The 115,343-nt window shown below is 62.8% G+C and carries 92 protein-coding genes, 1 tRNA gene and 1 pseudogene (1 of these 94 only partly in view); 46 read left to right on the forward strand and 48 right to left on the reverse strand.

Annotation, left to right across the window (positions count from 1 at the left end; translation table 11 throughout):
- Both J1N02_RS04250 and J1N02_RS04255 read right to left on the reverse strand, forming a co-directional pair.
- Positions 1-199, reverse strand: partial view of a sulfite exporter TauE/SafE family protein gene (locus J1N02_RS04250; protein ID WP_027603982.1) — the start only. It extends 560 nt beyond the left edge of the window; the window shows 199 of its 759 coding nt (coding positions 1-199); the start codon lies at positions 197-199; the stop codon falls past the left edge of the window.
- A gap of 4 nt (positions 200-203) precedes the next feature.
- A complete protein-coding gene (locus J1N02_RS04255) occupies positions 204-1,289 on the reverse strand; it encodes a TauD/TfdA family dioxygenase (RefSeq protein WP_146476690.1) in 1,086 nt (361 codons plus the stop codon).
- Between the two features lie 109 nt (positions 1,290-1,398).
- On the opposite strand from J1N02_RS04255, the gene J1N02_RS04260 reads away from it, so the two are divergent.
- Positions 1,399-2,331, forward strand: a complete 933-nt coding sequence (locus J1N02_RS04260) for a LysR family transcriptional regulator (protein ID WP_027603980.1) — start codon at positions 1,399-1,401, stop codon at positions 2,329-2,331.
- A gap of 297 nt (positions 2,332-2,628) precedes the next feature.
- Here J1N02_RS04260 and J1N02_RS04265 read toward each other — a convergent pair whose 3' ends face one another.
- On the reverse strand, positions 2,629-3,795 hold the full coding sequence (locus J1N02_RS04265) for an MFS transporter (protein ID WP_027603979.1): 1,167 nt from the start codon (positions 3,793-3,795) through the stop codon (positions 2,629-2,631).
- 94 nt (positions 3,796-3,889) lie between these two features.
- On the opposite strand from J1N02_RS04265, the gene J1N02_RS04270 reads away from it, so the two are divergent.
- The gene (locus J1N02_RS04270; RefSeq protein ID WP_027603978.1) at positions 3,890-4,783 is read left to right on the forward strand and encodes a LysR family transcriptional regulator; all 894 of its coding nucleotides are present in this window, start codon (positions 3,890-3,892) and stop codon (positions 4,781-4,783) included.
- 10 nt (positions 4,784-4,793) lie between these two features.
- Here the strand turns inward: J1N02_RS04270 and J1N02_RS04275 are convergent.
- The 3 genes and pseudogenes from J1N02_RS04275 to J1N02_RS04285 all read right to left on the reverse strand — a co-directional run.
- Positions 4,794-5,035: pseudogene (locus tag J1N02_RS04275) on the reverse strand (ParA family protein); the annotation flags it as partial.
- Between the two features lie 122 nt (positions 5,036-5,157).
- Positions 5,158-5,233: transfer RNA gene (locus J1N02_RS04280), tRNA-Asn, on the reverse strand.
- Positions 5,234-5,293: 60 nt separating this feature from the next.
- Positions 5,294-6,190, reverse strand: coding sequence for a LysR family transcriptional regulator (locus J1N02_RS04285; RefSeq protein WP_027603966.1), 897 nt, complete (start codon positions 6,188-6,190; stop codon positions 5,294-5,296).
- Between the two features lie 100 nt (positions 6,191-6,290).
- On the opposite strand from J1N02_RS04285, the gene lldD reads away from it, so the two are divergent.
- Both lldD and J1N02_RS04295 read left to right on the forward strand, forming a co-directional pair.
- Positions 6,291-7,433, forward strand: a complete 1,143-nt coding sequence (lldD, locus tag J1N02_RS04290) for an FMN-dependent L-lactate dehydrogenase LldD (protein WP_421147182.1) — start codon at positions 6,291-6,293, stop codon at positions 7,431-7,433.
- Between the two features lie 283 nt (positions 7,434-7,716).
- Positions 7,717-8,643, forward strand: a complete 927-nt coding sequence (locus tag J1N02_RS04295; RefSeq protein ID WP_027603964.1) for a GGDEF domain-containing protein — start codon at positions 7,717-7,719, stop codon at positions 8,641-8,643.
- A 21-nt stretch (positions 8,644-8,664) separates the two neighbouring features.
- On the opposite strand, the gene J1N02_RS04300 is transcribed toward J1N02_RS04295, so the two are convergent.
- The 7 genes from J1N02_RS04300 to J1N02_RS04330 form a co-directional block, all read right to left on the reverse strand.
- Entirely contained in the window at positions 8,665-9,435 is a 771-nt protein-coding gene (locus J1N02_RS04300; protein WP_222935384.1) for a TenA family transcriptional regulator, read from the reverse strand.
- Between the two features lie 78 nt (positions 9,436-9,513).
- The gene (locus J1N02_RS04305) at positions 9,514-11,976 is read right to left on the reverse strand and encodes an EAL domain-containing protein (protein WP_092355055.1); all 2,463 of its coding nucleotides are present in this window, start codon (positions 11,974-11,976) and stop codon (positions 9,514-9,516) included.
- A gap of 71 nt (positions 11,977-12,047) precedes the next feature.
- The gene (locus J1N02_RS04310) at positions 12,048-13,850 is read right to left on the reverse strand and encodes an ABC transporter ATP-binding protein (protein WP_421147183.1); all 1,803 of its coding nucleotides are present in this window, start codon (positions 13,848-13,850) and stop codon (positions 12,048-12,050) included.
- Positions 13,843-14,445: a DsbA family protein gene (locus J1N02_RS04315; protein WP_169898031.1), complete on the reverse strand. Its 603-nt coding sequence runs from the start codon at positions 14,443-14,445 to the stop codon at positions 13,843-13,845. The genes J1N02_RS04310 and J1N02_RS04315 overlap by 8 nt, the downstream gene beginning before the upstream one ends.
- Positions 14,446-14,481: 36 nt before the next feature.
- Complete coding sequence (locus tag J1N02_RS04320) at positions 14,482-15,423, reverse strand: rhodanese-related sulfurtransferase (RefSeq protein ID WP_027603959.1); 942 nt, start codon at positions 15,421-15,423, stop codon at positions 14,482-14,484.
- Positions 15,424-15,541: 118 nt separating this feature from the next.
- Entirely contained in the window at positions 15,542-15,838 is a 297-nt protein-coding gene (locus J1N02_RS04325) for a BolA family protein (RefSeq protein WP_027603958.1), read from the reverse strand.
- 6 nt (positions 15,839-15,844) lie between these two features.
- A complete protein-coding gene (locus J1N02_RS04330) occupies positions 15,845-16,363 on the reverse strand; it encodes a DUF2059 domain-containing protein (protein ID WP_003236690.1) in 519 nt (172 codons plus the stop codon).
- Positions 16,364-16,555: 192 nt separating this feature from the next.
- Between J1N02_RS04330 and J1N02_RS04335 the strand changes: the two genes are divergently transcribed.
- Positions 16,556-17,938 carry a class II fumarate hydratase gene (locus J1N02_RS04335; RefSeq protein WP_421147184.1) on the forward strand — a complete coding sequence of 461 codons (1,383 nt, stop codon included), beginning with the start codon at positions 16,556-16,558 and terminating at the stop codon, positions 17,936-17,938.
- Here the strand turns inward: J1N02_RS04335 and J1N02_RS04340 are convergent.
- From J1N02_RS04340 to pap, 3 genes are all read right to left on the reverse strand, one after another.
- On the reverse strand, positions 17,935-18,891 hold the full coding sequence (locus tag J1N02_RS04340; RefSeq protein ID WP_115486819.1) for a DMT family transporter: 957 nt from the start codon (positions 18,889-18,891) through the stop codon (positions 17,935-17,937). The genes J1N02_RS04335 and J1N02_RS04340 overlap by 4 nt on opposite strands.
- Positions 18,892-19,015: 124 nt before the next feature.
- Positions 19,016-20,200, reverse strand: coding sequence for a thiolase family protein (locus J1N02_RS04345; protein WP_092355071.1), 1,185 nt, complete (start codon positions 20,198-20,200; stop codon positions 19,016-19,018).
- A 409-nt stretch (positions 20,201-20,609) separates the two neighbouring features.
- Positions 20,610-22,124, reverse strand: a complete 1,515-nt coding sequence (gene pap / locus J1N02_RS04350; protein WP_027603955.1) for a polyphosphate:AMP phosphotransferase — start codon at positions 22,122-22,124, stop codon at positions 20,610-20,612.
- A 141-nt stretch (positions 22,125-22,265) separates the two neighbouring features.
- Here pap and mnmC point away from each other — a divergent pair, with 141 nt between their 5' ends.
- Entirely contained in the window at positions 22,266-24,260 is a 1,995-nt protein-coding gene (mnmC, locus tag J1N02_RS04355) for a bifunctional tRNA (5-methylaminomethyl-2-thiouridine)(34)-methyltransferase MnmD/FAD-dependent 5-carboxymethylaminomethyl-2-thiouridine(34) oxidoreductase MnmC (protein WP_421147185.1), read from the forward strand.
- 8 nt (positions 24,261-24,268) lie between these two features.
- On the opposite strand, the gene J1N02_RS04360 is transcribed toward mnmC, so the two are convergent.
- Positions 24,269-29,089 carry an NEL-type E3 ubiquitin ligase domain-containing protein gene (locus J1N02_RS04360; protein ID WP_421147186.1) on the reverse strand — a complete coding sequence of 1,607 codons (4,821 nt, stop codon included), beginning with the start codon at positions 29,087-29,089 and terminating at the stop codon, positions 24,269-24,271.
- A gap of 310 nt (positions 29,090-29,399) precedes the next feature.
- Here J1N02_RS04360 and J1N02_RS04365 point away from each other — a divergent pair, with 310 nt between their 5' ends.
- The 4 genes from J1N02_RS04365 (at position 29,400) to J1N02_RS04380 (ending at position 34,486) form a co-directional block, all read left to right on the forward strand.
- On the forward strand, positions 29,400-31,172 hold the full coding sequence (locus J1N02_RS04365) for an N-acetylglutaminylglutamine amidotransferase (protein ID WP_092355077.1): 1,773 nt from the start codon (positions 29,400-29,402) through the stop codon (positions 31,170-31,172).
- A gap of 3 nt (positions 31,173-31,175) precedes the next feature.
- Positions 31,176-32,924 carry an N-acetylglutaminylglutamine synthetase gene (gene ngg / locus J1N02_RS04370; protein ID WP_027603951.1) on the forward strand — a complete coding sequence of 583 codons (1,749 nt, stop codon included), beginning with the start codon at positions 31,176-31,178 and terminating at the stop codon, positions 32,922-32,924.
- Between the two features lie 90 nt (positions 32,925-33,014).
- Positions 33,015-34,199 (forward strand): osmoprotectant NAGGN system M42 family peptidase, encoded by a 1,185-nt coding sequence (locus tag J1N02_RS04375; protein WP_421147187.1) that lies wholly within the window; start codon positions 33,015-33,017, stop codon positions 34,197-34,199.
- 59 nt (positions 34,200-34,258) lie between these two features.
- Positions 34,259-34,486 carry a YheU family protein gene (locus J1N02_RS04380; RefSeq protein WP_003236706.1) on the forward strand — a complete coding sequence of 76 codons (228 nt, stop codon included), beginning with the start codon at positions 34,259-34,261 and terminating at the stop codon, positions 34,484-34,486.
- A 1-nt stretch (position 34,487) separates the two neighbouring features.
- On the opposite strand, the gene csrA is transcribed toward J1N02_RS04380, so the two are convergent.
- Together csrA and J1N02_RS04390 are read right to left on the reverse strand one after the other, a co-directional pair.
- Positions 34,488-34,685 (reverse strand): carbon storage regulator CsrA, encoded by a 198-nt coding sequence (gene csrA, locus J1N02_RS04385; protein ID WP_092355080.1) that lies wholly within the window; start codon positions 34,683-34,685, stop codon positions 34,488-34,490.
- Positions 34,686-34,812: 127 nt separating this feature from the next.
- The gene (locus J1N02_RS04390; protein WP_421147188.1) at positions 34,813-35,628 is read right to left on the reverse strand and encodes an SDR family oxidoreductase; all 816 of its coding nucleotides are present in this window, start codon (positions 35,626-35,628) and stop codon (positions 34,813-34,815) included.
- Positions 35,629-35,956: 328 nt separating this feature from the next.
- On the opposite strand from J1N02_RS04390, the gene J1N02_RS04395 reads away from it, so the two are divergent.
- Positions 35,957-36,109: a DUF3309 family protein gene (locus tag J1N02_RS04395; protein WP_015885095.1), complete on the forward strand. Its 153-nt coding sequence runs from the start codon at positions 35,957-35,959 to the stop codon at positions 36,107-36,109.
- Positions 36,110-36,178: 69 nt separating this feature from the next.
- Here the strand turns inward: J1N02_RS04395 and J1N02_RS04400 are convergent, their stop codons facing one another.
- From J1N02_RS04400 to J1N02_RS04420, 5 genes are all read right to left on the reverse strand, one after another.
- A complete protein-coding gene (locus J1N02_RS04400) occupies positions 36,179-38,266 on the reverse strand; it encodes an LTA synthase family protein (protein ID WP_098478982.1) in 2,088 nt (695 codons plus the stop codon).
- A 295-nt stretch (positions 38,267-38,561) separates the two neighbouring features.
- Positions 38,562-38,753 (reverse strand): PLDc N-terminal domain-containing protein, encoded by a 192-nt coding sequence (locus tag J1N02_RS04405; protein WP_003192770.1) that lies wholly within the window; start codon positions 38,751-38,753, stop codon positions 38,562-38,564.
- A gap of 67 nt (positions 38,754-38,820) precedes the next feature.
- Entirely contained in the window at positions 38,821-39,351 is a 531-nt protein-coding gene (locus J1N02_RS04410) for a hypothetical protein (protein ID WP_027603946.1), read from the reverse strand.
- Between the two features lie 41 nt (positions 39,352-39,392).
- Positions 39,393-39,908, reverse strand: a complete 516-nt coding sequence (locus J1N02_RS04415; protein WP_421147189.1) for an ankyrin repeat domain-containing protein — start codon at positions 39,906-39,908, stop codon at positions 39,393-39,395.
- A gap of 96 nt (positions 39,909-40,004) precedes the next feature.
- Positions 40,005-41,831 carry a long-chain-acyl-CoA synthetase gene (locus J1N02_RS04420; protein WP_368962263.1) on the reverse strand — a complete coding sequence of 609 codons (1,827 nt, stop codon included), beginning with the start codon at positions 41,829-41,831 and terminating at the stop codon, positions 40,005-40,007.
- A gap of 394 nt (positions 41,832-42,225) precedes the next feature.
- Between J1N02_RS04420 and J1N02_RS04425 the strand changes: the two genes are divergently transcribed.
- The gene (locus J1N02_RS04425; RefSeq protein WP_027603943.1) at positions 42,226-42,504 is read left to right on the forward strand and encodes a DUF3509 domain-containing protein; all 279 of its coding nucleotides are present in this window, start codon (positions 42,226-42,228) and stop codon (positions 42,502-42,504) included.
- 150 nt (positions 42,505-42,654) lie between these two features.
- Here J1N02_RS04425 and J1N02_RS04430 read toward each other — a convergent pair whose 3' ends face one another.
- Positions 42,655-43,563 carry a LysR family transcriptional regulator gene (locus tag J1N02_RS04430; protein ID WP_405125553.1) on the reverse strand — a complete coding sequence of 303 codons (909 nt, stop codon included), beginning with the start codon at positions 43,561-43,563 and terminating at the stop codon, positions 42,655-42,657.
- 127 nt (positions 43,564-43,690) lie between these two features.
- On the opposite strand from J1N02_RS04430, the gene J1N02_RS04435 reads away from it, so the two are divergent.
- Positions 43,691-44,443: an SDR family oxidoreductase gene (locus J1N02_RS04435; RefSeq protein WP_027603941.1), complete on the forward strand. Its 753-nt coding sequence runs from the start codon at positions 43,691-43,693 to the stop codon at positions 44,441-44,443.
- Positions 44,444-44,652: 209 nt separating this feature from the next.
- Here the strand turns inward: J1N02_RS04435 and J1N02_RS04440 are convergent, their stop codons facing one another.
- The 4 genes from J1N02_RS04440 to aroC form a co-directional block, all read right to left on the reverse strand.
- Positions 44,653-44,922: a response regulator transcription factor gene (locus J1N02_RS04440; protein WP_027603939.1), complete on the reverse strand. Its 270-nt coding sequence runs from the start codon at positions 44,920-44,922 to the stop codon at positions 44,653-44,655.
- 210 nt (positions 44,923-45,132) lie between these two features.
- Entirely contained in the window at positions 45,133-45,663 is a 531-nt protein-coding gene (locus tag J1N02_RS04445; RefSeq protein WP_092355099.1) for a 1,2-dihydroxy-3-keto-5-methylthiopentene dioxygenase, read from the reverse strand.
- On the reverse strand, positions 45,660-46,820 hold the full coding sequence (locus tag J1N02_RS04450; RefSeq protein WP_027603937.1) for an MFS transporter: 1,161 nt from the start codon (positions 46,818-46,820) through the stop codon (positions 45,660-45,662). The genes J1N02_RS04445 and J1N02_RS04450 overlap by 4 nt, the downstream gene beginning before the upstream one ends.
- A 10-nt stretch (positions 46,821-46,830) precedes the next feature.
- The gene (gene aroC, locus J1N02_RS04455; protein ID WP_421147190.1) at positions 46,831-47,922 is read right to left on the reverse strand and encodes a chorismate synthase; all 1,092 of its coding nucleotides are present in this window, start codon (positions 47,920-47,922) and stop codon (positions 46,831-46,833) included.
- Positions 47,923-48,065: 143 nt separating this feature from the next.
- On the opposite strand from aroC, the gene J1N02_RS04460 reads away from it, so the two are divergent.
- Complete coding sequence (locus J1N02_RS04460; protein ID WP_027603935.1) at positions 48,066-49,028, forward strand: alpha/beta hydrolase; 963 nt, start codon at positions 48,066-48,068, stop codon at positions 49,026-49,028.
- Between the two features lie 99 nt (positions 49,029-49,127).
- Complete coding sequence (locus J1N02_RS04465) at positions 49,128-49,937, forward strand: hypothetical protein (RefSeq protein WP_027603934.1); 810 nt, start codon at positions 49,128-49,130, stop codon at positions 49,935-49,937.
- 68 nt (positions 49,938-50,005) lie between these two features.
- Here J1N02_RS04465 and prmB read toward each other — a convergent pair whose 3' ends face one another.
- Entirely contained in the window at positions 50,006-50,914 is a 909-nt protein-coding gene (prmB, locus tag J1N02_RS04470; protein ID WP_421147191.1) for a 50S ribosomal protein L3 N(5)-glutamine methyltransferase, read from the reverse strand.
- A 240-nt stretch (positions 50,915-51,154) separates the two neighbouring features.
- Between prmB and J1N02_RS04475 the strand changes: the two genes are divergently transcribed.
- The 5 genes from J1N02_RS04475 (at position 51,155) to J1N02_RS04495 (ending at position 53,937) form a co-directional block, all read left to right on the forward strand.
- Entirely contained in the window at positions 51,155-51,745 is a 591-nt protein-coding gene (locus J1N02_RS04475) for a cysteine hydrolase family protein (protein WP_027603932.1), read from the forward strand.
- Positions 51,746-51,886: 141 nt separating this feature from the next.
- Positions 51,887-52,207, forward strand: coding sequence for a hypothetical protein (locus J1N02_RS04480; protein WP_092355101.1), 321 nt, complete (start codon positions 51,887-51,889; stop codon positions 52,205-52,207).
- Between the two features lie 75 nt (positions 52,208-52,282).
- A complete protein-coding gene (locus tag J1N02_RS04485; protein WP_016976371.1) occupies positions 52,283-52,840 on the forward strand; it encodes a Smr/MutS family protein in 558 nt (185 codons plus the stop codon).
- Between the two features lie 78 nt (positions 52,841-52,918).
- Positions 52,919-53,464, forward strand: coding sequence for a GTP cyclohydrolase I FolE (folE, locus tag J1N02_RS04490; RefSeq protein ID WP_003442011.1), 546 nt, complete (start codon positions 52,919-52,921; stop codon positions 53,462-53,464).
- 101 nt (positions 53,465-53,565) lie between these two features.
- Positions 53,566-53,937 (forward strand): glutathione S-transferase N-terminal domain-containing protein, encoded by a 372-nt coding sequence (locus J1N02_RS04495; protein ID WP_027603930.1) that lies wholly within the window; start codon positions 53,566-53,568, stop codon positions 53,935-53,937.
- A gap of 46 nt (positions 53,938-53,983) precedes the next feature.
- Here the strand turns inward: J1N02_RS04495 and J1N02_RS04500 are convergent, their stop codons facing one another.
- Genes J1N02_RS04500 through J1N02_RS04510 form a run of 3 tightly spaced genes read right to left on the reverse strand, consistent with a single transcriptional unit; the run spans position 53,984 to position 56,920 of the window.
- Positions 53,984-54,304, reverse strand: a complete 321-nt coding sequence (locus J1N02_RS04500) for an AtuA-related protein (RefSeq protein WP_027603929.1) — start codon at positions 54,302-54,304, stop codon at positions 53,984-53,986.
- On the reverse strand, positions 54,301-55,626 hold the full coding sequence (locus J1N02_RS04505) for an acyclic terpene utilization AtuA family protein (RefSeq protein WP_368962255.1): 1,326 nt from the start codon (positions 55,624-55,626) through the stop codon (positions 54,301-54,303). Before J1N02_RS04505 ends, J1N02_RS04500 begins: the two co-directional genes overlap by 4 nt.
- A gap of 1 nt (position 55,627) precedes the next feature.
- The gene (locus J1N02_RS04510) at positions 55,628-56,920 is read right to left on the reverse strand and encodes a CitMHS family transporter (RefSeq protein WP_169897934.1); all 1,293 of its coding nucleotides are present in this window, start codon (positions 56,918-56,920) and stop codon (positions 55,628-55,630) included.
- 130 nt (positions 56,921-57,050) lie between these two features.
- Here J1N02_RS04510 and J1N02_RS04515 point away from each other — a divergent pair, with 130 nt between their 5' ends.
- The gene (locus tag J1N02_RS04515; RefSeq protein WP_027603926.1) at positions 57,051-57,947 is read left to right on the forward strand and encodes a LysR family transcriptional regulator; all 897 of its coding nucleotides are present in this window, start codon (positions 57,051-57,053) and stop codon (positions 57,945-57,947) included.
- 60 nt (positions 57,948-58,007) lie between these two features.
- Here J1N02_RS04515 and J1N02_RS04520 read toward each other — a convergent pair whose 3' ends face one another.
- The gene (locus J1N02_RS04520) at positions 58,008-58,610 is read right to left on the reverse strand and encodes a glutathione S-transferase family protein (protein ID WP_027603925.1); all 603 of its coding nucleotides are present in this window, start codon (positions 58,608-58,610) and stop codon (positions 58,008-58,010) included.
- A 10-nt stretch (positions 58,611-58,620) separates the two neighbouring features.
- The gene (locus J1N02_RS04525; RefSeq protein WP_092355110.1) at positions 58,621-59,787 is read right to left on the reverse strand and encodes a PLP-dependent aminotransferase family protein; all 1,167 of its coding nucleotides are present in this window, start codon (positions 59,785-59,787) and stop codon (positions 58,621-58,623) included.
- Between the two features lie 81 nt (positions 59,788-59,868).
- Between J1N02_RS04525 and J1N02_RS04530 the strand changes: the two genes are divergently transcribed.
- The 3 genes from J1N02_RS04530 (at position 59,869) to J1N02_RS04540 (ending at position 62,497) form a co-directional block, all read left to right on the forward strand.
- On the forward strand, positions 59,869-60,303 hold the full coding sequence (locus tag J1N02_RS04530; RefSeq protein ID WP_092355113.1) for a MarR family winged helix-turn-helix transcriptional regulator: 435 nt from the start codon (positions 59,869-59,871) through the stop codon (positions 60,301-60,303).
- Positions 60,304-60,494: 191 nt separating this feature from the next.
- Positions 60,495-61,841, forward strand: a complete 1,347-nt coding sequence (locus J1N02_RS04535; RefSeq protein ID WP_421147192.1) for an NCS2 family permease — start codon at positions 60,495-60,497, stop codon at positions 61,839-61,841.
- A gap of 14 nt (positions 61,842-61,855) precedes the next feature.
- Positions 61,856-62,497: a LysE family translocator gene (locus tag J1N02_RS04540; RefSeq protein WP_027603921.1), complete on the forward strand. Its 642-nt coding sequence runs from the start codon at positions 61,856-61,858 to the stop codon at positions 62,495-62,497.
- On the opposite strand, the gene J1N02_RS04545 is transcribed toward J1N02_RS04540, so the two are convergent.
- Both J1N02_RS04545 and uraH read right to left on the reverse strand, forming a co-directional pair.
- The gene (locus J1N02_RS04545) at positions 62,472-67,694 is read right to left on the reverse strand and encodes a dermonecrotic toxin domain-containing protein (RefSeq protein ID WP_421147193.1); all 5,223 of its coding nucleotides are present in this window, start codon (positions 67,692-67,694) and stop codon (positions 62,472-62,474) included. The two genes, J1N02_RS04540 and J1N02_RS04545, sit on opposite strands and share 26 nt — an antisense overlap.
- Before the next feature lie 151 nt (positions 67,695-67,845).
- Complete coding sequence (uraH, locus tag J1N02_RS04550) at positions 67,846-68,199, reverse strand: hydroxyisourate hydrolase (RefSeq protein ID WP_065927242.1); 354 nt, start codon at positions 68,197-68,199, stop codon at positions 67,846-67,848.
- Positions 68,200-68,578: 379 nt separating this feature from the next.
- Between uraH and puuE the strand changes: the two genes are divergently transcribed.
- The 7 genes from puuE to J1N02_RS04585 all read left to right on the forward strand — a co-directional run bounded on the left by puuE (position 68,579) and on the right by J1N02_RS04585 (position 75,612).
- Positions 68,579-69,505: an allantoinase PuuE gene (gene puuE, locus J1N02_RS04555; RefSeq protein WP_092355125.1), complete on the forward strand. Its 927-nt coding sequence runs from the start codon at positions 68,579-68,581 to the stop codon at positions 69,503-69,505.
- The gene (gene uraD / locus J1N02_RS04560) at positions 69,502-70,017 is read left to right on the forward strand and encodes a 2-oxo-4-hydroxy-4-carboxy-5-ureidoimidazoline decarboxylase (RefSeq protein WP_421147194.1); all 516 of its coding nucleotides are present in this window, start codon (positions 69,502-69,504) and stop codon (positions 70,015-70,017) included. The genes puuE and uraD overlap by 4 nt, the downstream gene beginning before the upstream one ends.
- Before the next feature lie 41 nt (positions 70,018-70,058).
- Entirely contained in the window at positions 70,059-71,054 is a 996-nt protein-coding gene (alc, locus tag J1N02_RS04565; protein ID WP_027603916.1) for an allantoicase, read from the forward strand.
- 238 nt (positions 71,055-71,292) lie between these two features.
- Positions 71,293-71,796, forward strand: a complete 504-nt coding sequence (locus tag J1N02_RS04570) for an ureidoglycolate lyase (RefSeq protein ID WP_027603915.1) — start codon at positions 71,293-71,295, stop codon at positions 71,794-71,796.
- Between the two features lie 51 nt (positions 71,797-71,847).
- Complete coding sequence (locus J1N02_RS04575; RefSeq protein ID WP_421147195.1) at positions 71,848-73,131, forward strand: urate hydroxylase PuuD; 1,284 nt, start codon at positions 71,848-71,850, stop codon at positions 73,129-73,131.
- A 115-nt stretch (positions 73,132-73,246) separates the two neighbouring features.
- Positions 73,247-74,596: a nucleobase:cation symporter-2 family protein gene (locus J1N02_RS04580; protein ID WP_092355131.1), complete on the forward strand. Its 1,350-nt coding sequence runs from the start codon at positions 73,247-73,249 to the stop codon at positions 74,594-74,596.
- Between the two features lie 230 nt (positions 74,597-74,826).
- A complete protein-coding gene (locus tag J1N02_RS04585) occupies positions 74,827-75,612 on the forward strand; it encodes an outer membrane protein OmpK (RefSeq protein WP_027603912.1) in 786 nt (261 codons plus the stop codon).
- A gap of 46 nt (positions 75,613-75,658) precedes the next feature.
- On the opposite strand, the gene J1N02_RS04590 is transcribed toward J1N02_RS04585, so the two are convergent.
- Entirely contained in the window at positions 75,659-76,807 is a 1,149-nt protein-coding gene (locus J1N02_RS04590; protein ID WP_027603911.1) for a patatin-like phospholipase family protein, read from the reverse strand.
- Positions 76,808-76,837: 30 nt separating this feature from the next.
- Complete coding sequence (locus J1N02_RS04595; RefSeq protein WP_027603910.1) at positions 76,838-77,773, reverse strand: lipid A biosynthesis lauroyl acyltransferase; 936 nt, start codon at positions 77,771-77,773, stop codon at positions 76,838-76,840.
- A 119-nt stretch (positions 77,774-77,892) separates the two neighbouring features.
- On the opposite strand from J1N02_RS04595, the gene minC reads away from it, so the two are divergent.
- The 7 genes from minC (at position 77,893) to J1N02_RS04630 (ending at position 84,593) form a co-directional block, all read left to right on the forward strand.
- Positions 77,893-78,630 (forward strand): septum site-determining protein MinC, encoded by a 738-nt coding sequence (gene minC, locus J1N02_RS04600; RefSeq protein ID WP_027603909.1) that lies wholly within the window; start codon positions 77,893-77,895, stop codon positions 78,628-78,630.
- A 201-nt stretch (positions 78,631-78,831) separates the two neighbouring features.
- Complete coding sequence (gene minD / locus J1N02_RS04605; protein WP_003175251.1) at positions 78,832-79,644, forward strand: septum site-determining protein MinD; 813 nt, start codon at positions 78,832-78,834, stop codon at positions 79,642-79,644.
- A gap of 3 nt (positions 79,645-79,647) precedes the next feature.
- Positions 79,648-79,902 carry a cell division topological specificity factor MinE gene (gene minE, locus J1N02_RS04610; RefSeq protein WP_003175252.1) on the forward strand — a complete coding sequence of 85 codons (255 nt, stop codon included), beginning with the start codon at positions 79,648-79,650 and terminating at the stop codon, positions 79,900-79,902.
- A 96-nt stretch (positions 79,903-79,998) separates the two neighbouring features.
- On the forward strand, positions 79,999-80,634 hold the full coding sequence (locus tag J1N02_RS04615; RefSeq protein ID WP_027603908.1) for an RluA family pseudouridine synthase: 636 nt from the start codon (positions 79,999-80,001) through the stop codon (positions 80,632-80,634).
- Positions 80,635-80,750: 116 nt separating this feature from the next.
- The gene (locus J1N02_RS04620; protein WP_027603907.1) at positions 80,751-82,040 is read left to right on the forward strand and encodes a M18 family aminopeptidase; all 1,290 of its coding nucleotides are present in this window, start codon (positions 80,751-80,753) and stop codon (positions 82,038-82,040) included.
- Between the two features lie 158 nt (positions 82,041-82,198).
- Positions 82,199-82,375, forward strand: coding sequence for a hypothetical protein (locus J1N02_RS04625; RefSeq protein ID WP_016970148.1), 177 nt, complete (start codon positions 82,199-82,201; stop codon positions 82,373-82,375).
- A gap of 52 nt (positions 82,376-82,427) precedes the next feature.
- Positions 82,428-84,593 (forward strand): mechanosensitive ion channel family protein, encoded by a 2,166-nt coding sequence (locus J1N02_RS04630; protein ID WP_421147196.1) that lies wholly within the window; start codon positions 82,428-82,430, stop codon positions 84,591-84,593.
- A 299-nt stretch (positions 84,594-84,892) separates the two neighbouring features.
- Here J1N02_RS04630 and J1N02_RS04635 read toward each other — a convergent pair whose 3' ends face one another.
- The 5 genes from J1N02_RS04635 to J1N02_RS04655 form a co-directional block, all read right to left on the reverse strand.
- Positions 84,893-85,114: an MbtH family protein gene (locus J1N02_RS04635; protein ID WP_027603905.1), complete on the reverse strand. Its 222-nt coding sequence runs from the start codon at positions 85,112-85,114 to the stop codon at positions 84,893-84,895.
- An 82-nt stretch (positions 85,115-85,196) separates the two neighbouring features.
- Positions 85,197-86,591, reverse strand: a complete 1,395-nt coding sequence (locus J1N02_RS04640; RefSeq protein ID WP_092355137.1) for an aspartate aminotransferase family protein — start codon at positions 86,589-86,591, stop codon at positions 85,197-85,199.
- 149 nt (positions 86,592-86,740) lie between these two features.
- The gene (locus tag J1N02_RS04645) at positions 86,741-87,508 is read right to left on the reverse strand and encodes an N-acetylmuramoyl-L-alanine amidase (protein ID WP_092355140.1); all 768 of its coding nucleotides are present in this window, start codon (positions 87,506-87,508) and stop codon (positions 86,741-86,743) included.
- Between the two features lie 123 nt (positions 87,509-87,631).
- Entirely contained in the window at positions 87,632-88,954 is a 1,323-nt protein-coding gene (locus J1N02_RS04650; RefSeq protein WP_108573785.1) for an ATP-binding protein, read from the reverse strand.
- Positions 88,951-89,631 (reverse strand): response regulator, encoded by a 681-nt coding sequence (locus tag J1N02_RS04655; RefSeq protein WP_027603901.1) that lies wholly within the window; start codon positions 89,629-89,631, stop codon positions 88,951-88,953. Before J1N02_RS04655 ends, J1N02_RS04650 begins: the two co-directional genes overlap by 4 nt.
- Before the next feature lie 176 nt (positions 89,632-89,807).
- Here J1N02_RS04655 and dsbD point away from each other — a divergent pair, with 176 nt between their 5' ends.
- Genes dsbD through dsbG form a run of 3 tightly spaced genes read left to right on the forward strand, consistent with a single transcriptional unit; the run spans position 89,808 to position 93,123 of the window.
- Positions 89,808-91,535, forward strand: a complete 1,728-nt coding sequence (gene dsbD, locus J1N02_RS04660; RefSeq protein WP_421147197.1) for a protein-disulfide reductase DsbD — start codon at positions 89,808-89,810, stop codon at positions 91,533-91,535.
- On the forward strand, positions 91,535-92,386 hold the full coding sequence (locus tag J1N02_RS04665) for a prolipoprotein diacylglyceryl transferase family protein (protein ID WP_421147198.1): 852 nt from the start codon (positions 91,535-91,537) through the stop codon (positions 92,384-92,386). Before dsbD ends, J1N02_RS04665 begins: the two co-directional genes overlap by 1 nt.
- Positions 92,362-93,123 carry a thiol:disulfide interchange protein DsbG gene (gene dsbG, locus J1N02_RS04670; protein ID WP_421147199.1) on the forward strand — a complete coding sequence of 254 codons (762 nt, stop codon included), beginning with the start codon at positions 92,362-92,364 and terminating at the stop codon, positions 93,121-93,123. Before J1N02_RS04665 ends, dsbG begins: the two co-directional genes overlap by 25 nt.
- A 62-nt stretch (positions 93,124-93,185) precedes the next feature.
- Here the strand turns inward: dsbG and J1N02_RS04675 are convergent, their stop codons facing one another.
- A complete protein-coding gene (locus tag J1N02_RS04675; protein WP_421147200.1) occupies positions 93,186-106,082 on the reverse strand; it encodes a non-ribosomal peptide synthetase in 12,897 nt (4,298 codons plus the stop codon).
- A 51-nt stretch (positions 106,083-106,133) separates the two neighbouring features.
- Positions 106,134-106,886, reverse strand: a complete 753-nt coding sequence (locus J1N02_RS04680) for a thioesterase II family protein (RefSeq protein WP_421147201.1) — start codon at positions 106,884-106,886, stop codon at positions 106,134-106,136.
- A gap of 302 nt (positions 106,887-107,188) precedes the next feature.
- On the opposite strand from J1N02_RS04680, the gene J1N02_RS04685 reads away from it, so the two are divergent.
- Positions 107,189-107,740 carry an RNA polymerase factor sigma-70 gene (locus tag J1N02_RS04685; protein WP_027603895.1) on the forward strand — a complete coding sequence of 184 codons (552 nt, stop codon included), beginning with the start codon at positions 107,189-107,191 and terminating at the stop codon, positions 107,738-107,740.
- Positions 107,741-107,742: 2 nt separating this feature from the next.
- On the opposite strand, the gene J1N02_RS04690 is transcribed toward J1N02_RS04685, so the two are convergent.
- Both J1N02_RS04690 and J1N02_RS04695 read right to left on the reverse strand, forming a co-directional pair.
- Complete coding sequence (locus tag J1N02_RS04690; RefSeq protein ID WP_051429302.1) at positions 107,743-108,531, reverse strand: substrate-binding periplasmic protein; 789 nt, start codon at positions 108,529-108,531, stop codon at positions 107,743-107,745.
- Positions 108,532-108,624: 93 nt separating this feature from the next.
- Positions 108,625-109,248, reverse strand: a complete 624-nt coding sequence (locus J1N02_RS04695) for a TetR/AcrR family transcriptional regulator (RefSeq protein ID WP_027603893.1) — start codon at positions 109,246-109,248, stop codon at positions 108,625-108,627.
- 153 nt (positions 109,249-109,401) lie between these two features.
- Here J1N02_RS04695 and J1N02_RS04700 point away from each other — a divergent pair, with 153 nt between their 5' ends.
- From J1N02_RS04700 to J1N02_RS04715, 4 genes are all read left to right on the forward strand, one after another.
- The gene (locus J1N02_RS04700; protein ID WP_108573783.1) at positions 109,402-111,180 is read left to right on the forward strand and encodes an acyclic terpene utilization AtuA family protein; all 1,779 of its coding nucleotides are present in this window, start codon (positions 109,402-109,404) and stop codon (positions 111,178-111,180) included.
- Between the two features lie 101 nt (positions 111,181-111,281).
- Positions 111,282-112,898 carry an acyl-CoA carboxylase subunit beta gene (locus J1N02_RS04705; protein WP_092355157.1) on the forward strand — a complete coding sequence of 539 codons (1,617 nt, stop codon included), beginning with the start codon at positions 111,282-111,284 and terminating at the stop codon, positions 112,896-112,898.
- 16 nt (positions 112,899-112,914) lie between these two features.
- Positions 112,915-114,072, forward strand: coding sequence for a citronellyl-CoA dehydrogenase (gene atuD / locus J1N02_RS04710; RefSeq protein WP_092355160.1), 1,158 nt, complete (start codon positions 112,915-112,917; stop codon positions 114,070-114,072).
- Positions 114,069-114,830 carry an enoyl-CoA hydratase/isomerase family protein gene (locus J1N02_RS04715; RefSeq protein WP_169897940.1) on the forward strand — a complete coding sequence of 254 codons (762 nt, stop codon included), beginning with the start codon at positions 114,069-114,071 and terminating at the stop codon, positions 114,828-114,830. The genes atuD and J1N02_RS04715 overlap by 4 nt, the downstream gene beginning before the upstream one ends.
- The last annotated feature ends 513 nt before the right edge of the window (positions 114,831-115,343 follow it).

A 115,343-nucleotide genomic window follows, 5' to 3' on the forward strand; every position in this document is an offset into this window, starting at 1 on the left:
CCTTGCGCACGAAGGACCGGGCCGCGAATGCGGTGCCGCAGGCGGCCGCGACCTTATTGGTACCCAGCAGCGCCGCCGGTTGAGCGGTGGGTAGCACGTTGAATAGCGCGGGAATCTGGATCAGTCCGCCGCCGCCCACCGCCGCATCGATCAGGCCGGCGGCGAAGGCGAACACGCAAAGGATGACAATATCGACCATGAAATCAGGCTCTGACTATGTAGGGTTGATGAGGATCCAGCGGTACCACGCGTGCCGGATCATTGACCCCGAAGACACGCAACATCCAGCGATCACGGCCGTCGTAGCGGGGGGTAAAACCATCCCGGGCATGCAGGGTTTGCTGGTTCTTGAAGATCAGCATGTCCCCCGGTTGCAGCATGATGTGGTGCACGACATCGGGATGATTGGCGGCGGCGGCGAACAGCTGGAGGGCAAACTGCGCAGGGCCGCAGGTCGCTTCGACACTCGCTTTGTTGTAGCGGCAATACAGGCCATCGGTTGCGCTTCTGTAGAGCAAGGGGACGTTTTCCAGCACATTCCCCTGTTTGCCGAAGGAGGCTGGTCGGCGAACGGTGAAGTTCGGTCGTGACAGTTCTTCTTCGACGTAGGCCGGCAGAATGGCCAGCACCTCGTCAATGGCGACGATGCGCGTCGGCACGTCGAGCTCGCAGCGCAGGCCGGTCAGGGACAGGTACTCCGGACAGGCCGACAACTGCGAGATAGGTTCGCAGGTCAAAGGCAGGTGAGGGTTGTCGACATGCATGTCCAGATCCGCCCGCGAGCCATAGGAGCTCTTTTCGGTCTCCCGCTTGCGCTTGGGCGATACGTGACGGAACACGGAGTCGGTGCTTTCACCCTCGTACGCCAGCGGACGGGTTTGCAGAGTGTGCAGCACGGACAAAATAGCCCCGGCCAGAATCGACAGGTTCTCGATACCTGGCTCCAGGTCATAGGGCGTGGCGGGCAGTTGCGGGTCCAGCGGCAGCCCCCTGACGATCATCGCCACGTCACGGGCCTGTGGAAAATTGCGCAGCTGTTGGATTTTCTCGGTGCCCAGGACACTTTCCAGCAACCGCCCCAGGACCGGCATCTGGCGGATCCCCGAGGCGCTATCGGTCACGTCCAGCGATGCCAGCCCGGCCTGAAGTGTGCGTTGTTCTTCCAGCGACAGATGAATTTGCGGTATCTCCCGTCGGGTCAAAGTCACTGATTTTTTTTCCAGCCTTTCATGAATGACTTCATCAATACACGCTGCGGCTTTCCCGATTACTTCATCCAGCTTCGACACGTCCTTGCGCTCCTGTTTGCACCATCCTTGTGGGTTGAACGGGAAGGTTAACGGAAGGGCCTTTTTTGTGTTGCAATGCCGCGTTGTGAAAAATGCAATGAGGTGGAAAGTGGCACTGAATATGTTGGGGGAACTTGAAGCCTTCGCGACCGTGGCTCGCAAGCGCAGCTTCGTCGCCGCGGCACGGACGCTGGGGCGCTCCCCCAGCGCACTGACCCGTGCCGTTCAAGCCCTGGAGGAAAGTGTGGGGCTCAAGTTGTTCAATCGCTCGTCCAATGCCGTGAGCTTGACCGAAGCGGGCGAATGCTTATTGCCCCACGCGTACAAAATGCTCGATCTGCAACGTGAGGTGGATGAAGACCTGGCCGGCCTCAGCGGCCTGGCCTCCGGCTGGATCCGTTTTTCCGCCCCCGAGGTTCTCGGACACGGGGTATTGCCCCGGTTGATCGCGCAATACTGCGAGCGTTATCCAGACGTTAACATCGATGTGATCTTCACCGATGAGATCATCGACCCGGCCAAGAGCAAGCTGGACTTCTCGATTCGCGGCGCGTTTCCACAATCCAGCGACTTGATCGGCTTTGCGCTCTGGAGTTACTCACGTTACCTGTATGCCAGCCCCGGCTACCTGGAGCGCAACGGCATGCCCGACTCCATCGAGGCACTGGAGGCGCATTCGCTGATCCTGCATACGGCGCCGCGGATTCTCAAGGAGTGGAATTTTCGCAGTGAGGAGCAGGCCATCAGCTTTCGGGTTCATCCAAAATTTCGGTTCAGCTCCGGCCTGGCGGTATTCCAGGCAGCCCTGGCGGGCGTCGGGATCGCCCGCCTGGCGGATTGGATGGCGGAACCCGAAGTGGAAACGGGGCGCCTGCTCCGGGTGTGTCCTGAGTACAAGCTCACCTCCAGCAGCGGTGAGAGCCCACAGATGCACGCGGTATACCCGGCCGGAAACTTGCCGCTGCGGGTGAAGGCATTGATGGAGATGATCCGTGGCTTAGGTGAAAGCCTCGAATGTAAACGCGGCTCAGCACCTCTATGAAGACGGCCCTCACGTCGCTGTGAGGGGGATTCATTCAAGCATTCTGAATCGCCCCGGCACCGTAGACATCTCCAGCCTGCCAGGCTACGTTCATTAATGAGGCGTCATGGGAGGAAGGTAAAGGGTGTAGGCGCTGACCTTAGACTCCTTGTTCGAACGCTATATTGGGCTCCACTCTAAGTGCTCCCGCGGGCAAGCAAAGCGTATGTTACTCGGCGATTCAGCCATCCAATTTGGTCATGCCAAAATCACAATGGAAGTCACGGAGCAACTGAGTGACTGGCTCTCCCATCAAGCTCACACCAATGCAGTTGCAATCTTTCTGGAACGCCAGGCAAATCCCAGCACCATCAGCAACCCTAGCCCCGCCACTGCCGCTCCAGCCAGGGAAATCGCCGGATAACCTAGCCCTGCATTGATCACCGCACCGCCCAGTGCCGCACCAATCGCATTGCCGAAGTTAAACGCACCGATGTTCACCGCCGAGGCCAGATTGGGCGCGTCCTTGGCAGCTTCCATGACGCGCATCTGTAGCGGCGGCACCAGGGCGAAACTGGCGATACCCCATATCAGGATGGCAACGGCCGCCGGCAGCGGCCAACGCATCAGTACCGTAAACGCCAGCAACACGAGAATCAGCACGCTCAGCGAAACGATCAGTGTGCGATCTATCGAGCGGTCGGCGGCCTTGCCGCCCCACATGTTGCCCAGTGTCAGGCCCACACCGAACAGAACCAGCATGGCGGTTATGTAGGCGGTGGACGCGTGAGTCTCGCTGCTAAGGATCGGCGCGATGTAGGTGAAGACGGTAAACATTGCGCCCGAACCGACTACCGTGAGGGCCAACGCGCCCAGCACCGGGCCACGGCCCAGTACCCGAATTTCGGCCATTACACCGACGCCTGGCGGCGCCTTCAGGTTGGGCAGGGCGAACCATAACGCGGCCATGGCGACCACGCCGAGGCCGGTAATGCCCCAGAATGCAGTGCGCCAACCGAACATTTCGCCAAACCAGGCGGCCAGCGGCACACCGCCAATGGTCGCCAGGGTGAGGCCCATAAACATTGCCGCGACCGCTCCGGCACGTTTCTCAGGGGCGACCACGCTGGCAGCAACGATAGAGCCAACGCCAAAGAACGCACCGTGGTTCAGTGAGGTCACCACCCTGGCGATCATGAGGCTGTAGTAATCGGTCGCCAGGGCTGACATCAGATTACCCAGGGTGAAAATCGCCATGAGTCCGATCAGTAGATAGCGCCGGGGGATCCTGCCGGTAGTCAGGGTCATCAGCGGCGCGCCGAGCAGTACACCCAGGGCGTAAGCACTGACCAACAGGCCCGCGGCGGGAATAGAAACGCCGAGATCCGCAGCGATGCCCGGCAACATGCCCATGGGGGCGAACTCGGTAACACCGATGCCAAAGGCACCTATGGCAAGTGCGACAAGTGGTGGATTGATACGCATGGAAGGCTCCTTATCTATGCCGCCAATGCTACGATCCAGCGTTTTAAGGCGGTAGATAGCATTTCTGGCAATCACCTATGCGTAAGGGGCACAAATGGACTTCAACGGCAGATCCGGTGACATGCTCGTGTTCGCCACCGTGGCGCAGGAAGGCAGCCTATCGGCTGCCGCGCGTGCATTAGGGCTCACACCCTCGGCGGTCAGTCGGATCATCGCGCGTACCGAACAGCGCCTTGGCACCCGGTTGCTGTTGCGCACCACCCGAGCGATCAGCTTCACTGCCGAGGGCGAGGCTTTCCTGCGCGGCGCCCGGCGTATCCTGGCCGACATGGCCGAGGTGGAAGAAGCCATCGCCGACCAGGGCGTACCCAGGGGCCGATTGCGGGTCAGTGCCGCCCTTGGCCACGGGCGGCTGGCCATCGTCCCCCTGGTGGCGGCATTCAGCGCCCGCCATCCGAACATCTTGGTCGACCTCACCCTCGGCGACGAAGTGGTCGATATTCTCGGCGGCCAGGCCGATGTGGCGGTACGTTTTGGCCATCTGCCCGACAGCCCGCTGACCGCGCGCAGAATCGGCGACACCGGCCAGGTAGTGGTGGCATCGCCCGAGTATCTGCAACGCCACGGCATCCCTCGCGAACCGGAAGACCTGCTACGGCATAACTGCCTGCGCTTCAACTTCCGGCGTGCCGAACCCAACTGGCCGTTCATCCGCGACGCAAGAGAGTTCTCCCTGAAGGTCTGCGGCAACATCGAATGCAGCAGTGGTGAAGCGCTGGCACAACTTGCGCGAGTAGGTGCGGGCATTGCGCGTATCGGCGAGTTCAGCGTGAGCGAGGATCTGCAGCGCGGTGACCTGATACCGCTGCTGGAAGCCTGGAACCCCGGCGACCGGGAACCGATTCATGCGGTGTTCGTAGGCGGCTCGGCAATGCCGGCGCGGGTGCGATTGTTCGTAGACTTCTTGCTGGAGCATCACCGGATGTAAGCGGTGGCGTCAGCTGATTGAACGGATCATTGGAATGGATCAATGAGAGATTAGGAATGCTGGTGTGCGAAATGACCTGGTCGGCCCGGGCGTCTCGTGCGATAGCGCATATAACGACGACAGCGACGGCTGATTATCCAGATCGATGAGCAGGGTACGGATCCCTGCATCGGCGCAGAACGCGCCCAGATTGACGCCAACCGCAGTTTTACCCGGCCCGCCTTTGGTTGAAACGACCGCAGTGACTTTCATGATATTGACCTCTGAATCGTAGGATTTGAGATGCATTCATGCTGGCCACGCTGTGCGCTTTGATCACCCCGGAAAAATCCAAGGCAAAAAAAAGCCTGCATCGCTGCAGGCTTTTCCCTATCTGGCTCCACGACCTGGACTCGAACCAGGGACCCAATGATTAACAGTCATTTGCTCTACCAACTGAGCTATCGCGGAATGCGCCGTATGTTACTGATTGAAAAGGAGAAGTCAAGCTTTCCCTGACGGCCTGGACGATTAATCCGGATGACCGGCTGAAAGCTGCTGCTCCTTGGCCAGGTCCAGCCAGGCGCGCACGGCGGGTGGCAGGTGGGCGCTGGCGCGCCAGGCCAGGGCGATGTGCCAGTCGGTGTGGGGTTCGTCGAGGGGGATCAGGGCGATGCCTGCGTGTTGATGCTTGTGCGCCAGCATGCGGGGCAGGAAGGCGACGCCGAGGCCGGCGGCGACCAGGTCGACGATGAAGTCGATCTGCCCGCTGCGCGCCGCCACGCGGGGTATCACGCCTTTGCGCTCGCAGGCGGCGAGGATCTTGGCGTTCAGGGCGAAGCCGGCTTCGAACAGGATGAATGGCGAATCCGCCAGGTCGGCGAAGTCGATGCGTTGACGCTGGGCCAGGGCGTGGCTCCTGGGCAGTACGGCCATCAGCGGTTCGTTGCGCACGGGCTGATAATCGAAGCCCGCATCCACCGGCAGCAGCAACGCAGCGAGGTCGACCTCCCCCGCTTCCAGGCACTCGCGCAATCTCTTGCTGCCGTATTCGGTGAGTTCGATGTCGATGTCCGGGTAACGGCTGCGATAGGTGGCAAACATCGTCGCAAACAGCACCCCACACCCCACCGGTGGCAGGCCGATGCGCAACACGCCGCGCTTGAGGCCGCGCAGGTCGTTGATCTCGGCGACCAGGTCATGGTGTTCGGCGAGCAGTACCAGGGCGCGGCGGTAGGCGATCTCACCCGCGGCGGTGAGTTCGTTGCGGTGGCCGAGGCGGTCGAGCAGCGGCATGCCGAGTTCTTCCTCCAGGGTCTTGACCGCCTTGCTCACCGTGGATTGGGTCAAGGCCACCACGTCGGCGGCCTGGGAAAATCCGCCCTGGCGCACCACTTCGACGAACGTGCGCAACGTTCTCAAGTTCATGGGTATTCCTTTAGCGACTGGTATCTAGCGATAAAAGTTGTTTTTATCATGACAGATATTTGCCTATCCTGACCCGCCCAGCCTTGTGGAGACACGCTTAATGATCATCTCGTCCGCCTCCGACTACCGCGCAGCGGCCAAACGCAAGCTGCCGCGCTTCCTGTTCGACTACATCGACGGCGGTGCCTACGCCGAGCACACGATGCGCGCGAACAGTTCGGACCTGGCCGAGATCAGCCTGCGCCAACGGGTGCTGCGTAATGTCGACAACCTCAGCCTCAAGACCACGCTGTTCGGCCAGACCCTGGACATGCCGGTCATCCTCAGCCCTGTCGGCTTGACCGGCATGTATGCGCGGCGCGGCGAAGTGCAGGCGGCAAAGGCGGCGGCGAACAAGGGCATCCCCTTCTGCCTGTCGACGGTGTCGGTGTGTTCGATTGAAGAAGTGGCCTCGCAGAGCCCGCAGTCAATCTGGTTCCAGCTGTATGTGCTCAAGGACCGGGGCTTTATGCGCAATGCCCTGGAGCGGGCCCAGGCGGCGGGGGTTACCACCCTGGTGTTCACCGTGGACATGCCCACACCGGGCGCGCGCTACCGCGATGCCCACTCGGGCATGTCCGGGCCGTTCGCGGCGCAGCGGCGCATGTTGCAGGCCGTCACCAAGCCGCAATGGGCGTTCGACGTAGGGCTCATGGGCCGCCCCCACGACCTGGGCAATATCTCCAGGTACCTCGGCAAACCCACTCATCTGGAAGATTACATTGGCTGGCTGGCCAATAACTTCGACCCCTCCATCAGTTGGAAAGACCTGGAGTGGATCCGCGACTTCTGGAAAGGCCCGATGATCATCAAGGGCATCCTCGACCCTCAGGACGCCAGGGACGCAGTCAGTTTCGGCGCCGATGGCATCGTGGTTTCCAACCATGGCGGCCGTCAACTGGACGGTGTGCTGTCCACCGCCAAGGCTCTGCCACCGATTGCGGACGTGGTGGGCGATGACCTGACGGTGCTGGTGGACTCCGGCATCCGTTCCGGGCTGGACGTGGTGCGCATGCTCGCCCTCGGCGCCAAGGCGTGCCTGCTCGGACGCGCCACCGCCTATGCACTGGCCGCCGACGGGCAGCACGGGGTAGAGAGCCTGCTGGACATCTTCGCCAAGGAAATGCGCGTGGCCATGACGTTGACCGGTGTCACGTCCATCGACCAGATTGACCACAACACGCTGGTGCAATCAGCCAAATAACTGACGTCAGTGCTGAACGACCGTTTTTTTACTGTAAAAACGGTCTTTGATTTGTAAGGTTTTTTATTTATTTAAACGAAATGGCACGAATCTCGCTCTAACACCTTCCAAGCAGGTCAAGCGATGACAAGACGTGCGGCAGTGCCCAGGGGTTATAAACCCCCAGAAAAGCGGTCTAAACTGTTTCCAATGTTTTACGGAACTGAAGGAACAGTAAGACGCCTGGCATTTGCCACTCTCATCCAGCCTGTAAGACAGCTAAGTGCTTAGAGGCCGTTTGCTTATGAAAACCCCCACCCAGACCAACGCAATTGACTTCGACAGTGCAAAATTGCAACGCCTGGGCTTTGGCCAACCCGCCCTCCTGCCACGTCGCCCCACCACCCTTGTCCAAACTCGCCAGCAACTGGGCATGCAACTGCAGACCAGCCTGGAACCGCAGCGCATCCTTGCCGTGTTCTTCCGTGAGGTCCAGCATCTGGTGCCCCTGGACGCCCTGCAGTACCGCCACGACGCCAGTGACCTGCGCCTGGAGTTCGGCCAACGTGGCCACCACTCGGTGAGCTACAGCCTGAGCCACGAAGGCGAGCACCTCGGCGAGCTGGTCTTTCGCCGCAACCAGCGTCTGCTGGAAGAGGAACTCGGCCAGCTCGAATCACTGCTGTCGACCCTGCTCTACCCGATGCGCAACGCCCTGCTCTACCGCGCCGCCACCCGCAGCGCCCTGCGCGACCCATTGACAGAAACGGGCAACCGCATTGCCATGGACCAGACCCTGCAACGGGAAATCGACATGGCGCGCCGGCACCTGAACCCGCTGTCCCTGCTGATGCTGGACATCGACCATTTCAAGACCATCAACGACACCCACGGCCATGCGGCCGGCGATAACGTATTGCGCGCCGTCGCCGGGGCAATCAAGAGCCAGTTGCGGAACGTGGACATGGTGTTTCGGTTTGGCGGGGAAGAGTTTCTGATCCTGCTGTCCAACACCGGCCGGGATGCGGCGGCCATGGTCGGTGAACGCCTGCGCCAGGCGGCACAGGCCCAGGACTATTGGGCGGATGGCACACGGATCGAATTGACGGTGAGCCTCGGTTGTTCGACCTTGCTGGCCGCCGAGTCGGCCGAAAGCCTGTTGCGTCGCGCCGACAGCGCCTTGTACGTGGCCAAGCGCGAAGGCCGCAATCGCCTGGCAATGGCGGGGTAAAACCCCGCCATCCCCGTTACATCACGCTTCGCTGGCGACGCGCAGCGGGCGCTCACGCACAGCAGCGCTCGCCGGTTTTTCTTTCTCCAGGCGCATGCAACTTTCCAGGAACAGGTACATGTAGTCGTAGCTCTTGCATACGGCCTGGCGCAGCTCTGCCTGCAGTGCCCTGGTCGGGTTCATCCCGGCCAGGGTGCAGATGATTTCCAGGGCTTCCCAAGGATGGGCATCGTCGTACTGGGCGTGCATCTTCAACCACTTCATCGCACGCTTGCGGTCTTCCTCGGGAAAGGCTGCCGCATACACGCCGGTGGAGCACACCACCGCCGACCATTCCCCCGTCGCCCCCTCGATCGCATAGTTGGTCGCGGCAATGGCCACGATCAACGAATCGGCCGAGCTGGTGTGCCAGCACCAGTGGCTCAGCGCATGCAACTCCGGCGGCACGTCCTGGGCCTGCAGTTCTTCGAGGCTGACGCCATGGGCACGCGCCCAATGCACCCAATAGTCCGCGTGGTTCAGCTCCACACGGATATTGCGCATCAACCAACGGCGCGCCATGTCTTCCCCCGGATGGCGGGCAAACTTGGTTTTGGTGAGGTTCTGTGCCATGTACAAGGCAAACTGTTCCACCACGGGCCAGCCACCGATCAGGTAGTGACGCATGGTCTTGGCGCTGAGCGTGTTGTCACGCATGCGTTGGTACAGTTCGTGTTCGACAACCCGGCGCTTGCTCTCGCTGCAGTCCTGGATCAATTGCTGAGCCCAGGCGGGGTAGCTTGAGGCTTCCATAAGCGGGCCGGTTCTGCTGAATGTGTCGATCACTATTAAGGCTCCTTTTTAAGTGTGATTTACAGACCGGCGAATGTTTCAGCGGAATGTGCCGGGCGCCCTGAATAACAGAGGCTGCGGCCGCACGGGTCGACACTGCAAGCTATCGAAGGTAAACAATTGCGGTCGTTCAATCAGGTAGCCCTGAGCGTAATCCACACCAATATCGAGCAGGGCCTGTTCGATTTGCGGTGTTTCAACAAACTCGGCAATTGTGCGCTTACCCATGACATGGCCGATGTGATTGATCACTTCAACCATCGCGCGGTTAATCGGGTCGTCCAGCATATCCTTTACGAAACTTCCATCGATCTTCAGGAAGTCTACAGGTAAATGTTTGAGATAAGCGAATGAGGACATTCCGGCGCAAAAGTCATCCAGCGAAAAATGGCAACCTAAGGCCTTGAGTTCATTAATAAAGCGGATGGCACTGCCCAAGTTCGCAATGGCGCTGGTTTCGGTAATTTCAAAACAGATCATGCTGGGCGGAATAGCGTAGGTATGAAATTTCTCTCGCAGGAATCCGAGAAAGTCATCATCGCCAATCGTTATACCTGACAGATTGATCGCACACAGGGCCATGGGACGGCCCGGACGCTCTTTAATGCAACGGGCAATAATCTCAAATACATTCTCCACCACCCAACGGTCCAGGGACGTCATCAAACCATAGCGTTCGGCGGCCGGGATAAAGCTGTCCGGCAGGATTACACGCCCTGCCTCATCGTGCAGACGCAGCAGTATTTCGATATGCCCATTGCCGCCGTCGGTATGCCCGAGGGGGGAAATTTCCTGGGAGTACAGGCAAAAGCGGTTCTCCTCAAGCGCCATGTGCAGGCGCTGCACCCAGGCCATCTCGCCAAAGCGCAGGGACAGTTCGGAGTCGTCGGCGTGGTACACCTGCACGCGGTTGCGGCCTTTTTCCTTGGCCATGTAGCACGCCATGTCGGCGGCACGCAGCGAGGCTTCCAGGGTGGTCGGGGTGCTGGCAATGTGTACCAGGCCGATACTCACGGTGGTCATGAACGGCCGCCCCTTCCATACGAAATGCAGACTCTGCACGGTATGGCGCAGGCTTTCGGCGATTTTTTCCGCCACCGCCACCGGGCAGTTCTCCAGCAGGATGCCGAATTCATCGCCGCCCAGGCGCGCCAGGGTGTCACCTTCGCGCAGGTCCGATTGCAACAGCGCGCAGATGTGCCGCAACAGTTCGTCGCCTGCCGCATGGCCGCAGGTGTCGTTGACCAGCTTGAACTGGTCCAGGTCCAGGAACATCAACGCATGCCGCCCGGCCTGCGCCTGCCCTGCCGGGTGCAGCACCTGCTCCAGGCGATACTCGAATTCGCGGCGGTTGGCCAGGCCGGTCAGCGCATCGTGGGTCGCCTGCCATGACAGATTGGCGATGTACTGGCGCTCCTGGGTCATGTCATGCAGCACCAGCACCGCGCCCGAGACCTTGCCGGCGCTGCGGATCGGCGCGCCCACCAGGGTGACCGAGACCGTGCTGCCATCCAGGCGCTGGATCGTCTTCGAATGCTCGCTGCCGCCGCTGAGCTGGCCCTTGACGATGTGTTCGATCAGGGTGAAGCCATCCGGCTGTGCGTGGTCTTCCAGCAACTTGAACAACGCTGCCAGGGGCTGGCCCTGGGCCTGCGCCGAGTGCCAGTGAGTCAGCGCCTCGGCCGCCGGGTTCATATAGGTAATGGCACCGTCGACGTCGGTGGTGATCACCCCGTCGCCAATCGACTCCAGGGTGATCTGCGCCCGCTCCTTTTCTTCCTGCAAGGCATCGGCGAAGGCATGGCGCTGGGCCAGCAGCTTATGGGTGCGCAACAGTGCCAATACGATCAGGCCCAGGGCCGTCGCCAGGTTCGTGATGACCAGCAGCCGCAGAATCATGCGCGAACCTTCGCCGAGAGCATCGCTGAAGGCCTTGGCGGCGGGTGTCACGCCTTCGTTGATGGCGATGATATGCGCCTTCCACTGGCGCACATCGTTGGCGCCGATCTGGTCGTGAATGATCGCCTGGTGCATCTCGCGGGCCAGGTCATCCAGTTGAAGCAGGTAACCATCGCCTACGGTCCACAGTTGGATGGCTTTTTCCAGGTAGCTGAAATGGCGAAAGTTGAGGTACAGCCAGATCAGGCTGGAGACATCATCCGGGTGGTTGCCCCCCTTGAGGATACCCAGGCGGGCTGCGGCAAGGTCGGGCACGGGACGGTCAAGGGCAATGCGCAGTTCGTGCCCGCCCTGGGGCACGGCAATGGCCTGCTGGTACTTGAGGTACGTGCCGGCGTCGCGATTATCGGCGTAGAGCGTCAGGTAATAGATGGCGTCCTTCTGGCCCTTGGACCACAGGCTCTCGCCGGCCACGTAACCACGCACGGCCGAAAGCACGTAGAGACTGACGCAGCCCAATAATGCCTGGAACAGCACCACGGCGATAAATGGCCAGACAATGCCCAACAACCGGGGCGTTCCTAAAGTCCGCTTTTGCTTCATGAAGTCCCTTGCACATGCACTGCTGGATACGCACGCGAAAACCCGCTTCCGATAGCTCAGCCTAGGCTAAATCAACGTACCTGTTGCAAGTGTCCATACAGTTTGGCGTACAGCCCGCCATCGGCAATCAGCTGCTGATGGTCACCATCCTCGGCAATGTGACCGCCGTCGAACACCAAGACTCGATCCGCCTGCTTAACAGCCGACAGACGGTGGGCGATGATCAGTGTAGTACGCCCGCTGAGGAACCGTGCCAGCGCCTGGTGCAGGTTGTACTCGGTGGCGGCGTCCAGGGCGGAGGTTGCTTCGTCGAGTATCACCACCTTGGGTTCGGCCAGGACCATGCGCGCAATCGCCAGGCGCTGGCGCTGCCCACCGGAAAAACGCACCCCGGAACGCCCCACCACGCTGTCCAGGCCCAAGGGCAGTGCCTTGACGGTAGCATCCAACTGGGCGATTTCCAGTGCCTGCCAACAGGCCTGGTCGCTGCGCTCCCGGCCCATGGTCAAGTTGGCGCGCACGGTATCGTTGAACAGCGCCGGGTGTTGCAGCACCACCGCAACGTGCTCGCGAAGGGTCTCCAGGCCAATCTCCTGCTGGGTGGCACCGCCAAACCGGATACTGCCCGCCTGGGGTGTGTAGAGCCCGAGCAACAATTGCACCAGGGTGCTTTTGCCACCGCCACTGGCACCGACGATCGCCACCTTCTCACCGGGCGCGATGGCCAGGTTCAACTGGTCGAGTACCAGCTCTTCGCCGTAGCCGAAGTCCAGGCCGCGCACTTCGATGCCCACGGTGTCGTGCCCGGTGAACGGATCAGCACCGCCGGCATATTGCGGCTCATCGGCACGCGCCAGCAGCTCGTTGATCCGCGTCAGCGCCCCGCCTGCCGCGTAGTAGGCGTATTGCAGGTTGAGCAGTTGCTCCACCGGGCCGATCATGAACCACAGGTAGCTGAACACCGCGAGCATCTGGCCGATGGACAGGTCGGAAAACAGCACGGTAAGCATCGCCGCCGCACGGAAGATGTCGATACCGAACTGGAACAGCAACCCACTGGCGCGGCTCGAAGCGTCGGTTTTCCATTGCGAATGAATGGCGTAGTCACGCACTTCCTGGGCCCGCTGGCCGAGGCGCCCGAGGAAAAAGCCCAGGCGGTTGCCGGCGCGCACTTCCTGGATGGCATCCAGGGTTTCGGTCAGGGCCTGGGTAAAGCGCGAGGTGCTGTCGTTTTCCAGCTTCTTCAGGTGCTTGACGCGCTTGCCCAACTGCACCGTGGCGTAGATCACCAACGGGTTGAACAGCAGGATCAGCAGCGCCAGTTGCCAATGCATCCACACCAGGATCGCCGAGGTACCCACCAGGGTCAGCATGGCCACCAGGAAACGGCTGAGGGTTTCACCGACAAACTTGTCCAGCGTATCCAGGTCGGTGACCAGGTGGGTGGTGACGGTCCCGCTGCCCAGGCTTTCGTACTCGCCCAGGGAGATGCGCTTGAGCCGCTCGATCAGGCGCACGCGGATGCGGTACACGATGTCCTTGGCCAAGCGCGCAAACAACCGCGCCTGCACCACGTTGAACAGCAGCGCGCCACAACGCAGAAACAGCGTCACCAGCAGCATCAGGCCGATATAGCCGGCCGCCTTCTGCCAACCCAGGGGCAGTGCGTGGTTCATCACCTTGAGCGCGGCATCGCCGTGTCCCAACAGCACTTCATCCACCAGCAACGGCAACAGCAAGGGAATCGGCACGCTGCACAGGGTCGCCAGCACGGCGACGCCATTGGCGATCCACAGGGACTTCTTGTGCCGCAGGGCCAGGCGGCGAATTTCCGCCCAGGTCAGTCGGTCGGTACGGGGTGACTGATCATGCACAGGTCGCTCGCTCCAGCCATCGCCCCAACAACGGTGACAGCTCGGACAGCGGCTGGTAGCCGTTGGTCAGCAACGCCAACTGGCCATTACGCTCGGCAAGCAAGGTCGGAAACCCGGCGATCCCCAGGTCCTGGACCCAGGTGAAGTCAGCGGCGGTCGCGGCATGCTGCTCGGCACGGTCGAATGCGCCGGCAAACTCGATGCGCGGGATGCCTGCCTTTTCAGCCAGTTCCACCAGCACGCTGGCGAGGGTCACGTCGCGGCCCTCGACATAAAACGCGCGCTGAATCAGCCCCAACAGTGTCCAGGCGCAATCCGGCGCCAGGCTGCGCGCGGTGACGATGGCACGGCAGGCAGGCTCGGTGTCATAGACAAAGCCGTCGGGCAACGCGCCATCGCGCTTGAACGGCTGGCCGGTGGCGTCGGTGACCGCCTGCCAGTGCTCGAGGATGTAGCGCCGCGTGGTCGGTTCCAGTGCCGCGCCGCTGCCGGTGCGCAAGCCGCCCACCACCAGGTGCACGTCCACGCCGGCCGCCTGGGCCTGCTCGACCAGCGCCTGCGCCACCGGGGCAAAGCCCCAGCACCAGGAACACATCGGGTCCATCACATAGAGCAGGCGCGCGGGCATGGGTCAGGCCTCGGAAGGGGTTTGCTTGTAGTTGAAGCCAATCGGGTGCGGCATATTGCGGGCCTTGGCCAGCTCAATCTGCTTTTGCCGGTCGATCGCGCTGCGACGGGTTTTCTCCGGCAGCTTATCCCAGCAATGGGGGCAACTGATGCCAGCCACATAGTGTTCGGATGCGCGGTCGGAGGCGCTCACCGGTGTGCGGCAGGCATGACATTGATCGTAGTCGCCTTCGCTCAGGTCGTGGCGCACAGTGACGCGATTGTCGAACACAAAGCAGTCGCCCTGCCATTTGGTTTCTGCCTGCGGCACCTCTTCGAGGTACTTCAGGATGCCGCCCTTGAGGTGGTAGACCTCATCGAAACCTTCGCTGAGCATGTAGCTCGACGCCTTCTCGCAACGAATGCCGCCGGTGCAGAACATGGCGACCTTCTTGTGCCTGGCCGGGTCGAAGTTGGCTTTGATATAGGCGGGAAATTCGCGAAAACTGGTGGTTTTCGGGTCGATTGCGCCTTCGAAGGTGCCGATCGAAACTTCGTAGTCGTTGCGGGTGTCGATCAACAGCACTTCGGGGTCGCTGATCAGCGCGTTCCAGTCCTGCGGGTCGACATAGGTGCCGACTTTCTTGTTCGGGTCGACGCCTTCGACGCCCAGGGTCACGATCTCTTTCTTGAGCTTGACCTTGGTGCGGTAGAACGGCTGCTCATCGCAGTACGACTCTTTATGGTCGATATCGTCCATGCGCGGGTCGTTCTTCAGCCAGGCCATCAGGCCATCAATGCCTTCGCGGCTGCCGGAAACGGTGCCGTTGATACCTTCTTCGGCGATCAGCAAGGTGCCTTTGATGCCGTTGTCGACCATCGCCTGCAGCAGTGGCTCGCGCAGGGCGACGTAATCTTCGAGGGTGACGAACTTATACAGTGCCGCCACGACAATCGGTTGAGTCATGGGTGTTCTCTCCAGGTGGCTACCCTCGTAAGGGGTGAACCGGATGCAAAAAAAACGCGCCGGCTGAGCGGCGCGCTGCGGATTCTAGCAAATGCGGGGTGTCAGAGACACCCGCGTATCAGCCATGCCCGCCGGCGCAGGTCGGCGAGGCCGGGGCTGCGTCGATTTTCGCCCATTCTTCGGGCGTGTAGGTATGCAGCGCCAGCGCATGAAATTCGCTCATCAGGTCACCCAGGGTGGCGTAGACCTTCTGGTGGCGCTTGACGCGGTTAAGCCCCTCGAACTGCTGGCTGACCAGCACGGCCTTGAAGTGGGTCTGCAACCCACGGCTGTGCATATGGCTTTCATCCAGCACGCTCAAATGCTCCGGGGCCAGGGCGGCGAGCGCCGTTTCGATACGCTGTTGCATGGTCATTCCTGCTTACTTCTTCTTCGCCGGTGCGGCAGCTTTTGGCGTCAGCTCGTTGGTCATGTCTTCCAACAGCTTGTTGACTACCGGCACGGCGCTTTCCAGCTTGGCCTGGGTCATCTGGGCCGATTGCTGGGTCAGTTGCGGCATTTTTTCCAGGACTTTCTTGCCCAGTGGCGACTGGTAGAAGGCAACCAGGTCCTTGAGCTCGGATTCGCTGAAGTTGGTGGTGTAGAGCTTGACCATGTCCGGCTTCAGCTTCGGCCAGCCGATGGCCTGGTCCAGGGCGGCGTTGGCCTTGGCCTGGTAGCTGTCCAGTACGGACTGCTTGGCGGCAGGCGCCTTGGTCTGTTCGAAACGCTGGGCGAACATTTGCTGCACTTGCATGTACACCGGGGTACCCAGCTTGTCGGCATGGGCCAGGGTAAGGAAGGCTTCGGCACTGGCGTTGTGGCTGGCGGTATCGGCAAAAACCTGGCCGCTGGCGCAAACCAGAGCAACCGCGGTACAGATGGCACGAAGACGAGTCATCGAGTTTCCTTTTCTAGCAGGCGAGGTAAGACCCCAAGGGCGCCCATTCTGCGCCTAAAAAACGCTGCGGCTCAACCCCGGGCCTTACCGGGCGCGGATTGCAGTGAATGAATCCGATGAAAAGTCTTTTAGGGAACCCCCCAGGCCGATCAGGGCCTAAACTGCGCAAACGAACCTGAAGGAGAGTGCCCGATGAGCCGTATCGAAACCGACAGCCTGGGAGACGTGGAAGTCCCGGATGACGCTTACTGGGGCGCCCAGACCCAACGTTCGCTGGTGAATTTCGCCATCGGCGAGCAGCGCATGCCCCTCGCGGTACTGCACGCACTGGCCCTGATCAAGAAGGCCGCCGCCCGGGTCAACGACCGCAACGGCGACCTGCCCGCCGACATCGCCCGCCTGATCGAACAGGCCGCCGACGAAGTGCTCGATGGCCAACATGATGACCAGTTCCCACTGGTCGTCTGGCAAACCGGCAGCGGCACCCAGAGCAACATGAACGCCAACGAGGTCATCGCCGGCCGCGCCAACGAGCTGTCGGGCAAGCCCCGTGGCGGCAAGAGCCCGGTACACCCCAACGATCATGTGAACCGCTCCCAAAGCTCCAACGACTGCTTCCCTACGGCCATGAGCATTGCGGCGGTGCAAGCGGTGCACCAGCAATTGTTGCCGGCGATCAATACGCTGTCCGGCGGCCTCGCGGAGTTGTCGGCGCGGCATGCAAAGCTGGTGAAGACGGGCCGCACCCACATGATGGACGCCACGCCGATCACCTTCGGCCAGGAACTCTCGGCGTTTATCGCCCAGCTCGACTACGCCGAACGGGCGATCCGCAGCGCCCTGTCCCAGGTATGCGAGCTGGCCCAGGGCGGTACGGCGGTGGGCACCGGGCTCAATGCACCCCATGGCTTCAGCGAGGCGATTGCTTCGGAATTGGCCGCCTTGTCGGGCCTGCCCTTCGTCACCGCGCCGAACAAATTCGCCGCACTGGCCGGCCATGAACCGATCGTGACCCTGCACGGCGCCCTGAAAACCCTGGCCGTGGCCCTGATGAAAATCGCCAACGACCTGCGCCTGCTGGGCTCCGGCCCGCGTGCCGGCCTTGCCGAGGTGAAACTGCCGGCCAACGAGCCCGGCAGCTCGATCATGCCCGGCAAGGTCAACCCGACCCAGTGCGAGGCGCTGTCGATGCTGGCCTGCCAGGTGCTGGGCAATGACGTGACCATCGGCATCGCGGCGAGCCAGGGGCATTTGCAGTTGAACGTGTACAAGCCGGTGATCATCCACAACCTGCTGGAATCGATCCGCCTGCTGGCCGATGGCTGCAATAACTTCCAGGAGCACTGCATCGCCGGCCTCGAGCCCGACGCCGGGAAAATGGCCGAGCACCTGGAGCGCGGGCTGATGCTGGTCACGGCGCTCAACCCGCACATCGGCTATGACAAGTCGGCAGAGATCGCCAAGAAGGCCTACGCCGAAGGCTTGACCCTTCGGGAGGCGGCGTTGGACCTGGGCTACCTCACCGACGCAGAGTTCGACCAGTGGGTACGCCCGGAAAACATGCTGGGCACCTAAGACGCCATGCGTAGCCGCCGGGCCTTGAGCCCGGCGAGCAACGACGGCGCCAGCGCCACCGCCGCCGACCCCAGCACCACCACCAACGCGCCGAAATAGCCCAGGGCATTGATCTCTTCGGCCTGCACATAGTCCGGCCACAGCCACGCCGCCAACGCCACCGCGACAAAGGTCACCAACGGCGTCAGGGCCAGGGTCGCGCTCACCCGCGAGGCTTCCCAGTGGGCCAGGGCTTCGGCAAATGCGCCATAGGCCACCAGGGTGTTCATGCAGCACGCCAGCAACAGCCAGCCTTGCAGCGGGCTCAGTTGCAGGGCCTCCAGCGGATGCGCCCACGGCGTCAGCAGCACGGCGCACGAAAGGTAGATCACCATCATCACTTGCAGCGAATTCCACACGGTCAGCAACTGCTTCTGGCCCAGGGCATAGAACACCCAGACCGAAGTCGCCAGCAGGATGGTCAGCACGCCGGCGGTGTAGGCGCCAAGGGACGTCAGCAACTCTTCCAGGCGTTGGTTGAAGAACAGCCCGAAGCCGATGATCAGCACCACCAGGCCCACACACTGCCCGACGCTGAAACGTTCCTTGAACACAAACACGCTGGCGATCATCAGGAAGATCGGGCCCATCTGCACCACCAGTTGCGCGGTGCCGGGGCTGAGCAGTTTCAGGCCCACTAGGTACAACACGTAGTTGCCCACCAGGCCGCACACCGCCATCGCCACCAGCCAGCCGCCCCTGGGGCCGAGCACTTTACGGCTGGGCAGGCGCCTGGTCGCGGCGAGGTACACGAACAGGCAACTGCCGGCCACCATCAGGCGAAACCAGGTGACGGTGATCGGGTCCATGACCTGCAACACTTGCTTGAGCTTGATCGGCAGAATGCCCCAGAGCAGCGCGGTCAGCAGGGTCAGGAGAAAACCGTAGACCCAGCGGCCGGAAGAGATGTGCATGAGTGCCCCAGAAGCCAGAGGAAGTGGAGCGGGCATTCTAGGGGGAAGTGAGCGAATTGGGATACGCCGCCGTTCAAATGTGGGAGGGGCAAGTCGAATCGTCGCACCGCCCCTCCCACACTTATCAGCGCACGGCTTCGAACAGTCCCGTGGCGCCCATGCCGCCGCCCACGCACATGGTGACGATGCCATAACGCACATTGCGTCGTTGCAGCTCACGCACCAGGTGTCCCACTTGCCGCGAGCCGGTCATGCCGAACGGGTGGCCGATGGAAATCGAGCCGCCGTTGACGTTGTACCTGGCGTTATCGATGCCCAGGCGATTGCGCGCATACAGGCACTGCGACGCAAAGGCCTCGTTGAGTTCCCACAGGTCGATGTCCGCCACCTGCAAGCCCCGCGACTTGAGCAGCTTGGGCACCGAGAACACCGGGCCGATGCCCATCTCATCCGGTTCGCAACCGGCCACGGTGAAACCGCGGAAAAACGCCTTGGGCTTGAGCCCCAGTGCCAGGGCTTTTTCCAGGCTCATCACCAGAGTCATCGAGGCACCGTCGGAGAGCTGCGAGGAGTTACCCGCCGTCACCGAGCCGTCTTCGGCAAATACGGGCTTCAACCCAGACAGGCTGGCCAACGTAGTGTCCGGACGGTTGCAGTCATCGCGATCAACCACGCCGTCGAGGATCTGCACGGCACCGGTGTTCTTGTCCTCGACCTTGTACTTGACCGCCATCGGCACGATTTCATCATCAAACAAGCCCTCCGCCTGGGCCTGGGCGGTGCGTTGCTGGCTTTGCAGGGCGTAGAGGTCCTGTTCTTCGCGGCTGACGTCATAACGGCGGGCGACGATTTCCGCGGTCTGGCCCATGGGGAAGTAAATGCCCGGCACCTGCTCCTTGAGCAGCGGGTTGATCAGGTTATCGGTGTTGACGCTTTTCATGGTCAGGCTGATGGACTCGACGCCCCCGGCAACGATGATGTCGCTGCAACCCGACGCGATCTGGTTGGCCGCAATCGCAATCGCCTGCAAGCCCGACGAGCAGAACCGGTTGAGGGTCATGCCCGCCGTACCGGTGCCCAATTGCGACAGCACGGCCACGTTGCGCCCGATGTTGTAGCCCTGGGCGCCTTCGTTGGAACCCGCGCCGACGATGCAATCCTCGACGCTGGCCGGGTCGATGCCGTTGCGGGTCAGCAGTGCGTTGACGCAATGGGCCGCCATGTCATCCGGGCGGGTCTGGTTGAACTTGCCGCGAAAGGATTTGGCCAGGCCGGTTCGCACGCTGTCGACGATCACTACTTCACGCATGGGCTACCTCGATCTTGTCGTTGTGGGGAGATGGATCGAGGATAGATCCAGGCCTGCCCCACCGCGACGATCATTCACCCGGCGTATACAAAAGCATGGTGACGGACATAAACCTGTTGCGGGGCGGGCCTGTTGTGGCAAGCGGGCCGGTTGTGGTGAGCAGGCTTGTTGTAGTCAGCAGGCCTGTTGTGGTGAGGGGGCCTGTTGTGGTGAGCGGGCTTGCCCCGCGCTGGGCTGCGAAGCGGCCCCAAAACCAGCCAATGAGGTCTGCCTGAAAGAACGCGGCGCCTTGGTCAGGGCCGCTTCGCGCCCCAGCGCGGGGCAAGCCCGCTCACCACAACAACCCTGCTCACCACCACAGGCCCGCTCGCCACAGAGGACTGCATCCTGAACAGCACCAGGCCAGTGGTTATTTCTTTTTCTTCTTGTCGTGCTTGTCGGACTTGGCGAACGCTTCCTCCAGGGCAAGGTTGATGGTGCGCAACACCTTGACCCGCGCCCAGCGCTTGTCGTTAGCCTCCACCAGCGTCCACGGCGAGACCTCGGTGCTGGTGCGGTCGACCATATCGCCCACGGCGGCGCGGTAGTCGTCCCATTTTTCGCGGTTGCGCCAGTCGTCTTCGGTGATCTTGAAGCGCTTGAAGGGGATTTCCTCGCGGGCCTGGAAGCGTTCCAGTTGGGTCTGCTTGTCGATGGCCAGCCAGAACTTGACCACGATCACACCGGCGTCGCGCAGTTGCTCTTCGAAGTCATTGATCTCGCCATAGGCGCGCATCCAGTCGGCCGTGGTACAGAAGCCCTCGATACGCTCCACCAGCACGCGGCCGTACCACGAGCGGTCGAACACGGTGAACTTGCCCCGCGCCGGGATCTTCTGCCAGAACCGCCACAGGTACGGCTGGGCGCGTTCATCCTCGGTGGGCGCGGCAATCGGCACGATGTGGTACTGGCGCGGGTCGAGCGCGGCCGCCACCCGACGGATCGCCCCGCCCTTGCCCGCCGCGTCGTTACCTTCGAAGACCGTCACCAGCGCGTGCTTGCGCATGCGCTTGTCGCGCATCAGGCCGGAGAAGCGCGCCTGCTCGGTAATCAGCTGTTCTTCGTAATCGTCCTTGTCCAGGCTCAAGGTCATGTCGAGGCTGTTGAGCAGGCTCATCTGGTCGACGGCCGAGGGCAAGGGTGCCGGGTTCATGCCGCTGGCCTTGCCCTTGGGCAGCTTCAGGGCGTTCTGCAGGCCTTCGAGCAGGATCTTGCCCACGGTGAGGCTGCGGTAGTTGGCGTCGACGCCTTCAATCACATGCCAGGGCGCGTAATCGCGGCTGGTACGGCGCAGGATGCGCTCGCCGAAATGCACGAACTTGTCGTAGGTCTCGGATTGCTGCCAGTCCAGCGGGCTGATGCGCCAACTGTGCAACGGGTCGTCGGCCAGGGCCTTGAGCCGTGCCTTCATTTGCTTCTTGGACAGGTGGAACCAGAACTTGAAGATCAGCGCGCCTTCATCGCAGAGCATCTTCTCCAGGCGCTCGGCGCCGGCGATGGCCTGGTCGAGCCGCGCATCCTTGATCTCGCCGTGCACCCGGCCTTGCAGCATCTGGCTGTACCAGTTGCCGAAAAAAATGCCCATGCGGCCTTTGGCAGGCAGTTGGCGCCAGTAGCGCCAGGCCGGGGGGCGGGCCAGTTCTTCGTCGGTCTGCTGGTCGAAGGTGCGCACCTCGATCAGGCGCGGGTCCATCCATTCATTCAGCAGTTTGACCGTCTCACCTTTACCGGCGCCTTCGATGCCGTTGATCAGGATGATCACCGGGAAGCGCTTTTGCTGTTGCAACTCGTACTGCACCTCCAGCAAAGCCTCGCGCAGGGCGGGCACTTCGGCCTCAAAGGTGTCTTTGTCGATGGCGTGACCGATTTCGGCAGATTCGAACATGGGCGGCTCCGTTCCAGAAGTGAGCAAGACTAGCGGATTGGGCAACAACGCGCGGGAGGAAATTCCACCGGGGCTTGCCGTGGGTCAATTCAAAGCCTGTTGATCGGCTAGAATGGCCGCCTTGCCTTTACCGAGCCGCCCATGAACCCCGTAACCCACGCCCAGCTCGACTGGGATGATCAAGGTCGCCCGCACTCGCGGGTGTTCGACGACGTGTATTTCTCCGACCAATCGGGCCTGGACGAAACCCGCTATGTGTTCCTGCAACAGAACCGCTTGCAGGAGCGCTTTGCCGCACTGCCAGCGGGCGGGCGTCTGGTGATTGGCGAAACCGGCTTCGGCACCGGCCTGAATTTCCTCTGCGCCTGGCAGTTGTTCGAGCAACACGCCGTGGCCGGGGCGCGCCTGCATTTTGTCAGCGTGGAAAAGTACCCCCTGAGCCACGCCGACCTGCAACGCGCCCTCGCCCTCTGGCCGGAGCTCGCGCCGTTCGCCGAGCAATTGCTGGCGCACTACATCGCCATTCACCAAGGCTTCCAGCGCCTGGTGCTGGATAACGGCCGCGTCACCCTCACGCTGCTGATCGGCGATGCCCTGGAACAGTTGCCGCAACTGGATGCGCAGATCGACGCGTGGTTTCTCGACGGCTTCGCCCCGGCAAAGAACCCCGAGATGTGGAGCGCCGAACTGTTTGCCGAGCTGGCACGCCTGGCGGCCCCGGGTTCGACCATCAGCACCTTCACCAGCACAGGCTGGGTGCGCCGGCTGATCAACGCCGCCGGTTTCAAGATGAAGCGTACGCCGGGCATCGGCCACAAGTGGGAAATCCTGCGCGGGGAGTTTCTCGGCTGGCCGGCCGAGACCCCGGCACCGGCCGCCGCCAAGCCCTGGTTCGCCCGCCCCTCCATGCCCAATGGCGAGCGCCGTGCCCTGGTGATCGGCGGCGGCCTGGCCGGCTGCGCCAGCGCGGCCAGCCTGGCGGCGCGGGGTTGGCAGGTCAGCCTGTTGGAGCGCCATGGCGGTCTCGCCCAGGAGGCCTCCGGCAATCCGCAAGGGGTGCTTTATCTCAAGCTGTCGGCACACGGCACGGCGTTGTCGCAGATGATCGTCAGCGGGTTCGGGTACACCCGGCGCCTGCTGGAGCACCTGCAACGCGGCGTGGATTGGGACGGCTGCGGCGTGCTGCAACTGGCCTTCAATGCCAAGGAGGCCGAACGCCAGGCGCAACTGGCCCAGGCATTCGCCCCGCAGCTGCTGCATCTGCTGGATAAGGCTCAAGCCCAGGCTCGCGCCGGGGTGGGCCTGGAACAGGGCGGGCTGTTTTTCCCCGAAGGCGGCTGGGTGCATCCCCCCGCGCTGTGCCAATGGCAGGCGCGCCAGCCAGGTATCGGGGTGCTGGCCCATCATGAGGTGCTGGACCTGCGCAAAGTCGACGGCCACTGGCAGGCCTGGGACGGCGATCGGCTGCTGGCCAGCGCCCCCGTGGTGGTGCTGGCCGGGGCGGCTGAGGTCAAACGGTTTGCCGCCAGCGCCGAGTTGCCCCTCAAGCGGATTCGCGGGCAGATCACCCGCCTGCCCCAGACCACCGCCAGCCAGGCCCTGGCCACGGTGGTGTGTGCCGAGGGCTACGTGGCGCCGGCTCGCCTGGGCGAACACACCCTGGGGGCCAGCTTTGATTTCAACAACGATGACCTCACCCCTACCGCCGCCGAGCACGCCGGTAACCTTGAGCTGCTGCAAGAGATTTCCCCGGACCTGGCCCAGCGCCTGCACGCCGCCGACCTTGCCGCAGAGACCCTGGAAGGCCGCGCCGCCTTCCGCTGCACCAGCCCGGACTACTTGCCGATTGTCGGGCCCCTGGCCGACAGCCTGGCGTTCGCCCAGGCCTACGACGCGCTGCGCAAAGACGCCCGCTACACACCGCAGGCTGCCTGCCCGTGGCTGGACGGCCTGTACATCAACAGCGGCCACGGCTCCCGGGGCCTGATCACCGCGCCGCTGTCCGGCGAGTTGCTGGCGGCATGGCTGGACAACGAACCGCTGCCCCTGCCCCGCAGCGTGGCCGAGGCCTGTCACCCGAATCGCTTTGCAGTGCGCGGGTTGATTCGCAGCAACGCTGCAAAAACGACCCCGTAGGCCGCGCTTCAACCTGCCGGTGGCAATTGGCAGGTGCCCAGCTCATCGAGCCTCAACGCCTCCTGGGTCAGGCGTTTGAGCTCGACGAGTTCGGCGCTTTCCCGCGCGCTCTGGATCGCGCCCATCTGGGTGTGATAGTCAGCGTCACCCAAGGTTTCCCTTTGCGCCCACACCGCTTCCATGCGATCGCCAAAAGGCTGGGTCAGGGTGTCGAACGAACCGCCATGGGTGCGCCTCAGGTAACTGCTCCAGAATGGCAGCTTCACCATATAGTTCAGCAGTTGCGGGGAAAGCTCGGCCTCCTTCAACTGCGCTTCGGCAACCTCCAGCATGTGCTCGGTCACCCCGGCCAGGCTGGCAAAGCGCATATGCCGGGGCTGCCCGGGCAAATGAAAGCGCTCCACCAGCCCGGTGCGATAAGCCAGGCTGACCTCCAGCGGGTCGAGCATCGGATGCTCGGCGCTGTGTCGGCTGGCCATGGACTCCAGGCGGTCGAGACGAAACAAGCCCCTGGCCAACCTGAGCAGCGGCTTGGCCGTGACCCTGCCGCCCTCCACCCGCTGCGAGGCCTCGTGGATTTCAACCAGCACCTCCAGGTCGCTGAAGCTCACGGCAGCGGCGTCATCACAGTTCAACGGCGTGGCCGCGCGCTCGAAAATCTCGGCCCGCAGCCGGGTATCGGCAGCGGCCGCCTCCAACACGCGCCAGATGCGGCGGTTCATGTCCTCGCGCACGTGGCTGGTGTCGGCGGCGCCACCCAGGCCGGCCAGCAATTTGAACAGGCCGTCGGAGCCGGGCTCATCCTTGAGCCCCAGCCAGGTCTCGGCCTTTTCGGCGAAGTGTGTCGCGTATTCATCGCCCAGCCACAGCTCCCGGGCGGTCTGCTCGTTGAGTCGCGCAATGTCATCCTCAACGAAGCCCATGCCCACGCCGATGGTGTCCCGGTAACGGTTCAAGGCCTGACGAGTGCTGGCGTCCAGAGGGTTATGCCGCACGTTGATGACTTCGGTGTGCTCACGCGGCGCATTGAACAACCATGCCGGCAAACTGGCGATGTCATTGTCCCGCAGGTCGAGTTGCTCCAGGTACGGAACGCGGGTAAAGCCGGTGGGCAGACTGGTCAGCCGGCAGTTGCGCAGCATCAGGTTGCGCAATTCGAACATCTTGTTGACGACGGGCGGGTCCACCAGGGGATTGTTGCTCAGGTCGAGCACGACCAGGCTCTTCAGGTCCGCGAGTTTGGTGCGGGTGTACTCGGTCAGTTGCAGGTGGTTATCGGCCATGTACAGCTGCCTGAGCCACGGCATGTGCTGGAGCACTTCCGGCAGCCGCGTCAGCCGATTGCCGTTCAACGCCAGGCTGCGCAGCCCCTTGAAGTGCTTGAGGAAATACGCGACGTCATCGTTGAGCCCCATGCGTTTCAATGACAATTGCCGGACATGCTCGAACTGCACGTGCGCCGGCAAGGTCGGCAACGCCCCGATGGCCATGCCGTCCAGGGACAGGCTCGGCACGTTCTGATGGTGTTCATCCGGCGCCAGCGACGCATATTGCCAACAACGCTCGATGGCCCGAGCGGCCTGGTGTCGCGCCAGGCGGTAGTCTTGCAGCGCAATGTCCGAGTAGGGCTGCGCCGGTTTGTCCTTGGCCCACAGCCTCAACGCCCGCTGCAGTGCCTCATAGTGCTGCTCAAGGGTGCGCACGGCTTTGGCCCGGGACAGGTGATCGGTGCCCAAGTCCTGCAGGAAGGTCGACAGGCGCCGGTCATCGAATAACGGGAAGAGTTTGCGAGCCTTGCGCATCAAGCCCGCAGGCTGTGGAGGCGGCGCAGGCGGCGAGCCTTGCACGCACGACAGGGCCGGCTCCTCGGGTACCGCGCGCTCGGGCCATAAGTAACGGCCGATGCGATTGCGTTCATCCTGCGCCTTGCCAATCAATGCATGCCGCAGCTGGCTGGCCCTGCCGCTCGCGGTCAGGCGCAGCGCGTCGCGTTGGGCGGCAGGCAAACTGTTGAGCAACGCCTCGTAGAAACCTTCCGACCCGCCGGCCAACGCGCCCAAGGCCTTACCTTGCCCATCGTGGGCGCGAAAGCCCTTGGCCGACTGCACCACGATGCGCCTCATATCAGCGTCTGCGTGGCCCACCTGGCCCAGGACAGTGCCCTGTACGCTTTCGCGGCGTACCTGCAAGAACAGATCCCCGGGCCAGCCTGGAACCCGTTGCAGCAACCCGGTGGCCACGCGCCGTGTCGCATCGGTGGCCAGCTCCGGCAAGTACAGGCCGGCCAGGGCGGCGTCTTCCTCCAGCGCTTCCAGGGCTTCCCGGGCCCATTGGCTGACCCGCAGCGGCACACGCCCGGTATGACGCAAGTGCCAGCGCTCCGCCGTGGAGGCCTGGGTCATGACCTCCCAGGCCACCCGGATCGGCAATTGCGGCAAGCGCTGCTTGAGCTGGCCGTGATCGGTCTGATCGATGAAATCGGCATCCATGCGCAGCCGCTCATAGACCGCCTGATGCGTGGTCTTGAGCGAGGCGGTGAGACGCCGCGCCAGGGCCGCTTGCGCTTCGTCGGCGTGGAAGGTGCCGCCGAGCAATTGCGCGGTTTCCTCGGGGTCGAGGGCGGCCAGCAAGGTGGGCAGGATCTGTCCGTTCCGCAGTTGTTGCGTGGTGAGGTGGATGCTCAAGTCCTCGTAATCGAACGGCGCGGTATCTGGATGGCGCTCAAGCAGGTAGCCCTCGTCGTCGAGCAGTTCGAAAAAACGCCCACGGGGCCACCCGTCCATCAGCGGCAGGGCCAGCATCTGTACACGGGTGGTGGCCGCATTAAGCGGGGCTTGATGCTCCATTTGCCAGATCAGGTCGCGAACCCCCTGGTTCAGCTTGAACCGCAGCGCACAATCGCGCAGCCGCTCCGGCAGCGGCAGGTTCTGCCTGGCCAGTTGCTGCAAGCGCGGCAAGGTCGAGCCGGTGATAGCGGCGATATCCTTCAGGTGTCCGGCCGGGAAAACGCTGAGACTGGGGTCCAGCCGCCCCAGGATATAGTCAGGGCTGCGCCATTCATCCGCCTGCTCGAACGAGAACTGCCAGCCGCCCTGGTAGTTGTGGGTCAAGGGCGGCCGATAGGCCGAATCCCGCTGCGGATGCCGGGCTCGCCAGCGCCCGGTGCGGGCGTCAAAGACAATCGAATACAGCGCCCCGTCGACATTCACATAGGACTGGCCATTGAGCTGGTAGACCCCACGGGGGCTGGCCACTGTGCCTTCGAGCGAGACGGTGTGGCGATACGGCTCGGTACGACTGCGCCATAAGCGCGTGGACTTGTCGGGCAGCCGCACGGCTTCGAGGCTGTCGTAGAACCCCGCCGCCGACGGTGTGGTTCGCCACAGCCGGCCCACGACTTTTGTACCCGCGGCGAACAACGCCATGGCAGCGAGGTTTTCCGCAATGTTCGTCAGGTGCCTGAGGGCGCCGAGCTTGTCATGGTGCAGCCAGTCATCCACCCCCTCGAACACCTCGCCAAGCAACTGCCCAACGGCCACGCCGGTCATCAGTTGGCCCACCACCGGTACCACGAACCCGGCGACGTTGAGCACCGTCAAGCCGACATCCAGGTAATCCTGGATACGCTTGCGACGCGCGTCGTCATCGGCCTGGGCATTGGGAACCGCCAATACCTGCGCATCCAGCTGGATCTTGCCAACGCAGGCATTGAAAAAGAATGTCGACAACTTGCCTGTGACCGGGAGCGGCGTCACCCGCACGACGATTGCCTCCTGGTCAAAACGTTCGAAAAAACCGAAACGCTCGGACTCGTCCAGGTAACCCTTGAAGAAATCACGATAGGTACTGACGTGAAGCTTGAGGGTGAGGTAGAGCTTGAAATGCTCCAGTGATTCATAGCGGTACCACGGCCGCACGGGCTCGTTGGGCATATACACCACGATCGGGCCGCTGGAGAACCCTTCGGCCGATGCACTGGAAAACACCAATACCCCCCACAGGCAGGCGCCGTCGATGTTCAGGCCTTGCCAGGTCAGCGGCTGCTGGTTGAACCACAGTTGCCGGATGTCCCTGGCGGGCATATCCGCCTTGACCAGGCCCAGCAGCAACGCGCGGGTCGATGCATCGATATCGCCCTTGGCATGGGCCAGATGCAGGTCGATCTGCATGTCCACGCAGCGGGATTGGCCGACCTGCGCCACCGAAGGATTGAAGTCGTGGTCGGGTGCCACCAGGTTGAACACTTCGCGCACATGGGTCTGATAGGCCTCTCCCAGGTTCAGCTCGCGGCAGTAGCCGATAAAGGCCTGGGCGCTGAGGGTTTGCGCAACTTGGCGCATGGGGCCGATGCGCACCACGGCAGTGGTCGGCGAGCCGCCTGGCTCGGCAGCCGCCTGGGAGAAATTCTGCATGGCCGCTTGCAGCAGGCTGTGCTTCTCCAGATTGACGGTCTCAATCATCTGGCCGCCCAGGTCCTGGCTGACACCGCTGAACGAGCGCCGGGGGATTTCCAGGGTGTCGTTTTCGATGTCCAGGCCCCCATGCCCCTTGTCGTCCAGGAATGCCCTGAGCCGTCCGGCACAGAATTTATCCAGCGGTTGCAGACGGTTCAGCAATCGGTGCAGGGTTTCACGCGGGCGCTCGCTGTCGGCATACGCCTGCTCGATGGCCTGCAGTACATGGGAGTCGGCCTTGACCAACCAGGCCGGCAGCGTGTCGTGCAAGACCTGCGCTTTATCCAGGTCGCCGGTGATATTCAGCAGGGCCGCCATCAATTGGTCGTGGGGCACCGGCTCGAGCGCCTGGGTCAAATCAGTGGTTTGCGTCATTCGCAATGTTCCTTTATCGCGTTGAACAATGACGCCAGACGATAAGCGCTGCGATCGCGCAAAAGGGTTCAAATAGCTGCAGGATCAGCCCTCGTAACCGTCGATTTTTTGCATCTCACCTCGACTTAAGTACCGCCCCTTTCACTGACGCCGCACAGGCTGCTGGGGTGTTCCGAATGGGGGGCGGCGGTTTGCCATATAACTTATTGATCTAAAACTCCGCGTATAGCCTCGGGTCAGTCCCTAGGTACCCGCCCTTTTGGTGCGGGTCTTTCTATCCCTCCCCAACGGAAAAACCGGTAAGGAACCTATGTGCGGATTAGCTGGCGAGTTACGTTTCGATCACCAACCTGCGGACCTCGCAGCGGTGGAGCGAATTACCCATCATTTGGCCCCACGTGGCCCTGACGCGTGGGGCTTCCATGCCCAAGGGCCGATTGCCCTGGGTCATCGGCGCCTGAAAATCATGGACCTGTCGGACGGCTCCGCCCAACCGATGGTCGACGCCCAACTGGGCCTGTCCCTGGCGTTCAACGGCGCGATCTATAACTTTCCGGAATTGCGCCAGGAGCTTGAAGCCCTCGGCTACGCGTTCTATTCCGGCGGCGACACCGAAGTGCTGCTCAAGGGCTACCACGCCTGGGGCGAAGCGCTGCTGCCCAAGCTCAACGGCATGTTTGCCTTTGCCGTCTGGGAGCGCGATGCCCAGCGCCTGTTCATCGCCCGTGACCGTCTCGGCGTGAAGCCGTTGTACCTGTCGCGCACCGGCCAGCGCCTGCGCTTTGCCTCGGCCTTGCCGGCGCTGCTCAAGGGCGGTGATATCAACCCGATCCTCGACCCGGTAGCGCTCAATCACTACCTGAATTTCCATGCCGTCGTGCCCGCTCCGCGCACGCTGCTGGCGGGCATTGAAAAACTGCCGCCGGCCAGTTGGATGCGCATCGATGCCGAAGGCAACACCGAGCAGAAAACCTGGTGGACCCTGCCCTACGGCCCCCATGAAGATGAAAAAAACCTGAGCCTGGAAGACTGGACCGACCGCGTGTTGGACAGCACCCGCGAAGCCGTGGCCATCCGTCAACGGGCCGCAGTGGATGTCGGCGTACTGCTTTCCGGCGGCGTCGACTCGAGCATGCTCGTCGGCCTGCTGCGTGAAGTGGGCGTGCAGGACCTGTCGACCTTCTCCATCGGTTTTGAAGACGCCGGTGGCGAGCGTGGCGACGAGTTCCAGTATTCGGACCTGATCGCCAAGCACTACGGTACCCGTCATCACCAACTGCGCATTGCCGAACACGAGATCATCGAACAACTGCCGGCGGCGTTCCGCGCCATGAGCGAGCCGATGGTCAGCCATGACTGCATCGCCTTCTACCTGCTGTCGCGGGAAGTGGCCAAGCATTGCAAGGTGGTGCAGAGCGGCCAGGGCGCCGATGAGTTGTTCGCCGGTTACCACTGGTACCCGCAGGTCGACGGCGCGAGCGACCCGTATGCGGCTTATCGCGAGGCGTTCTTCGACCGCAGCTACGATGATTACGCCGCCACCGTCGCACCGAAATGGCTGACCGCCAACGACGCCGCCGGCGACTTCGTGCGCGAGCATTTCGCCATGCCCGGCGCGGACGCCGCCGTGGACAAGGCCCTGCGCCTGGACAGCACGGTGATGCTGGTGGATGACCCGGTCAAACGCGTCGACAACATGACCATGGCCTGGGGCCTGGAAGCGCGCACGCCCTTCCTCGACTACCGCCTGGTGGAACTGTCGGCCCGTGTACCGGGTAAATTCAAATTGCCCGACGGTGGCAAGCAGGTGTTGAAAGAGGCCGCGCGCCGGGTGATTCCGAGCGAAGTCATCGACCGCAAGAAAGGCTACTTCCCGGTGCCGGGCCTCAAGCATTTGCAGGGCGACACCCTGAATTGGGTGCGCGAACTGCTGCTGGACCCAAGCCAGGATCGCGGCCTGTTCAACCCGGCCATGCTCGACCGCCTGCTCACCGACCCGCAAGGTCAATTGACCCCGTTGCGCGGCTCGAAGCTGTGGCAACTGGCCGCGCTGAACCTGTGGCTCAGCGAACAAGGAATCTGATTGATGAAACCCCATGCAGCGGCTTACAGCCAACGCTTGTTGAAGGGCCAGGCGCCGACCTACGAGCGCCTGCAAGCGCGTCTGGCCGAAGATGGCAGCCCATTGGCCGCCGAGCCGATCGCCGTGCATTGCGGCTGGGGCCGGTTGTTGATCGGCCATACCTTCCCGGACCCGGCGAGCCTGGCCCAGGAACTGCTCAACGAACAACCCGGCGAGCGCGATATCGCGCTGTATGTGGCCGCGCCCCAGCAGATCCTCGGCATAGATCCGCAGCAGTTGTTCCTCGACCCATCCGACACCCTGCGCCTGTGGTTCAGCGACTACCGCCCGGCCACCCGTGTGTTTCGCGGCTTTCGGATTCGCCGGGTGCAGAGCGAGGCCGATTGGCTGGCGGTCAACCAGTTGTATCAAGGCCGCGGCATGCTGCCGGTCGACGCCGAACGCCTGACACCGCGCCATGAAGGCGGCCCGGTGTACTGGCTGGCCGAGGACGAAGACAGTGGCGCGGTGATCGGCAGCGTGATGGGCCTCAATCACCAGAAAGCCTTCCACGACCCGGAAAACGGTTGCAGCCTGTGGTGCCTGGCGGTCGACCCGCTGTGCACACGCCCCGGTGTGGGCGAAGTGCTGGTGCGCCACCTGGTGGAGCACTTTATGAGCCGTGGCCTGAGCTATCTCGACCTGTCGGTGCTGCACGATAATCGCCAGGCCAAGAACCTCTACGCCAAGCTCGGCTTCCGTGCCCTGACCACCTTTGCGATCAAGCGCAAGAACGGTATCAACCAGCCGCTGTTCCTCGGCCCCGGACCCCAGGCGGGGTTCAACCCGTATGCGCGGATCATTGTCGAAGAGGCCCATCGACGCGGCATCGATGTGCAGGTGGATGACGCCGATGCCGGTTTGTTCACCCTCAGCCATGGTGGCCGCCGCGTGCGCTGCCGCGAGTCGCTGAGCGACCTGACCAGCGCGATCAGCATGACCCTGTGCCAGGACAAGAGCCTCACCCACAAGGTGTTGAAAGCCGCGGGTTTGAAACTGCCTGCGCAACAACTGGCGGGCAGCGCCGATGACAACCTGGAGTTCCTCGACGAACACCAGCGCGTCGTGGTCAAGCCGCTGGATGGCGAGCAAGGCCAGGGCGTGGCGGTGGATCTGCAGAGCATTGAAGAGGTGCAGCAGGCAATCGAAGCCGCGCGCCAGTTCGACAGCCGCGTGTTGCTGGAGAGCTTCCACCAAGGCCTGGACCTGCGCATCCTGGTGATCGGCTTCGAGGTGGTCGCCGCTGCGATTCGCCGCCCTGCCGAAGTGACCGGTGACGGCCAGCATTCCATTGGTGCGCTGATCGAGGCCCAGAGCCGACGCCGGCAGGCGGCCACCGACGGCGAAAGCAAAATCCCCGTGGATGCAGAAACCGAACGCACCCTGCACGCCGCCGGCTACGACTACAGCAGCATCCTGCCCCGTGGCCAGACCCTGGCCGTGCGCCGCACCGCCAACCTGCACACCGGCGGCTGCCTGGAGGACGTCACCGCGATCCTCCATCCGACCCTGGTGGACGCCGCCGTGCGCGCCGCCCGCGCCCTGGATATCCCCATGGTGGGCCTGGACCTGATGGTGGCTGCGGCCGATCAACCCGAGTACGTCTTTATCGAAGCCAACGAACGGGCCGGCCTGGCCAACCATGAACCGCAGCCGACGGCGGAGAAGTTTGTGGACCTGCTATTCCCCCATAGCCAGCCGACAGCTCAATAACCCTGTGGTGAGCGGGCTTGCCACAACAAGCCCCTTGGCCACAACAGCCCCACTGGCCAAAGAATTTCACTTATTTCATCAGGAGTCTTCATGAGCCGAACCATCCCCGAACCGGACCTCAACTACCTGCAAAAAGTCCTGCTGGAAATGCTCGCCATTCCCAGCCCCACCGGGTTTACCGACACCATCGTGCGCTACGTCGCCGAACGCCTGGAAGAGCTGGGCATCCCGTTTGAAATGACCCGGCGCGGGACCATTCGCGCCACCCTCAAGGGCCAGAAAAACAGCCCCGACCGTGCGGTGTCCGCGCACCTGGACACCATCGGCGCCGCCGTGCGCGCGATCAAGGACAACGGCCGCCTGACCCTCGCGCCCGTCGGCTGCTGGTCGAGCCGCTTTGCCGAGGGCAGCCGCGTCAGCCTGTTTACCGACAACGGTGTGATCCGTGGCAGCGTGTTGCCGTTGATGGCCTCCGGGCACGCGTTCAACACCGCCGTGGATGAAATGCCGGTGGGCTGGGACCATGTGGAATTGCGCCTGGATGCCTACTGCGCCACCCGCGCCGATTGCGATTCCCTGGGGATCGGCATCGGTGACTACGTGGCGTTCGACCCCTTGCCCGAGTTCACCGAGAGCGGGCATATCAGTGCCCGCCACCTGGACGATAAAGCCGGCGTCGCCGCGCTGTTGGCTGCGCTCAAGGCCATCGTCGACAGCGGCGAACCGTTGTTGATCGACTGCCACCCGCTGTTCACCATCACCGAGGAAACCGGCAGCGGCGCCGCGGCGGCTTTGCCCTGGGATGTGAGTGAGTTTGTCGGTATCGATATCGCCCCGGTCGCCCCCGGCCAGCACTCCAGCGAGCACGCGGTCAGTGTGGCCATGCAGGATTCCGGCGGGCCGTATGACTATCACCTCTCCCGCCACCTGCTGCGCCTGGCCTCGGATAACGACTTGCCCGTGCGCCGCGACCTGTTCCGCTATTACTTCAGCGATGCCCATTCGGCGGTGACGGCCGGCCACGACATCCGCACCGCGCTGCTGGCGTTCGGTTGCGATGCGACCCATGGTTATGAGCGCACCCATATCGACAGCCTGGCGGCGCTGAGCCGGCTGTTGGGCGCGTATATCCTCAGCCCGCCGGTGTTCGCCAGTGACGCACAACCGGCCCAGGGCTCACTGGACCGGTTCAGCCATCAGATCGAGCACGAAACGCAGATGGAGAGCGACACGCGTGTGCCGTCGGTGGACAGCCTGGTCGGCCAGAAGTCCTGACGCTGGCAACTGCGGTCCCGGCGCAGTAGGATCGCCGGGATCCATCATCTGAGGCTTGTATGCTGATTCCCTACGATGCACTTGAAGTCGACACCCTGACCCGCCTTATCGAAGACTTCGTGACCCGCGACGGCACCGACAATGGTGACGACACGCCCCTGGAAACCCGCGTGCTGCGGGTGCGCCAGGCGCTGACCAAGGGCCAGGCGCTGATTGTGTTCGACCCGGACAGCGAGCAGTGCCAGTTGATGCTCAAGCACGATGTGCCCAAGCATCTGTTCGACTGACTCAGGGGTTGGTGGCGGTTTGGGATTGCGGGGTTTGACGCTTGAGGATCTTTTGGTGGACCTCGGCACGATGGACATGCACCCCGACGGGCGCAACAACACCAAATTTCACCTGATTACCATTCAGCTCGAGAATGCGCACGGTGATGTCATCACCGATAGCGATGATTTCGCCTACGGCGCGGCTTAAGACCAGCATGGCGGTTGTCCTTATTGAATGACAGGACCCCGACCATGCGCGCTGGGTGTGGGCGCAGCAATGCCTCGCGGCAAAATCAGGCAACGCCTACACATGCAGGTAAATTGCCTGACAGACTACCGCCTGATCAGCCCTTAACAGCCTGTGCCTTGGAGCGCATCCTGTCGGCCATGGTGGTCATTTCGTCATAGAGCAACTGCGGGTTCTTCTGCTTTAAGGCCCACGCCATCCGCCCCTGCTCATGGGGCAGGATCATGAATTCGCCCTGCGCCACACGCTGGTAGATGTAGTCGGCAATGTCCGCCGCCGAGATCGGCGAACTCTCCAACAACTTGCCTACCTGCGCCTTCATCGCCGGTGTGGGCCCACGGAAAGAATCCAACAGGTTGGTCTGGAAGAACGACGGGCACACCACGTGCACGCCGATTTCCTGCTGCTTGAGCTCCACCAGCAAACTCTCCGACAGCGCCACCACACCGGCCTTGGCCACGTTGTAGTTGCTCATGGCCGGCCCCTGCATCAGGGCCGCCATCGAGGCGATGTTGATGATGCGGCCCTTGCTCTTTTCCAGCAGCGGCAGGAACGCCTTGCAGCCCTTGACCACGCCCATCAGGTTGATTGCGATCTGCCAGTCCCAGTCCTCCAGCGACAACTCGGCAAAGAAGCCGCCCGAGGCTACGCCGGCGTTGTTGACGATCACATCGATGCCGCCCAGCTTCACTTCGCAGGCCTGGGCAAACGCCGTGAGCTGGCTGTAGTCGCGCACGTCGCAGCGCTGGATAAAGCCATCGCCACCGGCTTCACGCACGCGCTTCAGGGTGTCCTGCAAGCCTGGCTCGCTGACGTCCGACAAGGCCAACTGCCAACCCTCGCGGGCCCAGCGCAGAGCGATTTCACGACCCAGGCCGGACCCGGCGCCAGTGATCATCATGCGATTTTGCATAGGAAGTAGCCTTGTGGTTCACAGAAGAAGTGATCGGCAGTGTAGCGAAGGTTTTTCCTGCACCCACGCACCATCAGAGTGATGAATGCCCCAGGCAAACCGTGGGCCGGGTCGGATACCTGCCGTCCGCCTAAGTTCAATGTTTTTCAACTAATAAGTGCTGGATGAGCGCGAATTAAAAGAAATAAGCGACTGACCGAAATGCTTTAAAAAAACATGGAATTTTCTGCGAAGCACCAGAGTCGGAGTAGTTAAGGCGTCTGTAATTAACTCTGCAGGCCTATCGTTAAACAACCGGTCTTTGCAGAAAGACAATAAGGAAAAAACCATGAGCCTCATTCTGATCATTATCTTGATCCTCCTGCTGGTCGGCGGCCTGCCGGTATTCCCGCACTCGCGTAATTGGGGTTATGGCCCGTCGGGTATCCTCGGTGTGGTGCTGGTGGTGCTGCTGGTCCTGTTGTTACTGGGCCGGATATAACCGCTCCGCGGTAATAACGAAGCAAAAAAAAGAGGCCTTGAAAAAGGCCTCTTTTTTATTGCCGGTTAATTAGTCCGGCTTACCGTTTACAACGCCTGCGGTGTTATCCAGCAAACTCTTGGTCGCGGTTTGCAGGAACGCTTCGAGTTTCTGCTTGAGTGCAGCCTCGTCCGGCGATTCGGCAATCACTTTACCGCTCGGGTTGGCGCCCAGTTCGTATTGCCACAGCTTCGGTGGCATTTCCTTGGGCAGTACCAGAATGCGGTCTGCGGTGACCAGGGCCACGGTCTGGTCGCTGCCCGATGGCTTGATCACGCCAAAGCCCTTGTCGCCTTCCGGCAGGTTCAGCAAGTCGCGGCCCCAGCATTGGTGCAGGGTGTCACCACCCAGGCGGCCCATGATGGTCGGCACGATGTCGATCTGGGTGCCCACGGTGTGGTCACGCTCGCCGAACTTCTCCTGCACGCCCGGTGCAATCATCAGCATCGGTACGTTGAAGCGACCCAGGTCCATCTCGGTGATCTGCTGTTCGTTGCCGAAGCCATGGTCGCCCACGATCACGAACAGGGTTTCCTTGAAGTACGGCTCCTTGCGGGCCTTCTCAAAGAACTGGCCCAGGGCCCAGTCGGAGTAACGCATGGCCGTCAAATGCTCGTTGAGGCTGCCACGGTCGGTGACTTTCTCCACCGGCAATGGCGTCGGCAACGCGTACGGCGTGTGGTTGGACAGGGTTTGCAGGAGTGCGTAGAACGGCTTGCCGCCTTCACGGGCCTTCAACTCTTCCAGGCCACGGTTGAACATGTCCTGGTCGGACACGCCCCAGGTCGGGTCGGAGAACACCGGGTCGACGAAGTCGTTGCGGCCGATGAAGTTGGTCATGCCCTGGTTGCTGAAGAAGCCCGACTGGTTGTCCCAGGCGAAGTCGCCGTTGTAGACATACACGTCGTTGAAATCACGGGCGCTGAGCAACTGTGGCAGGCCCGACAGCTTATGGCTGCCTTCCGGGGTCTGCATCAGGTATTCAAAGCCTGGCAGGTTCGGGAAGCAGGCCATGGTGGCGAACATCCCCTGGTGGGTATGGGTGCCGTTGGAGAAGAAACGGTCGAACAGCAGGCCTTCCTTGGACAGTTTGTCGAAGGATGGCGTGATGTTGCCGGGACGCCCCAAGGCGCCGACCGAGTGACCGGCGAAGCTTTCCATCAGGATCACGACCACGTTCTTGATCGGCAGGGTCTTCTCGGCCGGCGGCGTGTAGTCGCGGCGTACGGCGGCGATGTCGGTATCGACCAGTTTTTCCTGTGGCAGCACCAGCATGTCACGCACGGTCTGGGTGGCCAGCGGCTGGTCCAGGGTCGCCTTCCAGATGTTGGAGCGGTCCTCACCGAACCGGGCCTTGGCCGCCGCGATCAGCGACAAGGTGCCATTGAGGCCCAACTGGTTGGCGAAGTTCGAATCGGTGGTGTACACATCGCCCCAACGCAGCGGCGGGCCCTGGCGCAGGGTGCCACGGGCGGCAACCACGGCGATCAGCAGGCACACGACGAACACCGCGATGCGGCTGTACCACGGCGCCACCTGGCGCGTGCCGATGCTGCCACCACTGAACGGGCCACGTGGGCGCGTGGCGCGGTCGGCGCCTTTGAACGCGATGCTCAGGATCAGCGTGCCCACGGCCCAGGCCAGCAGGTAGCGCACCACCGGGAAACCGTACCAGAGCATGCTCATCACGGTTTTCGGGTCTTCCTTCACATACTGGAAGACCAGGCCGTTGAGGCGCTGGTGGAACTCGCGGTAGAAGTCCATCTCCATCAAGCCCAGGAACAGGGCGATGCTGGACGCAAGGGTCAGCCAGAAGCGGAATAACCCACGCGCGGCCATGGCCCGTACGCTGAACAGTGCCAGCAGCAGCGGGATCAGCAGGTAGACCACCAGGCGGATGTCAAAACGCAGGCCGTTGGCGAACGCTTCAAGGAAGGTCGAGGCCGGCGTGTCGAGGATCATCTCGCGGTTGTAGACCAGCAGCGCCAGGCGCAGCAGGGAGAACATCACCATCATGACCAGTGCGCAGAGCAGCGTGTACGCCAGATGGGATTTGACGGTCGGTTGCAGCAGGCGATTAGAAGCTCGCTGCTGACTCAGGGCGTCCGGGTTTGCCATGTCGTTTCAGGACCCATTGGAAGTTTAAGTGACGAAGTAATGCAGTGGCGCGAATGGTGCCCGATCAATGCCATCAAGGCTATTAATTACTGAACGAGCACCGCTGCGCCGCCTTTAAAAGCACCTGAGGCAGGGCCTTGGCAGGGAGAGATAGAGCCGGCGGATTGTCTTGGATAAGATGTGAAAATTGTGTGCAGCGAATATTTCGATACACAAAATACAGCGAAGAGACGAGCAAGTACCGTAGCAGCTGCCGAGCCTCGGCGAGGCAGCTGCTACAAGGAGGGAGCAGGGATCAGATCCGCACGTTGCCGCGCGGCCCGGCGATAGCCCAGATGATCAGGCCCAGTACCGGCAGCAGCAGGATCAACAGGATCCACAACACCTTGGCCCCGGTGCTTGCGCCGCTTTTGAACACATTGATGATCGCCCAGATATCCAGAGCCAGGATGATCAAGCCGATCAGGCTGTTAAAAGTGGAACCCATGGTGTCGCTCCTAAGTGAGGGCATGCCCTTGTAGGATAGCCGGCCCTGGCCGGGGTTCCGTTTTATTTCAGACGTGCACGGCGACCTTCAGCGCTTCCAGGGATGGCTCGGCCTGGATGCCGACTTCGGCACACAACGCCAGCACGCGCGGCAGGTCATTGCCGAACACCAGCACCGCCTGGATCTCGTCGTCCAGCAACTGGCTGAAGTTGAGCAGCACATAACCGCCGTCTTCCGGGCTCAGGGCGCTCATCTGGATCTGGATACGGTTCAGGGCGGTGAGGCCGTCAGTCTTGGCCAGTTGCTTGGGTTTGAGGTTGAACGCCACACCCGGTCCGAACGACGCGACGATCTGCGCAAACAGGTCGCCATAGGTATCGGCCTGGAACAGCACGGTATCCGGCAGGCTGCCGACCACCACCCACTCCCCCAGCGGGATCGGAAAGCTGTCGTCGTAGTTGATATCCGGGTTGGCGGCCAGGAAGGCCGCCGGGTCGGCGTAGGCCTGGGCGGCCTCTTCGGCGATGCGCGCCACCTCGTCCGCGCCCATGACCCCGGCGCTGATTTTGCTGATAAGTTCGACGAGGGCGGTTTTCATGGGGTGATCCTGTAGCGGGCTGGTTTTTGAGGGCGCACAGCCTACACCAGTTTCTCCAACTGCGCCGCCGTGTCCTTCGCCCCCATGGTCTGCGCCGCCGCCAGCGCAGTCGCGCCCTGGGCATCGGTGGCCTTGGGGTTGGCGCCTTGGCTGAGCAGGTAGTCGACCATGTCGACGCGGTTGAACATGGCGGCCATCATCAACGCAGTACGCCCGTCGGACGAGGCGGCCTCGATCGGCGTGCCCCCTTCAATCAGCGCCTTGACCACCGGCAAGTGGCCCTTGAACGCCGCGCCGGCGATGGGCAACTGGTTCTTGTCATTGGCGCTCAGCGGGTCGGCCTTGAACTCCAGCAGCACTTTTACCGCTTCGGCATGGCCGTGGTAGGCAGACAGCATCAGCAAGGTATCGCCGTTGTGGTTGCGAAAGTTGGCCGGCAAGCCTTTGGCCAGGAGCGCGGCGAGCATGGCGGCGTCGCCTTTGCGGGCGACGTCGAAGACCTGCTCGGCAAATTCGGCGGCTTCGTCTTCAGTCATTTGTTTGGCGTGGTCTGACATGTGGGGGCTCCTTGTCTGGTGCTTTATAGGCCGCCAGTGTCGCGAGGGAGTTCCCCACTGTCATGCCCTTTTTAGCAAAAGCGGCCATAGACAGAATCAATAGCGGAACTGGCCGCCCTGGATCTGCGCCAACAGTTGCCCGGTGACCGGCACATAGCAGTCCGACCCCGGCAACCAGGCATACACCGGGTCATTGCCGGCCTTGTCCGGATCAAAGGCTTCTTCCTTGAGCTTGACCTTCTGGTACTTGAAGGTACCGGTGGTTTCCATCTTGACCTTGATCCGCAGGAAGAGCGGCACCGCATAGTGGGGCAACTGGCCGTGGGCGAATTTCAGCAGCTCGCGCATGTCCAGCGAGGCCAGGGATTCACTCGGGGTGATGGCGACCATGCCCGCGCGGCCATTGGTGTTTTCGATCTCGACGCCATAAGCCACCACTTCGGCGATCTGCGGGTGTTGCAGCAGGACGTTCTCGACCTCGGTGGTGGACACGTTTTCACCTTTCCAGCGATAGGTGTCCCCCAGGCGATCCACAAATTGCGCATGGCCAAAGCCGATGCTGCGCAACAAATCGCCGGTATTGAAGTAGCGGTCACCTTTTTCAAACACGTCGGTGAGTACCACCCTGCGATTCTTTTCCGGGTCAGTGTAGCCGTCGAAGGGCGATTTTTCATCGATCCTCGCCAACAACAGGCCCTGCCCGCCCGTGGGGACTTTACGCATAAAGCCATCGCTGCCACGCAGCGGCTCGCCGCTGTCATGGGCGTAGTCCACCAGCGCCCAGTGCTGCAGGCAGAAACCGATGGTGTTGTCGAAATTCAGCACGTTGGTAAAACCGATATTGCCGTCACTGGCCGCGTACAGCTCGCAGATATGCTCCACGCCATAGCGTGCCTTGAACTGCGCCCACACACCGGGGCGCAAGCCATTGCCAACCATCTTGGTCACGCAGTTGTCACGGTCGTTTTCGCTGGGTGGCTGGTCGAGCAGGTAACGACACAACTCACCGACGTAGCCGAGGGTGGTCGCCTTGAATCGGCGCGCATCGTCCCAGAACTGGCTGGCGCTGAACTTGCGGCGAATGGCGAAGCCCGAGGCCCCGACAATCGCCGAGCCCCAACACACGCAAAGGCCGGTGGCGTGGTACAGCGGCAAGGTGCAATACAGGACATCGTCCGGGCCCATGTCCAGCGCGATGCTGCCGAAGCTGACGGCAGTCTTGGTCCAGCGGCCGTGTTTCATGATGCCGGCCTTGGGCAGGCCGGTGGTGCCGGAGGTGTAGATATAGAAGCAAGGGTCGTTGAAGAAGATCTGCGCAGTGCTGGCCGGGTTGTCCACCGGGCACGCGGCGCTCGCCGCCAACAGGTCGATATACCCCTGCGGCACCAGGCTGGACGGCTGATCGGCGACGAACCAGGTTCGATCAGCCGCGATGGCCACCTGATCGCGCACCGCGTCATAGGGGGCCACCAGTTCCGCGCCGACAATAATGGCTGCCGGGCTCACCAGGGTCAGGCTGTGCACCAGCGCCGCCTGGGTTTGCGCGGTATTGAGCATCGCGCAGATGCCACCCAGCTTGGCCACGGCCAGCACGTTCAAGAGCAATTCGGGGCGGTTTTCGATAAACAGCGCCACCACGTCCCCCTTGCCGATGCCCTCGGCTTGCAGGTGGTGGGCAATACGGTTGGCGCGCTGGTTGGCGTCGGTGTAGCTGAGCACACGGTCGCCGTACAGCAATGCGTTGCCGTCGGGGTTGCGCAGGGTGGCTTGCTCAAAGTGCCAGCCCAGCCCGCAAGGCTGCGCGGGGTCGGTGACATTGGCGGCACGCATGCCGCGCACTACGCGCGGCAGGGCGCGAACGATGGCCGGCACCTTACTCAGCAGCTTGCCCCAGGTGATCATGTCGTTGTGCGGGTGGCTCATGGAGAAACGTCCTTTTTCTTATTCTTCGTCTGATCCCGAAGCACCGACACCTCCGTAAGAGGAAGGCCGAATGCATTGCAGGAAAATACGTCAGCCGTTCTTCGGCTGTACACGCGGGATTTGAAAAGTTTTGTATCCCGTCGGGTGGGTGCTCAAAAAAGGAATTTAGCTGCCCGCGAGTAGTCTTTAGCCGTACAGGCGCATCCATCCGATCCCATTGAGTAACGCAAAATGCAGGATGCATGATGGCCATTCATGCAAATTGCACGAAAGCGAAAATCTTCTACTTTTTCAAGCTGTTGATTTATAACGATATTTTATAAATCACAAGATGGCACAATCACTGCACCTATCACTCCATGCTTGCCAACTTGAGCCAACGGAGCTGATAGACATGAGCCTGATCCAAGATAAATTCGCTTCAGTATTCTCCAACTACGACGTCACCACCCAGCCTCGTCCCGACGGCGGCATTCTGTTGACCCTGCGCAACAGTGACGGCAAGCAGGTCAAGCGTTCGATCTCTTACCAGCAGTTGCACACCGCCGATCAATTGACCTGGGTGATCAGCGCGATTCGTCGCGACCTGGCCGAACAAGCCAGTGAACTGCCGCAAATTTCGATGTTGCAAAGCCAGAACCGCTTTGCCCTGCCGACCTACCATTCGGCGTAAATACCGCAGTCATAACAAGGCCGCGACGCTCTTGAGCGTCGCGGCCTTTTTTGTTTGACGATGACTCCAGCCCGGCACTTCGCTGAACTGCGCCTGAGCCCGATACAGCTGTTTATACGCGAGTTCAACATCTGCCGGTGCCGTCTCGTCTTATAGAGTCGGCACCGGGGTGCCGCCGTTCAAGGCTGGAATCTTTGAAAACACCTCAGCCATGAAATCCATGAACACGATAGCCCGCGTGGGGAGCAATCTATTGGCGACATAAACCATCTGCACGGGGACAGGTGGAGCCCCATGGTTGGTGAGAATGAACTGTAATCTCCCGCTGTTCAGCCCGCCCTCAAACAGCCACGCGGGTCCATGCGCCACACCCAGGCCCGCCACGACCGCCGCACTCACAGCGTCGGGCGAGTTGACCCTGAGCCTGCCGGTAATCGGAATCTCCGCGTCCCGGAATCGCCAGGTCGCCCCGGACGACAGTAAGGTGTAGATGATGCAATCGTGGTCGCGTAGATCCTCCGGGGTCTGCGGAACGCCGCGTTTAGCCAAGTAGTCCGTGCTGGCGACGAAGACCCGGTCGTACCATCCAAGAGGCCGGGCGCGCAAGGTGCTGTCCTCCAGCAGTCCTATGCGAATGGCGAGTTCGGTGCCTTCATTGACCAGGTCTACGTATCGATCGTTGAGTTGGAGATCCAAGATCAATTGAGGGTAGCGCTCCAGAAAGGCCGGCACATGCGGCAGCACAAACGCGTGTGCGAGAGCTGTCGGACAGGCTACGCGCAAGAGTCCCGATGGATCGACGTTGTTTCTGAAGGACGATTCGGATTCATCCACCGCATCCAGGATGCGCCGGATGTCCGCATAGTAGCGTTCGCCCTCCGGTGTCAACGACAGCTTGCGCGTAGACCGGTGGAGCAAACGCGTCTGCAAATGCTCCTCCAGAGCCGCTACATAGCGGCTTACATTCGGTTGCCCCAGCCCTAGATCACGCCCTGCCGCCGAAAAGCTCCCGGTTTCTACAGCACGCGCGAAGCACGTCATCAACAGAAATCGGTCCACTTCTCCACCTCAATTCATGCTCAATTTGCATGAATTATATGCGAATAAGCAGTCTTATATACCATGGGGCATGAGCGCATATTTCTCCCTGTCGACCGCGGTGGTCGTCATTCACCGGAGAATTCAAATGTCGCGCTTGCAAGGTAAACGTACGCTCATTACTGGCGGCACCAGTGGCATCGGGCTGGAAACGGCAAAGCAGTTCCTGGCCGAGGGTGCTCGCGTGATCGTAACGGGGGTCAACCCCGATTCGATTGCAAAGGCCCAGGCCGAATTGGGCCCGGAAGTGCCGGTGCTGCGCGCCGACTCGGCCAGCGTTGCGGCACAAAAGGAGCTGGCACACGTCATCAAGGAACACTACGGCCAACTCGACGTTGCCTTCCTCAATGCCGGCGTATCCGTCTGGCAGCCCATTGAGGAATGGACGGAAGATATGTTTGACCGCTCTTTCGACATCAACGTCAAAGGGCCGTACTTCCTGATGCAGGCGCTGTTGCCGGTCTTCGCCAATCCTGCTTCGGTCGTGTTGACGACTTCCGTAAGCGCCCATGCAGGCGCAGATCGCTCGTCCGTGTATGCCGCAACGAAGGCCGCACTGCTGAACATGTCGAAGACGCTCTCGACCGAATTGCTGGGCCGTGGCATCCGTGTCAACGCAGTGAGCCCTGGCCCCGTCGAGACGCCGCTTTACGACAAGCTGGGTATTCCGCAAGCTTATCGCGCGCAGCTTAACAAAGAGATCGCGGCAACCATTCCGCTTGGGCGCTTCGGTACCTCCGACGAGGTGGCCAAGGCAGTGCTGTATCTGGCATCCGACGAGTCGCGCTGGACGGTCGGCTCTGAAATCGTCCTTGACGGCGGCCGCCTGCTGAATGGCTAAGCGCGCAGCTCAAGAATTACGCGAATGCCACATCGCCCGGGCTGAGTTAATCAGGCGCTGAACGCCCGCCCCCAGCACTTAGCGACGAACCAGTCCAATCCAGACTGCGCACACCGCGGTACGTAGGCACGGTTTCGTTATGGCTGGACGATGACGCTTCAAACCGATGGCTTCGATGGCCGAAAGCCCCTCACCAAGGCTCGCTGGGGTCAGCATAAACCTTGGCGTGCCGCCTCATTCATCGCCTGTACTCGGTTGGTCACGCCAAATTTGCCGTAGATATTGCGCAGGTGGAATTTCACCGTGGCTTCGGACGTGGCGCGAATCTGGCTGATCTCCCAGACGGTCTTGCCTTCGGAGGCCCAACGCAGGATTTCCAGTTCCGTAGGGGTCAGTGGTTTTCCGGACAAGCTCAAACGCCTCCTGGCGGCGTTGGGCACCGAATGTGGCACTGGAGACAATTCCCTGGGGCCTCTCATTAGTTTCACTCCCTTTTGCTGGCTATCGCCCTATCACCTTCGGATTCCTCCTATTGACAGGTGATATAAACGTTGTTGCCGCAAAGAGTTACATAACCAATGGCACTAAGGCGCAGGCCCCGCGATAAACAGCCGGGCCTTACAAGAATAAGAGTTTATTCCCACAACAACTTCCAACATGCGGGGGTTGAAGTTTTCGATATGTCGTAATCAGTCATCCAGCCCGGGAAAGCGTCGGGCGATATCGTCGCCCGTCAACTCCGGCACCGGGTTTTGCGCCTGATTGAAGAGTCGCAGCGTTATACAGTGGGGGTTCTCCCCCATATCAAACCAATGCGGCATACCGGCGGGTACCAACAGCAGATCGTTTTTTTCACAACGCACGGCATACACGTAGTCGCCAACATGCAGGTTGAACAAGCCCTGGCCGGCGATGAAAAAATGCACTTCGTCTTCGCTGCAGCGGCGTTCATCCAGGAACCGGGCACGCCATTCGGCTTTTTGCGGGTGGTCGCTGGTGACACTGAGCACCGCCACCGCACCGTAGCCGAGGGCATCGATCTGCGGCTGATAGGCGGCAATCATCTCAGCGTCGCTGGCGCCCCTCTCGATCAGGGCAGGCTGCCAGCGCTCGAACCGCACACCGTGCTCGGCCAGGGTAGCAGCGATGTCGTCGACATGGGTCAGGACCTTGTTCGGGGTATCCGGTGAAGCGACGGGGTAGACGGCGACATAACTCATTGAAGGGTTCCTTGGTTCTGCTCTTGCAATCGAAAACCGATGATAGCGGCGGCGGCCAGGGCGGCGACGCTGGCAATACTAAAGGTGAAGGTCGGCCCCAGCAGGTTCCAGCTGTAGCCGGAATACAGCGCACCCAGCGCACCGCCGGTGCCGGCCAGGGCGGCGTACAGCGCCTGGCCCTGGCCTTGTTGCTTATCGCCAAAGCTGCGCTGCACAAAGGCAATCGCTGCGGCGTGAAAACTGCCGAACGTGGCAGCGTGCATGACCTGCGCCAGCAACAGCACCCACAGCAGTTCGGCAAACGAGCCCAGCAACAGCCAGCGCAGGGCCGCCAGCAGGAAACTGGCCAGCAGCACCCGGCGTACCGAAAAACGTGTGAGGATGCGGCTCATGCCCAGGAACATCAGCACTTCCGCCAGCACCCCCAGGGCCCACAGCATGCCGATCATGCCACGGCTGTAGCCAAGGTGTTCCAGGTGCAGGGTCAGGAAGGTGTAATACGGGCCATGGCTCATTTGCATCAGCGCCACGCAGGCGTAAAACGCCAGTACGCCGGGACTGCGCAGCTGCTTGAGGAAACCATCAGCGGCCAGACGATTGCCGTGGCTGGCGGGCTGCGCATTCGGGACCCACAGGCTGGCACCGATGATGCCGGCCATGATCACCACGACCACCACCGGGTAGATATCCAGGCTCAGCCAGTCGAACAGGCGGCCCATGATCACCACGGTGAGGATAAAACCGATGGAGCCCCACAGGCGCACCTGGCTATAGCGCGCGGTCTGTTTTTGCAGGTGGGCCAGGGTGATCACTTCAAACTGCGGCAGCACCGCGTGCCAGAAGAACGCATGCAGGGCCATCACCAGGGCCAGCCAGGCGTAGGAGTGGCTGACGAAGATCAGGGAAAAACTCAGCAGGGTGCACACCGCGCCGAAGCGCACGATGGCCAGGCGTCGGCCGCTGTAGTCGCCCAGCCAGCCCCACAGGTTGGGGGCCACGCAGCGCATCAGCATGGGGATGGCCACCAGCTCGCCGATGCGCGCGCTGGAGAACCCCAGGTGGTCGAAGTACAGCGCCAGGAACGGCGCCGTCGCCCCGAGCAGGGCGAAGTAGAACAGGTAGAAGCTGGAGAGGCGCCAGTACGGGAGGGCTGTCACCGCAGCACCGTCACAGCTGGCCCAGCACCGGGGTACTCACGCGCACATCGGCATTTTGCCCGCGATTGCGCAACAGGTGGTCCATCAACACGATGGCCATCATCGCTTCGGCAATCGGCGTGGCACGGATGCCCACGCACGGGTCGTGACGGCCCTTGGTGATCACGTCCACCAGGTTGCCGTGCACATCGATCGAACGGCCCGGGGTGGTGATGCTCGAGGTGGCCTTGAGTGCCAGGTGCGCAACAATCGGCTGGCCGGAGGAAATACCGCCGAGGATGCCGCCCGCGTTGTTGCTGAGGAAGCCTTCCGGCGTCAGTTCATCGCGGTGCTCGGTGCCACGCTGGGACACGCAGGCGAAACCGGCGCCAATCTCCACGCCTTTCACCGCATTGATGCTCATCAGCGCGTGGGCCAGTTCGGCGTCGAGGCGATCGAAAATCGGCTCGCCCAGGCCCGGCTTGACGCCTTCGGCGACCACGGTGATCTTGGCGCCGACCGAATCCAGGTCGCGGCGCAGTTGGTCCATGTAGGCTTCCAGCTCCGGCACTTTGTCCGGGTCAGGGCAGAAAAAGGCGTTGTCTTCCACGCTGTCCCAGGTCTTGAACGGGATTTCAATCGGGCCCAACTGGCTCATGTAGCCACGGATGACGATGCCCTGGGTCGCCAGGTATTTCTTGGCGATGGCGCCGGCTGCCACCCTCATCGCGGTTTCACGGGCCGAGCTGCGACCGCCGCCACGGTAGTCGCGTTCGCCGTATTTATGGTGGTAGGTGTAGTCGGCATGGGCCGGGCGGAACAGATCCTTGATCGCCGAGTAGTCCTTGGACTTCTGGTCGGTATTGCGAATCAGCAGGCCGATGGCGCACCCGGTGGTACGACCTTCGAACACCCCGGAGAGGATCTCGACTTCGTCGGGCTCCTGGCGCTGGGTGGTGTGGCGGCTGGTGCCGGGCTTGCGACGGTCGAGGTCACGCTGCAGGTCTTCCAGGGACAGCTCGAGGCCGGGCGGGCAGCCGTCGACAATGGCGACCAACGCCGGGCCATGGCTTTCGCCCGCGGTGGTGACAGTGAACAGCTTGCCGAAGGTATTGCCGGACATGCAGGGCGCTCCGTGAAATCAGTTGAATCAAGTCAACCGTAATAACTTAAGGCGGCCAGTATACGCAGGCTAACCGACTAGTTCATCCTCGAAACCTTACCGGTAGACCTTGGTCCAACCGGCACCTTCCTCATGATGGCGCGATGATGCTGCGAGTTCTTCTGTTTACCCTGACCCTGTTTACCGCCGTGGCCCACGCCGCCTCCCCTGTCGTACTGCAACGCCCGATCAGCCTGGACACCGGCAGTGGCGAACTGTTTGGCTCGCTGCTGCTGCCCCAGTCCGACAAACCGGTACCGGTGGTGTTGATCATCGCCGGCTCCGGCCCCACCGACCGCAACGGCAACAGCGCCGACGGCGCACGCAATGACAGCCTCAAGCGCCTGGCCTGGGTGCTGGCCCGGCATAACATCGCCAGCGTGCGCTACGACAAGCGCGGTGTGGCCGCCAGCCTCGCCGCCACGCCCGACGAACGCAACCTGACCCTCGATGCCTACGTGGCCGACGCGGTGGCCTGGGGTAAATTGCTCAAGGCCGACACACGCATGGGCCCGCTGATTGTGCTGGGCCACAGCGAAGGCGCGCTGGTTGCCGCCCTCGCCGCCCCCCAACTCGACCCGGCTGGAGTCATTTCCCTGTCCGGCAGCGCCCGCCCGGTCGACCAGGTGATCCGCCAGCAACTGGCCGATCACCTGCCCCCTGCCCTGCTGCTGCGCAGCAATGAAATCCTTGATCACCTCAAGGCCGGTCAGGTGGACGCCGATGTGCCTGGCCCGTTGCAGGGCATTTTCCGACCCAGCGTGCAGCCTTATCTGATCAGCCTGTTTCGCGCCGACCCTTCAGCGGCCTTTGCGAAACTGCGCATGCCGGCGTTGATCATCCAGGGCAGCAACGATATTCAGGTCGGTGTGGGCGACGCCGAGCAACTCAAAAGGGCCAAGCCCGATGCCGAACTGGCGGTGATCGAAGGCATGAACCACGTGATGCGCATCGTGCCCAACGACGTAAAGCAACAATTGGCCTCCTACAATGACCCGCAATTGCCGCTCGCCGCTGAGCTGGGCACCCGCTTGGCAGGCTTTATCGACGGACTTCAACCCCGTTAACCGACAATTTGCCTCCAGTCCTGCAAAAAGCGGCCGATAAGCCCAGAGTCGACAGCAAAAAGACTGTCGACTGGCAGGGCTTGGACAGGATCGCACCGCATGACAACCACTGAAGCAACACCGGAACCGACCGCCGACACCCCGGCTGAAAAAACCGAGGCCATCGACACGGCGGCTCCCCTGCCGTGGGCGGATGTTCAGGCCGAGCATTTCAAGATGCTGCGCCTGGCCCCGCTGGCCACCGACCGCGCCACCGGCCTGCGGCCGCTGCGGTTCGTACAGTTCGGCTATGCCGAGCGCCATGACAAACACCACAGCCTGTTGCGCATGGTGATCCAATTGCCGGGGCAGCGGGTGCGCCGTGAGCAGAACCATCTGGATATCTGGGTGGATCACGATAAACACCGCGTGCACTTCGGCCCGGGCAACAGCCTGGAAATCGAACCGGCCAACCGCGGCATCGGCCGCTTCCTGGTGGCCCAGGGCGCCGCGTGGGCGAAGAAAAAATGGTCAAGCTACCGCGTCGACGGCGTGGACCTGGCCAACAAGGACGCACTCAACGAAGCCACACGCCTGCGCCGCGATCACTTCCTGCGCGTCCAGGGTTTCGATGTGGCCTACGCCGATGTGCAGCACCTCAAAGGCAACGTGCAGCCGGGCAAGGTCAGCGACGTACTGGACAGTTGGAACACCGAGAAGGTGCAGTTCGTGGAGATCCTTGAAGCCGCGCAGATGCTGCAACAGGCCGAGCACAACCTGCTGGAGCAGGAAGTGAAGCTGCGCAAGGAAGAAGAAAAGGTCACCAAGTTCAAGCGTGAGGACAGCGGGTTGCGCTTTACCATCACCTGCCTGGTGGCATTTACCGTGTTTCAGGCGGGGCTGTTGATCTGGATTGCCACGCACCGATAGCCGGCTGGAAAGCCATCGAAAGGTGGGAGGGGGCGTGGCCCCTCCTACATTTCCTACCCTAAGGTTGGTTAAACCCGAGCGGCGAAGATTGCCTGGTGCTCTCGGCACTGTTCGGCCGTGAGCATGAACACCCCATGCCCACCCCGCTGGAAATCCAGCCAGGCGAAGTCCACTTCCGGGTACAGCGCGTCAACATGCACCTGGCTGTTGCCCACCTCGACAATCAGCAAACCCTTCTCGGTCAGGTGGTCCGCCGCCTCGGCCAGCATGCGCCGCACCAGGTTCAGGCCATCGTCGCCGCAGGCCAGGCCCAGCTCCGGCTCGTGCTGGTATTCGTCCGGCATGTCGGCAAAGTCTTCGGCATCCACATACGGCGGGTTCGACACGATCAGGTCAAAGCGCTGGCCCGGCAGGCCGTCGAAACCGTCGCCCTGCACGGTGTACACACGCTCGTCGACACCATGGCGCTCGATATTCTGGTTGGCCACTTCCAGGGCTTCGAAGGACAGGTCACCGAGTACCACTTCGGCGTCCTGGAACTCGTAGGAGCAGGCAATGCCGATGCAGCCGGAGCCGGTGCACAGGTCGAGGATGCGCGTCGGTGGTTGGGCCAGCCAAGGTTCGAAGCGGTTTTCGATCAACTCGCCGATGGGCGAACGCGGGATCAGCACGCGCTCGTCAACGATAAACGACATGCCGCAGAACCACGCCTCTTTCAACAGGTAGGCCGTGGGCACCCGCTCATGGATACGGCGATGCAACAAACGCTGTACGTGAGAGATTTCCTCTTCTTCCAGGTTGCAATCGAGGTAGCTGTCGGCAATTTCCCATGGCAGGTGCAAGGCACCGAGCACCAACTGCCGGGCTTCGTCCCAGGCATTGTCGGTGCCATGGCCAAAAAACAGGTCTTCCCCATGGAAACGGCTGACGGCCCAACGGATGTGGTCGCGCAAGGTGCGCAGGCGGGATGTGATCACGGGGGGCAGACTCCTGGAAAAAACGACTGGCGATTCTAACAGTCTTCGCCTGTATCGACGATGTACGAAAACCTGTTGCCGTACGTCGGATTTCATCCAAATCGCCATCATTCGGTTAAACATCGCCACCACTTGACATGGCTGCACGCCAGCAACGGCGTACCTTACGATAGTAGCGATTCACAGAACCGCTCAGCCAGTGGACAATGACGCAAAAGCCCCCCTCACAGGAGCCCCAGAATGTCCGTTCCAAAGACGATGTTTCAACTCAGCGGTCGTGGTTACGCAGCTGCCAACCTTGCCCATGCGACCCTCGTGATCATCGACGCTCAAAAGGAATACCTCAGTGGCCCGCTCGCCCTCTCCGGCATGGACGCGGCGGTCGGCAATATCAAGCAACTGGTCGCCGCCGCGCGCAACGCCGGGCGCCCGATCGTGCACGTGCGCCACCTGGGTACCGTGGGCGGCCTGTTTGACCCCCAGGGCGAGCGCGGTGAGTTCATCCCCGGCCTCGAACCTCAAGGTGACGAAACCATCATCGGCAAGCTGCTGCCCAGCGCCTTCCACGGCACCGGCCTGGAAAAACACCTGCAGGACCTCGGTTCCCTCGACCTGATCGTCTGCGGCTTCATGAGCCACTCCAGCGTCAGCACCACCGTGCGTGCCGCGAAGAACCTGGGGTTTCGCTGCACCCTGGTGGAAGACGCCTGTGCCACCCGCGACCTGCCTTACAAAGGTGGCATCCTGAGCGCCGAGCATGTGCAGCAGACCGAGATGGCCATCATGGCTGACAATTTTGCCACTCTCGCACTGACTAAAGACCTGATCTGATCGCCCTTCGGGTGAGCGGCGCGGCCTGTTGCAGGTCCCGCTCATCCGCAAAGCCCTCTCATTTGGCGCATTTACCTCGGGTACAGGAACAACCTGTGTATCTTCCGGTCGAAGGGCCGATACCCTGGAGGAAAGGTCGGAATGAAGATATCCGATGGTTTTGACGCTCGTCGCTTGCGCCCCAAGGGCCCGAGCAACTGGCGTCTGCGCCTGGTGGCCGGCATTGCCGCGCTGCTGGCGGTCGTAGGCTTGTTGTTGGCTGGCGCTGGTGGCGCCGGTTTGTCTGGCCACTCGCCGGCCCTTGGCGAACTGAATGCCAGCCCTGGCGGCTCGGCGATTTTACTGGGGATCGGGCTGCTGGTGCTGTGGCTGGGCGTGTGGCTGTGGCGCCGCAGCCGTCGGAAGATGCGCCAGCCGTTGTCACTGAACATCGCCTCGCACCTGATGAAAAAGCACGACTGATGGCGCTTGGATAGCGTTTCCTGCGCCCCGGCCGCCGCGATTTAGGTAAACTGCCCGCCCTTCGCGGAGGCTGACATGCAAGACGACGATTTTTCCCTGTTCAAAAACGAGCTGCGCGGCGTCAAGCCGATCAAGCACGACCGCGCCGACACCGGCAAACCCAAGGCCGACCGCGCACAGATCGCCAAGCTGCGCCAGGCTGCTACCGTACGCACCGATGCCACCACCGTGGATGGCCTGTCAGACCAGTTCGTGATCGATGTCGGCCCCGAAGACGAGCTGATGTGGGCCCGCGACGGCGTACAGGAAAGCCAGATGCGCAAGCTCAAGGCCGGTCAGATCCCGTTCGAAGGCAGCCTCGACCTGCACGGCATGAACGTGGAGAAAGCCCGGGAAACCCTGTGGGCCTTCCTCGCCGAAGCCACCAAGTTCGAAATCCGCTGCGTGCGCGTCACCCATGGCAAGGCGGTGCGCTTGGACGGCAAGCGGCCGATGATCAAGAGCCACGTCAACACCTGGCTGCGCCAGCATGCCCAGGTGCTCGGCTTTACCTCGTGCCAGGCCCGTCATGGGGGCGCGGGTGCGGTGTATGTGATGCTCAAGCGCACGATGATGGAAGGGCGCGACGAGTAACAAGTGCCATCGTCAGGCTTGCAGCGATGTGTCGGCCACCGTAACCTTGCGCTTTGCGAAAATCCCACAGGTAGTTTCATGTCCCTGGAACAGAATTACACCGCGATCCTCGGCCAACTCGGCGAGGACGTCTCCCGCGAGGGCCTGCTCGACACGCCCAAGCGTGCCGCCAAGGCGATGCAGTACCTTTGCCGCGGCTATGAACAGACACTCGAAGAGGTCACCAACGGTGCCTTGTTCAGCTCCGACAACAGCGAAATGGTGCTGGTCAAGGACATCGAGTTGTACTCGCTGTGCGAACACCACCTGCTGCCGTTTATCGGCAAGGCGCATGTGGCGTATATCCCGAGCGGCAAGGTGCTGGGCCTGTCGAAGGTCGCGCGGATTGTCGACATGTATGCGCGCCGCCTGCAGATCCAGGAAAACCTCAGCCGCCAGATCGCCGATGCGGTGATGCAAGTGACCGGTGCCCTGGGCGTGGCCGTGGTGATCGAAGCCAAGCACATGTGCATGATGATGCGCGGTGTGGAGAAACAGAATTCGTCGATGATCACCTCGGTGATGCTGGGTGAGTTCCGCGAAAACGCGGCCACCCGCAGTGAATTCCTCAGCCTGATCAAGTAACAGGCTGGGTAGGGAAAAACCGGCGTTCATCGCCGGTTTTTTTTCGCCTGCAAAATTGAGGTAAGCTGCGGCCCCTTCTTCATGGGCAAGAGGTTTCAGCCATGTTCGTCAAAGCACTTCGAGTGGGCCTCGGCCACGTCATCATCGCCGGCGACTTCCTTACCCGCCCGCGCAAAAAGCAGCGCCCTGCCGAACAACAGGCGCAGGTGAACGCAGCGGCCAAGGACCTGACCCTGTATCAATTCCACGCCTGCCCGTTCTGCGTGAAGACCCGCCGCACCCTGCACCGCCTGAATGTGCCGGTGGCGCTGAAGGATGCGAAGAACAACGAGCAGGACCGCCAGACCCTGCTGGAGCAAGGCGGCAAGATCAAGGTGCCGTGCCTGCGTATCGAAGAGAATGGCCAGACCACCTGGATGTATGACTCCAAGGTAATCATCGATTACCTGGACAAGCGTTTCGCCGCGATCTGACCGACCTGGGCAGATTCACTGTGGGAGGGGCAAGTCCCTCCCAGAGTTAGTCCAGTAGTGCCAAATCGAGATCGAGCAGCGCCGAGCCGAGGCACTTGCCATGGGCATCCAGTGCCAGCGAGCGGGTTACGCCGCCGCGCAATATACCCGGCAGTACGAAGTTCAGCGCCTGCACATTCGGCAGTTCATAGCGCCGCACCGGGGCCGCGTCCGGCTCCAGCAGGCCGGCAAAAAAGTCGGCCACGCGCTCGGCGGTAAGCTGTTCACACAACAGCAGATAATCCTCGGCCCGGTAAGCAATGATCGAAATGTTCGAGGTATCGCCCTTGTCGCCGGTACGGGAATGGGCCAGCGTGTGCAGTTTCATGCTTCGATCCTCGGGTTGACCGCGTCACGGGGCAGCAGCAATGACGCCACCGCCACCACCTGCCGTACGCTCTTGCTGGCACCGCCGCCGCCGGACGGGCCGTTGGTGTAGAGGGTTTCCACTTCATTGCCGACCCGCACCGCTTCGCTGCGTTCTTCACAGCGGGCCGCCACGCGCAGGCGCACTTCCCAGGGCTCTACGCTGCTGCGCGGACCGTGCAGCGAGTCCATGCCGATCAGTTCGGCGCGTACGTCCTGCATCTTCACACCCATCAGTTGCAAACGCTTGAGTACGACATCCCGCGCCAGCTGCGCCCGTGCGACCGCGCCGGGACCGCCGTAGGACATTTGCCCTTCGCCAATCCAGCCATCCAGGTAACCGACGCTCACCTTCAACTGCTCGGGCCGTGCGCGGCCAGCAGCACCGTGGGCACGTACCCGATCAACGCCCTCCTCGTCAAACCCCACCTGGGAAAAATCGGCAGTCACGTCCGGGGTGAGATACGCCGCAGGATCATGCACTTCGTAGATCAACTGCTCGGTGCAGGTGGCACGACTGACCCGCCCACCGGAGCCTGCCACCTTGGTGATCACGGCCTCACCCTCGGCATCGATTTCAGCCAACGGAAAGCCCAGGCGTGCGAGGTCATCCACATCCTTGAAACCGGGATCGGCAAAATAGCCGCCGCTGACCTGCCCGGCACACTCCAGCAGATGCCCGACCAACGTACCGCGCCCCAGACGCTGCCAATCATCCGCTGCCCAGCCGAACGCAAACATCTGCGGTGCCAGGAACAGCGACGGGTCGGCCACCCGCCCGGTGATCACCACATCGGCCTCGGCGCGCAAGGCATCAAGAATGCCGTCGACGCCCAGGTAGGCATTCGCGGAAATCAGGCGCTTGCCGAGTGAACCCACGGTCTGGCCGTTATCCAGCAATTGCTCAGGCCGCAAGGCCTCCAACACATCATCGCCCACCACGGCCACGACCTTGAGGTGCAGGCCCAGCTCCGTGGCGATACGGCGCACTTCAACGGCGGCCGACACGGGGTTGGCCGCGCCCATATTGGTGATCACCCGCAGGCGGCGACGCCCTTCATGGCGGCCGACGTAAGGCAACACACGCTGCATGCGCTCACTGAGCAGCGGGTCATACCCCCCCTGTGGATCGCTGATTCGTGCCTGTTGTGCCAAGGCGATGGTGCGCTCGGCCAGGCACTCGAACACCAGGTAATCCAGGTCGCCCAGCTCGGCCAGTTCCACGGCAGGTTCGATGCGGTCGCCGGAGTAGCCGGCGCCGGAACCGATGCGCAAGGTTTTCATTTCAAATCACTCCCAGGAGCAACGCCGTCAGGGTCATCAACACCGACGCGGCAAACAGAAAAGGGATGGTGAAGCGCTGGTGATCGGCCAATTCGATCTTGCACAGGCCCACCAACAGGAAGGTCGCCGGGGTCAGCGGGCTGACCGGGAAACCGGTGGTGTGCACGCCCAGTAACGACGCCTGGGCCACTTGCAGCGGGTCGACGCCCAGGGCCTTGCCGACTTCGGCGATCACCGGCATCACGCCGAAATAATAGGAGTCGGGATCGAACAGCATGCTCAGCGGCATGGACATAAAGCCCACCACGGCCGGAATCAGCTTGCCGTGTCCGGCCGGAATCTGCGCTACCGCCACTTCGGCGATGGCCTTGAGCATGCCGGTGCCTTGCATGATGCCGGTGAACACCCCGGCGGCGAGCAGGATACTGGCCATGGTCAGGGCGGTTTTCGCATGGGCATCGATGCGGGCGCGTTGGGCGTCCACGTTCGGGTAGTTGATGCACAGCGCTGCCACGGTGCCGAGCATGAACATCACCACCGGGTCGACCCAGCCGGCGATCATCACCACCATGACCAGCACGGTCAGGATCAGGTTGACCCAGAACAGGCGTGGGCGGCGCAGCTTGATGTCGTCGTCGCCGAGCACCCGTTGCGGCACGGCGTCCACGCTGGAGCCGGCGCCCAGGCCCAGGCGTTTTTCTTCTCGCCGGCCCAGCCACCAGGCGCAGGCGAAGACGAAGATCAGGCCGACGATCTGCACCGGGATCAGCGGCTGGAACAGGTCCGCCACCGGCACGTGCAAGGCCGCCGAAGAGCGCAGCACCGGGCCGGTCCACGGCAGGAAATTGACCCCGGCGGCCATCGCGCAGACACAGGCGAGGATGCGTTTATCGATGCCCAGCCGCGTATACAACGGCAGCATCGCCGGCACCGTCACCAGAAAGGTCACGGCACCGGAACCGTCCAGGTGCACCAACAGGGCCAGGGTCGCAGTCCCAACGACAATCCGTGTAGGACGTGTCCCTACCGTGCGCAGGATGCGATCAATGATGGGATCGAGCATACCGGCATCGGTCATGATCCCGAAAAACAGGATCGCGAACACGAACATGCCCACCACGGGGGCGACGTTCTTGATGCCGGTAATGATGAAGGCACTGGTTTGCAGGCCGAACCCACCGAGCAGCGCGGCGATGATCGGCAAGGCGATCAGGGCCACCAGTGGCGAAAGGCGTTTGCTCATGACGGCAGCGAGCAGGCACAGGATGGTAATGACACCCAGGGTTGCGAGCATGGGTTACTCCAGAGCGGCCTTGGTGGCCGGTTATTGTTTTCCCTGGAGTATTGGAAGCGCGTTACTCTTTGTAAATTGGAATGTTCAGCCAGTCATATTCGTAAAAACAAAACGCTCGAGAACAACAACAATGAAAAATTCGATCCAGCACATTCAGGCGTTCCTTGCGGTGGCCCGCACCGGCAGCTTTATCAAGGCCGCCCATGAGCTGCATCTTTCGCCTTCGGCACTCACCGTGCAGGTGCAACAACTGGAAGACTGGCTCGGCGTCGCCCTGCTCGACCGCAGCCCCCGGCATGTGAGCATCACCGCTGCCGGCCAGGACGCGCGCGGGCCGATGGAAAAACTGCTGCTGGACCTGGACAACATCGTCACCGGCTCCCGCGACCTCGCGGCCTTGCGCCGTGGCGTGGTCACCCTCGCGGCCCTGCCGTCGGTCTGCGCCGGCGCCCTGCCCCCGGCCCTGCGTCTGTTTCGCGAGCGTTTTGCCGGGATCGAAGTACGCCTGCAGGACCTGGTGGCCCATCGCATTCATGCCCAGGTGCGCGCAGGCGAAGTGGATTTCGGTATTGGCGTACGGGCGCGGCTAAGCCATGGCCTGGAGTTCACCCCGGTGCTGAATGATCGATTGTGTGCGTTCGTACCGCTGGATCACCCCCTCGCCCACCATCGCCAATTGACCCTGGAGCAACTGGCGGACCAGCCGATCATCCTCACCGGCCGCGACAGCAGCGTACGCGAGCAAGTGGATGGGCTGTTCGATGAGACGCGGTTGACGATGAACGCCGGGATGGAGGCCAACTACATGTCGACGGTGCTGGCGCTGGTGCGTCAGGGGCTGGGGATCAGCGTACTGCCGGAGTCGGCGGCGGACAGCCTGGAGGGGTTGAAACGCATCCATATCGATCATCCCGGGGTGAACCGCGAGATCGGCTTGATCAGTCGTAGCGGGATGGGATTGAGCCCGGCGGCGCAGCGCTGTTTCGACCTGCTGAACGATGAATTATCTGGCACGGCATCGAGCTGAATGTGGGAGGGGGCAAGTCGAATCGTCGCACCGCCCTCCCACCGTTTTTGACCGTGGTGATCAGTCGAGCATGGCCACATGCCTGGGATGGCTGGCCACGCGCTTCAACCAGGCCTGCACCGCCGGGTAAGGCGTCAGGTCAAACCCACCTTCATGGGCTACATGGGTGTAGGCATACAGCGCAATATCGGCAATCGAATACTGCTCGCCCACCAGGTATGGCGTGGTTTGCAGCTGACGCTCCATGACCTTCAGAGCCTTGTAACCGCGCTTGTGGGTGGTCTTGTATTCCTCCAGGCGATCTTCCGGCATGTTCAGGTAGAACTGGATAAACCGCGCCACCGCAATGTACGGCTCATGGCTGTACTGCTCGAAGAACTGCCATTGCAGCACTTGCGTGCGCAGACGCGGTTCGGTGGGCAGGAATTCGCTGCCATCGGCAAGGAAGTTGAGGATCGCGTTGGACTCCCACAGGCAGGTGCCATCTTCCAGCTCCAGCACCGGGATCTTGCCGTTGGGGTTCTTGGCCAGGAATTCAGGAGTCTCGGTATCGCCGTTGAGGATGTCGATATCCACCCATTGATACGGGATGCCCAGCAGGTTGAGCATCAATTTGACCTTGTAGCAGTTGCCCGACTTGTAATCGCCATAAACCTTGTACATGGGGCTCCCCTTATGCCGCTTGCGCGTGCTGTGCTTGACGGACCACCGCGGCCAGGCGTTTGAGCCCTTCGTCCAGGCGGGCCGGGTCGATATGGCTGAAATTGAGTCGCAGTGAGCCTAAATGCTGGTCCGGCTCGGAAAAGAACGGTTCACCGGGCATGAACGCGACGTCCTGATCGAGCGCAGGTGCCAACAAGGTGCGGGTATCGAGCGGCTGTTTCAAGGTCAGCCAGAAGAATAATCCGCCCTGGGGCACTTGCCAGTCGGCCAGTTCGCTGAAGTGGCGTTGTAATGCAGCCTGGAATGCGTCGCGGCGCTCACGGTAGAAACTGCGCAGCTCCACCAGGTGCTGCTGGTATTTCTGCGTGCCGATCCACTGCATGGCCTGCCACTGGCCGACGCGATTGGTGTGCAGGTCCGCCGATTGCTTGAGCTTGAGCAGGTGCGGGAACAGGTCCGGGCTGGCGATCAGGTACCCCACGCGCAGGCCGGGCAGCAAGGTCTTGGAGACCGTGCCGGTGTAGATCCAGCTGGCTTTTTTCAAGCGGCCGACGATGGGCTGCGCACTGCCGCCGTCGAAGGTCAGCTCGCGATAGGGTTCGTCTTCGATCAGGGTCACGCCGAACTCATCGAGCAAAGCGGCGACGGCCTCGCGCTTGGCTTCGCTGTAGCGCACGGCCGAAGGGTTCTGGAACGTCGGGATCAGGTAAATGAACGCCGGGCGATGGCGTTCGAGATTGGCGCGCAGGCTGGCCAGGTCGGGACCATCGGCTTCCAGTTGCACGCTGAGGCAATCGGCGCCGAACAGCTGGAAGATCTGCAGGGCGGCCAGGTAGGTCGGGCCTTCCAGCAGGATCTTGGTGCCCTTGTCGATATACAGCTTGGCCGCCAGGTCCAGGGTTTGCTGGGAACCGCTGACCACCAGCACCTGGCTGGCCTGGCACGGCACACCCAACGCACGCGCTTCGGCGGCGAGCAGTTCACGTAACTGCGGCTCGCCTTCGCTCATGCCGTATTGGCCGATGTTGAGCGGCATGTCATCCCAGTCCAGCGCGGGCAGCATGGCCTCGGCCGGCAGGCCACCGGCGAACGACATCACTTCCGGGCGCTGGGCTGCGGCAAGGATTTCACGGATCAAGGAGCTTTTGAGGCGCGTAACACGTTCAGAGAAGGCCATAAGGTCACCGCTAGCGAAGCCTGTGGGAAATACGTCAAACTGGTTGACCGAAATTACGACAGCTTGAGTGGATACGTCAACATGCTTGACCTTAAAAACCAAAGCAGCCAGCAACAAGCCATGGAAGCGTTCTTCTTTGGTTACCAGGCGTTCACTGCCAAGGCCGATGAAATGCTTGAACGCCGTGGCCTGAGCCGGGTGCACCAGCGCATCGTGTTTTTTATCGCGCGCTACCCGGCGCTGAGCGTCAAGCAACTGCTGGAACTGCTCGGTGTGAGCAAGCAGGCGCTGAACATACCCTTGCGCCAATTGCAGGAAATGCACCTGGTGGACAGCGTCGCGTCGCAGACCGACAAGCGCAAACGCCTGCTGGAGTTGACCGAGGAAGGCCTGCGTTTCGAGCAGTCGCTGCGCCGTGAACAGGTGAAGTTGTTGCAGCGCGCCTTCGCCGAAGCGGGCGAAGAAGCGGTAAACGGTTGGCTCGCAGTCAACCAGGCACTTGCAGGCCAGCCTTGATCCTCGGTGGCGCCCTGGCTTTGCCTTTCATCCTTTTCATGCAGAAAATAGAAAACATTATTTGCTTTATTTGTATACAAAAGCATAATTCGCTTCGTGCGAGTTCCTGACCTATTGGTCAACAAAACCCGCCGGTACCTCACAGCGCCCCGCGCTGGACATAACAATAAAATGCTTGAGGAGTACTCGCTGTGGATAGCCGCAAATCCGAAGCCTCGCCGCTGGACCTTGCCCCCTCACAGAACGGCTGGCTCGAACGCCTGTTCAAACTGCGCCTGCATGGCACCACAGTGAAGACCGAGCTGATCGCCGGGCTCACCACCTTCATCACCATGGCCTACATCATCTTCGTCAACCCCAACATCATGGCCGATGCCGGCATCGATCACGGCGCTGCGTTCGTCGCCACCTGCATCGCCGCCGCGCTGGGTTGCCTGCTGATGGGCCTGTACGCCAACTGGCCGGTGGGCCTGGCGCCGGGCATGGGCCTGAATGCGTTTTTCACCTACACCGTGGTCGGCACCATGGGTTACCACTGGGAAACCGCGCTGGGTGCGGTGTTTATTTCCGGGGTGCTGTTCATGGGCCTGACCCTTTCCCGGGTGCGTGAATGGCTGCTCAACAGCATTCCGGTGAGCCTGCGCCACGCCATGGGTGCTGGTGTCGGGCTGTTCCTCGGGGTGATCGGCCTGAAAACCGCGGGCATCATCGTCGACAGCCCGGCCACCCTGATCAAGCTCGGTTCGCTGCACGAGCCGGCGCCGCTGCTGGCGGCGGTGTGTTTCCTGCTGATCGCGATCCTCAGCTACCACCGGGTGTTCGGCGCGATCCTCATCAGCATCATCGCCGTGACCCTGGCCGGCTGGGGCCTGGACCTGGTGCACTACAACGGCATTCTCTCCACGCCTCCGAGCCTGGCGCCGACCTGGATGGCCATGGACATAAAAGGTGTATTCAATGTCAGCATGATCAGCGTGGTATTTTCCTTCCTTTTTGTGCACATGTTTGACACTGCAGGTACACTGATGGGCGTTGCGCAACGCGCCGGGCTGGTCAACGCCGACGGCAGGATCGATAACCTGTCCCGCGCCCTCAAGGCCGACAGCGCTTCGAGTGTGTTCGGTGCCATGGTGGGGGTGCCGCCGGTGACCAGCTACGTGGAAAGCGCCGCCGGGGTGGCCGCAGGTGGCCGTACCGGGTTGACGGCGGTGACGGTCGGCGTGTTGTTTGTGGCGGCCATGTTCTTCGCACCGCTGGCGGGCATGATCCCGGCCTATGCCACCGCCGGTGCGCTGATCTACGTGGCGATGCTGATGATGGCGAGCATGGCCCACATCAATTGGGATGAGGCCACCGACAGCATCCCGGCCATCGTGACTGCGATCATGATGCCCCTGACCTTCTCGGTCGCCGACGGTATCGCCCTGGGCTTTATCACCTATGTGGCGCTCAAGGCGGGCACCGGCAAGTACCGCGAGATTTCCGTAAGCCTGTGGGTGTTGTGCGCGATCTTTATCGCCAAGTTCGTCTTTCTATAGAAAAGGAGCATGCAATGAGTCTGGAAACCTGGCTGCTGTTCAGCGGCGCTGCGCTGGTGGTGATCCTGATCCCGGGGCCGCTGTCGTTGCTGATGATCAGCAACAGCCTGAACTACGGCCTGCGCCGCTCGTACCCGGCATTTCTCGGTGGGGTGATTGCCTCGATCTGCCTGTTGAGCGCGTCGGCCCTGGGCCTGGGCGCCTTGCTGCTGGCTTCGGAACAACTCTTCAGCGCGTTGAAGATCGTCGGCGCGCTCTACCTGTTCTACCTCGCCTGGCAGAGCTGGCAGCAATCGCGCCAGCCGTCCCACGGCGCGACCGTCCCGGAGGCGGCGCCGGTGCCGCGTTTTCGCGCGCTGTTCGGCCGCGCCTTTGTGCTGGGGGCCAGCAACCCCAAGGACATCCTGTTTTTCGCCGCCTTCCTGCCGCAGTTCCTCAGCAGCCAGCAGCCGTTCCTGCCGCAATTACTGATCATGATCGCCACCTGGACGCTCCTCGACCTGCTGTGCAAACTCGCCTACGGCCTCGGCGCCCATGGTGCTGCGCGCTACCTGCGCAGCGGCAGCGGCCAACACTGGTTCAACCGCGTCAGCGCCGCGCTGTTCGGCTGCGCCGGCGTTGCCTCGCTGCTCAAGGCACGGGTGGGCTCAGTTTGACGAAGTAAACGCTGGGCGCCAGGTTCCCCAGCACCGGCCACTGGATGCCTGCGACGATCCGAACCAGGCGCTGTTCCTCCATCGCCCCGCTGACCGTGGCGGCGAGGACGGAATCCCGGTGCGAACGGATGGCTGCCTGGAGCCAGCGGTCAGTGAGCCGCTTGTTCAACGCCACCGAACCGCGTTCGAACCACTGATAGGTCACGTAGTACAGGTTGTTCGAATGGGGATGGGTGGCAACCAGCTCAGGCACGAGGATTTTGCCGCGCCGCACACGCCATTCGTGAAGGCGGAAGCCCTGCTGCTCCAGTACAGCCCTGACGGCCTCCCGCTGCAGGGTTTTGCGTGCTTCGGAGACCTGCGCACCACCGGCCTTGAGTCGCGGCGCCACGGCGACCGGCGAACTGAAATCGACACGGGTGAAACCCGGCGCCTTGCCTTCGTAGCCAATGAACAGATTGGCGCCCCGCGTTGGCGTGGGCCGCAGCAGGTTCAGCAAATCATCGGTCTGGCCCAACCTCACAGGGTTGGGGGTCAACCAGTTGTCCAGGGTGGCCCGCAGGTTGAGCAAATGGCTGGCCGTGACCGAGCGCGAGGAATCGGCCAACTCAATCACCCTGGCAATCGCAGACGCCTGGCTTTGCCGCGTAATGCCCGGGAACGCCCTGCCCACCTGTGGCTCCAGCGGCCCGTCGAACAACGGCGCGTGCAATTGCCACTCCCCCGATGGCAGGCGCGACACCGGAATCGGCTGCTCCTGCAGCGCGCCGCCGGTCCAGCGCTCGATATCCACCTGGGCCTTTGAAACCAGCGGCTCGTTCCTGGCAATAAACCCGAGTGTGCTTAACGGTGCGTGATCACCCTGGTGAAGCAACCGGTAATAACCAACGCCCGATTGCGTCGCGGTGTCATACCTGGAGCCGATGTAAATAGCGTCGTAGGGAAAACCGGGCGGTTCCAGATGCACGTGAAACACCCCGGAAGCCGGTGTACTCGTCGCCTGGGCTTCAGGCACCCGGGTACGCCAACTGAACCAGTAGTCCGCCGGCGCGGAGGACTGAAGAATACGGTTGTGGGTGGCCATCGGTGCCGTGGGCGGTCGCCAGCCTGGTGCTCGGGCAGGTACCGGCCACGGGGTGAGCGTGGCCGAACTCGGCCCGGCCACGGGTGCATCCGCCCCCAGCAGCCACTCCCGGGGCTCATGGACCGTCAGGATCAACTCATCGGTGCCCGGCGCCTGCCGGTTCTTCAGGCGGAAATACGCTTCGTCGCCACGTCGGTAAACCGGGTAGTGGTGCGTGTCGTCCACCATGAAGTACTCGCCGTGTTTGACATAGATGCCTTTTTCGCCCGGCCCCTTCAACGCCACGGCCTCCTGCGGCGCACCCTGGGTTTTGAAACGCTCCAGGGGATTGAAGCGCGCGCCCCTCGATGGCGACGGCTCCAATGGGGCGACCCGGCCCAACGTCGAGACGCTCGCGCGGTGGATACGATTCAAGCCGGCGCCCATGGAACGGACCGCCGGGTTCGCCACAGTGCCCGGCTTCAGCTTGGGGCCGGGGAAAAACGTCAGTAACAGGTCTATCGTCAAAAACACCGTGCCAAACGCCACATCCACCGCATCCCGCGCATCACCATAGCGGTGATAACGCCGCGAGGTGAGCAGCAACTCGTACAGCTGGTTACCCAAGCTGAAAAACGGCACCACCACCGACAGCAACGCCCGCCGACGCGTGTCACGTTGCGCCTCCAGGCGCTGTTCGCGGTAGCGCTGCAGCGCCTGGCCGGACTGACTGTGCGCCTGGGCCTGGCGGTGCAACTCAAGCACCCGCGCCCGGTACAACAGGGCCTGGGCATCGGCGTGGGACGTCGGGACCCAGGCCAGCCAGTTCAGCGGGTCGCTGGCGATTTGCTCAAGCAGTTGCTGTTCAATCTCCTCGACACGCGCCGCGGGCACCAGGTGCTTGATATTGAATGAGCGAACGAAATCAGCCGCGCGCCAGAGCCCCTGCAGCATGATCGCGCCCGGCAGCAGATTACTCGGCTGAAAAAAGCCGGCTTGCGCGTGCACCGGGCCCGGGTGATGGGCGATGGCTTCAAACGCCCAGCCCGGCGCAACATGCCGGGCCAGGGCGCTGACGTAATCGGGCAACGCCCCGACACGATTGAAGTGCTCATGGGCCTCTTGCAGGCTGGCGTACTCATGAATGTGCCGCGCATCCGGCGCACTGGGCCAATAGACCACGCAGCGTTGCGACAACAGGTCGTGAATCAGCAGGATGCCGGCGATATAGCGATCGTGCTGCAGGGTATGGCCCACCAGATGCGCCACGTGCAGTTGCAACTGATCGCCGTGTGCAAGCAAATCCGCGGGCACACGGGCCGCCATTGCCGTGTTGAAAAAACGTTGGGCACTCGGGGTCAGCCCCTGCTGAATCGCCGAATGGAGATCCGCCTCGATACCCGCCTGCAAGGCCCGCCTGAGCAGCTCCGGGACACGTGCGTCGCTCAGCCGGTGCGCAGCGGCATCGGGGGGATAAAACGCACGATTGATCAAGGCTTCGTAGCGCCCGCCAATATCCAGCGAGGACACCATGCCGATCAGGTAACGCGGGCTCAGTTGCTGCCGCCAGGCCGGTTGCAGGTACTGGGCATAACGGAAGCGCCACCAGGTGGACATCATCTGCGGGTCGAGGTTGTGCAGTGCCAGTTGCAGCAGGCTCAAGCGCGAACGCTCAGTACTGGGCGCGAGGACTTCCTTGCGATCGCCGACCGTACAGCCGCTTTCCCAACCGCAGAAGCGGCCATCGACCCGGTCGGGCATTTCGATAAACGGAGTGTCGATGTCCAGTTGCGGCGGCAGGCCGTCCTCACGCAAGCGCGCAATCAAAAGGCGGCGGGCGAAGCTGTGCAGATCCGGCAAACGCTGCCCGAGGCGCTCTTCATAGGCCAGGACGCTGCCCAGGTAGCGGCTCTGCAGGTACTTGAAACGGTTGCGTTGCGCCACCGTCGCCTCGGCCAGCCAACTCGGCAATCTGTGTTTGGCACTCGCCGCCTTGCGCACCAGATCGACCTGGGCCCGTGCTTGAATCAGGGCATCGCTGACCGGCGCGTCGAGGTGCTTCTCCAACTCGACGGCCAACAGCGAGCGAGTCAATTGGACATCCCGGGTTTCACTGAAAATATTCGCGCTGCCATCAAACCCGCGCTGCTGGCGCAGGTACCCCTTCATCAGCCTTTTGAGCGCAAGCAACACAGGATTACCCTCGCTGACCTCATAGCGCACCGCCAGGGTTTGATTGGCCACCTGTTCACGTAGGGCGTTGCGCTGCGGCCGCTCGATGTAGCGCCACAACACAGACCCATCACGGCTGTCGAGGCTGGCCTCGATGCCCAGGGACAAGGCTTCGAGGCTGGCAAACGTCGCCACGCCACCCTCGCGCCCCAACGCGCACAGCACCACCGGCACCCGTCGTTGCGGATCGTTGAGCGCCGTGGTGCGGGTCACCGCAAACACGCTGTGCAGAGGCTCAAAGGCGTCGGCGCTGCCCACCAGCACGGACAGCACGCGGGTATCACTGCCGGCGCGCTTGCTGGCCAGCGGCGTATCCAGCACATCCACCAGCAGGTCGCGATGGACTGCGCGGATCAATTGGAGCCGATGCAGCAAGAGGATGTCGGCGCGCAGCACATCACTCCACCCGTCGATGAGCGCGTTCAGGCGCCTGGCTTGACCGGCGGGGCGCGCCTTCCAGAAGGCAGGGTCGAACAGCTGCAATTGCGCGCCGTGCAGCAGCGTGTGCAGGGTGTCCGCGTGCACCTTGCGCCGCTGCTCCAACACGACGAAATCGTCAAAGGCCTGGGTATCCGCCCCGACGTCCTGCGGGTCAAGCAATGCCATCAGGCCTTTTTCATACCGTTTGAGCTGTTGCAGCGCCGTGTTCATGGGCAGGTGCGCGGCGGTGCTGGCGAACAGGATTTCCTTGCGCCGTCGATGCTGATCCCAGTCCTGCAACGTCCGGCGAAGACTGCCCAGGCGTGCCTTGCCCACCCAGTGTCGGCGCGCGCGTTCGATATAGGCGAGCAGTCGCGCGGCATTCATCTCCAGCGGCTCGCGCCTGGCGGAAAACACCTGCGCAAGGTTGATCGACATCCCACAGGCCAACTCGTTTTCCCATTGCCCCTCCAGCACCGCCTGCGCGCTGTATGCCAGCGCATCGTCCCTCAATGCCACACCGCGTCCGGGCGCCGCCGCCGCGTCTTCGGGCCGGCACACCTCATGCCGGCGCCGCAGCGGCAGGCACTGCCAGAGGTCGTCGAACGAGGCGCCATTGATCAGTGCCACCAGGCCACACTGCAAGTGGGCGAACGACGGATATTCGTAGTAGTTGCGGCGGGCACCCGGCAGGTACATCACGTGCGGCCCGCCCGCCGGGTCGCCCTCGCGATAAATATGCAGGGCGCCGGGGATCGGCATCAGCCGCGGCCCCACGCCCGGCCACATCAACTCACTGGCCTGGACGCTGGCCCATGGCTCACCGGCGCGTCGGCGCGCTTCGGCCGTCGGAGCGTCCGCCAGCGCCTGGACCATGCCCATCGCCCCCTCCGACAGCTCGTCCAACTGCCGCGCCACAAAGGCCTGGTCGGCGAACTGCTGCTTGTGCAAAGCCGCCCAGCGTTCCTGGCGCGTCAGCCAGGAACCCGGCACCAGCGCCTGCCAATAGGCGCTGTGCACCTGGGCAAGTCGAGCCGAAAGGTTGAGCGCAATCACCCGGCGCAACGCCTCCAGCGGCGTAAACGGCAGCTGGCGTGCCGGTTCGGCCTTGAGGCTGACAGCGGTGAACTGATTGAGGTTGATCGGCACTGCAGGCAACACCATCAGCCGTAACGCACGGTCGGTCAGACTGTCGACCTGCTGCGCGGCTGCCGGCGGCTTGGGTTCGGTGAAGAGCAGGCCGTCCGGGTCCAGGTCAAAGGCCTTGCGCAGCTCGGCGCGAATCACCCGCAGCACCTTGGGCGCATGCAGGATCAGGCGAGACTGGTGTTTGGCCGACTGGGCGCAGCGCAGGTCGGCAATGGCCAGCCAATTGATCAACAGGCTGGGATGGGGGCTGCGGTTGATGGACCGGGTCAGTTGGCGACGCATGGCCTGCAACGCATCGTCGTCAGCCATATCGGGATCGGTAGGTGAAGTCACGGCGGTATCTTCGTCGAGGAAAGCCCTAGCCTATGCAGCGCAAACGCCCAGGGGGCGCTAGATAATTGACGGGTGCCGCGCACAAAAAAAGCCCGCAGTGTGGGCGGGCGAAAAACCAACGAAGAGCTTGGGGGTGTAACCAGGTGACGACTCAGCTACCGCGATAGGTGGAGTAGCTGTAGGGCGAAATCAGCAGGGGCACATGGTAGTGATCCTGTTCGGCGCTGATGCCGAAGCGCAATACCACCACATCCAGGAAGGCCGGCTCCGGTAATTGCACACCGCGGGCGCGGTAGTAATCGCCGGCGCTGAATTGCAATTGGTAGACACCGCTGCGGTAGTCATCACCTTGCAGTAACGGCGCGTCGCAGCGGCCATCGCTGTTGGTCAGCGCAGTGGCGACCAGTTCCAGCTGCGCGCCGTCGACGCGGTACAGCTCAACCTGGATGGCGCTGCCGGGGCAGCCGTGGGCTGCGTCGAGTACGTGTGTCGTCAGTCGTCCCATGGGGCGGGCTCCCTTGCATGAAGTGAAATAGGCTGCACCTTTACGGGGCATCAAAAAGCCGCTGATAGGCCGATTAAGACACTTTTAATAAAAATTGTACACAATAAAAACCACAAAGTTTCGCACAGGCTGCGACGCCTCGATCCTCAACGGGATTTCCCAGCAAGCCTTGCTTTTAAAAGACCTTTTGTCCGTTTACTGACCAATCGGGCAAGTTTCTTGCAGTGCTGAACGGCGGCAACTCCACGGAAAAAATGCGGAAATACAGGCTTACAAAGTGACCATTAAGTTGTATACAATCAGCCCATCGCTGTGACGCCACCCAGTCTTTCCGCTGGCCGCCACACACTTGCTACCACGAACAAGAAGGAAGACTGCAGTGAGCGCTGACTACCCACGCGACCTGATCGGTTACGGCAGTAACCCTCCTCACCCCCACTGGCCGGGCAAGGCACGCATCGCCTTGTCGTTCGTACTCAACTACGAAGAAGGCGGCGAGCGCAACATTCTGCATGGTGACAAAGAGTCCGAAGCCTTCCTTTCGGAAATGGTCTCGGCCCAGCCGCTGCAGGGCGAGCGCAACATGAGCATGGAGTCGCTGTACGAATACGGCAGCCGGGCCGGCGTGTGGCGCATCCTCAAGTTGTTCAAGGAATTCGACATTCCTTTGACCATCTTCGCCGTGGCCATGGCTGCCCAGCGTCACCCGGATGTGATCCGCGCCATGGTCGACGCCGGCCACGAGATCTGCAGCCACGGCTACCGCTGGATCGACTACCAATACATGGACGAGGCCCAGGAGCGCGAGCATATGCTCGAAGCCATCCGCATCCTCACCGAACTCACCGGCGAACGCCCGTTGGGCTGGTACACCGGGCGCACCGGCCCCAACACGCGGCGGCTGGTGATGGAGGAAGGCGGCTTCCTGTACGACTGCGACACCTACGACGACGACCTGCCCTACTGGGAACCCAACACCCCCACCGGCAAGCCGCACCTGGTGATCCCCTACACCCTGGACACCAACGATATGCGCTTCACCCAGGTGCAGGGTTTCAACAAGGGCGATGACTTTTTCGAGTACCTGAAAGACGCGTTCGACGTGCTGTATGCCGAAGGCGCCGAGGCACCGAAGATGCTGTCCATCGGCCTGCATTGCCGCCTGATCGGCCGCCCGGCGCGCCTGGCCGCCCTCAAGCGCTTTATCGAATACGCCAAGGGCCATGACCAGGTGTGGTTCACCCGCCGCGTCGACATCGCCCGCCACTGGCATGACGTACACCCGTTCCAGGGAGCGGCCAAATGAGCGCCTTCCAGACCTTGAAACCCTCGACCTTGAGCCGTGACGCCTTCGTCCAGGCCTTCGCCGACATCTACGAACACTCGCCATGGGTGGCCGAAAAGGCCTTCGACCTGGGCCAGGACGCCTCGATCGACCAGATCGAAACCCTGCACCAGCGCATGAGCGACATCCTGTTGAGCGCCGATCACGCCAGTCAGCTGGCGTTGATCAACGCTCACCCGGACCTGGCCGGCAAAGCGGCCGTCCAGGGCCAACTCACCCAAGCCAGCACCGAAGAGCAAGCTGGCGCGGGGATTCACCACTGCACGGCCGAAGAGTTCTCACGCTTCACCGAGCTGAACGATGCCTACAAGGCCAAGTTCAAGTTTCCCTTCATCATGGCGGTAAAAGGCAGCAACCGGCACCAGATTCTCGCCGCGTTCGAAACCCGCATTCACAACTCGGTGGATGCCGAGTTCAAGTGCGCGCTGGACGAGATCAACAAGATCGCGTTGTTCCGTTTACTGACCCTCTAAACCACCATCCCCAGCCACTCAATTTAAGGCAGACAAGAAGAATGAAAGCTTACGCCGTACCTTTCGAAAAGTTCGTCAACCTGGCCGACGCCCGCCTGGGCACCAAGATCATCTCCGTGACAGATGACTGGTTCGCCGACGCCAACCGCCTGTTCCAGCCGACCCCGGCCGTGTGGAAGGAGGGCGTTTTCGATGACAACGGCAAGTGGATGGACGGCTGGGAGTCACGCCGCAAGCGCTTCGAAGGCTACGACAGCGCAGTGATCCGCCTGGGCGTACCGGGCTCGATCAAGGGCGTGGACATCGACACGTCATTCTTCACCGGCAACTACCCGCCGTCGGCCTCCCTGGAAGCCTGCTTCCTGGCCTCGGGCGAGCCTGACGACAACACCCAGTGGGTAGAAGTCCTGTCGGCCGTCGAGCTGCAAGGCAACAGCCACCACTACCACGAGATCAGCAACGACCAGGCGTTCAGCCACCTGCGTTTCAACATCTACCCGGATGGCGGCGTGGCCCGTCTGCGTGTGTACGGCGTGCCGTTCCGCGACTGGTCGGCAGTGGGCGACAACGAACAGATCGACCTGGCTGCCGCATTGAACGGTGGTCGCGCACTGGCGTGTTCCGATGAACACTTCGGCCGCATGAGCAACATTCTCAACCCAGGCCGTGGCGTCAACATGGGCGATGGCTGGGAAACTGCCCGTCGTCGCACGCCAGGCAATGACTGGGTGATCGTCGCCCTGGGCCACCCCGGCGAAATCGAGAAGATCATCGTCGACACCCTGCACTTCAAGGGCAACTACCCGGACACCTGCTCGATCCAGGGCGCCTTCGTGAAGGGCGGCACCGACAGCCAGATCGAAACCCAGTCGCTGTTCTGGCGCGAACTGCTGCCGGCGCAGAAACTGGAAATGCACGCCGAACACACCTTCGCCGAGCAGATCAAGGCGCTGGGGCCGATCACCCATATCCGCCTGAACGTGTTCCCGGATGGCGGTGTGAGTCGCCTGCGTGTGCTGGGTAAAGTCTCCAGGTAAACGCTGAATCCTGTGGCAAAAGAGCTTGTTGTGGTGAGCGGGCTTGTCGAATCGTCGCACCGCCCGCGTTGGGGCGCGAAGCGACCCTGGAAGCAGACACCGCGTTTTCACAGAAGAAACGCAATGATCTTGTTGGGGCCGCTTCGCAGCCCAGCGCGGGCAAGCCCGCTCACCACATAAGCTCATTGCCACACACAAAATAGTTTTAACAACACAGAACTCGGATAAGAAGACAGCCATGCGCACACTGATGATCGAACCCCTGACCAAAGAAGCCTTCGCCCCTTTCGGAGACGTTATCGAAACCGACGGCAGCGATCACTTCATGATCAACAACGGGTCGACCATGCGCTTTCACAAGCTGGCAACGGTAGAAACCGCACAGCCTGAAGACAACGCGATCATCAGCATCTTCCGCGCCGACGCGCTGGATATGCCGCTGACCGTGTGCATGCTGGAGAGACACCCGCTCGGCAGCCAGGCCTTCATTCCGCTGCTCGGCAACCCCTTTCTGATCGTGGTCGCGCCACTTGGCGATGCACCTGTATCAGGCTTGGTCCGCGCCTTCGTCACCAACGGCAGGCAGGGCATCAATTACCATCGCGGCGTCTGGCACCACCCGGTGCTGACGATCGAAAAGCGGGATGACTTCCTGGTGGTTGATCGCAGTGGCACAGGCAATAACTGCGATGAGCATTTTTTCAAAGAGGATGAGCGGTTGATCCTCGCCCCCCACCAATAAGAGAAGGCCGGATCACCCGACAACAAGGGTGACAGGCGAGAGGTAAAGACTGTGGAAGCACATCTGTTGGAATGGCTGAACCTCAGCGTGCGCTGGGTTCACATGATCACTGGCGTCGCCTGGATCGGCGCTTCGTTCTACTTCGTCTGGCTGGAAAACAACCTCAACCGCGTCAACCCCAAGGACGGCCTGTCCGGTGACTTGTGGGCGATCCACGGTGGCGGTATCTACCACCTGGAAAAATACAAACTGGCCCCGCCGACCATGCCGGACAACCTGCACTGGTTCAAATGGGAAGCCTATTTCACCTGGATGTCGGGCGTCGCGCTGCTGTGCGTGGTGTTCTACCTCAACCCGACGCTCTACCTGCTCGCCCCCGGCAGCAGCCTCAGTGGCGGCGAAGGCGTCTTGCTGGGCATCGGCTCACTGTTCGCCGGCTGGTTCATCTACTCCTTCCTCTGCGACTCGGCCCTGGGCAAACGCCCTGCCCTGCTCGGCTTGATCCTGTTCGTGCTGTTGATTGCCGCCGCGTACGGCTTCAGCAAAGTGTTCAGCGGCCGTGGTGCGTACCTGCACGTGGGCGCGGTGATCGGCACCATCATGGTCGGTAACGTGTTCCGCATCATCATGCCGGCGCAGCGCGCGTTGGTGGCGGCGATCGCCGAGCACCGCACGCCCGATCCGGCCCTGCCGGCCAAGGGTCTGCTGCGCTCACGGCACAACAACTACTTCACCCTGCCGGTGCTGTTCATCATGATCAGCAACCACTTCCCGAGCACCTACGGCAGCCAATACAACTGGCTGATCCTGGCAGGGATCGCGGTGGCGGCGGTGCTGGTGCGGCACTACTTCAACACGCGGCATAACAGCCAGAAGTATGCGTGGACCTTGCCCGTGGGTGCGTTGGCCATGATTTGCCTGGCGTATGTGACCGGGCCCAAGCCGGTGGCGGAAGTCGCCAAGGCACCGGCGGCCATTGAGTACCAACCGTTGCCGGAAACCGCATTGGGCGGTGGCTTGAAACCCGCCGCGCCGGTAGCTCCGGCCGCCGCACCTGCGCCTGCCCAGGCGACGATTGATTTCGACAAGGTCCACGGGGTGATCCAGGAGCGTTGCGCCGTGTGCCATTCGGCCAAACCCACCAGCCCGCTGTTCAGCACCGCCCCGGCCGGCGTGATGTTCGATACCCCGGCGCAGATCCAGCAACAGGCGGCGCGCATCCAGGCGCAGGCCGTGGCAAGCCAGATCATGCCGCTGGGCAACATCACCCAGATGACCCAGCAGGAGCGGGATTTGATTGGCACCTGGATCAATCAGGGGGCGCGTACCAACTAACAGATTCACATAGTTCCAATGTGGGAGGGGCTTGCCCCCTCCCACATTTGGACCTGCAGTGTTTTGAAGATTGCGTTCCACACAACACAAAAATAAAAAAGATCCGAGGTGTTGCATGACCGAGTTAGTCGAACCGCAGATTCCTGCCGCACCCGCCATGGTGCGGCTGCCCCTCTTGCAACTGATTCTGGTAGGCCTGCAACACGTCTTGCTGATGTACGGCGGCGCCGTCGCCGTCCCCCTGATCATTGGCCAGGCCGCCGGCCTGAGCCGTGAAGAAATCGCCTTTCTGATCAACGCCGACCTGCTGGTAGCCGGCATCGCCACCCTGGTGCAGTCATTCGGCATCGGCCCGGTGGGCATCCGTATGCCGGTGATGATGGGCGCCAGTTTCGCCGCTGTGGGCAGCATGGTCGCCATGGCGGGCATGCCCGGTATCGGCCTGCAGGGCATCTTCGGCGCTACCATCGCCGCCGGGTTCTTCGGCATGCTGATCGCACCGTTCATGTCCAAGGTCGTACGCTTTTTTCCGCCGCTGGTGACCGGCACCGTGATCACGGCCATCGGCCTGTCGCTGTTCCCCGTGGCTGTGAACTGGGCCGGTGGCGGCAGCGCAGCGGCCACGTTCGGCTCACCGATTTACCTGGCGATTGCCGCCCTGGTACTGGCGACCATCCTGCTGATCAACCGCTTCATGCGCGGCTTCTGGGTGAATATCTCGGTGCTGATCGGCATGGGCCTGGGTTACGCCCTGTGCGGGGCCATCGGCATGGTTGACCTCAGCGGCCTGGCCCAGGCGCCGTGGGTGCAAGTGGTGACGCCGCTGCACTTCGGCATGCCCAGGTTCGAACTGGCGCCGATCCTGTCGATGTGCCTGGTGGTGGTGATTATCTTCGTCGAATCCACCGGAATGTTCCTGGCGCTGGGCAAGATCACCGGCCAGGACGTCACGCCGAAAATGCTGCGCCGTGGCTTGCTGTGTGATGCCGGTGCGTCGTTCTTCGCCGGTTTCTTCAACACCTTCACCCATTCCTCCTTCGCGCAGAACATCGGCCTGGTGCAGATGACCGGCGTGCGTTGCCGCTCGGTGACAATGATGGCCGGTGCCTTCCTGATTGTGCTCAGCCTGTTGCCCAAGGCCGCGTACCTGGTGGCGTCGATTCCCCCGGCGGTACTCGGTGGGGCGGCGATCGCCATGTTCGGCATGGTGGCGGCCACCGGCATCAAGATCCTCCAGGAGGCCGATATCGCCGACCGTCGCAACCAGTTGCTGGTGGCGGTGAGCATCGGCATGGGCCTGATCCCCGTGGTGCGCCCGGAGTTCTTCGCACAGTTGCCCGTGTGGATGAGCCCGATCACCCACAGCGGCATCGCCATGGCGACCCTCAGCGCACTGTCGCTGAATATCCTGTTCAACATTCTCGGCGGGGCCGAACGCCCCGTAGTCGACCCCGCCCATACCTGACACGTGCCCCATTGTCGCCCTGTGCGCGCTGTAACGGCGCACTTGAGCCCTGACGTGGGAGCCAGTATTCTCCGCGCCCGCTTGAATCGACGGTTGTTTACCGCCTTGGCGCGGGTCTTGCTGTAGCAATAAAGCTGACCATTCAGACCACTTTTGTAACCACTAAAGGCGCCGCACCAGAGCGCTTGTGTAGAAGAAAAACCATAAAACTTTAACTCGGGAGCAACCGAATGAAACCTCTGTTCAAAGGCCTGATGCTGGCGGGATCCCTGCTGGCCGGCGGCCAGGCCGTGGCCGGTGACTTGTTGCAGTGGCAGAACAACAGCCTGACGTATCTGTGGGGCAAGAGCTTTACCGTCAACCCGCAGATCCAGCAAACCGTCACGTTCGAACATGCCGATGCCTGGAAGTACGGCGACAACTTCGTCTTCGTCGACCGCATCTTTTACAACGGCAAGGAAGACGGCAACGTCGGCCCAAGCACGTATTACGGTGAGATCAGCCCGCGACTGTCGTTCGGCAAGATTTTCGACCAGGACCTGTCCTTCGGCCCGATCAAGGATGTGTTGCTGGCCTTCACGTATGAGTTCGGCGAAGGCGACAACGAGTCGTACCTGCTCGGCCCTGGCTTCGACCTGAACATCCCGGGCTTCGACTACTTCCAGCTGAACTTCTACCAGCGCCAGACCGAAGGCAATCGCCCAGGCGACGGTGTATGGCAGATCACCCCGGTATGGTCGTACACCCTGCCGGTGGGCAACTCGAATATCCTGATCGACGGCTTCATGGATTGGGTGGTGGACAACGACAAGAACGCCCGTGGCACTTACCACGCCAACCTGCACTTCAACCCGCAGGTCAAATACGACTTGGGCAAGGCGCTGCATTGGGGCGACAAGCAGTTGTACGTGGGCTTTGAATACGACTACTGGAAGAACAAGTACGGGATCGAGGATTCCGGCGCGTTCAAGACGACCCAGGACACGGCGAGCTTCCTGGTCAAGTATCACTTCTAAAAGCTACTGCAAGACACATGTGGGAGGGACTTGCTCCCTCCCACATTCAGATAGGCGGCAGGCCCAGGAACCGCATGATCTCTTCACGCTTGGCCAGCGCATCCTTCCTGCCCAACTCAATCAACTCGCTGCAATACCCCGCCTCGAACAGCAAGTAACTCAGCACCCCTGCCCCGCTCGTCTTGGTCGCCCCCGGCCCACGCAGGAACAGACGCAATGCCGCCGGCAATTCCTGCCGATGCCTTGCGGCGATTTCGTCGATCGGCTGGCTTGGCGCAATGACCAGCACTTCCACCGGTGCCAGGCCACGGGCCGCGCTGTCGGCTGGCTGGTGATGGCTGAACTGGTTCAGACGCTCCAGCAGTTCGATATCGCTTTCCAGGCTGTCAATGAACGTGCTGTTGAGCATATGCCCGCCGATCTGGGCCAACGTCGGCTCCTGGCCGGTATAGGTGCGTTGCGCCATCGGTTCATTGCCCCGCGGGTTACCGCTGACACCCACCACCAGCACCCGGGTCGCCCCCAGGTGCAGCGCCGGGCTGATGGGGGCGGATTGGCGCACCGCGCCGTCACCGAAGTATTCCTGGTCGAGTTTCACCGGGGCAAACAGCAAGGGGATCGCCGAACTGGCCAGCAGGTGTTCAACGGTCAGTTGCGTCGGCACTCCGATACGCCGATGGCGCAACCAGGCGTCGATGGTGCCGCCGCCCTGATAGAAGGTCACCGCCTGCCCGGATTCATAGCCGAAGGCCGTGACGGCGACCGCATGCAGGTGCTGTTGGCGGATGGCCTCGTCGATACCTGCCAAATGCAGTTTGTCCTGCAACAAGTCCCGCAGCGGCGAGCTGTTGAGCAGCGCCACCGGCAACTGCCGGCCCAGCCCCAGCAAGCTGTGGGTAAAGAAGCGACTCGCCTGGCGCACCACCCCCGGCCAATCGCTGCGCAATACCAGGTGGCTGCGAAACCCCTGCCAGAACGCAGTCAGGCGCTGGATCGCCGCCGTGAAGTCCATCGCACCGCTGGCCAGGCTCACCGCATTGATCGCACCGGCCGACGTGCCGACGATCACCGGAAAAGGGTTGGGAGCCCCCGGCGGCAACAGCTCGGCAATCGCCGCCAATACCCCCACCTGATACGCCGCTCGCGCCCCGCCGCCGGAAAGAATCAAGCCTGTAACCGGTTCAGCTGCGCGCATTGCATCACTCCATGTGGGGGAAATTCGGTCTTAGCGACGGCGTTTTTCGTACAGCTTGGGTTCGCCCGGTGGCCGACTCTTGAAGCGGCGGTGGGTCCACAGGTATTGCTCGGGACATTCACGCACCGAGGCTTCCACCCACTGGTTGATGCGCAGGCAGTCGACTTCATCGCTTTCGCCGGGGAAGTCGGTCAACGGCGGGTGGATCACCAGGCGGTAACCGCTGCCGTCCGCCAGGCGCTGCTGGGTGAACGGCACCACCAGCGCCTTGCCCAGCTTGGCGAACTTGCTGGTGGCAGGCACGGTGGCGGCCTGGATGCCGAACAGCGGCACGAAGATACTTTGCTTGGCGCCGTAGTCCTGGTCCGGTGCATACCAGATGGCGCGGCCGGCACGCAGCAGCTTGAGCATGCCGCGCACGTCTTCGCGCTCGACCGCCAGGGAGTCGAGGTTATGCCGCTCGCGGCCACGGCGCTGGATATAGTCGAACAGCGGGTTGCCGTGCTCGCGGTACATGCCGTCGATGGTGTGCTTCTGCCCCAGCAGGGCCGCACCGATTTCCAGGGTGGTGAAGTGCAGGGCCATGAGGATCACGCCCTTGCCATCCAGTTGGGCCTGCTTGAGGTGTTCCAGGCCTTCGACATGGGCCAGGCGCGCCAGGCGCTGGCGCGACCACCACCAGCTCATGGCCATTTCGAAGAAGGCAATGCCGGTGGAGGCGAAGTTTTCCTTGAGCAGCTTCTTGCGCTCTGCGGGGGATTTTTCCGGGAAACACAGTTCCAGGTTGCGTGCGGCGATGCGGCGACGTTCGCCGGCCACACGGTACATGCCTGCACCCAGCAGGCGACCAATGGTCAGCAGCGCACGGTACGGCAGTTGGGTCACCAGCCACAGCAGGCCGAGTCCCAGCCATAACAGCCAAAAGCGCGGGTGAAAAAATACAGCTCGAAAACGCGGGCGATCCATTACAGATTCCGGGAAAGACAGGGCCGCGCATTCTACAACGGTTCGACTCGGCTTGCGGCCAGTGAGTGTTCTCGTTATAAGTCTCGACACTTTTCGTGACAAGCCGCTTTTTGCCGACCATGAGCCAAACCGAACCGCTAGACCAAGATCCCGTGTTCCAGCTGAAAGGCAGCATGCTCGCCATCACCGTGCTGGAACTGGCCCGCAACGACCTCGACGCCCTGGACCGCCAGCTCGCCGCCAAGGTCGCCCTGGCGCCGAACTTCTTCAACAACGCCCCGCTGGTACTGGCCCTGGACAAACTGCCGGCCGGCCAGGGCAGCATCGACCTGCCCGGCCTGATGCGCGTGTGCCGCTCCCACGGCCTGCGAACCCTGGCGATTCGTGCCAGCCGCATCGAAGACATTGCCGCCGCCATCGCCATTGAACTGCCAGTACTGCCACCCTCCGGCGCGCGTGAGCGTCCACTGGAACCTTTGGTCGGCGAAGTGCAGAAAAAACCGGAAAAACCAGCGGAACCGACGATCAAGCCTACAAAGATAATCACCACGCCCGTACGCGGCGGACAGCAGATTTACGCCCAGGGCGGCGACCTGGTGGTGATCTCTTCGGTCAGTCCCGGCGCGGAACTTCTCGCCGATGGCAATATCCATGTATACGGCCCGATGCGCGGACGTGCCCTCGCCGGCATCAAGGGGGATACCAAGGCGCGCATTTTTTGCCAGCAATTGACCGCTGAGCTGGTGTCCATTGCGGGCCAGTACAAGGTTTCGGAAGATTTGCGCCGCGATCCGCTGTGGGGAGCCGCGGTGCAGGTCAGCCTGTCGGGCGATGTGTTGAACATCATCCGTCTTTAACGGATACTGCCGCATTTTCCAAGCATCTCTAGACTCTGATAGCACAGCGAAACTGGCATTACTTGCGTAGGAACATTTGAAGGTTGGCGTTTTTCCTGCGAAAACCCGTCTTTTTTCCTACAAAGGCTGTCCGCCTGCGGCGAGTTCCAAGAGATGTTTTTCAGGGGCTGAAAAGTCCTTTTTCCTTAGGGGTGAAACACCTTGGCCAAGATTCTCGTGGTTACATCCGGCAAGGGTGGTGTGGGTAAGACCACCACCAGCGCCGCTATCGGTACCGGCCTCGCTCTGCGCGGCCACAAGACAGTCATCGTCGACTTCGACGTCGGTTTGCGTAACCTCGACCTGATCATGGGCTGCGAACGCCGCGTGGTGTACGACTTCGTCAACGTGGTGAACGGCGAAGCCAACCTGCAACAGGCCCTGATCAAGGACAAGCGCCTTGAGAACCTGTATGTACTGGCCGCCAGCCAGACCCGCGACAAAGATGCGCTGACCAAGGAAGGCGTAGGCAAGGTCCTCGCTGAACTGAAGGAAACCTTCGAGTACGTGGTCTGCGACTCCCCGGCCGGTATCGAAACCGGTGCTCACCTGGCGATGTACTTCGCCGATGAAGCCATCGTGGTGACCAACCCGGAAGTGTCTTCGGTACGTGACTCGGACCGCATGCTCGGCCTGTTGGCCAGCAAGTCCAAGCGCGCCGAGGAAGGCCAGGACCCGATCAAGGAACACCTGCTGCTCACCCGCTACAACCCTGAGCGCGTCAGCAACGGCGAAATGCTCGGTGTTGAAGACGTCAAGGAAATCCTCGCCGTAACCCTGCTGGGTGTGATCCCGGAATCCCAGGCCGTGCTGAAGGCTTCCAACCAGGGCGTCCCGGTGATTCTCGACGACCAGAGCGACGCCGGCCAGGCGTACAGCGATGCGGTTGATCGCTTGCTGGGCAAGACCGTGGAACATCGCTTCCTCGATGTTAAGAAGAAGGGATTCTTCGAGCGTATCTTTGGAGGCAACTAAACAATGAAATTTCTCGACTTCTTTCGCGCCAACAAAAAGCCAAGCACCGCGTCGGTCGCGAAAGAGCGTCTACAGATCATCGTGGCGCACGAACGCGGCCAACGCAGTACCCCGGATTACCTGCCAGCCTTGCAGAAGGAGCTGGTGGAGGTGATCCGCAAGTACGTCAATATCGGCAACGATGACGTGCATGTCGCCCTGGAAAATGACGGCAGCTGCTCGATTCTGGAACTCAATATCACCCTGCCTGATCGTTGATCGAACAGGCGGCCGCCACGGCGGCTCGGTCACCTTGATCCCTTCGCGGGAACCGGGTGGTCGAGCCGCCGTTGGCGTTTGTTGCGAGGCTGTTTAATGCCGCTGTCCACTATTCATATCCTGCATCAGGACGATGCTGTCCTGGTGGTGAACAAGCCGACCCTGTTGCTCTCGGTGCCCGGCCGCGCCGATGACAACAAGGACTGCCTGATTACCCGCCTGCAGGAAAACGGCTACCCCGAAGCCCGCATCGTCCATCGCCTGGACTGGGAAACCTCGGGGATCATCCTGCTGGCCCGGGATGCCGATACCCATCGCGAACTGTCCCGCCAGTTTCACGACCGCGAAACCGAAAAGGCCTACACCGCGTTGGCCTGGGGCCAGCCGGAACTGGACAGCGGCAGCATCGACCTGCCCTTGCGCTATGACCCGCCGACCAAACCCCGCCATGTGGTGGACCACGAGTTCGGCAAGCATGCGCTGACCTTCTGGAAAGTGCTGGAACGCTGTGGCGACTGGTGCCGCGTCGAGCTGACGCCGATTACCGGAAGGTCGCACCAGTTGCGCGTGCACATGCTGTCCATCGGGCATCCGTTGCTCGGTGACGGCCTGTATGCCCATGAACAGGCCCTGGCTGCCTGGCCGCGCCTGTGCCTGCACGCGAGCATGCTGAGCTTCACTCACCCGCAAAGCGGTGAGCGCTTGCGCTTTGAGTGCCCGGCGCCCTTCTAAAGCTGTAAATACAGTACATGTGGGAGAGGCGGTGCGACTTGCCTCCTCCCACATTTGTTCTGTGCACTTCTCGCCCTCGAACGGTAAACTCCGCGCATTGCTGTCTGGAGCTATTTATGCGCGAAGCGTTGAATCAAGGCCTGATCGACTTCCTCAAGGCCTCCCCTACTCCTTTTCATGCCACCGCCGCCCTGGCCCAGCGCCTGGAAGCGGCCGGTTTCCAGCGCCTCGACGAGCGCGAGACCTGGGCCACCGAAGCCAACGGTCGCTACTACGTGACCCGCAACGATTCCTCGATCATCGCCTTCAAGCTCGGCCGCCATTCGCCGTTGCAAGGCGGGATTCGCCTGGTCGGCGCCCATACCGACAGCCCGTGCCTGCGGGTCAAGCCCCAGCCTGAGCTGCAACGCCAGGGCTTCTGGCAACTCGGCGTGGAAGTCTACGGCGGCGCGCTGCTGGCGCCGTGGTTCGACCGCGACCTGTCCCTGGCCGGCCGCGTCACCTTCCGCCGTGACGGCAAGGTCGAAAGCCAGCTGATCGACTTCAAGCTGCCCATCGCCATCATCCCCAACCTGGCCATTCACCTGAACCGTGAAGCCAACCAGGGCTGGGCGATCAATGCCCAGACCGAATTGCCGCCGATCCTCGCGCAATTTGCCGGTGATGAACGCGTGGACTTCCGTGCCGTGCTCACCGAGCAGCTGGCACGGGAGCATGGGCTGAACGCCGATGTGGTACTCGACTACGAGTTGAGCTTCTACGACACCCAGAGCGCCGCCGTCATCGGCCTGAACGGCGACTTCATCGCCGGCGCACGCCTCGATAACCTGCTGTCGTGCTACGCCGGCCTGCAAGCCTTGCTCACCAGCGAGAGCGACGAAACCTGCGTGCTGGTGTGCAACGACCACGAGGAAGTCGGTTCCTGCTCGGCCTGCGGTGCCGACGGCCCGATGCTGGAACAGACCCTGCGTCGCCTGTTGCCTGAAGGTGATGAATTCGTACGCACCATTCAGAAATCCCTGCTGGTGTCGGCCGACAATGCCCACGGCGTACACCCCAACTACGCCGATAAGCACGACGCCAACCACGGCCCCAAGCTCAATGCCGGCCCGGTGATCAAGGTCAACAGCAACCAGCGCTACGCCACCAACAGCGAAACCGCCGGGTTCTTCCGTCACCTGTGCATGGCCCAGGAAGTGCCGGTGCAGAGCTTCGTGGTGCGCAGCGACATGGGCTGCGGCTCGACCATCGGCCCGATCACCGCCAGCCACCTGGGTGTGCGTACGGTGGATATCGGTTTGCCGACGTTTGCCATGCACTCCATTCGTGAACTGTGCGGCAGCCATGACCTGGCGCATCTGGTGAAGGTGTTGGGCGCGTTCTACGCCAGCCACGACCTGCCCTAAGACCAGGACTGGATGTCGTCAACATGTGGGAGGGGCGGTGCGACGATTCGCACTTGCCCCCCACATTTGGTTTACGTCCACCTGATCTGCATCACCTGCATTTCCTGCAATCCGACCTAGACTTGTCAGTATTCCCACTCCGACAAGGCCGTCGCCCCATGATCTCCATGTCCTCCTTCCACGCCATGCTTATCCCTATCCTGATCGGCATGATCATGCTCGCCGTCGGCTTCAACTTCCGCGACAAGCCCCTCGGCGTGTTCGGCATGTGGGTCGGCATGCTGCTGATCCTGGGCACCGTGGTGTACAAGATCCTCGCCAAACTGGCCGAATGACGCTTGCACTCGTACACTCGCTCAACCCGTCGTTTCCAAGGTTGACCGCCTCGTGCTTTCCCGTCTGTTTGCCCTGCCCTGCTGTTTCCTGATCGCCCTGCTCACGCTGCTGCCGCTCTCGCCTGCCCAAGCGGTGGGCCTGCCCGGGCTGCTCGGCACCACCAAGGCCCAACCCCAGGCCGAAGTGCCGTTGGGGCAGTCGCTGGACGAGGTGATCAAGACCCTGGAAAACGACCAGCAACGCACCCAGTTGCTGAGCGACTTGAAGAAGCTGCGCGCCGCTACCCAGAAGGCCCAGCCCGCCGCCGAGCAAGGCGTGCTCGGGCTGATCGGCAGTACGCTGTCGGGCCTGGAGCAGCAGTTCTCCGGCGCCGACAGCCCGCTGGGGCGCTGGTCGAATGAAATCGACCTGGCCAAGGACGAACTCAGCGCCCTGATGCTGCCGGCCAGCGAATGGCTGCCGATCATTTTCGGCTTTGCAGTGATTCTCGCGGTATGGAGCCTGCTGGCAGCCGCGTTGATCTGGCTGAGCCACCGGGTACGCGAGCGCTTCGGCCTGCCCGAGGAGCTGCCGCAACACCCGCGTACCTGGGACATGCTGCGCTTCGCCCTGCGCAAGCTGGGGCCCTGGCTGATCGCACTGGTGATCACCGTGTACCTGAGCTACGCCCTGCCCTCGTCCCTGGGCAAATCCCTGGCGATGGTGCTGGCGTATGCGCTGGTGGTCGGCACCTGTTTCTCGGCGATCTGCGTGATTGCCTTCTCCCTGCTCGACGGCCCGCACCGCCACCGCGCGCTGTATATCCTGCGCCACCAGGCGTTCCGCCCGCTGTGGTGGATCGGCAGCTTTGCCGCCTTCGGTGAAGCCTTGAGCGACCCGCGGCTGGTGGCTGCGCTCGGCCAGCACCTGGCCCACACGGCGGCCACGGTCGCCAATGTGATGGCCGCGCTGTCCACCGGCGTGTTCATCCTGCGTTTCCGACGGCCGATCGCCCACCTGATCCGCAACCAGCCCCTGTCGCGCCGCCTGACCCGCCGCGCCCTCAGCGACACCATCGAGATCGTCGGCACCTTCTGGTACATCCCCGCCTTGCTGTTGGTGGGCATCTCGCTGTTCGCCACCTTCGTCTCCGCCGGCGACACCAGCACCGCCCTGCGCCAGTCGCTGTTGTGCACGGTGTTGCTGGTGTTGTGCATGGTGATCAACGGCCTGGTGCGGCGCCATGCGCTCAAGCCGCAACGGGGGCACAAGCGCCATGCGCTGTACTCCGAACGCCTGAAAAGCTTCGTCTACACCCTCGCCCACCTGGTGGTGTGGCTGGTGTTTATCGAACTCGGGCTGCGGGTCTGGGGCCTGTCGCTGATCCGCTTTACCGAAGGCGACGGCCATGAAATCAGCGTCAAGCTGTTCGGCCTGGGCGGCACGCTGCTATTTGCCTGGTTGATCTGGATCCTCAGCGACACCGCCATCCATCACGCCCTCACCCGCTCGCGCAAAGGCCTGGCCAATGCCCGCGCGCAGACCATGATGCCGCTGATCCGCAACGTGCTGTTCGTGACCATCTTCATCATCGCCGCCATCGTCGCCCTGGCGAACATGGGCATGAACGTCACGCCACTGCTGGCCGGTGCCGGTGTGATCGGCCTGGCCATCGGTTTTGGTGCGCAGTCACTGGTGGCCGACTTGATCACCGGCCTGTTCATCATCATCGAAGACTCCCTGGCCATCGATGACTACGTGGACGTCGGCGGCCACCTCGGCACCGTCGAAGGCCTGACCATCCGTACCGTGCGCCTGCGCGACATTGACGGCATCGTGCACACCATCCCGTTCAGCGAGATCAAGAGCATCAAGAACTACTCGCGGGAGTTCGGCTATGCGATCTTCCGGGTGGCGATCCCGTACAACATGGAAATCGACGATGCGATCAAGCTGATGCGCGATGTCGGCCAGAAAATGCGCAACGATCCGCTGCAACGCCGCAATATCTGGTCGCCGCTGGAGATCCAGGGGGTGGAAAGCTTCGAGTCAGGCAGTGCGATCCTGCGCGCGCGCTTCAAGACGGCGCCGATCAAGCAGTGGGAAGTGTCGCGGGCGTTCAACCTGTCGCTGAAGCGGCATCTGGATGAAGCCGGTCTGGACCTGGCCACGCCGCGCTTGAGTGTGCAGGTGGTGACGGGGGCTGCGGGGGGGTTGGAGAAGGACAAGAACGCGTAAGGTCAGGGCGAATGTGATGAGCTTATTGTGGTTTGTGGTGAACTTATTGTGGTGAGCGGGCTTGTGGTGGTGAGCGGGCTTGCCCCGCGCTGGGCTGCGAAGCAGCCCCAAAACCAGCCGCTGAGTTATGCCTGATACACCGAGTGCTTCTTGAGTGGGGCTGCTTCGCAGCCCAGCGCGGGGCAAGCCCGCTCACCACAACAAGCCCGCTCACCACAACAAGCCCGCTTGCCACAAAAAGCCTGCTTGCCACAACAGGCCCGCCCACCATAACAGGCCGGCCTACTGAAGGTTTTGCGTCAGGCCAGCGTTGCGCCGTCCATCTTCTGGCGCAGGCTCAACGGACGCATATCGGTCCAGGTTTCTTCGATGTAGGCCAGGCACTCTTTCTTCAGGCCGCTCTTGCCCACGGTGCGCCAGCCTTCCGGCACGGCCTTGTAGTCGGGCCAGATGGAATACTGTTCTTCATGGTTGACCACTACCTGAAACAGGATGTCGTCGCGGTCAAATACTGAGGTCATTGCTGTTCTCCATCGCTCAAAGGCTGGCTGCGCACCACGCGCAGCGCTGATATCTGTAGAAACGTACCAACACGCCAAAAAATTAGAGGCTGGCGACGGCTGCCGCCAGGGCGCGCCCGAAGATCTCGGCCACGCGGTCGATCTCGGCGGCGCTGATCACCAGGGGCGGCAGGAAGCGCACCACGCTGCCATGCCGGCCGCCCAGCTCGAGGATCAGGCCGCGCTTGAGGCATTCGCGCTGTACCAGCGGTGCCAGCTGGCGATGCACCGGCGGGTGGCCCTGGATATCCAGGGTGCCGTCCGGGTCCACCAGTTCCACGCCGAGCATCAGCCCGCGCCCGCGAATATCCCCCAGGTGCGGGTAGTCACGCTGCAGGATGCGCAGGTGTTCGCCCAGGCGCTCGCCCATGGCGGTCGCGTGGCCGGCCAGGTCGTGCTCCTTGAGGTAGCGCATCACCGCCGAACCGGCCGCCATGGCCATCTGATTGCCACGGAATGTCCCGGCATGGGCGCCCGGCAGCCAGGTGTCGAGCCAGTCGCGATACACCACCACCGCCAACGGCAGGCTGCCGCCGATGGCCTTGGACATCACCACCACATCCGGAATGATGCCGGCGTGCTCGAAGGCAAACATCTTGCCGGTACGGCCGAAACCGCTCTGAATCTCATCGACAATCAACGCCACGCCGGCCTGTTCGGTGATGCGCCGCAGGCCGCGCAGCCAGTCGAGATCGGCCGGGATCACCCCGCCCTCGCCCTGCACCACTTCGACAATCACCGCCGCCGGCAGCAACACCCCGGCTTCAGGATCGTTGAGCAGGTTTTCCAGGTAATGCAGATTTACCCGCACGCCTTCTGCGCCGCCGAGACCGAACGGGCAACGGTAGTCGTAAGGGAATGGCAAAAACTGCACGCCATTGCCGAGCAAGGCACCCAAGGGTTTTTTCGGCCCCAGGCTGCCCATCAGGCTCAACGCGCCCTGGCTCATGCCGTGATAACCGCCCTGGAACGACAGCACCGTGCTGCGCCCCGTGGCAGTGCGCACCAATTTCAACGCCGCTTCCACGGCATCGGTACCGGTGGGGCCGCAGAACTGGATCTTGGCTTCCCGCGCCAGTTCCGCCGGCAGCAGGCCGAACAGGTCCTGCACAAACTGGTCCTTGACCGGCGTGGTCAGGTCCAGGGTGTGCAACGGCAGTTCGTCGCTCAGCACTTGCTGGATGGCCTGGATCACCACCGGGTGGTTGTGACCCAACGCCAGGGTGCCGGCGCCGGCCAGGCAGTCGATGAAACTGCGACCCTCCACGTCTTCCACGTAGATCCCCTTGGCGCGCTTGAGCGCCAGGGGAATGCGCCGTGGGTAACTGCGGGCGTTGGATTCCTGCTGGCGCTGGCGGGCCAGCAGCGGGCTTTCGTCGAACTGATAAAGCGTTTCATGCACCTGGGTATCTTCGATACGGCTGGTAGCGACTGACATCTCTCGATCCCTCAATACGCGGATGATGGTGACCAAACTGCCGATCCGTTGGCGTCTGGCCCAAGGGCATGCGCACGGATTTCCTGTTCTGGAGACGCACCAGCGAGAAAAGGATTTAGGGGGCAGTGATGGTTGACTGATGGATGAGATCAAAGTCCGCGGTATTTTTCGTTCAAGGCATACAGGATCGCGCAGGTCTCGGCATCCAACACACCACCATAATCCCGCGCCCGAAAGTGCATCTGAAACGCCCGGGTGCGCTGCTCGAACGCCTGGCGATTCTGCGCCGGCTTATAGCCATAGCGCTGAAATGCCCGCTCCACCTCCACTTCAGGCGGCAGCCCGACACAAAACCGGCGCTGGTACATGGCCCGCGTCGACTCGTCGAACCACGCCCCGACTCCCGCCTCGAACAAACCGCGCCACGGCAGGCGCGGTCCCGGATCGCTCTTGCGCCAGTACGCCACGTCCGAATGCCCAAGAATGTCGGCCGGTCCGATCTGCGGGTAACGCCCAAGGATGTCGCGAAGCAATGCGATCAACACCGCCACCTGCTCCTGGCCGTACGCGGGAAAGGTGAATACGCCGCCGTCATCCCGGGCCAGGTTGACGATTTCGATGCCGATCGCCCGACTGTTGAGGTTATCGCGCCCACCCCAGTGGCTCGCCCCGGCATGCCAGGCGCGCTGGTTTTCGTGCACCAGGCGAAACACGCGCAACTCGTCATACCCGGCGGCGCGGTAGCCGGGCTCATGGGGATCCGGCAGCAGGTAATGCGCGCTGACCCCGTTACGGGTGAGGGTGCGCAAGGAGGAGGCGAACGGGGCCGCGGTGTAATGCAGGATCACCTGCCGCACGGGTTCGCCGTGACGTTCGTTGAAATCCCTGGCGGGGAAACTGGTATCGATGACCAACATAAGAACCGTCCTTTTCAATACAGGCCGAGTCTTTCGGCCCGTTCAAGCGCAAAAAAATTACCGCCATCCTGAAGGCTTGCACCTCAAGCGGGCGGTAACTATTTGGCACGTGAAAGAACGCGGTCAGCGCCGCAACGGCATGCCCAGGTCAACGCGCAGGCCATCCACCTGGCTGTCGAACTTCAATGAGCAGGAACAGCGCTGCACGATCGCCTGCACGATCGCCAGGCCCAGGCCACAGCCCTCGCTGTTGCCGTTGCGCCAGAAGCGTTGGGTGAGGTATTGCAGGTCTTCGGGGGAGATCTGCTTGCCGTGGTCGCGCACGCGGAAGATCACGTGATCGGCGGCGGTAAACACGCTGAGCTCCACCCGTGTGTCTGCGGGTGTGTGGCGCAGGGCGTTGTCCAGCAGGTTGCGCAGGGCGGCAACTGCCAGGCCCACCGGCATGTCCACCGGGGTTTCGCTGAGGTTATCCGCCAGGTTCAGGTCGATACGCCCATTATCGCCGGCATTCGCATCCTGGATCGCCAGCCGTGCGACTTCCTCGGCGCTGGACTGCACGCCATCGTCGAATGACAGGCTGCCTTCCACCCGCGCCAACAGCAGCAATTGCTCCAGGGTGCGATGCAAGCGGTCGGCGCCCTCCTCGGCATGGACCAGGGACTGGTCGCGGGCCGCGCCTTCGGTCATGCGCGCCACTTGCAGGTGGGTCTTGATCGCCGTCAACGGGCTGCGCAGCTCGTGGGCGGCGTCGCCGGTGAGGCGGCGTTCGCGCTCGATGGTCTTGGCGATGCGTTGCAGCAGTTGGTTCTGGGTGTCGAGCAGCGGCTTGAGCTCGCTGGGCAGCGGGTGGATCTGCAACGGCTCGAGGGAATCGGCACTGCGGCGCATCAGCGCGTCACGCATGCGGTTGAGCGGCAGCAGGCTCTGGCCGATGCCCAGCCACAACAGGCACAGGCAACCGAGCATCGCCACGCCCACCGGCACCGAGGCGGCGAGCAGGATCGACAGGTTCAGCGCCTCGCGCTCCACCTGGCGGTCGGCGGTGGTGATCAACAGGTCGCCACGGGACAGGGTAAAACTGCGCCAGCCCACGCCATCGATGACCTGGTCACGAAAGCCGCTCTTGCGCGACTCCAGGCCCTCATCCGGCGTGGTATGGCTGCGGGCGAGGATTTCCCCGCGCAAGGAGCTGACCTGGCACGCCATGCCCCCCGGCACATTCAGTTGCTCGGCGCTGAAATGCGCGCCGCCGCTGACACTGGCCAGGCCCGGCATCTGCTCGGTCAGGCCCGCCACCATGCGCGCCGACGCCACCAGACGCTGGTCGAGGGAGAACATCATCTGATTGCGCAGGTCGTTGAGCATCCAGGCCGCCGCCAGTGCCCAGATCAGCACAAACGCGGCGCCGAGCTTGAACGTCAGGCGCAGGCGCAGGCTTTTCACGAAACGTTCTCGCCATCGTCTGCCGGGCCGAGGCGATAACCCAGGCCGCGTACGGTCTCGACGATGCCATTGCCCAACTTGCGCCGCAGGTGATGGATATGCACGTTGAGGGCGTTGCTTTCCAGTTCATCGTTGAAGCCGTAGACGCTGTCCTTGAGTTGCTCGCTGGACAGCACCCGGCCCTTGTTGTGCAGCAGCGCCTGCAACAGCGCCTGTTCACGTCGGGACAGGTCCACCGGCTGGCCGCCCAACAGGGTTTCGCGGCTGCTCGGGTCGTAGGTCAGTCGGCCGTGCTCGATCAGGTTGACGCTGCGCCCCGCCATCCGGCGCAGCAGGGTTTGCAGGCGTGCGGCCAATTCGCGCAGGTCGAAGGGTTTGAGCAGGTAGTCATCGGCACCGGCTTGCAGGCCGTCGACACGGTTGGTCACCGAATCCCGCGCGGTGAGGATCAGCACCGGAATCTCCAGGCCCTGGCTGCGCAACTGTTGCAGCAGCTTGAGGCCGTCTTCGTCGGGCAGGCCGAGGTCAAGCACCATGATGTCGAAGGTCGCCGCCTTGAGCATCGCGCGCGCAGCGGCGGCCGTGGCCACGCGCTCGACTGTAAAGCCCTGGGCTCCGAGGCCGGCCACGATGCCGCTGGCGATCAGTTCGTCGTCTTCACAGACCAGTACGTGCATGCTGAACCCTTCATGAAAGATGGGGGGATTAAAAGTGCAGCGGATTAAGCGCAGATTATGCCGTGAAAAGATGCAAGCTCAGATAATCCCTACACTTTAGAATAGCGCCCGGTTAATCATCGGTTAATCAACGCCACACATTGTGTGCCTCACTTGCATCGAACTAAGGCTTGACCATGCGGCATCTGTTTACCTTTCTGCTGGTGTTATTCGCGGGGTTCGCCCAGGCCGCGCCGGGCAATCCGTTTGAGACCAAACCTGATTTCCTCCCGGTGGGCAAGGCTTTCACCTTTACCTCCGAACGTCTTGAAAGTGGCGAGACCCAGCTGTATTGGCAGATTGCCGACGGTTATTACCTGTACAAGCAGCGCATGAAGTTCGATGGCCTGGCCGAAAAGCCCGTGTTGCCGCAAGGCGAAGCCCATAGCGACGAATTCTTTGGCGAGCAGGAAGTGTATCGCCAGGGCCTGGAAGTGAAGATTCCCGCCGGTGTCACCGGCCAGGTCAAGCTCGGCTGGCAGGGCTGCGCCGATGCAGGGCTGTGCTATCCGCCGCAGTCGATCAGCGTAGACCTGGGCGGCAACCCCGCCGTTGCGGCCACCGCCGAAGCCCAGGACCAGAGCCTGGCCAGCGGCCTGCAACAACGCAGCCTGGGCTGGAGCCTGCTGGTGTTCTTCGGCCTGGGCCTGCTGCTGGCGTTTGCCCCGTGTTCGTTGCCGATGCTGCCGATCCTCGCCGGCCTGGTGGTGGGCAGTGGCGCCAGCCCGCGTCGCGGCTTTGCCCTGGCCGGCAGCTACGTGGTGTGCATGGCGCTGGTGTACGCGGCGCTCGGCGTGCTCGCCGCCCTGCTCGGCGCCAACCTCGCCGCGCTGTTGCAAACCCCGTGGATCCTCGGCAGCTTCGCCGCCTTGTTCGTGATCCTCGCCCTGCCGATGTTCGGCTTCTTCGAACTGCAACTGCCCGTGGCCTTGCGCGATCGCCTGGATAACGTCAGCCGCAACCAGAGCGGCGGCAGCCTGGTCGGCGCCGGGGTGCTCGGCGCGCTGTCCGGCCTGCTGGTGGGGCCGTGCATGACCGCGCCCCTGGCCGGTGCATTGCTGTACATCGCCCAGAGCGGCAATGCCCTGCATGGCGGCCTGATCCTGTTCGCCATGGGCATCGGCATTGGCGTGCCGTTGCTGTTGCTGGTGACCGTGGGCAACCGTTTCCTGCCCAAGCCGGGCACCTGGATGAATGTGCTCAAGGGCATCTTCGGCTTCCTGTTCCTGGCCACCGCCGTGCTGATGATTCGCCCGGTGATCGACGAAAGCCTGTGGCTCGGCCTGTGGGGCGTGCTGGCCATGTCCATGGCCTACTGCGGCTGGCGCCTGGCCCAGGATTTCGGGCGGGTCGCCATGCTGTTCGGCGCCGGTTCCGTGGTCGTGGGGGTGTGGGGCGGCCTGCTGCTGGTGGGTGCTGCGGGTGGCAGCGATGACCTGTGGCAACCGTTGAAGGTCTACAGCGGCTCGCGGTCCACTGCCGCACCCAGCGCCCACGAAGCCTTCATGACCATCAATGACCCCGCTGTGCTGCAAGGCCAGCTCGACAGCGCCAAGGCCCAGGGCCAATGGGTGCTGGTGGACTACTACGCCGACTGGTGCGTGTCGTGCAAGATCATGGAAAAACAGGTGTTCGGCAAACCCGAAGTGCTCGATGCGCTGAAGGACGTACGTCTGCTGCGCCTCGACGTCACCGCCGACACTGCCGCCAGCCGCGCACTGCTGGGCCGCTACCAGGTTCCGGGGCCGCCCAGCTTCGTGTGGATCGGCCCTGACGGTGAGGAACGCCGCGCCCAGCGCATCACCGGCGAAGTGGATGCCGCCGCCTTCCTGCAACGCTGGACTCACGCCCGGGACGCCCTCTGATGCTGACCCTGACCATCGGCACCTTCGCCATCGCCCTGAATCACATCCTGCTGATCAGCGCGTTGATTCTCGCCACCCTGGTGGGTTGGCGCGTGGCCAAGCGTGGCGGTGAAAATCCGGAATCGGTGCTGTTCAGCCTGTTCCTGCTGGGCATGCTGGCGGCCCGCGTCAGCTTCGTGCTGATGTACTGGAGTTACTACAGCAACGACTGGCTGCAGATGGTCGACCTGCGCGACGGCGGATTTCTCGCCTGGCCCGGTATCGTCGCCCTGATCCTCGGTGCACTGCTCTATGGCTGGCGTCGCCCGGCGCTGCGCAAGCCCCTGAGCGCCGGGGTCATCACCGGGCTGGTGTTCTGGGGCATGACCAGCCTGTCCTTGAGCGTGTATGAAAAAGGCACACGCCTGCCGGACATCACCTTGCGCAACGCCAATGGCGAAGTGGTGCAACTGGCCGATTACCAGGGCGGTCCGATGGTGATCAACCTGTGGGCCACCTGGTGCCCGCCGTGCCGCCGCGAAATGCCGGTGCTGGAAAACGCCCAGCGCATGCGCCCCGACGTGACCTTCCTGTTCGTCAACCAGGCCGAAAGCATGCAAAGCGTCAGCACCTTCCTCGCCACCCAGGGCCTGACCCTCGACAACGTGCTGTTCGACGCCAGCGGCCGCCTCGGCCAGGCCGTGGGCTCCATGGCCCTGCCCACCACGCTGTTCTACCAAGCCGACGGGCGCCTGATCAACAGCCACCTGGGCGAGTTGTCCCAGGCCAGCCTGGCCCGTGCCATGGAACCCTTCGACACCGCCCCTGCCGCCACAAGGAAACCGACATGCCTCGCCTCCGCCACCTGCTGACCCTGCTGCCGCTGACGCTGGCGGCCTCCCTGGCCCAGGCCGAAAACTGGCCGGCACCGATCAAACAGATCGAAGCCAAAGGCGCCAAAATCCTCGGCAAGTTCGACGCCCCCAGCGGCCTCACCGGCTACGCCGCGCAATACCAGAACCGCGGCATGGCGCTGTACCTGACCGCCGACGGCAAGAGCGTGATCGCCGGCAACCTGTACGACGCCCAGGGCAATGACCTGAGCAGCGCGCCCCTGGAAAAACTGGTGTACGCGCCGATGGCCAAGGAAGTCTGGGCCAAAATGGAAAAAAGCAGCTGGATCCAGGACGGCGACAAAAACGCCCCGCGCATCGTCTACCTGTTCAGCGACCCCAACTGCCCCTACTGCAACATGTTCTGGGAACAGGCGCGGCCATGGGTAAAAGCCGGCAAGGTCCAACTGCGCCACATCATGGTCGGCATCATCCGCGAAGACAGCGCCGCCAAATCGGCCGCCCTGTTCGCCGCCAAGGACCCGCAAAAGGCCCTGGAAGAACATGAAGCCGCCGGCAAGGGCAGCAAATTGCAGGCGCTGGCCAAGATCCCGGCGGACATCGAAGCCAAGCTCGATGCCAATATGAAGTTGATGGACGAGCTGGAACTGTCGGCGACGCCGGCGATTTTCTACCTGGATGACAAGGGCGGCTTGCAGCAACAGCAAGGGGCGCCGTCGCCGGAGAAGTTGGCGAAGATTATGGGGCCGAATTAAGCGGCGCCTGGTCTGACGCCATCGGGGGCAAGCCCCGATGGCGTCCTGACAGACAGCGAAGATCAGAGCCCCTCCAACTCCGCCATCAAATCACTCAACCGATCCACCTTCTCCGCACTGATCTCATTGGCCGCCAGCCCCTCGATGTACGCGGCCAACTCCGCCACCGTGCTGCATTCGAACATCGCCCGCAGCGGCACATCCCGCTGCAGGGTCTTCTGCACGCGCGAGGCAATCTGCGTGGCCAGCAACGAGTGGCCGCCCAGTTCGAAGAAGTTGTCCTGCACGCCGACCCTGTCGACTTTCAGCACCTCGGCCCAGATCGCGGCCAAGGTGTTTTCCAGTTCGTTGCGTGGCGCCAGGTAGTCCTGGCTGTGCAACTGGCCGATCTCCAGTTCCGGCAGGGCCTTGCGGTCGAGTTTGCCGTTGGCGTTGAGCGGCAGGCGCTCGAGCCATAGCCAGTGCAGCGGCACCATATACTCCGGCAGTTCGGCGCGCAGGCGTTGCTTGATGCGGTCCAGGCGTTCGCCCGGATTCAGCCTCTCATCGGCGGCCACCAGGTAACCCACCAGATGCTTGCCGTTGACGCCTTCCTGCACGCCCACTGCCGCGTCGCGCACTAGGGGTTGTTCGTGCAGGCGCGCTTCGATTTCACCCAGCTCGATGCGGTAACCGCGAATCTTCACCTGATGGTCGATACGCCCGACGTACTCCAGCACGCCATCGCTGCGCCGCCGTGCCAGGTCGCCGGTGCGGTACAGGCGCTCGCCCGGTGCACCGAACGGGTTCGGCACAAACACCTGGGCGGTGCGCAGCGGATCGCTGACATACCCGCGGCCCACCCCGGTGCCGGCCACGCACAGCTCACCGACCGCCCCTTGGGGCACCAATTCCAGCGCACCATCCACCACGTACAAACGGTTATTGTCCGTCGGCGTACCAATCGGCAGGTAAGTGCCACGGGTGGACGCCAGGTCGACGCGGAAGAACGCCACATCGTCCGAACATTCCGCCGGGCCGTAGGCGTTGACCAGGCCGATCTCCGGGTAACGCAACAACCACTGGTGCGCCAGCTCCGGCGGCATCGCTTCACCGGTCGGCAGCATCCAGCGCAAACCGTCCAGGCTGATGCGATCCTGGGCCAGCATGCCCTGGATCAGCGACGGCACGCTTTCCAACACGGTGATGCCGTGTGCCTGCACATGGGCCAGCAAGCCCTGCGGATCGTGGGCGATGCTGTTCGGCACGATATCCACCCGTGCACCGAACAGCGGCGCGGCGAGGAATTGCCATACGGAAATATCGAAGCTTTGCGAGGCGGTCTGGGCGATCACATCCGCTGGCGTCAGGTCCATATACGGCACCTTGCTCAATTGGTTATTGAGCATGCCGCGCTGTTCGACCATCACGCCTTTGGGCAAGCCGGTGGAGCCCGAGGTGTAGATCACGTAGGCAAGGTTATCCGGGCCGCTGTAGATGCCAGGATTTTCCCCACGGGCAGGCACGTCCTCCCACACCAGCAACTGGCAGTCGACGCCGTCCAGCAGCTCGATGGCCTGCTCGCGGCACGCTTCGGTGCAGACCAGCAACGGTGTGCGACTCAGGTCGATGATGCGACTCAGGCGCTGGCTCGGCAGGCCCGGGTCCAACGGCAGGTAACCGGCACCGGCCTTGAAGCTGCCGATGATCATGCCCAGCAGGTCGAGGTTACGCTCGGCCAGCAACGCCACCGGTTGGTCCAGGCCGACGCCCGCCGCAATCAGTGCATGACCCAGGCCGTTACTGCGCCGGTTCAGCTCGTCATAGGTCCATTGCCGGTCCAGGCAACGGGCGGCGATGCGCTGCGGATGCGCGCTCACCTGGGCTTCGAACAGCTCGATATAGCTGCGTTCCAGCGGGTAGGCGTGTTCGCTCTGGTTGCAGCCGTCCAACAGGAACGCGCGCTCCTGTTCGCCCATCAGTGGCAGGTCGGCCATGTCGCCATGGAAGCCCTGCACCAGCGCCAGCAGCAGGCGCTTGAACTCGCCGAGCATGCCTTGCACGGTGGTTTCGTCGAAGTAACGCTGGTCGTAGGACAGGTGCAGGCCGAGGTCATCCCCCGGGTAGCACACGGCGGTCAGCGGGAAATTGGTGTGGGTGCGGCCGGAGTCCGAGGTGGCATTCAGGCTGTCAGCGCGGTCCAGCACCGAGACTTCCACCGGGGCGTTTTCGAACACGAACAGGCTGTCGAACAGCGGCTGGCCCTTGGGCAGTTCGCTGTGTTCCTGGATCGTCACCAGCGGCAGGTATTCGTACTCGCGCAGTTGCATATTGCTGTCGAGCAACGCGTTCAACCACTGGCGTACGCTGCAACGCTGGTCGTCCTCGGGCAGCTTCACCCGCAGCGCAATGCTGTTGATAAACAGGCCGACGGTGCGTTGCATCTCAGGCATTTCCACCGGGCGCCCGGCCACGGTGACGCCGAACAGTACGTCACGCTCGCCGCTCAAGCGTCGCAGCACCAAGGCCCAGGCCGCCTGGGCAAAGGTGTTGACGGTAAGTTGATGGGCCTGGGCCAGTTCGCGCAGTTGCGCACCGTCACGGGGGTCGAGGCGGATGTAGCAGTCACCCACCACCATGCCGCCACTGTGGCCGGCATGTTCGCGCAGGAACGGCCGGTCGCTCGGGATCGGCGTGGTGCGCTCGAACCCTTGCAGGTTCTGCTGCCACCACTGGCGTGCTTCGGCCAGGTTCTGGCGTTGCAGCCAGGCGATGTAGTCGCGGTAGCGCGGCGGCGTGGCCAGCTGCGCTTCACGACCTTCGCCGAGGGCCATGTAGATATCGAAGAAGTCATTCATCAACAGCGAGCGGCACCAGGCATCGATCAGGATGTGGTGGTTGCTCATCATGAACCAGTAGCGCGCTTCACCGACGCGGATCAGGCGCAGGTGGAACGGCGCCTGGTTGAGCAGATCGAAACCGGCTTCGCGCTCGGCCTTGAGCAGCGCTTGCAGGCGCGGTTCCTGTTCGCTTTCCTGGTCGGCACTCCAATCCAGGTACTCGATCGGCGTGCTGCCCGGCTTGTGGATCACTTGCAGCATGTCTTCGCCGACGTTCCAGCAGAACGAGGCGCGCAAGGCTTCGTGGCGGGCGATCACCGCTTGCCAGGCCTGGGCGAAACGCTCGGGGTCCAGCGCGCTGTTGATGCGGTAGCGGTCCTGCATGTAGTAGAGGCCGGTGCCCGGCTCGAGCAGGGTGTGCAGCAGCAGGCCCTCTTGCATCGGGGTCAGCGGGTACACGTCTTCGATGGCGCCGGCCGGTACCGGCAAGCTGTCGAGTTGCGACTGGCTCAAGTGCGCCAGGGGGAAGTCGGACGGCGTGAGGCCGCCGGCGTTGTCCTCCAGGCAATGGGCGACCAACGCTTGCAGTTCGGCCAGGTAGGCCTGCGCCAGGTCCTGGATGGCCTGTGGGTCGTGGCGTTCGCGGCTGAAGGTCCAGCGCAGCACCAGTTCGCCGCCGTACACCTGGCTGTCCACGCTCAGTTCGTTGGGCAGCGGCGCATCCGGGTCATGGGCCAGGCCCGCCGATTCGTCCAGTGGGTGGAACAGTGCATCGGCGCCGAAGCTTTGGTCGAACTGGCCGAGGTAGTTAAAGGTGATCTGCGCACTCGGCAAGGCGGCCATGCTCTGTTTGCACAGGTCATCGGCGAGGTAACGCAGCACGCCATAGCCCAACCCTTTATGGGGCGCCGCACGCAGTTGTTCCTTGATCGCCTTGATCGAGTCGCCCTGCCCGGTTTGCGGGGTCAGGCGCAGTGGATAAGCGCTGGTGAACCAGCCGACGCTGCGGGTCAGGTCGATGTCGTCGAACAGGCTTTCGCGGCCATGGCCTTCGAGCTGGATCAGCGCCGACCCGTGCCCGCTCCAGCGGCACAGCACACGGGCCAGGGCGGTCAGCAGCAGGTCGTTGACCTGGGTGCGGTAGGCGCTCGGCGCCTGTTGCAGCAACTGGCGCGTGTGTTCGGCATCCAGGCGCACGCTGACGGTGTCGGCATCGCGGTTGCGCCGCGAACCGTGCGGGTGGGCCACAGGCAATACCGCGTCAGGGCCGGCCAATCGGTCCTGCCACAGGCTCAGCTCTTCACGCAGGGATTCGCTGCCGGCATACGCCTGCAAGCGCGCGGCCCAATCGCGCAGGGCGCTGGTCTTGGCCGGCAGGCTGACGGACTGGCCGTCGCTGAGCTGGCGGTAAACGTTTTGCAGGTCTTCGAGCAACACGCGCCACGACACACCGTCCACCACCAGGTGATGGATCGCGATCAGCAAGCGTTGCTGGCCTTGAGGGCCATCCACCAGCAAGGCGCGCACCAGCGGGCCGTGCTCCAGGTCGAGGCTGCGCTGGGTGTCGGTGAACAGCGCGGTGCACTGTTGCATGTCGCGCACTTGCGCCTGCATCAGCACGCCGCCTTTCGGCACGGCCAAGTGTTCGGCATGCCATTGCGCATCGCGCCGGGTGAAACTCAGGCGCAGGGCGTCGTGGTGCTCGAGTACCGCCAGCAACGCTTGCTCCAGTCGATGAGGCTCGAGCAGTTGCAGCGGCTTGAGCACCAACGCCTGATTCCAGTGCTGGCGCGCGGGAATATCGGTGTCGAAGAACCAGTGCTGGATCGGTGTAAGGCCCGAAGCGCCGGTGAGCACGCCTTGCTCGGCGCTGACCTGCTCGGAGCGCGTGGCCACCCCGGCCAGGGTTTGCACGGTCTGGTGCTGGAACAGGTCGCGGGGGCTGAAGTGAATCCCCGCCTGACGCGCGCGACTGACCACCTGGATCGACAGGATCGAATCGCCGCCCAGTTCAAAGAAGTTATCGTCGAGGCCGACCTGCTGCACGTTCAACACCGCGCACCAGATCGCCGCCAAGGTGCTTTCCAGCTCGTTGCGCGGCGCCACGTACTGTTGCCGATTGGCCTCGGGATCGGGTTGCGGCAGGGCGCGGCGGTCGAGCTTGCCGTTGGCGGTCAGCGGCATGCTGTCGAGTACGATCAGGTGCGCGGGTACCATGTAGTCCGGCAGTTGCGCCTTGAGATGAGCCTTGAGCGCCTCACGCAAGGTGCCGTGGTCGGCGTCGCTGACCAGGTACGCCACCAGTTGCCTGCCACTCGGCGAATCCAGCGCCAGCACCACCGCTTCGCGCACAGCTGCGTGTTCCAGCAGGCGGGTTTCGATCTCGCCCAGTTCGATCCGGAAACCGCGAATCTTCACCTGGTGGTCGATACGCCCCAGGTATTCCACCAGGCCATCGGCACGCTGGCGCACCAGGTCGCCGGTGCGATACAGGCGACCGCCCTGGCGGGCAAACGGGTCGGCGACAAACCGTTCGGCCGTCATCCCCGGACGTTCGTGGTAACCCTGGGCCAGACCGGCGCCGCCCACATACAACTCGCCGGTCGCGCCTTGCGGTACCAACGCCAGGTCGGCGTCGAGAATATAAGCCACGCGGTCGCCGATGATGCTACCGATCGGCACGCTGGCGGCGCCCTCTTCCAACTGCTGCGGCGCCAGGCTGGCCAGGGGCATCACCACGGTTTCGGTGGGCCCATAGGCATTGAAAAACACCTCGGGCTGGAACGCCGCACGGATACGCTGCAGGTGTTCGCCGGTCAGCGCTTCGCCGCCGGTGATGCACATGCGCACCGGCAAGGTCTGGTGCTGGGTTGCCAGCCACTGCGCCAACTGGCTGCCGTAGCTCGGGGTAAAACCGAGGATGTTGATGCGATGGGTACGGATCAGCCCGCAGATTTCCTCGGCATCCCACTGGCCCTGGGCGCGCAGGACCACCTGGGCACCGCTGAGCAGCGGCACCAGCAGACGCTCGGTGGCGGCGTCGAAGTTGATCGAATAGAAATGCAGCTCGCAATCGTCCGGGCGCATGCCGAAGCGCTCGATCACGGCCTGGCAATGCATGGCGATTTCACCGTGGGACACCACCACGCCCTTGGGTTTACCGGTGGAACCGGAGGTGTAGATCAGGTAGGCCTGATGTTGCGGCAAACTGATAAACGGCAGCTCGCCGGCCGGGTAATTGGCCAGCACCGGCAAGTCATCTTCCAGGCACCAGCAGGCCACGCTCGCCGGCAATTCGCCGAGGGCGTCGAACATCGCCGCATCGCTGAGCAGCAGGCCGATGCCGCTGTCTTCGATCATGTAGTGCAGGCGGTCCAGCGGGTATTCCGGGTCCAGCGGCACATAGGCGCCACCGGCCTTGAGGATCGCCAGCAGGCCGATGACCATTTCCAGCGAGCGCGGCAGCGCCAGGCCGACCCGCACCTGCGGGCCGACGCCGCGCTCGCGCAGCATCCAGGCCAGGCGGTTGGCGCGGGCGTCGAGTTCAGCGTAGGTGAGGGTCACACCGGCAAAGGTCAGCGCCGGGGCATCGCCACGCTTGAGCGCCTGCTGGCTGAACAGTTGCTGGAGGCACTGGTCGAGGCGATGCTCGCCCGCCTCCACGCCCAGGCTGTCCTGCAACGCGCGTTGCTCGGTGGCGCTCAGCAACGGCAGTTCGCTGAGACGTTGTTGCGGGTTGGCGATCAACGCTTCGAGCAGGTTGCGCCAATGCTCGGCCATGCGCGCGATGCGCGGTTCATCGAACAAATCGGTGCTGTAGGTCAGGCAGCAACCCAGGCGATGGTCGAGGTCGGTGACTTCCAGGTTGAGGTCGAACTTGGTCGCGCGGGCATCGTTGGCCAGGTATTCGACGGTCATGCCGGCCAGTTGGCGGCTCTGCTGGAATTCCCAGCGCTGCACGTTGCACATCACCTGGAACAACGGGTTGTACGCCGCGCTGCGCGGCGGTTGCAGGGCTTCCACCAGGTGGTCGAACGGCAGGTCCTGATGGGATTGGCCTTCGATCACCGTGTGACGGACCTGCTCGAACAGCTCGGCGACACGCATCTGCCCCGTGAGCTGGCAACGCAGTACCTGGGTGTTGAGGAACGCGCCGATCAGCCCTTCGCTTTCCGGGCGAATGCGGTTGGCCACCGGCGCGCCGATACGCAGGTCGGTCTGGCCGCTGTAGCGATAGAGCAACACGGCCAGGGTGGCGGTCATGGTCATGAACAGGGTCAGGCCACGTTCGGCGTTGAAGGCACGCACACGGGCGGCCAGATCGTCGCTGAGGTCGAAGCGGTACAGCTCGCCCCGGTGACTTTGCACCGGTGGCCGTGGGCGGTCGCCGGGCAATTCGAGCAGTGGGTGTTCGTTGCCCAGTTGCGCGGTCCAGTAGTCCAATTGGCGTTGGCGTTCGCCGGACTCCAGCCACTGACGTTGCCACACGCTGTAGTCCAGGTACTGCACCGGCAACGGTGCCAGCGGCGACAGGCGCTCATCGATAAAGGCTTCGTACAGCGCGCTGAGTTCACGGGCAAAGATGTCCATGGCCCAGCCTTCGGTGACGATATGGTGCAGGGTCAGCACCAGGTAGTGCTCCCGCTCACCGGCCTTGACCAGGCACGCACGCAGCAGCGGCCCGGTTTCCAGGTTGAACGGGGTGTGCGCCTCGTGGTCGGCCAGTCGCTGCAAACGCTGCTCGCGCTCGCCTTCGTTCAACGCCGACATATCCTGCCAGTCCATGCGCAGGCCGGTCTGCGCCGACACCTTTTGATAGGCCACGCCGTCGACACTCGGGAATGTAGTGCGCAGGGTTTCGTGGCGCATGACCAAGGCCTGCAACGCCGCCTCGAAACGCCCCACATCCAGCACGCCACGCAGGCGTGCCATGCCGCCGACGTTGTAGGCCGGGCTGTCCGGTTCCATCTGCCAGAGGAACCACATGCGCTGCTGGGAATACGACAACGGCACCGGCAGGCTGCGGTCGACGGTGGCGATTGCGGTTTGCTGGTTGCGTTGGCCGCTGGCCTGGATCACGCCGACTTGCTCGGCAAACGCCCCCAGCTCGCTGGCCTCGAACAAGGTGCGCAACGGCAACTCGACGTCGCACGCCTGGCGGGTGCGGGAGATGATTTGCGTGGCCAGCAGCGAGTGGCCGCCGAGGGCGAAAAAGTCATCGCGCAGGCCGATTGCTGCCAAGCCGAGCACTTCGCGCCAGATCGCTGCAATCTGCTGCTGCAAGGGTGTTTCGGGCTCGATGTGTTCGCGGGTTTGCCACACCGGCGCCGGTAATGCGCGACGGTCGAGCTTGCCGCTGGGGCTCAGGGGCATCGCGTCCAGGCGCATCAGTTGCGCGGGCACCATGTACTCCGGCAGCTCGGCGGCCAGGGCGGCTTTGACGTCCTGTTCGTCCAAGGCGGCATGGGCGGTGTAGTAACCGATCAACTGCGCATCGCGCACCAGCACCACGGCCTGGGCGACACCGTCCAGGGCCAGCAGGCGCGCTTCGATTTCTTCCGGTTCCACCCGGAAACCGCGCAGCTTGACCTGCTGGTCGAGACGGCCGAGGTATTCGAGCACGCCATCCGCACTCCAGCGTGCACGGTCACCGCTGCGATACAGGCGCGCGCCCGCCTCGCCCAGCGGGTCGGCGACAAAGCGCTCGGCGGTCAAGCCGGCACGCCCAAGGTAACCACGGGCCAGGCCGATACCGCCGATGCACAGTTCACCCGGCACACCGGCCGGCAACGGGTTGAGCTGCTCGTCCAGCACGCGGCAGATCACATTGCCCAGTGGTCGGCCAATCGGCGAACGCTCGCCATCGTCAGCAGTGCAATGCCAGTGGGTGACGTTGATCGCGGTCTCGGTCGGGCCATAACGGTTGTGCAATTGCACCGCCGGCAACTGCGCCAATACGCGATTGCGCAACTCGGCAGGCAAGGCTTCGCCACCGGAGAACAGGCGACGCAGGCTGGTGCACTCGGGCACCAGCGGTTCGTCGATAAACAGCTGCAACAGCGGCGGCACGAAGTGCAGCGTGGTCACGCCGTGCGCCTGCACCAACTGCGCGATGCGGTGCGGATCGCGGTGCTCGCCAGGACCGGCCAGCACCAGGCGGCAGCCGGTGATCAGCGGCCAGAAGCATTCCCACACCGACACGTCGAAACTGATCGGTGCCTTTTGCATCAGCACGTCGCTGTCATTGAGTTGATAGGTGGCCTGCATCCACTGCAAGCGCTCGGCCAGGGCCGCATGGGTATTGCCCACGCCCTTGGGCTGGCCGGTGGAGCCGGAGGTGTAGATCACATAGGCGAGGTTGTCGCCATCGAGGTGCAGGCCGGGCGGCTGGGTCGGCCAGCTGTCGAGGTGCAGGCTGTCCATGGCAATCACGCACACGCCTTCGGCACTCGGCACACGGTCCAGCAATGCGGTCTGGGTCAACAGCAGGTGCACGCCGCTGTCCTTGAGCATGTAGGCCAGGCGCTCGGCGGGGTAATCCGGGTCCAGCGGCACATAGGCGCCACCGGCCTTGATGATCGCCAGCAGGCCCACCAGCAACTGCGGCGAACGTTCGGCGGCGATGGCTACGCACACGTCCGGGCCGACGCCTTTGTCGCGCAGGTAATGGGCCAGGCGGTTGGCCTGGGTGTGCAGTTGGGCGAAGGTCAGGCTGCCGTCCTGCCAGACCAGCGCGGTGTTGTCCGAGGTGTGTTGATTGAGCAGTTCGGGCAACCATTGTTGAGCCGGTGCGCACGGCGCCTGGCTCCACGCTTGCTGTTCGTCCTGCGGCATCAGCTGGAGGTCACCGATGGCCTGTTGCGGCTGTTCGCACACGGCCTGCAGCAGGTGGATGAAGTGCGCGGCCAGGCGCTGGATGGTCGCGCTGTCGAACAGTTCGTCGGCGTAGTCGAAGGACAGGCTCAGGCGCCCGTTGCGGTCTTCTTCGCTGTGCAGCTGCAGGTCGAACTTGGCTTCGCGGCTGTGCCAGGGCAGCTCATCGGCGAGCATCCCCGGCAGGCGGCGCAAGGCGCTGAGGTCGCGCTGCAGGTGGTTGAACATGACCTGGAACAGGCCCTGTTCGCGGGCTTGCGGGAAGGCTTCCAACAGTTGCTCGAACGGCAGGTCCTGATGGGCCTGGGCGCCCAACGCAGTGTGGCGGGTGGCGGCCAGCAGCTCAGTGAAAGGCAGGCGCCCGTCCAGCTCGGCACGCAGCACCAGGGTGTTGATAAAGAAGCCGATCAGGCCTTGGGTTTCCTGGCGCGGGCGGTTGGCGTTGGGCACGCCGATGCGGATATCGCGCTGGCCGCTGTAGCGGTAGAGCAAGGTCTGGAACGCCGCCAGCAACAGCATGAACGGCGTGGACTCGTGGGCCTGGGCGGTCTGGCGAATCGCCTCGCTGAGGCTGACACTCAGGCGCACACTATGGCGCGATGCGCTGTGGCGTTGCCGGGCCGCACGCGGGTGGTCGGTGGCCAGGCTCAGGGTCGGGTGCTCGTCGCCCAACTGCGCTTTCCAGTACGCCAGTTGGCGCTGGCCTTCACCGTCGGCCAGCCATTGGCGCTGCCAGCTGCCGTAGTCGGCGTACTGCAAGGCCAGTGGCGGCAACGCCAGGGCCTGGCCCTGGCTTGCGGCGGCGTACAGGCGCGAGAACTCGTCGATGAGGATATTCAACGACCAGCCATCGGCGATGATGTGATGCAGGGTCACCAGCAACTGGTGATCGTCCTCGTCCAGGCGCACCAGGGTCACCCACAGCAGCGGGCCTTTTTCCAGGTCGAACAGGGTGCGGGCTTCGTCCTCACGGATCTGTTGCGCGCGAGCCTCACGCTCGGCGACGGGCAAGTCGCTGAGATCGATAACCTGCAGGTCAAAATCGCTATTGGCGTCCACACGCTGGAAGCCCTGGCCATCGCGCTCATAGAAGCGGGTGCGCAGGGCTTCGTGGCGCTGGATCAGGTACTGGAAGCTCGAGCGCAGCGCGTCTTCATCCAGCTCGCCACGCAAACGCAAGGCGCCAGGGATGGTGTAGGCGCTGCTTTGCGGGTCCAGTTGCCAGGTGATCCACAGGCGGTTCTGGGCCAGGGATTGGGGCAGTTCGTCCTGGCGCGACAACGGGCGGATCGCACCTTGGGCAATGCCGCCGTCCTGTTGCAGTTGCGCCACGCCGGCGGCGAACCCGGACAACGTCGGCGCCTCGAACAGCAGGCGCAGGTTCAGCTCCAGGCCGAGGGTTTCCCGCAGGCGCGCCACCACCTGGGTGGCGGTGATGGAGTTGCCGCCGAGCAGGAAGAAGTGGTCGTCGGCCGCCACCGTGGCGACCTGCAACTGCTCGCGCCAGATAGCGGCGATCCGGCTTTGCAATTCGGATTCCAGTGCAACAGTGCTCGCCTGGGCATGCAGATCGGGGAACTGCGCGTAGCAGTCGAGGCTGCCGTCGGCCTGCCGAAGCGCGCACGCCGCACGCTGCACCTTGCCGCTGGAGGTCTTGGGCAAGCCGCCGGGATTGAGCAATACCACCACGCACGGCGCCTCTTGGTAGGCCTCGGCCACCGCCTGGCGGATGGCTTTGATCAACGCTTCAGGCGGCAGGATCTTCTGCACGCTGCGGCTGATTTCCGCGGCGATGCCGATGCCTTCCAGGCCGTTGTCATTCACCGCAAACGCCGCGACCCGGCCCTTGCGCACCACTTCCACTTCGCGCTCGATGGTCTGTTCGATGTCCTGGGGGTAGAGGTTATGGCCGCGCACGATCAGCAGGTCTTTCAGGCGACCGGTGATGTATACCTCACCCTCGCGGATAAAGCCCAGGTCACCGGTGCGCAGCCAGGTGCGGCCGGCATGCTGCACGAAGGTCTTGGCACTGGCTTCCGGGTTGCGCCAGTAGCCGTGGGCGATGCTCGGGCCGCTGGCCCAGAGTTCGCCGACGCAGTTGTCGGCCAGCTCGCTCAGTGTGTGCGGGTCGGCGATCAGCACCGCGTGTTCCGGCTGGGAGGTGCCGCAACTCATGATCGCACTGCCCTGCCCCGGCTCGGCGCGGTTGGCGGCCAGGGCCTGCTCGTCAATGCGCAGCGCCGGGATGCCATGTCCACGCCGGCCGCCGGCGACAAACAGGGTGGCTTCGGCCAGGCCGTAGGAGGCGAAGAAACTATCCGAGGTAAACCCGCAGGCGGCGAACTTCTCGGCGAAGCGCTCGAGGGTGTCGAGGCGGATCGGTTCGGAGCCGGAATAGGCCACGCGCCAGTTGCTCAAGTCCAGGCGTTCCAGGGCCGACTCACTGACCCGCTCGCTGCACAGGCGGTAGGCGAAATCCGGCCCGCCGCTGATGGTGCCGCGGTATTCGCTGATCGCTTCAAGCCAGCGCAATGGCCGGCCGAGGAAATAGGCCGGCGACATCAACACGCACGGCACGCCGCTGAAAATCGGTTGCAGCAGGCCGCCGATCAGGCCCATGTCGTGGTACAGCGGCAGCCAGCTGACGATCACGTCGTCAGGGTTCAGGTCGATGCCAAAGCCGCGCCGGATCAGCACTTCGTTGGCCACCAGGTTGCCGTGGCTGACTTGCACGCCCTTGGGCAACGCGGTGGAGCCGGAGGTGTATTGCAGGAAGGCGATGTCGTCGGGATGCAGGTCGGGGGCATTCCAGGCGCTGGCGATCTGTGCGTCGAGGGTGTCGACACTCAGCACCGGCGGCGCGTTTTCGATCTGCGCGAGGCCCTCGGCCAGGCTGGCGATGGTCAGCAACAGGCGCGGTTCGGCGTCACCGATAATCGACAGCAAGCGCTCCTGGTGATGACGGCGGGTGGACTCCGGCGGGTAGGCCGGCACCGCGATCACCCCGGCGTACAGGCAGCCGAAGAACGCCGCGACGTAGTCCGGGCCACTGGGGAACAGCAGCACCGCACGGTCGCCCTGTGCCGCATTGGCCTGGAGGGCGGCGGCGATGGTGCGGGCGCGTTGGTCCAGGTCACGGTAACTGAGTACCACGTTGTGCTCGGCCGACTCGGCGAGGAAGCGCAGGGCGACCTGGTCCGGGGCCTGGGCGGCGCGACGTTGAAGGGACTCGACCAGGGTGCGGGGAAGTTCGAAGGCGTCCATCATGGGGTTCCTGCCTGAAATCGGCTTGCGGGAAATTCGGGAATGGGAGAGCGATCAGCCGGCGGCCAGTTGCCGCGCCGCGCCATTGCGCCAGCGGGCCAGGTGTTCGTCGGCATAGCGCCGCACGCAGCGCAATACGGCGCTTTCGTGCTGGATAAGGAAGAAGTGGTGGCCGTCGAACATGTCCAGGGAAAAACCGCTGGCGGCATCGAGCTGCCAGTCGAGCAACTGGTCGGTGCGCACGCTGTCCTGCTTGCCGCCGAACACATGGATCGGCAGGTCCAGCGGCTTGCGCTCGCCGTAGGTGAAGCTGCCGCACAGCAGGAAATCGGCGCGCAGGATCGGCAGCATCAACTGCATCAACTCGGGATTGGCCAGGGCTTCTTCGGCAGTGCCTTGCAGTTCGCGCAGACGGGCGATCAGTTGCGCGTCGGTCTTTTCGATGGCGTATTCGCTGACATCGCGGCGGGCCGGGCCGGCCGTGCCGGAGGCGAACAGCGCCAGCGGCGCAGGGACATTCCGTGCCTTTAACGCGTGGGCCAATTCAAAGGCCAGCAGACCGCCGAGGCTATGGCCGAACAACGCATAAGGGCCGCTCAAGTCGCGACTGATTTCCTCCGCGAGCTGCGCCGCCAAGGCCTTGATATCGCGTTGCAGAGGCTCGTCCATGCGCATGCCCCGTCCAGGCAATTCCAGCGGGCACACCTGCAGCCACTCCGGCAACGTGCGGCGCCAACGCGCGTAAACCATGGCGCTGGCGCCCGAATAGGGCAGGCAGAACAGGCGCAGTCGAGTCGGCGTAGTCATCCCGCGGCGACTCCAAACTGAAACACGCTGTGTGCACGATAAAAACCCATGTCGTCCTCCTGCGGGTGCTGATCCTTGGCCGCTTGACTAACGGCCCTGTCACCCAGAAGAACGGACGGCACCGGCAAATAATTAGTCGCCGGGTACCTGCGAGACGTGGTTCACACCTAACAAGAAAGCATAAGATTAGTTCGTCTTCTCATTTGACAATCATTATCATTCAGCATAATTTGTTGCCCGATGTGTAGGAGGCCTCAGCAAGGACGCCCTCCCCTAACCTCTTTTGCGACAAGGTGATTTCCATGACGGAACAAGTATCCACAGGCAGGTGCGACTCACCGCTTCTCCAGGCATTTGTCGACAATCGACTGATTCTGGTGAAGATTGCGGCACGTATTACCGGGTGCCGCTCCCGTGCCGAAGATGTAGTGCAGGACGCCTACTTCCGCCTGCAATCGGCGCCGACGATCACGTCATCGTTCAAGGCCCAACTGAGTTATCTGTTCCAGATCGTGCGCAACCTGGCGATCGATCACTACCGCAAGCAGGCCCTGGAACTCAAATATTCCGGGACGGAAGAGGAAGGCTTGAATGTGGTCATTCACGGCGCTTCACCGGAAACCTCCCACATCAATTTCAACACCCTGGAAAACATCGCCGACGCCCTGACGGAGTTGCCCCAGCGCACCCGCTATGCGTTCGAGATGTACCGCCTGCACGGTGTGCCGCAAAAGGACATTGCCAAGGAGCTCGGGGTTTCACCGACGTTAGTGAACTTCATGATTCGCGATGCGCTGGTGCACTGCCGCAAGGTGTCCGGCAACCATAGCGATACGTTTGCACGGCGGGTGTGACCTCAGGGTACCGCCATCACATCGATGCGGTACGGCTCGAAAATCTTCAGCATCTCGCCGCTGTCGCGCAAGCGCTTGAGCAACGCCGAAAACGCCTCGCCCGTGATCGGCGCCTTGGGCCGCAGCAACGCGTAGTGGTGATAGACCTGGTCGATGCGCTCCGAGACCAGGAACTGCCCGGCCATATCCGCATTGCGCACCATGAAGTCACTCAAGTACGAACGGGTTACCAAGGCGATGTCCGCACGCCCGCGCGCAACCATCAGCAGGTTGCTGTCATGGGAATAGGTCAAGGTGGCGTTGAAGTGCTCGGCCAAGTACTTGGGGTCGGGGTTGAAGTTGGCAAAGGCGTAGTGATAGCCGCTGAACACGGCCAGGCGTTTCCCGGCAAGGTCGGCGAAATAGTCCTGGCCTCGACCGGGCTCACGCTGGGCGACGAAGATTTCCGCATCTTCCAGGCCCATGTCGATGCTGGTGTGGGCAACCTTCTGCCAGCCCCAATCGGGATTTTCGAAGATGGCCATGTCGATACGGCCTTGTTCGAAATCACGAAAACGCCGAGGGATGGAGGTGGGTACCAGCACAAACTGGTAGTCGGTTTGCGAGGCGTTCAGGGCCTCCACCAATTGAGGCAACAGACCGGTGTCGGCGCCTTGCTCCGGGCGCACGGTGTAGGGCGGAAAATGCGCCGCGCCGATACGCACCAGTTGCGCAGCCGAAGCCGGCAACCACGCTGCGGTGCCGAGTGCCCATAAAGTAAGTCCTGCAGCCAACCGCCATGGCGATAACATCAAGGCACACACCGTTCAATACATCGATGTCGATAAGCTAGGCGTTTTTGTCCAGCTAGACAACTTTCCACCGGAAAATTAATAGCTTGCGCCTCAATCGGCCTTCAAAACCATCAACAAGGCTTCTTCGGCCAATTGCTCCAGGGTCAGGTTGCCCTCGGCGCGAAACCAGGTGGTGGTCCAGGACAAGGCTCCGGTGAGGAAGCGTCGCGCAATAAACACATCGCCCTTGATGTAACCCGCCGCCTTGGCCTCGCCCAACACCTGCAGCCAAATGTCTTCGTACACATCGCGCAGCGCCAGCACCTGGGCCTGGGCGTCGGTCGACAGCGAACGCCATTCATACACCAGCACCGCCATGGCCTCGCCGCTGCCACCCATGATCGACTGCAATTCGCAGCGAATCAGCGCCAGCACACGTTCGCGTACGGTGCTCGCCTCCTCGAGCGAGGCACGCATCAAGGCGGTGTTGTAGTGGATGGTTTCCTCCATCACCGCGCGCAGGATCTCGTCCTTGCTCTTGAAGTGATGAAAGATACTGCCGGACTGGATGCCCACGGCACTGGCCAGGTCGCGCACGGTGGTGCGTTCAAAGCCCTTGTTGCGAAACAGGTGCGCCGCGGTTTGCAGCAACTTGCCCCGGGCACTGTCGGGGTCGGTCAATTGGCCGCCGTCGACCATGGTGCGCATCACCCGCAGGGCTTTGTGCTCATCCATGCTGCTCTCCTCTACTTCTACTGACGTCTTGGCCGGCAATTTAGGCCGTGCCAGTCACCCAAGCAAGCGCTTGGGCAAAACTTGTGACCGGAGTTTACAAACCAAGCGCTTGCTTGGTATTCTCGTTGCCAGCCATTCGAGGAAGGATTTCTCATGAGCAAGACGGTTCGTATCGGCTGCGCCAGCGCCTTCTGGGGTGACACCTGCAGCGCGGCCGCGCAGTTGGTGCACGGCGGCAAGCTGGACTACCTGGTGTTCGACTACCTGGCGGAAGTCACGATGTCGATCCTCGCCGGTGCACGGATGAAAGATCCCCAGGCCGGCTACGCCACGGATTTCGTCGAGGTGCTCACACCGCTGCTGGCCGAGATCCAGCGCCAGGGCATCCGCGTGATCAGCAATGCCGGCGGCATCCACCCCCAGGCCTGCGCCGCCGCCCTGCAAGCTGCCTGCGATACAGCCCAGGTGCCGTTGAAAATCGCCGTGCTGCTGGGCGATGACCTGCAACCCCGGCTCAAGCACCTGCACGGCATCACCGACATGTTCAACGGCGCGCCGCTGCCCCCCCTGTGCGTCTCCGCCAATGCCTACCTCGGCGCACCGGGCATTGCCCAGGCGCTGCAACTGGGCGCGGACATCGTCATCACCGGCCGGGTGGTCGACAGCGCGGTGGTCAGCGCGGCACTGGTGCATGAATTCGGTTGGTCGTGGCAGGACTACGACCGCCTGGCCCAGGCCGCGTTGGCCGGGCATATCATCGAATGCGGCGCGCAGTGTACCGGCGGCAACTTCACCGACTGGCGCGACGTGCCCGACTACGAGCACATCGGCTTTCCCATCGTCGAAGTCAACGCCGAAGGCCAGTTCACGGTCAATAAAGTCGAGGGCAGCGGTGGCCTGATCAGCGAACTGAGCGTGGCCGAACAGCTGCTGTATGAAATCGGCGACCCACATGTGTATCTGCTGCCCGATGTGATCTGCGATTTCAGCCAGGTGAAGTTGCAGCAGCAAGGCAAAAACTGCGTACGCCTGCACGGCGCCAAGGGGTTGCCGCCAACGCACCAGTACAAGGTCAGCGCCACGTACCCGGAAGGCTTTCGCTGCACCGCCAGTTGCCTGATCGCCGGGATAGACGCGGTGGCCAAGGCCGAGCGGGTCAGCCAGGCGATCATCAACAAGACCTCGGAACTGTTCAGCCAGCGCGGCTGGGCGCCCTACACCGACGTAAATATCGAACTGCTGGGCAGCGAAGCGACGTATGGCCCCCGCGCCCTGCGCCACGACTGCCGCGAGGTGGTGGTCAAGCTGGCGGTGCGCCACCCGAGCAAGCCGGCCCTGGTGCTGTTCGCCCGCGAGATCGCCCAGGCGGCCACGGGCATGGCGCCAGGGCTGACCGGGATTGTCGGCGGGCGGCCGACGGTGTACCCGCTGATCCGCTTGTTCTCGTTCCTGATCGATAAGGCCGCCTGTGAGGTGGTAGTCGACTTCCAGGGCCAACGCCACGTCTGCACGCTGCCCATCGCCGACGCGCCGATCCTGCCTGCCGCCCCGATGGATCCGCCCCAGCCCCAAGGCCGCGCCGACGCCAGCGTGGCGTTGGTGAAACTCGCCGTGGCACGCTCCGGCGACAAGGGCAACCACAGCAATATCGGGGTCATCGCCCGCGCCCCCGAGTACCTGCCGTGGATTGCCGAAGCGCTGACGCCAGAGGTGCTCGTCGACTGGATGGGCCATGTGCTCGACCCCGTGCACGGCCGCGTTGAACGCTGGTATTTGCCCGGCAGCCACAGCCTCAATTTCCTGCTGGAAAACGCCCTGGGCGGCGGCGGTATCGCCAGCCTGCGCATCGACCCCCAGGGCAAGGCCTTCGCCCAGCAGCTGTTGGAAATCCCCATCGCTGTGCCGCAACACATTGCCGATCAACTCACGTAAAGGAGCATTGCCGTGGCCTTCGACTCGATCTTCAAAGCCGGCCTGTTCCAGGGCTACACCGTGATCGTCAGCGGCCGCGACACAAGGCGGAGCAATAAACCATGCCGCTGATTGACAGCCTGATCGATCCCCACAGCCCGCAGTTCGCCCAGAACCGCGCCGCCATGCTGGAAGGCATCCAACACCTGCGCCAGTTGGAACAGACCCTGCTGGGCAAGGCCGAGGAGGCCAGGCCCAAGTTCGAAAAACGCGGCCAACTGCTGCCCCGCGAGCGCCTCAACCTGCTGCTGGACCCGGGCGCGCCGTTCCTGGAACTGGCGAGCCTGGCCGGCTACAAGCTGCATGATGACAAGGACGGCAGCGCCGCCGGCGGGGGGTTGATCGCCGGCATCGGCTACGTCAGCGGCGTGCGCATGCTGGTGGTGGCCAATAACAGCGCGATCAAGGGCGGCACCGTTTCGCCCTCCGGCCTGAAAAAATCCCTGCGCCTGCAACAGATCGCCATGGACAACAAACTACCGGTGGTGACCCTCGCCGAAAGCGGCGGCGCCAACCTCAACTATGCCGCGGAGATTTTCATCGAAGGCGCGCGCAGCTTTGCCAACCAGGCGCGCATGTCGGCCATGGGCTTGCCGCAGATCACCGTGGTGCACGGCTCGGCCACGGCGGGTGGCGCGTACCAGCCAGGGCTGTCGGATTACGTGGTGGTGGTGCGCGGCAAGGCCAAGCTGTTCCTTGCCGGCCCGCCGCTGCTCAAGGCGGCGACCGGTGAAGTCGCCACCGATGAAGAATTGGGCGGTGCCGAAATGCATGCACAGATCGCCGGCACCGCCGAATACCTGGCGGAAAACGACGCCGATGGCGTGCGCATCGTGCGTGAAATCGTCAGCCTGTTGCCCTGGGATGAGCGCCTGCCGCTGGCGCCCAAACGCAATTACGCCGAGCCGCTGTACCCCATCGACGACCTGCTGGGGCTGATCCCCGCTGACCCGAAAAAGCCCTACGACGTGCGCGAGATCCTCGCGCGCCTGGCCGACGGTTCGCAGTTCCTCGAGTTCAAGGCAGCGTTCGACGCCCATACCGTCTGCGGCCATCTGCACATCCAGGGCCGCGCGGTCGGCGTGATCGGCAACAACGGCCCGATCACGCCCAAGGGCGCGAGCAAGGCGGCGCAGTTTATCCAGCTGTGTGACCAGAGCCGCACACCGCTGCTGTTCCTGCACAACACCACCGGCTTCATGGTGGGTACCGAAGCGGAGCAGCAAGGGGTGATCAAGCATGGCGCGAAGATGATCCAGGCGGTGGCCAACGCACGGGTGCCTAAACTCACGGTGGTGGTCGGTGGCTCCTACGGCGCCGGCAACTATGCAATGTGCGGTCGCGGCCTGGACCCACGTTTTATCTTCGCCTGGCCCAACAGCCGCACGGCGGTGATGGGCGGTGCCCAGGCGGGCAAGGTGCTGCGGATCGTCACCGAGGCCAAGCAGTTGAAAGACGGCCTGGTGCCGGATCCCAAGGTGCTGGACATGCTCGAACAGGTCACCGCGCAAAAACTCGACAGTCAGTCCACTGCCCTCTATGGCAGCGCGAACCTGTGGGATGACGGGCTGATAGACCCACGGGATACCCGTACCTTACTCGGCTTTCTGCTGGATATCTGTCACGAGGCCGACGTCCGCGAGTTGCAGCCCAACAGCTTCGGCATCGCGCGCTTCTAACCGGAGAACAAGAACAATGATCTTCACCCAGGAACACCAGGAACTGCGCCGCACCGTCCGTGCCTTCGTCGACCGCGAGATCAACCCCCATGTGGACGCATGGGAAAAAGCCGGGCGCTTCCCCATCCACGACATCTTCCGCAAGGCCGGCGACCTCGGCTTGCTGGGGATCTCCAAACCGGAACAATTCGGCGGCATGGGCCTGGACTACAGCTACTCGATCGTCGCCGCCGAAGAGTTCGGCACCATCCGCTGCGGCGGCATCCCCATGTCCATCGGCGTGCAGACCGATATGTGCACCCCCGCCCTCGCCCGCTTCGGTTCCGATGAATTGCGCGACGAATTCCTGCGCCCGGCTATCAGCGGCGAGCAGGTCGGTTGCATCGGCGTCTCGGAAACCGGCGCCGGCTCCGATGTGGCCGGGTTGAAAACCCATGCGCGCAAGGACGGCAGCGACTATGTGATCAACGGCAGCAAAATGTGGATCACCAACTCGCCCAGCGCCGACTTTATCTGCCTGTTGGCCAACACCTCCGACGACAAGCCGCATATCAACAAGTCGCTGATCCTGGTGCCGATGAACACCCCAGGGATCAGCGTCAGCCCGCCCCTGGAAAAACTCGGCATGCACAGCTCCGAGACCGCCCAGGTGTTCTTCGACGGCGTGCGCGTGCCCCAGCGCAATCGCATCGGCCATGAAGGCGCGGGTTTCATGATGCAGATGCTGCAGTTCCAGGAAGAACGCCTGTTTGGCGCGGCCAATATGATCAAGGGCCTGGAGTACTGCATCGACAGCACCGTCGAGTACTGCAAGGAGCGCCAGACCTTCGGCAAGGCGCTGATCGACAACCAGGTGATTCACTTTCGCCTGGCCGAACTGGCCACCGAAATCGAATGTCTGCGTGCACTGGTCTACCAGGCCACCGAGCAGTACATCAAGGGCCAGGACGTGACCCGCCTGGCCTCCATGGCCAAGCTCAAGGCCGGGCGCCTCGGCCGCGAAGTCAGCGACAGTTGCCTGCAATACTGGGGCGGCATGGGCTTCATGTGGGACAACCCGGTGGCCCGCGCCTATCGCGACGTGCGCCTGGTGTCGATTGGCGGCGGCGCCGATGAAATCATGCTGGGCATCATCTGCAAGTTGATGGGCACTTTGCCGGGGAAAAAGCCATGAATACCCTGCTGCTCGAACCCCACAACGGCGTGTTGCACATCACCCTCAACCGGCCCGAATGCCGCAATGCCATGAGCCTGGAAATGGTCAACGAACTGCGCGCGGTGCTGGCCGGGTTGGACAGCCAGGTGCGCGCCGTGGTGATCAGCGGCGCAGGCGGGCATTTTTGCGCCGGTGCCGATGTGAAGGACCTGGTCAGCGCCGGCGATCAATTGCAGGCCCTGAACCGGGCGTTCGGCACGTTGCTGCAAGCGGTGGAAGCCGTGTCGCCAGTGGTCATCGTGGTGCTGCAAGGCGCGGTGCTGGGCGGCGGGTTTGGCCTGGCCTGCGTGAGTGACATCGCGATTGCCGATCACCAGGCGCAGTTCGGTTTGCCGGAGACCAGCCTGGGGTTGCTGCCGGCACAGATTGCGCCGTTTGTGGTCAAGCGTATCGGCCTGACCCAGGCGCGGCGACTGGCGCTGACGGCGGCGCGGTTCGATGGGTTGGAAGCTCAACGGCTGGGGCTGGTGCACTTCACCGAGACCGATCCGCAGGCGTTGGCGGAGCGTCTGGATGAGGTGCTGGGGCAGGTGCTGCGCTGCGCCCCCGGCGCCAATGCGCGTACCAAGGCGCTGTTGCTGGCCAGCGTGGAGCAGCCCGTGGGGCCGCTGCTGGACCAGGCGGCGCAGTGGTTTGCCGAGGCGGTGACCAGCGCGGAAGGGATCGAGGGGACGCAGGCGTTTGTGCAGAAGCGCAAGCCTGGGTGGTGCAAGTGACGCCCGCTGAGCATGGGTATCTACACAATTTTCTGTGGTCTGTGGCGAGGGCGCTTGCTGCCGTGGCGGCCTTCGGGTCGACCATGTCGTTGGCTTTGAGCGAGTACATATCCGTTGCTGCGGTAACGGCGGCTATGGGTTCCGCCCTTACGGCGGGTCACTTTGGAAAAGCCCCAAAGTAACCAAAGGGCTCTTGCCCCACCACTCGGTACCTCGCCTAGGCTCGGTATGCCCGAACGCAGGCTTGAATCCGTGGGCCGCCGTCATGGGCCATCCCTGGCCCAGGACGGCTAACCCGGCGTCCTGCCGGGTTACCCACGGATTCAAGCCTGCGTTCGGCCAGCGTGGTTAACGGGGCGCCTAAGATCAAAATCAAAAGCAGATCAAGAGCCAGAGCAGATCAAAAGATTGCTGACTTCGTCAGCGGTTAAGGAAGTAGAAGCCACACCGCGTACGCTTCAAAGATCAGGTCGGCTTTAAGGCCGCCTCGCTTTGTTTTTGATGTGGGATCGC

It is taken from the genome of Pseudomonas sp. NFX5 (assembly GCF_049132125.1).
GTDB lineage: Bacteria > Pseudomonadota > Gammaproteobacteria > Pseudomonadales > Pseudomonadaceae > Aquipseudomonas > Aquipseudomonas marginalis.

Coding starts and splice junctions, on each gene's coding strand:
- J1N02_RS04265 (WP_027603979.1), bottom strand. CDS start 3,795: ATGCGTATCAATCCACCACTTGTCGCACTTGCCATAGGTGCCTTTGGC.
- J1N02_RS04270 (WP_027603978.1), top strand. CDS start 3,890: ATGGACTTCAACGGCAGATCCGGTGACATGCTCGTGTTCGCCACCGTG.
- J1N02_RS04285 (WP_027603966.1), bottom strand. CDS start 6,190: ATGAACTTGAGAACGTTGCGCACGTTCGTCGAAGTGGTGCGCCAGGGC.
- lldD (WP_421147182.1), top strand. CDS start 6,291: ATGATCATCTCGTCCGCCTCCGACTACCGCGCAGCGGCCAAACGCAAG.
- J1N02_RS04295 (WP_027603964.1), top strand. CDS start 7,717: ATGAAAACCCCCACCCAGACCAACGCAATTGACTTCGACAGTGCAAAA.
- J1N02_RS04300 (WP_222935384.1), bottom strand. CDS start 9,435: ATGGAAGCCTCAAGCTACCCCGCCTGGGCTCAGCAATTGATCCAGGAC.
- J1N02_RS04305 (WP_092355055.1), bottom strand. CDS start 11,976: ATGAAGCAAAAGCGGACTTTAGGAACGCCCCGGTTGTTGGGCATTGTC.
- J1N02_RS04315 (WP_169898031.1), bottom strand. CDS start 14,445: ATGTGTTCCTGGTGCTGGGGCTTTGCCCCGGTGGCGCAGGCGCTGGTC.
- J1N02_RS04320 (WP_027603959.1), bottom strand. CDS start 15,423: ATGACTCAACCGATTGTCGTGGCGGCACTGTATAAGTTCGTCACCCTC.
- J1N02_RS04325 (WP_027603958.1), bottom strand. CDS start 15,838: ATGACCATGCAACAGCGTATCGAAACGGCGCTCGCCGCCCTGGCCCCG.
- J1N02_RS04330 (WP_003236690.1), bottom strand. CDS start 16,363: ATGACTCGTCTTCGTGCCATCTGTACCGCGGTTGCTCTGGTTTGCGCC.
- J1N02_RS04335 (WP_421147184.1), top strand. CDS start 16,556: ATGAGCCGTATCGAAACCGACAGCCTGGGAGACGTGGAAGTCCCGGAT.
- J1N02_RS04340 (WP_115486819.1), bottom strand. CDS start 18,891: ATGCACATCTCTTCCGGCCGCTGGGTCTACGGTTTTCTCCTGACCCTG.
- J1N02_RS04345 (WP_092355071.1), bottom strand. CDS start 20,200: ATGCGTGAAGTAGTGATCGTCGACAGCGTGCGAACCGGCCTGGCCAAA.
- pap (WP_027603955.1), bottom strand. CDS start 22,124: ATGTTCGAATCTGCCGAAATCGGTCACGCCATCGACAAAGACACCTTT.
- mnmC (WP_421147185.1), top strand. CDS start 22,266: ATGAACCCCGTAACCCACGCCCAGCTCGACTGGGATGATCAAGGTCGC.
- J1N02_RS04360 (WP_421147186.1), bottom strand. CDS start 29,089: ATGACGCAAACCACTGATTTGACCCAGGCGCTCGAGCCGGTGCCCCAC.
- J1N02_RS04365 (WP_092355077.1), top strand. CDS start 29,400: ATGTGCGGATTAGCTGGCGAGTTACGTTTCGATCACCAACCTGCGGAC.
- ngg (WP_027603951.1), top strand. CDS start 31,176: ATGAAACCCCATGCAGCGGCTTACAGCCAACGCTTGTTGAAGGGCCAG.
- J1N02_RS04375 (WP_421147187.1), top strand. CDS start 33,015: ATGAGCCGAACCATCCCCGAACCGGACCTCAACTACCTGCAAAAAGTC.
- J1N02_RS04380 (WP_003236706.1), top strand. CDS start 34,259: ATGCTGATTCCCTACGATGCACTTGAAGTCGACACCCTGACCCGCCTT.
- csrA (WP_092355080.1), bottom strand. CDS start 34,685: ATGCTGGTCTTAAGCCGCGCCGTAGGCGAAATCATCGCTATCGGTGAT.
- J1N02_RS04390 (WP_421147188.1), bottom strand. CDS start 35,628: ATGCAAAATCGCATGATGATCACTGGCGCCGGGTCCGGCCTGGGTCGT.
- J1N02_RS04395 (WP_015885095.1), top strand. CDS start 35,957: ATGAGCCTCATTCTGATCATTATCTTGATCCTCCTGCTGGTCGGCGGC.
- J1N02_RS04400 (WP_098478982.1), bottom strand. CDS start 38,266: ATGGCAAACCCGGACGCCCTGAGTCAGCAGCGAGCTTCTAATCGCCTG.
- J1N02_RS04405 (WP_003192770.1), bottom strand. CDS start 38,753: ATGGGTTCCACTTTTAACAGCCTGATCGGCTTGATCATCCTGGCTCTG.
- J1N02_RS04410 (WP_027603946.1), bottom strand. CDS start 39,351: ATGAAAACCGCCCTCGTCGAACTTATCAGCAAAATCAGCGCCGGGGTC.
- J1N02_RS04415 (WP_421147189.1), bottom strand. CDS start 39,908: ATGTCAGACCACGCCAAACAAATGACTGAAGACGAAGCCGCCGAATTT.
- J1N02_RS04420 (WP_368962263.1), bottom strand. CDS start 41,831: ATGAGCCACCCGCACAACGACATGATCACCTGGGGCAAGCTGCTGAGT.
- J1N02_RS04425 (WP_027603943.1), top strand. CDS start 42,226: ATGAGCCTGATCCAAGATAAATTCGCTTCAGTATTCTCCAACTACGAC.
- J1N02_RS04435 (WP_027603941.1), top strand. CDS start 43,691: ATGTCGCGCTTGCAAGGTAAACGTACGCTCATTACTGGCGGCACCAGT.
- J1N02_RS04440 (WP_027603939.1), bottom strand. CDS start 44,922: ATGAGAGGCCCCAGGGAATTGTCTCCAGTGCCACATTCGGTGCCCAAC.
- J1N02_RS04445 (WP_092355099.1), bottom strand. CDS start 45,663: ATGAGTTATGTCGCCGTCTACCCCGTCGCTTCACCGGATACCCCGAAC.
- aroC (WP_421147190.1), bottom strand. CDS start 47,922: ATGTCCGGCAATACCTTCGGCAAGCTGTTCACTGTCACCACCGCGGGC.
- J1N02_RS04460 (WP_027603935.1), top strand. CDS start 48,066: ATGATGCTGCGAGTTCTTCTGTTTACCCTGACCCTGTTTACCGCCGTG.
- J1N02_RS04465 (WP_027603934.1), top strand. CDS start 49,128: ATGACAACCACTGAAGCAACACCGGAACCGACCGCCGACACCCCGGCT.
- J1N02_RS04475 (WP_027603932.1), top strand. CDS start 51,155: ATGTCCGTTCCAAAGACGATGTTTCAACTCAGCGGTCGTGGTTACGCA.
- J1N02_RS04480 (WP_092355101.1), top strand. CDS start 51,887: ATGAAGATATCCGATGGTTTTGACGCTCGTCGCTTGCGCCCCAAGGGC.
- J1N02_RS04485 (WP_016976371.1), top strand. CDS start 52,283: ATGCAAGACGACGATTTTTCCCTGTTCAAAAACGAGCTGCGCGGCGTC.
- folE (WP_003442011.1), top strand. CDS start 52,919: ATGTCCCTGGAACAGAATTACACCGCGATCCTCGGCCAACTCGGCGAG.
- J1N02_RS04495 (WP_027603930.1), top strand. CDS start 53,566: ATGTTCGTCAAAGCACTTCGAGTGGGCCTCGGCCACGTCATCATCGCC.
- J1N02_RS04500 (WP_027603929.1), bottom strand. CDS start 54,304: ATGAAACTGCACACGCTGGCCCATTCCCGTACCGGCGACAAGGGCGAT.
- J1N02_RS04505 (WP_368962255.1), bottom strand. CDS start 55,626: ATGAAAACCTTGCGCATCGGTTCCGGCGCCGGCTACTCCGGCGACCGC.
- J1N02_RS04510 (WP_169897934.1), bottom strand. CDS start 56,920: ATGCTCGCAACCCTGGGTGTCATTACCATCCTGTGCCTGCTCGCTGCC.
- J1N02_RS04515 (WP_027603926.1), top strand. CDS start 57,051: ATGAAAAATTCGATCCAGCACATTCAGGCGTTCCTTGCGGTGGCCCGC.
- J1N02_RS04520 (WP_027603925.1), bottom strand. CDS start 58,610: ATGTACAAGGTTTATGGCGATTACAAGTCGGGCAACTGCTACAAGGTC.
- J1N02_RS04525 (WP_092355110.1), bottom strand. CDS start 59,787: ATGGCCTTCTCTGAACGTGTTACGCGCCTCAAAAGCTCCTTGATCCGT.
- J1N02_RS04530 (WP_092355113.1), top strand. CDS start 59,869: ATGCTTGACCTTAAAAACCAAAGCAGCCAGCAACAAGCCATGGAAGCG.
- J1N02_RS04540 (WP_027603921.1), top strand. CDS start 61,856: ATGAGTCTGGAAACCTGGCTGCTGTTCAGCGGCGCTGCGCTGGTGGTG.
- uraH (WP_065927242.1), bottom strand. CDS start 68,199: ATGGGACGACTGACGACACACGTACTCGACGCAGCCCACGGCTGCCCC.
- uraD (WP_421147194.1), top strand. CDS start 69,502: ATGAGCGCCTTCCAGACCTTGAAACCCTCGACCTTGAGCCGTGACGCC.
- alc (WP_027603916.1), top strand. CDS start 70,059: ATGAAAGCTTACGCCGTACCTTTCGAAAAGTTCGTCAACCTGGCCGAC.
- J1N02_RS04570 (WP_027603915.1), top strand. CDS start 71,293: ATGCGCACACTGATGATCGAACCCCTGACCAAAGAAGCCTTCGCCCCT.
- J1N02_RS04580 (WP_092355131.1), top strand. CDS start 73,247: ATGACCGAGTTAGTCGAACCGCAGATTCCTGCCGCACCCGCCATGGTG.
- J1N02_RS04585 (WP_027603912.1), top strand. CDS start 74,827: ATGAAACCTCTGTTCAAAGGCCTGATGCTGGCGGGATCCCTGCTGGCC.
- J1N02_RS04590 (WP_027603911.1), bottom strand. CDS start 76,807: ATGCGCGCAGCTGAACCGGTTACAGGCTTGATTCTTTCCGGCGGCGGG.
- J1N02_RS04595 (WP_027603910.1), bottom strand. CDS start 77,773: ATGGATCGCCCGCGTTTTCGAGCTGTATTTTTTCACCCGCGCTTTTGG.
- minC (WP_027603909.1), top strand. CDS start 77,893: ATGAGCCAAACCGAACCGCTAGACCAAGATCCCGTGTTCCAGCTGAAA.
- minE (WP_003175252.1), top strand. CDS start 79,648: ATGAAATTTCTCGACTTCTTTCGCGCCAACAAAAAGCCAAGCACCGCG.
- J1N02_RS04615 (WP_027603908.1), top strand. CDS start 79,999: ATGCCGCTGTCCACTATTCATATCCTGCATCAGGACGATGCTGTCCTG.
- J1N02_RS04620 (WP_027603907.1), top strand. CDS start 80,751: ATGCGCGAAGCGTTGAATCAAGGCCTGATCGACTTCCTCAAGGCCTCC.
- J1N02_RS04625 (WP_016970148.1), top strand. CDS start 82,199: ATGATCTCCATGTCCTCCTTCCACGCCATGCTTATCCCTATCCTGATC.
- J1N02_RS04635 (WP_027603905.1), bottom strand. CDS start 85,114: ATGACCTCAGTATTTGACCGCGACGACATCCTGTTTCAGGTAGTGGTC.
- J1N02_RS04640 (WP_092355137.1), bottom strand. CDS start 86,591: ATGTCAGTCGCTACCAGCCGTATCGAAGATACCCAGGTGCATGAAACG.
- J1N02_RS04645 (WP_092355140.1), bottom strand. CDS start 87,508: ATGTTGGTCATCGATACCAGTTTCCCCGCCAGGGATTTCAACGAACGT.
- J1N02_RS04655 (WP_027603901.1), bottom strand. CDS start 89,631: ATGCACGTACTGGTCTGTGAAGACGACGAACTGATCGCCAGCGGCATC.
- dsbD (WP_421147197.1), top strand. CDS start 89,808: ATGCGGCATCTGTTTACCTTTCTGCTGGTGTTATTCGCGGGGTTCGCC.
- J1N02_RS04665 (WP_421147198.1), top strand. CDS start 91,535: ATGCTGACCCTGACCATCGGCACCTTCGCCATCGCCCTGAATCACATC.
- dsbG (WP_421147199.1), top strand. CDS start 92,362: ATGCCTCGCCTCCGCCACCTGCTGACCCTGCTGCCGCTGACGCTGGCG.
- J1N02_RS04675 (WP_421147200.1), bottom strand. CDS start 106,082: ATGATGGACGCCTTCGAACTTCCCCGCACCCTGGTCGAGTCCCTTCAA.
- J1N02_RS04680 (WP_421147201.1), bottom strand. CDS start 106,886: ATGACTACGCCGACTCGACTGCGCCTGTTCTGCCTGCCCTATTCGGGC.
- J1N02_RS04685 (WP_027603895.1), top strand. CDS start 107,189: ATGACGGAACAAGTATCCACAGGCAGGTGCGACTCACCGCTTCTCCAG.
- J1N02_RS04690 (WP_051429302.1), bottom strand. CDS start 108,531: ATGTTATCGCCATGGCGGTTGGCTGCAGGACTTACTTTATGGGCACTC.
- J1N02_RS04695 (WP_027603893.1), bottom strand. CDS start 109,248: ATGGATGAGCACAAAGCCCTGCGGGTGATGCGCACCATGGTCGACGGC.
- J1N02_RS04700 (WP_108573783.1), top strand. CDS start 109,402: ATGAGCAAGACGGTTCGTATCGGCTGCGCCAGCGCCTTCTGGGGTGAC.
- J1N02_RS04705 (WP_092355157.1), top strand. CDS start 111,282: ATGCCGCTGATTGACAGCCTGATCGATCCCCACAGCCCGCAGTTCGCC.
- atuD (WP_092355160.1), top strand. CDS start 112,915: ATGATCTTCACCCAGGAACACCAGGAACTGCGCCGCACCGTCCGTGCC.
- J1N02_RS04715 (WP_169897940.1), top strand. CDS start 114,069: ATGAATACCCTGCTGCTCGAACCCCACAACGGCGTGTTGCACATCACC.